The sequence below is a fragment of the Gemelliphila sp. 1F1 genome, from assembly GCF_056897515.1.
In genome coordinates, this window is sequence record NZ_JBXHBE010000007.1 from 1 (window position 1) to 115,343 (window position 115,343).

Below are 115,343 nucleotides of genomic sequence, written 5' to 3' on the forward strand. Positions count from 1 at the left end.
TATCCATACCGAACACAGAAGTTAAGCTCTTTAGCGTCGAAGGTAGTTGGGCTTACGCCCTGCGAGATTAGAACGTTGCCAGACTTTTAGCTCCCTTGGGGAGCTTTTTTTATTATAAAAAAAGGAGTATATCAATATGGATATTAAAGAAATAAAAGAAAAATCTCTTAAAATTAGAGAATTATACCATAATTTAGAAGAATTGCATCACGGATCTAAATGGACTGTTGAAGAGGATGTTCTTGCTTTTCTGACAGATGCAGCTCTTGTAGGACGACTTACTATGGATAATCAAGGAAGATGGCCTAGTAGTAACAATGACGAATTACCGTATAAAATTGGAGAATCTATTTGGTGGTTAGTTATACTTGCAGATAGAATGCATCTTGATATTGAAAAATGTATAGAACTATTTTTAGAAGATAAATTGAAAAAATTAAACAATTAATAAGAAAAATATGTTTTAATTTGTCCCAATTCATAATGTATGATATATTAAAATTACGATATTGTTTTAATAGTAGGTGATAATTATGAAGAAATTAATTTTAAGGAATATATTTTTATTTTTTATTCTTATAATATTATTAATAATACTATCTATTTATTTTATGAAATTTAAGCCAGAATATGAAAAAGTAGTTATGAAAATATTGTTGTTAACAAATCCTTTTATTTTTGCAATATTTAATTATTATTTATCAAAAAAACGAAAAAAAGATATTAATTCTATATTGTCATCAAATTTAACAGATGAAGAGAAAATAGAAAAATTAAAAAATTATGGATTTAGCATTTTAGATATAAGAAAAAAGAAATTAGAAAATCTAATTGTTAAATAAAATGATAAAAAACCTTGAAATCTAAAATTTCAAGGTTTTTTTATTATTCATACAATTGAATAAGTTCTTCTATTAGTATTTTAATTGTTTCTGTATTCATTAACTGATCTTCTGCGTGAATTAGTAATAAATCTAGATGTATATCTTCGCCTCTAGCCATATTAGTAATTAAATTTGTATGAGCTTTGTGTGCTTCTAAAAATGAAGAATTTCCATCTTTGATTAATTCATAAGATTTTTCGAAATTTCTTTTTTTAGCTTCTTGCAAAGCAGTTATATATTTAGATTTAGCAATTCCTGCATTAGATATTATATTAAAACTTATTTTTTGATTATTTTTCATCTAGTACGCTTAAGATATGATTTAATATTGCATATCCATCTCCGTTGGCATAATCATTAGTATTAATAACTTCTACATTATTTTTTTTTGTTATAGATTTTATTTCTTCTAATTTATGAGCCACTTGAGGAGCTAGTAATACTAAATCAATATTTTCTACTTTATCTTTGCAACTTAGTACAGGAGTAGAACTTACATCTAATTGTATATTTTTTTCTTTTGTAGCTTCTTGAATGTGTTTTACAAGAAGACTATTTGAAATTCCAGCGTTACATATTAAAATTACTTTTTTCATATTATTACCTCACATTTATATTATTATTTTGCAAGACCTAATGGAGAGAATAGTATATAAGTAGCAACAACTGTTATAACAACAATTGCACCTACAATATATCTATGTTTCCAAGGTGTTAGATTTAGACCACTATTGTATTGATTAAAGTCGAAATGCTCAGTTTTACCATATTTGCTAAATGTCATAAGTATTAGTAAGTCTAAGAAGAATAGCACACTAAGAACATATAAGAAATGAATGTCTGTTAAATACACTTTTGATAAACCGTACAGCAGAATGTGTATGAAGAATGTCCATTTAGCACCAGCAGCAGAAACTCTCTTGGCAAAGAATCCTGCTAAAACTAATACTAATAAAGGCATGTTATAAACACCATTAAATTCTTGAACTACTGCGTATAATCCTTGTGGGAATAATGCTATAAAAGGAGCTATTATAGTTGTTAGAACCCCGATTGCAATAGTTACTAATCTACCGATACGTGTAATTTGTTTAGTATCTTTGTTTTTACCAAATAAAGGTTTATATATATCTAATGTAAATAACGTAACAGTACTGCTAAGAGATCCTACAAATGAACTAAGTATTGCTCCAAATATTACGGCTCCAAATATACCGAATGCCCACTCTGGTAAGATATTTACTATTAATGTAGGATAAGCATCATCAGGATTTGTAACTTTATCTCCAACCATATTGAATGCTAATATACCTGGGAATACTAAGAACAATGCTCCAAATATTTTGAAAAATCCTACAGTAAGAGCACCTTTTTGAGCTTCTTTTAAATCTTTAGCAGCTAATGCTTTTTGGACAATCATTTGATTAGTACACCAGAAGAATAAGTTGTTAAATAGCATACCAAAGAATAAAGTAGGCCAAGGAACTATTTCTGAATCAATAGCACCAATAGAATTAAGTTTTTCAGGGCTATGTTCTACTATATAGTCAAGACCTGAGAAAAAATTACCGTTTCCGAGAGTTATTAACCCTATAACAGGAATTGCTAGTCCACCTAATATTAAACCTACACCATAGATAGTATCACTGTAAGCCCCTAAAGACATACCTCCTAGAATTAAGTATATTATTCCGATTGTTCCTATGAATAAAGATATTAATACCACAGCTGCAGAGCTAGATATCCCAAGTAATTGATCTACTCTAAAAATTTTATTAAATACAAGAGCTCCAGAATATAAAACTACTGGCAAGAATGAAGTTATGTATGTGAACATAAATAGAATAGAAACAAGGCGTTTAGTAAAAGTATCATATCTCACTTCTATAAAATCGGAAATAGTATTTATTCCATATTTAAAGTACCTAGGTAAAAATACTAATGCTAGAATAACCAGAGTTATCGCTGCTGTAACTTCCCACGCCATAACCTCCATACCGACTTTGAATGATTGACCATTTTGACCTACTATTTGTTCGGTAGAAAGATTGGTCATAATTATTGTAGAGGCAATAGCGAATCCTGTCAAGCTACGCCCACCAAGAAAATATCCTTCCTCGTTAGAGCTATCTACACTGCTAGTACTTTTTTTGTATGCATAAAAAGCTACAACCGTAATAATAAGTAAAAAAGAAATTACTGAAAAAATTCCCATAATTATACCCTCCTATAAAAATTAAAATGAAATTAAATTTATATAATGATGAAAAAATAATCAAAATATCATCAAAATATAATCTTTATTTATATTTATATAATAAATTAAAAAAACAACATTGTCAACGTTTGCAACTTAAAAAATATAATTTTTAAATATTTTAATAGTGTGATATAACAAAATTTAATGATGAAAACAACTTTTACAGCTGTTTATATAAAAATAAAAAAAATATACTGTTGACAACGTTTTAATTTGAATGTATAATTTTTATTAGATAATCAAAACTATATCAAAACATACCAAAATCATAATATGCAAAAAGGAGATACAACGATGGCTTACGAAGTGAACAATATTAAATATGGAATAGCGCCTATAGGGTGGAGAAATGATGATATTCCAGAAATAGGGAAAGAGAATACTTATAAACAAATATTAAGTGACGCAAAAATAGCAGGATTTCAAGGTACAGAAATAGGAGGGTGTTACCCAAATTGCCCAGATGAATTAAATAAAGAGTTGGCTTTAAGAAATATGAAAATAGCGGCACAATGGTTTAGTGGATATATTTTGAAAGATGGATTAGAAAGAGTTAAAGAAGATTTTATTAAACATTGTGATTTTTTGAATAAAGTAGGAGCTGACGTAGCTGTTTATTCCGAACAAAGTCAAAGTATACAAGGTTTAACAGATGTTTGTGTTTATACTAAAAAACCTATATACAGTGATGAAGAATTTAAAATATTGGCATCTGGACTAAATGAACTAGGAGAAATAGCTAATAGCTTTAATTTAAAACTTTGTTATCATCATCATATGGGAACAGGTGTGCAAACTTTAGAAGAAACTAGAAAATTAATGAATTTAACGGATAGTAGTAAGGTTTATTTATTATATGATACGGGTCATATTTTTGTTTCTGATAGAGAGTATATGCCTTTGTTAAAAGAATTTAGCGATAGAATAGGACATGTACATTTTAAAGATGTACGCTTGGAAAAATTAAACGAAGCTATAAAAGAAGATATGAGTTTTTTAAATTCATTTTTACATGGAATTTTTACTGTGCCTGGCGATGGTTGTATAAACTATAAGGAAGTTTATGATTTTCTATTAGGTATTAATTATAAGGGTTGGATAGTAGTAGAAGCAGAGCAAGATCCAAAAATAGCAAATCCTCTTGAATATGCTATAAAAGGATATAATTATATGCAGACGCTTAGAAAATATATTTAAAGGAGTATAGTCAATGATTAAAGTAGGAATAGTAGGTTTAGGAAAAATAGGAGAAGATCACCTAAATAGAATACAAAATAGAGTATCTGGTATGGAGGTTAGCGGAGTATATGACGTTATTGAAAATAGAGGACAGGATTTAATTACTAAATATAACTTAAATGCAACAAGTTTTTCTTCTTATCAAGAATTAGTAAATGATGAAAATATAGATTTAGTAGTAGTTACAGCAATAAATCAACTTCACGCAGAGGTGGCAATAGCAGCACTTAATGCAGGAAAATACGTATTCGTAGAAAAACCTTTGGCTATGACCGCTCAGGAATGTTTGGAAGTTATGACAGCAGAAGAAAAAACAGGAAAAAGAATGTTACAAGTAGGATTTATGAGAAGATATGATCCTGGATATATGAAATTAAAAGAATACATTGATTCTGGAGAAATTGGGCAACCATTAATGTTACACTGTCGCCATTACAACACATACTTGTCGCAACCGAAAAATTATGTAAGTTCACAAGCAATAGTAGAAACATTTATTCACGAAATAGAAATAGTACATTGGCTATTAGGCGAAGAGTATAAAACAGCAAAAGTTTATTTTCCGAAAAGAGCAGAAGTTACAGCGCAATATGATACACCATTGCAAGATCCACAATTAATAGTTCTTGAAACAGAATCAGGAGTAAATATCGTAACAGAAGTATTTGTAAATGCTTATGGGTATGATATAACTTGTGATGTAGTGGGAGAAAACGGGATGATACAATTACCAGCTGTACCTAGTGTAACTCTTAGTAAAGGAGCTAAAAGAAGTACAGATATTTTGACAGATTGGAAGGAACGATTTATAGCAGCTTACGACGTTGAGTTTCAAGATATAGCAGATAGATTAAATTCAAATATGGAATTATCTGGTCCTAGTTCATGGGATGGTTATATTTCGGCGGTAACTTCTGATGCTTGTATTAAATCCCAAGAAACAGGACAGACAGAAAGTATAGATTTAATAGAAAAACCAGAATTTTATAGAAAATTTAAATAGAGGTATATTAATATGAGAGCGGGCATAGTAGGATTAGGAAGAATGGGAAGAACACATGCTGAAAATATAGTAAACAATATACCCAGCATAAAATTAGTTGCAGCATGTAGTGTTTTCGAAGAAGAATTAACTTATGCAAAGGAAAAACTATTAGTAGAAGAAACATATACTAATTTTGAAAATATGATAGATGAAGCTAAGTTAGATTTAGTATTCGTAGTTGCGGGAGCTGATGTTAGACCTAGTATGGTCAAATATTCAATAGAAAAAGGTGTTCATACATTTGCAGAAAAACCTTTAGGACTTACTACAAATGAGATAGAAGAAGTTCTAGAAGTAATAAATAAAAATAAATCTAAAACAAAATTTCAATTAGGATTTATGAGAAGATTTGATGAAGATTATTTATACGCAAAGGAAATTATTGATAATGGAGATATAGGAGAAATTACTTATATAAGAGCGTATGGAATAGATCCATCTAGCGGACTAGACACATTTGTAAAATTCGCAAAAAATAGTAATAGTGGTGGTATCTATCATGATATGTCTATTCATGACATAGATGTAATAAGATGGTTAACAGGAAGAGAATTCAAACGAGTTTGGGCTACTGGAGCAAACTTTGCCAAACCAGAACTTGATAATGTAGGAGAACTAGAAACAGGTATAGCTCAAGCACAACTAGATAATGGAATAATGATACATTTAGTAGCAGGAAGAAATGCTCCACACGGATACCAAGTAGAAACAGAAATAATGGGAACAAAGGGATGGCTAAGAATAGCACCAATTCCAGAAAAAAATATGGTAACAATATTTGATAATAGTGGTGTAAAAAGACATTGTAGTTCTAGTTTTCCAGAAAGATTTAAACAGGCATTTATTAGTGAAATAGAGCATTTTGTCAGATGTATAAAAGAAGACAAAGAGCCTAAAGTTACTGCTTATGATGGTTTAATAGCTACTAAAGTAGCTTTAATGTGCAAAAAATCATTAGAAGAAAACAAAATAGTAGAAATATAATTTAATATTTTAAATTTAAGAGTGAGTTTTAGAATAGTTAATTATACTCACTCTTAACTTATTAAATCGTATATTTTATTCTGAAATTAATTGAAAGAATACTTATAAAATGATACAATGCTATAAAGTGTATACTATTTTTAGAACAAGTGAGGTGAGTGAGTTAATGAAATCAAAAAGAATAGATGAAATTGAAGAGTATATCCATATTAACAAAAAGGTTTCTTTAAGTGAATTAGAGGATAAATTTCAAGTTTCTATGAACACTATTAGAAGAGATATAAAAGTATTGCTAGAAAAAGATGTAATAACAAAGGTGTATGGGGGAGTTGAATCAAAGAAAAGTATCCATCTAAATAAAAATGATGTCTTAGTAGATATAGAAAAAAGAGATGCATTAAATAAAGCAGAAAAAATTAGTATAGCTAAAGAAGCAGCAAAATATATAAAAAATGGAGATACAATTTATATTGATTCTGGAACGACAACAAGTGCGATTTTGAATTATTTGGATAATGATATAAATCTTAAAATAGTAACAAATAGCATTCCTGTTCTGAACACAGCTATAACATTTCCTAATGTAGAGATAATAATTTCAGGTAATGCGTATAGAAAAAGAACTAACTCTTTTGTAAAGATAGGTACATATTCTATTTTAGATAGAGTGAATGTAAAAAAAGCGTTTATGGCAGCAACAAGTGTTTCTGTAGAAAATGGAGCTATGAACGCAACTTTAGAAGAATACGAACTAAAAAGTAAAATTATAACTAAAGCAAGTGAAAGGTTCTTATTAGTAGATAGTTCAAAATTTAATAAAACAGGATTTATAACTTTTGCAGCATTAACTGATTTTAAAATGATAATAACGGATAAGTTGGATGATGATGAATTTAAAATATTTTTATCTTCCAAAAATATTGAATTAAGTGAAACAAAAAACTGAATTATTAAGTATTATAAAATTAATGGTTTTAATTTTATAATACTTTTTTTGTTTATAAATTAAGAAATTTATTCATATAACTTAAAGATTATTATGAAAAGCTTGTCAATATAAAAAATATATGCTAGAATATTATTAAAAGATGAGTATATTTTTATAAAGTTTTGGTTAAATTAATAGGAGGTAATATTTTGAGTACAATTAAATTAACGACAGCGCAAGCACTTATAAGATTTTTAGATAATCAATATATAAGTGTAGATGGTGAAGAAATTAAATTTGTAGAGGGGATATTTAACGTATTTGGCCATGGTAATGTTTTGGGTATTGGACAAGCGTTACAAGATGAGGAGCACAGCTTGAAAGTTTATCAAGGCAAAAATGAACAAGGAATGGCTCTAGCTGCCATAGGATTTGCAAAACAAAAAAAGAGAAAACAAATTTTTGCTTGTACTAGTTCTGTAGGGCCGGGAGCTGCTAACTTTGTTACAGCAGCAGGAGTAGCAATAGCAAATAACATACCTGTACTGCTTCTCCCAGGAGAAACATTTGCAACAAGACAGCCTGATCCCGTATTGCAACAATTTGAAAGAGAAGATGACTTGACATTAACGACTAATGATACATTAAGAGCAGTGTCTAAATTTTGGGATAGGATAACTAGACCTGAGCAAATTATGAGTAGTTTACTCAGAGCTTTTGAGACTTTAACTAATCCTGCAACAACAGGGCCAGTAACTATTTGTTTGGCACAAGATGTTGAGGGAGAAAGTTATGATTATCCAGAAGAATTTTTTGTAAAAAGAGTACATTACGTAGATAGAAGAAAGCCAAGTATTAGAGAAGTATTGCAATCTATAGATGTTATTCAAAATTCTAAGAGACCAGTAATTCTAGTAGGAGGAGGAGCGAAATATTCTGAGGCTACAGATCAGTTGTTAGTTGTATCAACAAAATATAATATACCTTTAGTAGAAACCCACGCAGGAAAGTCTACAATATTGTCTGACTTCAAAAATTACTTGGGAGGTAATGGGATATTAGGTACTTCTGCAGCAAATGAAGTTGTTCAAAATGCTGATTTAATAATAGGATTAGGGACTAGGTATACAGATTTTACTACTTGCTCAAAATCACAATTCAAAAATGCACAAAAATTTATTAATGTTAATTTAAGTAGAATGCAAAGTTATAAATTTGATGGAGTTAGCATAGTTGCGGATATTAGAGAGTATTTGTTAGAACTACTTGATAATTTAGAAGACTATACAACAGATTATTCTAACAATTATTTGCAAGAACTAAAAGAAAAGTGGAATATAGAAAGAAATAGACTATCTAATATTTCTTTTGATAAAGAAAACTTTAAGGCAGAAATAGATGGTCATTTTAGTCAAGATATTTTTAACGAATATGTTGATAATCTTAAGACAGAATTACCACAAAGTAATGTTATAGTAGCAATTAATGATTCTATAGACAAAGATGCGATAATGGTCGCAGCAGCAGGATCAATTCCAGGAGATGTTCAAAAATTATGGAATAGTTATAGTTACAATTCTTATAACTTGGAATATGGTTATTCTTGTATGGGTTATGAAATTAATGGAGCTTTAGGTGTCAAAATGGCAGAACCTAGTAGAGAAGTTTATGCGTTGTTAGGTGACGGAAGTTTTAATATGCTTCATTCTGAATTATTAACTTCTATTCAGTATGGTTACAAAATAAATGTAATTCTTTTAGACAATTCTGGTTTTGGTTGTATAAATAATTTACAAATGGGTAATGGAAGTGATTCTTACTTCTGTGAATTTAGAGATAAGAATAATCAAATAATGAATGTGGATTATGCCAAAGTAGCAGAAGGTTACGGAGCGGACGTGCATAGAGTTAATAATATATCAGAATTAAAAATTGCATTAGAAAAAAGTAAAAAATCCGAAAAATCTACATTAATAGATATTAAAGTTTTGCCAAAAACTATGACGAGAGGTTATGATTCTTGGTGGAATATCGGAGTGTCTAGTACATCTAATAAACAAGAAGTGTTGGACGCGTACAATGCAAAAGAAAATAAATTAAAAGAAGCAAGAAAATATTAGGAGTAAAGTTATGAGTAATTATTTAGAATTAGAAAAAAATAGAGAATTAGATGTTATTTGTTTTGGTAGAGTTACAATAGACTTAAATCCTAACGAAATTAATAGAACTCTTGATAAAACAAAGTCTTTTAATATGTATTTAGGAGGATCACCAGCAAATTTAGCTATCGGATTATCAAGATTAGGTAATAATGTTGGTTTTATAGGCAAAGTTTCTAACGATCAATTTGGAACGTTTGTTATAGATAAGTTAAAATCTGAAAATGTTGATACGAGTAATATTGTACGCTCAAAAGGTGTAGAAAAACTAGGGTTAACATTTACAGAAATGAAATCAGAAACAGAATCAAGTATCTTAATGTATAGAAATGAAGCCGCAGATTTGAAGTTATCAGTAGAAGATGTAAATGAAGAATATATAAAAAAATCTAAAATATTGCTTATTTCAGGGACTTCGTTAGCGCAAAGTCCATCACGAGAAGCGGCACTAAAAGCAATGATGTTGGCTAGAAAGAATAAAGTAAAAATTGTTTTTGATGTGGATTATAGAGAGTATAATTGGAGAAATAAAGACGAAATCAGCATATACTATAGCACAGTAGCAAAAAACTCTGATATTATAATTGGATCAAGAGAAGAGCTAGAATTAACAGGATTACTGTTAGGTCATAATTTACTAGACGATGAACAAATAGCAAATTATTGGATTAAAGAAGGTGTTGCACAAATAGTAGTAATAAAACACGGTAAAAAAGGATCATCAGCATTTGATAGTGAGAATAATACATACAATGTACCATCTTATCCTGCCAAAGTGTTGAAATCATTTGGTGGTGGAGATGCACATGGTTCGGCGTTTATTACTTGCTTGTTAAAAGGATATTCATTAGAAAAATCACTTCATTTTGCTAGTGCTTCAGCTTCAATAAATATAGGAAGTCATTCTTGTTCAGAAAATTTACCGACGTTAGAAGAAATAGAGCAAGCTGTACAAAATGCCAATATATACAATAAATAAAAGGAGATTATAAATATGGTAAAAATTTTAAAAAATTATATTAACGGAGAATGGGTAGAAAGTACAAGTGGAGAATTTTTGGATGTTACTAATCCAGCTACAGAAGAAATTATAGCAAGAGTACCACTATCAAGTAAAGAAGAATTAGATAAAGCTGCAGAAGTAGCTCAAGAAGCATTCAAATCTTGGAGTAAAGTATCTATTTTGCGAAGAACAAAAATGTTATTCAAGTTACAAAACATTTTAGAAGAAAACAAAGAAGAATTAGCACGATTGATAACGTTAGAACACGGTAAAAACCTAAAAGAAGCTATTGGAGAAGTAGGAAGAGGGATAGAAAATGTAGAAAATGCAGCAGGAGTAGTGTCTTCTTATATGGGAGATTCTTTGGCAACAGTTGCTACAGATGTAGAAATAGCAAATTATAGATATCCAATTGGTGTAATAGGATGTATAACACCATTTAATTTTCCTATGATGGTTCCATTTTGGATGTTTCCTATGGCTTTAGCGTGTGGAAACACAGTAGTCCTAAAACCTTCAGAAAAAACACCGTTACTTATAGAAAAAATAGTGGAGTTTGTGGAACAAGCAGGATTCCCTAAAGGTGTACTTAATATAGTGTTTGGTTCTCACAATGTAGTTAATGGAATTATAGAGAATAAAGATATCAAAGCAATATCGTTCGTAGGGAGTGAACCAGTAGGTAAATACATATATCAAGAAGGTTCTAAAAATATGAAGAGAGTTCAGTCATTAACAGGAGCCAAAAACCATTTAATAGTTCTTGAAGATGCTGATTTGGATGATGCTATGCCAAAAATTATAGGAGGAGCGTTTGGTTCAGCTGGAGAACGTTGTATGGCAGCAGCAGTAATAGCAGTAGAAGATAAAATTGCAGATAAATTTATAGCTAGATTAAAAGAAGAAGCAGACAAATTATCAATAGGAAATGGACTAGAAGAAGATGTATTCTTAGGACCAGTAATAGATAAAGCAGCACAAACTAGAATATTTGGTTATATAGAAAAAGGTGTTGAAGAGGGAGCGACATTAGTTCGTGATGGAAGAGAAAATATTCCAGAAAAAGGATATTTTGTAGCACCTACTATTTTTGATAATGTCAATAACAATATGACAATATGGAAAGATGAAATATTTGCTCCAGTTGTGTCTATAGTAAGAGTTTCTGGAATAAGGGAAGCGGTAGATTTAGCTAATAAATCAAGATTTGCTAATGGATCTTGTCTGTTCACGAACAATGCTGCAGCAATAAGATATTTTAGAGAAAATATTGATGCTGGAATGTTAGGTGTGAATTTAGGAGTACCAGCACCTATAGCTTGGTTCCCATTCTCAGGGTGGAAAGATTCATTCTATGGGACATTACATTGTAACGGAAAAGATGCCGTAGATTTTTACACACACAAAAAAGTAGTAACAGCTCAGTATAGAACTAATAAATTTTAGTTACAAAGAGGTATATTTATGTTTGCAAATATAGATTTAAAAAAAGGTCGTAACATAATTTGTGATGAAAATAATCACAAAGATATGCTAATGGATGTTTATAGTTATATTTTATATAAAGAAGAAATAATAGAAATTTATAGTGATAATAAAGAAAGTGCAATATTATTAATAACAGGTAATGTTACTTTAGATTATAGCGGACAAACAAAAAATATGTCGAGAAAAGATGTATTTACAGATAATCCTTACTGTCTGCACGTACCTAAACAAACTAAAGTTGTAATTTCAGCTAACAGCAATTCAGAAATTTTAGTACAACAAAAAGAAAATGAAAAAATATTTGATACTAAATATTATGCACCTGAAGATGTTGAACAAATAGTAGCAGGAGTAGATGAATATAACTCTACATCAAAAAGAATAATAAGAACTATATTTGATTACAATACTGCACCATATTCTAATATGGTTTTAGGAGAAGTTCTTAGTTATACTGGTAGATGGAATAGCTATCCTCCACATCATCATCCACAACCAGAAGTTTATTACTTTAAATTTGATCATCCTAGTGGTTTTGGGGTTTCGGTAATAGGAGACAAAGCCGCAGTAGTAAAAAGTAATAGTGTGGCATATATTCCTGGAGGTTTAGTGCATCCACAAGCTACTGCACCAGGATATAGAATGTATTATGTTTGGATGATACCGCATTTAGAAAATAATCCGTGGACAGAGAGAATATTTGCTAAAGAACACGAATGGTTATTAAAAAATAAATAATATTAAAGAAGAGAAAGTAAAAATTTCTCTTCTTTTGTTATACTATTATAAATTTTAGAATAAAATACAATTATCGACTTATCTTTTCACATGAAACAGTAATCTTAGAATTTTTTGATGTTTTGCTTGTTTAATAGTAGTATGATATAATATGAAGTTAGTATTTGCTTGTAATAAGAGGTGATAATTTGAGTTTAACTAAAGGAATGTTAATCGAGGGAATAGTAACAAAAGTTGAGAATAATGGTTTAACTATGAAACTTTCTAATGGCGATACTGGTTTCTTGGCTAAAGAAAATATGCATATTTCAAAGAAAAAAAAACTAACCGATATATTTAGTATAGGATATGTAATAAAAGCGACAGTACTGTTTAAAAAAGAAAATTACTATACTTTGACTCAAAAAGAAATAAATACCAAGGATAACACTAAAGATAATAAAAAATCAAATAAAAAAGAAAAAAATAGAAAAAAAGAAGAACATAAAGAAAAAAAATTAGTAAATGATACTAATAAGCAGAAAAAGGTTAAAGAAAAGGTAGTAGAAACAAAAAATAATAAAAAAATCAAAGATGACGTTGATAATCCAATTACAAAAAGTAGAACAACGCTAACAGATTTGAAAAAATTGAAAAATATCGGTAACTTAAAAATATCGGTTAAAAAGAATAAAATTAAGATAAGTGAAAAACAACAATCAAGAGAAGAGAATAGTAAAATTATATTGGATGTTCCTGAGAATTTTGTAGAAAATATAGTTCAAGATTTAGAAATCAAAACAAAACAATTTAATAACTTAGTAGCTAGAGTAAAAGAGCGAGGTTTATTAGATGAAAATTAATGTTATGTGGAATCAAGATGAAAATATAGCTTTGGCATTGTCTGGGGGAGTGGACTCTATCGTATTATTTCATCTACTAATTAATGAATATAAAGATAGTTATAATAACCTAGTAGTTTTTCATATTAATCATGGTTTAAGAGAAGAGTCTAATGAGGAAGAAAAATTTGTTGAGAAGTTATGTTTGGCAAATAGTGTAAAAATATATAAAGAAAAACTTTATATGAATAAGCTAACTAAGAATAGTCATATTTCTGAAGAAATGTTAGCACGAGAATTACGTTATAACGCTTTTGCAAAATTTTCAAAAGAAGCTAATGTAAAAAGAGTATTGACTGCTCATCATAAAAATGATAATGTAGAGAATATTTTGCTAAGATTGTTATCAGGAAGAGCTATAGACTATAATTTAGATATAGTTGAACAAAATTTAATTAATGGTTTGATAATAACTAGACCTTTACTTGATGAAAAAAAAGAAAATATAGAAAATTATGCGAAAGAACATAATTTAACTTATTATGAAGATATTAGCAACCTTGATACAGATTATACAAGAAACTATGTTAGACATAAAATAGTTCCGCTCTTGGATGGTGTTAATAACAATAGTTTTGACAATATTATTAATTTTGCTGAGTATTATAGAAGTTTGAACAATATAGTAAAAAAAAATATAGAGAAATTAGTTAATCAAATTATAGTTATAGAAAAAAATAAAGCTAGCGTTCCTTATAAGTATTTTCAAAAACTAGAAGATATAGAAAAATATTTAGCAATAAACTATATATTAAACAATTATTTAAAAATTTTTGATGTAAGTAGAAAAGCAATTTTTGCTGCAATTAATAGTTTGGATAAAAGTTTTGGTACAAAAAGTTATGATTTGAAAGAAAATATTAAAATAATCAAAGAATATCAAAGTATAGCTATATGTAAAATCGAAAAAAAGTGGTATAATGATAAGATAGAAATTATAGAAGAAGATATAGAGGGGAGTAAAGTCTATAATTTTCTTGAAAATAAAATACAAGTATCCGAACAAAATGACGAAGCTGAGTTAGGGATTGATAGCACAGATTTTCCACTATTGATAACGACAAGGCAAATAGGTGATACTCTAAAAAGGGGCAAAGTAACGAAAAAATTATCACGCCTTTTTATTGACGAAAAAATACCAAGAGATTTGCGAGATAAACTACCAGTAGTAAGAAGTTCCAAAGGTCATATTATAGGTGTACTTGGATTAAATAAAGGTATAGGAAATAAAAAATACCAATATTATATAAAATTGATGAAAGGATAAAAAAGTGGAAAATTTATTAAAAGATATAGAAAAAGTGTTGTTTAGTCATGAAGAAATAGTTGTTGCTACAAAAAGAATAGCTGAACAAATAACAGAAGACTACAAAAATTCAGAAAAAGAGCCAGTATTACTTTGTACATTAAAAGGAGCGTTACCTTTTATGGCGGAACTAATGAAACAACTAGATATTCATGTCGTTACTGATTTTATAGATGTTGCTAGCTATCACGGAGGCACAGAATCAACAGGGAGTATCATCTTAAGAAAAGACGTTACTATGGATTTAGAGAATAGAGATGTCATAGTAATTGAGGATATAGTTGATACAGGACGTACATTACAACATTTAATTACATATTTAAAAGAGAGAAATGTAAAAAGTGTAGCTTGTGCAGCTTTGGTAGATAAGCCAGAAACTAGAATAGTAGATATTCAAGCAGATTATATCGGAGTTATTTCTCCAAATGAATTTTTGGTAGGTTATGGTTTAGACTACGAAGAAAAATATAGAAATCTTCCATATATAGGGGTTTTAAAAGAAGAAATATATAATATAAATAGATAGTGAAAAATAAGGAGGACAACTAATTATATGAATAATAGACGTCAAAGACCAACCTTAGCTATAATAGCTATGTTAATATTATCAGTTGGTATGTGGGCATTTTTCCAAAAAGATTTAACTTCTGTAACAGAGACGATAAAATATTCTGAATTAGTTCAGAAAATAGAAAACAATGAATTAAAAGATGTAACAATACAACCGTCACAAGATAAGGCTACTTACACAATAAGAGGTACTTACAAAGATAGTGGCAAAAATTTTGTGGCAACAACATTAACTACAGACTCTAGTTTAAACGATGCTCTTTATGAAAAGATTAAGAAAAATGAGATAAATAGTGTCGAAGCCAAAGAAGCAGAAAAAACTAATATGCTTCTTAGCCTTGCTGGAAGTATACTACCATTTTTAATAATGATAGGTGTGCTATTTATGTTTATGGGACAAATGCAAGGTGGCGGAAAGATGATGAATTTCCAAAAATCCAAAGCTAAAAAAGTTGAGGGCGGAGAAGCTAAAGTAACATTTAAAGATGTTGCTGGAGCTGACGAAGAAAAACAAGAATTAGCAGAAATGGTAGAATTCCTAAAAGATCATCGTAAATTTACGAAAATGGGAGCAAAAATTCCTAAAGGAGTATTATTAGAGGGACCTCCAGGAACAGGTAAAACATTATTAGCTAGAGCGGTAGCTGGAGAAGCTAAGGTCCCATTCTTCTCTATATCAGGTTCAGACTTCGTAGAGATGTTTGTTGGAGTTGGAGCTAGTCGTGTTAGAGATTTATTCAAAGAAGCAGTGAAGAGCGCTCCTTGTATTATCTTTATAGATGAGATAGATGCAGTAGGTAGAAAACGTGGTAGTGGTGTAGGAGGAGGAAACGATGAACGTGAACAAACTCTTAACCAATTACTAGTAGAAATGGACGGTTTTGAAGGAGATAAAGGTATTATTGTTATAGCTGCTACTAACCGTGCAGACGTTCTTGATAGTGCTTTAAGAAGACCTGGTCGTTTTGACAGACAAATCAAAGTATCGACACCAGATGTTAAAGGTCGTGAAGCTATATTAAAAGTACATGCAAAAAATAAACCTCTGGCAAAATCAGTAGAACTTCGTAGCATTGCAGAAAAAACTCCAGGATTTTCAGGAGCAGATTTGGCTAACTTATTAAACGAAGCGGCCTTACTAGCGGCTAGAGAAAATAAATCAGAAATTGATAAACAAGATTTAGATGAAGCGATGGATAGAGTGATAGGCGGACCTGCTAAACGTAGTAGAGTTTATACAGAAAAAGAAAAACGTTTAGTAGCGTACCATGAAGCAGGACATGCTATTGTTGGTATGGTCTTAGATAGTGCAGACAAAGTACAAAAAGTTACAATAATTCCACGTGGTGATGCGGGTGGTTACAACCTAATGATACCAGAAGAAGAGAAATACTTTATGACAAAAACAGATTTAACAGATAAAATCTGTGGATTGTTAGGAGGTAGAGCAGCAGAACAAATATTCTTTAATGAAATTTCAACTGGAGCTCACAATGACTTAGAGCGAGTAACTGCTATTGCTAGAGCAATGGTTACAGAATATGGAATGAGTAATAAGATAGGAACATTACAATTCCCTTATAACGATCCTTATACAGGACGTCAGTTATCAAGTATAGGAAATTATTCAGAAGAAATACTAAAAGAAATTGATAACGAAGTAAGAACAATAGTTTCGGAAAATTATAACAAAGTGTTAAATTTAATTGAACTTAACAAAGATAAATTAGCTTTAATAGCAGAAACTTTAATGAAAGTAGAAACTATTGATAGAAAAGAAATTGTATCACTATTTGAATTTGGTAAAATGCCTAATGAATTAGACGAAGAAACGGCAGAAAAACTAGATAAAATAGTAAATAAAAAATATTATGAAGAATTAGCCAAAGAAAAAGAAGCTAAGGAAGAAGAAAACAAAGAGCAACAAGATGAACAATCTACAGTAGAAGTTGCAATAGGCGACAATAAGTCAGAAGAAAATAAATAAAATAAAAGGTAGAATACACATTACTGTATTCTACCTTTTATTTTATTAGAAAACTGTAAAAAAACTAACTGTTAATTTTTAAAAAATTTAAAATATAGTATATAATTCTTATAATTTTTAATAAAATGTAATATAACAGAGGTATTAATCACAAAAGAAAATATTTTTATATTATTATTAATTTTAGTTTAATTTAAAAGACACCCTATATATATATATATATATATATATATATATATATATATAGGGTGTCTGATTTCAAAGTAATATAAAATAATAATTAATTATCTTTATTTATTTTATATTTAATATATTTATAATTTCTTGACACTTAGATATTTTCTTATTAAAATATACTTTGATGTATAACAATAGTGTAACATTAATATAATCTATATTTTATTAATTTAGTTATTTTATACATCAAACAAATAAATTTTTTTGGAGGGAATCATGAAATTGATTCAAAAATTGATTAATCAAATAGTTGTATTTTTATTGATTTTATCAACTATAATCCTTTCAGCAAATGTAGTGAAAGCTAATGAGGGGACGACAGCTAAAGAATTAAGTAATGTAATTTCTGGAATTAATATTTTAGATGTTTCCGAGGGGAAACCTTTAACACCAGATGAAAATGGAGAGTATAAACTTTATGAAAATAAGTCTTATAGATATGAAACATCTTTTGACTTGAAAAAATATGATGGAAAATTAAATGATGGTGACTATTTCACTTTTACTATCCCATCACCATTTAATGTTAATGATGGGGCGACTGTTCCGCTTATAGATAGTACTACTAATTTAGAAGTTGGGACGGCAGTAGTTACTCAGAGTTCACTAGGACAAGGTAAAGGTGGAACAGTAAAAGTAACATTAAAAAATTTATCTGAGTATTTAAAGAAAAAAGGTGGAGTACAAGTTCAAGATGTTAAAGGAACTTTCTATACAGATTTTAATAGCAGTGAAACTATAGAAAGAAAAGAGATTAATTACAAGGTATCAGAAACTATAAAACCTATTAATCATACTATTAAAATTCTGAAAAGAGAAAAATCAGATTATACAGAAGGAATAAAAAATGAAAATTTTATAAAATTTGGCGGTATATTAAATACAAAAGATCCTTATGATTCTAAAATTTTAGGTAAAAAAGGGGAATACGCTCATTCGTGGATTTTACGTGTAAATACTAATCAATCTTCTTATGATAAAATAGTATTAAAAGATCAAATATTAGATTCGTATGCTCCTATGCAACATATTCCAGAGAAATTTTCTGTAGTAGCTGGAGCATTTGACTCTACATTAAATTTACAAAATAGGATAGAATTAAAAAGAGATATAGATTACACAATAGAGTATAACAAATCTTATACAGAATACACTCTTACTATTCTGAATGCTAATAAAAGATTGGTGAATGGAAAACCAGCATCGTACAATGTATTTTATAAAACAACATCTCCTGCTGATGGATCTATAGTAGGTAATAAAATAGAAGTAACAGGAGATGGAAAACCTTTAACTATTGGAAAAGATACTACAAAGACTGAACATATAGTGACGAGAAGTTCTAAAATTGTTGAAGGAGGTAATATAACTATAGATACAGGTTATCGTATAATGTTGTATAAAACTGATGAGGAAACTGGAAAGTTACTTCCAGGAGCAAAATTCAAAATAACAACACCTAGCGGAAAAACATCTACAATAACTACCGATGAAAATGGTAGGGCATATTCTGAGGTTTATTCTTCAGATGAAGTTAATAAAGGTGAATTTACAATAGAAGAAGTAGAGGCACCTCTAGGGTATGAAAAGATAACAGAGCCAATTAAAGTAACTATAGGAAAAGAAGGAGTAATAAAAACTATAAAAAATAAACGTATCAAAACAGAAATTCCAGTAAGAAAAGAATGGGATGACAACAATAATAAAGGTGGCGTTCGTCCACAAAGTGTTCAAGTTCAGTTATATGCAGATAATATGCCGGTTGATGGTAAAGTGTTAATTTTATCAGCAGACAATAATTGGTCTGGTAAATTTACGGGATTAGATAAATACGATAAAGATACTGGTGAAGAAATTTTCTACGATATTAGAGAAGTAGACGTGGATGAACATTACGTACCAGCCATTATAATGGGTAATGCATCTGATGGCTATGTTTTAATTAATCAAATAAAAACAACATCTTTAGCAGTTAATAAAGAATGGGTAGATGGAGATGATACAAGACGTCCACAAAGCGTTCAAGTACAACTGTATGCCAACGGTGTTGCTTTTGGCAATCCGCAAACGTTAGATGAAAATAATTACTGGGAATATCTGTGGAATGATTTGCCAATTTTTGAAAATGGTCAAAAAATTGTCTATACTATTAAAGAAGTGACACAAGTTCCAGGCTATGTTGCGAGTGGTGGAGAAGTGAAACAAGGGCATTGTTTAATACCTGTTGATGCTTTTGGTGCTAATGATGGGAATTGTTTACAAGCAACGATTACCAATACACGAGTAATTGATATTGCAGGTGAGAAAACATGGGATGATGGGAATAACCAAGACGGAAAACGCCCAGAAAAAATCAAAGTAAACTTACTGGCAGATGGAGAAATAGTTCAAAGTAAAGAAGTAAGCGAAAAAGACAACTGGAAGTATACATTTGAAAACCTACCTAAATACAAAGAAGGAAAACTAATTAACTACACAATAACAGAAGACAAAGTATATTGGTACGAAACAGAAATAAAAGATTACAGCATAACAAACAAATATACACCAGAAACAATACAAGTATCGGGAACAAAAACTTGGGAAGATAACAACAACCAAGATGGGAAACGCCCAGAAAAAATCAAAGTAAACTTACTGGCAAATGGGGAAATAGTTCAAAGTAAAGAAGTAAGCGAAAAAGATAACTGGAAGTATACATTCGAAAACCTACCTAAATACAAAGAAGGAAAACTAATTAACTACACAATAACAGAAGACAAAGTATATGGGTACGAAACAGAAATAAAAGATTACAACATAACAAACAAATATACACCAGAAACAATACAAGTATCGGGAACAAAAACTTGGGAAGATAACAACAACCAAGATGGGAAACGCCCAGAAAAAATCAAAGTAAACTTACTGGCAAATGGGGAAATAGTTCAAAGTAAAGAAGTAAGCGAAAAAGACAACTGGAAGTATACATTTGAAAACCTACCTAAATACAAAGAAGGAAAACTAATTAACTACACAATAACAGAAGACAAAGTAGATGGGTACGAAACAGAAATAAAAGATTACAACATAACAAACAAATATACACCAGAAACAATACAAGTATCGGGAACAAAAACTTGGGAAGATAACAACAACCAAGACGGAAAACGCCCAGAAAAAATCAAAGTAAACTTACTGGCAAATGGGGAAATAGTTCAAAGTAAAGAAGTAAGCGAAAAAGACAACTGGAAGTATACATTTGAAAACCTACCTAAATACAAAGAAGGAAAACTAATTAACTACACAATAACAGAAGACAAAGTAGATGGGTACGAAACAGAAATAAAAGATTACAACATAACAAACAAATATACACCAGAATTAACACAAATAACTGGAGAAAAAACTTGGAAAGACAACAACAACCAAGATGGAAAACGTCCAGATAAAATCAAAGTAAACTTACTGGCAGATGGACAAATAGTTCAAAACAAAGAAGTAAGCGAAAAAGACAACTGGAAATATACATTTACAAACCTACCTAAATACAAAGAAGGAAAACTAATTAACTACACAATAACAGAAGACAAAGTAGACGGGTACGAAACAGAGATCAAAGGCTACAACATAACGAATAAATATATTCCTAAAATTCCGAATAAAAAATTATCAAAAACAGGAGAATATGATTCGGATTACGGCAATTTAGGAATAACATTAGTAGCATTAGCAATGCTTATAGGATTAAGAAAATCTTATAAATAACCCCCATACAAAAGAGCTATTATTAGGATAATATATATCCCAATAATAGCTTCTTCTTTAATTATATTATTCTATAATTAATAAGCAAATGCAGCAAAATATATCAATAATATAATTATAGCAATTAATATAATTATACTAGCTTTTCTTGTTTGTTTAATAATAAAAATATCTAGTACTTTTAGAACTATTAAAATTAGTAATGCAATAATAATTAAATATTTTCTTGTTTGTACATTTTTTAGAAAAAATGATCCTATTAATAGCCCTATACTAAAAATTGAAAATATAGAATTAAGAACAATAATTTTTAGTTCTTTATTAGTCATAACAATCTCCTAACTTTAAAAATTATAGTGACAAACCATTAAGTCTGTCACTATTTATTTAATTTCTTTTTATTTTAATATTAACTCTTACTGTTGCTGTATCAAGACTATATGGAGTAGAAGTATTAGCATAAACTTTTAAATTACTAAGTTCTGTAGATGATGTTAGATTAGACAATTCTACATCAACGAAAACTTCATTAATTGTAGCTAAACTTTCTTTTGTTTCAGCACGTATAGTAACATTTTCTGGAACAATGTCAATACTATCTAATGAGTATCCTATTGGAAGAGATCCTATTTGATTAACAGTAACTGGTAAAACTTTTTCGATGCTTTCTACAGTAATGTTTATAGTAGTAGATGTACGCTCCATATCAATATCTTCTATTTTGTTAAAGTTTCTATCATAAGCAACCAATTTAGCTTCTTCATTGACATTAGAGTTGATTTTTGTTTTAACATCACTTTCTGCACGTACTTCGTATATACTATTAATACTTTCTTCTGCACCAGAAATTTTAACTGTAGGATTAGATACAGTTTTTGCGGTTACTGAATATCCTAATAATAAACGTTCATTTTTTATAACAGGTACTATAGAAAATTCTTTTGTAACTCTATCTCTAACAGATGCAGTTATAAATTCCGGCTCGCTAACTGCTTCAAGAGAGCTATCTAAATCTGTTATCTCAACTTTGATTTTTTGGTCATCTCCAACATTTATTTTGCTAAAATCAAGCTTAGCTTTAAGTTTACGATCAAGAGTTTCTTTTTGAACTTTTGCGACAGGACCAGTTATTTTAACATCAACAGTATCAGGTACACCCAAAACATAAAATTTTTCTTTATCATAGTTTACTTCGACAGGAACATTTCTTATCCAAGTAGTAGTATGATTAGAACTAGCATTTCTAGAAAATATTTCGGATAAATTATCATTTACAGAAATAAATAACAAAATAGCAATTAGCAACGATATAATTTTCAAACTATTTTTATTTGATTTCATTATTTATTCCCCCTATATTTGTATTATTTACTAACCAATTTTTTTCTAAATAAGTTTTTAACTTCTCTTCATTAAAGTCTGTAATAAACTTGTTGTTATGAACAACAGATATAATTCCAGTTTCTTCAGAAACAACAATTATTATAGCGTCAGTTAGTTCAGAAAGACCTATGGCAGCTCTATGACGAGTTCCGTATTTGCTATCTATATTTCTATTATCTGTTAGAGGTAACATAGAACTTGCTGATCTAATTTTATCTTTATTGATAATTATTGCTCCGTCATGAAGAGGAGTATTTGGGATAAATAGGTTTATTATAAGCTCTGAGCTTATTTCTGAATTTAAAATAATTCCTCGTTCTACATATTCATCTAAACCTGTATTGTTTTCTAAAACTATTAAAGCCCCAATACGACGTCTTGCCATATGTCTAGTAGAGGAAGTTAACATATTAATAACCTTATCTTTCTGTTTTGAATCATCGTTATTTCTACCAAAGAAAATATTACTTATATCAAATCTACCAAGATGCTCCAAAGTTCTTCTTATTTCGGGTTGGAATATTATTATAATAGCTAGAACTCCCCAAGTTACTAATTGATCTACTATATAACTCATAGTTTTGAATCCTATAATATTTAGAATAACTTTTAAAATTATAACAATTAAGATACCCTTAACTAGTTGGATACCTCTTGTACCTATTAGAAGTTTAAGTGCAGTATAAACTAAAAGCCAAACTAATAGAATATCACCTATAGATATAAGTACTTGTAATAAGCTTATATCTGCAAAATAATTAGCTATCATAATAACTCCTTTCTTAAATATTTAATAAAAAGCTATAAATTAACTTTTCTATGCAATAAAAACATTTTCTTAACAATAATAATTATATCATAATTCAAGAATATTTTAGATAAAAAATTCAAGAAACTTTGGAAAATTTCAAAATTTTTACGATATATTTAATGTCAGAGGCCAAAGACAAAAAATAAAGTGAAAGAGGTAAAAAATAATGGCAATAAAACAAAAAAGATTAAAGTTAAATTATGAAGTAGACAATAATGGAAAACAAGTTTTCAAAAGCTATGGGTTTGATATAGCTAAAAATATAGAAAATTCGGTAGCAAAAGAAGTAGGCGAGGCAATAGCCACGTTACTAAAAGATGATATTGTAAGTTATTCGTTGACGATAATAGAAGTATTATAGGAGGTATAAATATGGAAAAGAATTTAGTATTAACATTTAATACAGAGGATAAGAAAACTTATAGAGTAACACTTAGAAATCCGAAAGATAATTTAAATTTGGATTCTATAAGTTTAGCAGCTAGTAAGCTAATTGCTACTAACATATTAAATAAATAGTAAAAGAACTTTAAAAGATTTGAAAAAAGCTTCTTATGTAACTAGAGAAGAAACTATTATAAATTAGTATAAAGCTTATAGCTAGTTAAAAATGACTTATATAGCCGATAAAAATATTGGCTATATAAGTTAATTTAATAATAAGTTGGTAGAGGTAATTATAATCATGGATATAGTAAATATAATAAATGAAATAGGATTTCCAATATTTGTAGCATTATTTTTATTATTAAAATTAGATGGTACATTGAAATCTATAGCCAGTAATTTATCAGAATTAACAAAAATTATAGAAAAATATCATAAATCAATAGGAGATAATAATGGTAACTAGAATAACAGCATGTAATTGGATAAAAGATAAAGTAGGAAAATCTATAGATTGGGATGGATATTACGGAGCACAATGTGTAGATTTAATAATGGCTTACGTTGGTGAATTGTGGGGAGTTACGATGAGAGGTAATGCATTGGATTATCGATACAGTAATTTGCCGGCAGGTTTTGTTAGATATAACAAAAATGAAGTAAGTATTTTGCCGGGAGATATAGTAGTATGGCATATGACGCTACCGTGGGGTCATATAGGTGTTGTTATAGGCGTAGAAGGTAATACATTAATATGCGTGGAGCAAAACGTTGACGGTAATTCAGATGCACTGACTAGAGGAGGACCTGCAAGAATAGTAAGGAGAAACCTTGAAAAATTAGCTTGTATAATTAGACCTCCATTTGAAGATGATGCTGAGGATTATCATAAATATAATTTTGTTTATGAGGACGGACACTTTACAGTAAAGGTAGATTTGTTAAATGTCAGATCTAAGCCTAGTTTATCAGGAGATATAGTAGCTAGGTATGGAGCAAGGAGCATTATTTTTTATGATAAATATTGCATATCCGAGGGATATGTTTGGATAAGTTATTTATCAAGAACAGGATTTAGAAGATATGTAGCTACTGGAAGATTTGTTAATGGTAGAAATCAAGCGGAGTTTGGAACATTTAAATAACTAAATTAAAATTTATTTTCTAAGTTTGTAAAAGTTAATACAGATTATTTATATTATTTTGGAAATTAGCGTTGATTTAAGGTTGGCTTGCCAATCTGTATTATTTATGATATAATATAAACATAACTGTATTACATCACAAATTAGGAGGATAATTATGAACGGTGATATACGGACGAAGAAGGCTATAAGTACAGAAACTTTTGTATTTTTAACAATATTAATTTTGATATTTGGTTTTATAGGTCGTAAGATGGGAGTTGCCAATATGTTCAAAACTATGATGGCAACAGCGCACGACTTATTACTAAATACAGTATTCTTTATTATGGCTATGGCAGTAGTAACAGGAGCTATAAGTATGTTGCTATCAGAATTTGGAGTAATAGCATTAATTAATAAAGTTTTTGCTCCTTTAATGAAACCTTTATGGGGAATGCCGGGAGCTAGTGTAACGGGAGCAGTAGCTACTTATTTATCAGATAATCCAGCGATTATTCCGTTTGCCAAAGATAAAAAATTCACAGTATATTTCAAAAAATATCAGATTCCTGCATTATGTAACCTAGGTACATCATTTGGAATGGGGCTTGTAGTTACAATGTTTATGGTAACGCAGGGAGAAGGATTTTGGAAAGCTGCATTAGTAGGAAATATAGCAGCTATTATAGGTAGTATTTTCAGTGTTCGTCTAATGTTAATGCAAACTAAGAAATATTATGGAGCAGAAGCGGAAGATGACTATACTGTCGGAGATAAAGAAAATCAAGATTTATTAAATACTAGAGAAATAAGAGATGGAAATATGTTCCAAAGAGTTCTTGATACGTTGCTTGAAGGAGGAAAAGTGGGGGTAGACTTAGGTATGGCTATTATACCTGGGGTACTAATAGTTTGTACTATGGTAATGATGCTTACATTTGGAATGCCAGAAGGCGGATATACAGGAGCAGCTTACGAAGGAGTCGCACTATTACCTTATTTAGGAGATAAGCTATCATTTATTTTGGAGCCTTTATTTGGATTTACTTCTCCAGAGGCAATTTCATTCCCTATAACCTCATTAGGAGCAGTAGGAGGGGCTATGTCATTAGTACCAACGTTCTTGCAAAAAGGACTTATAACTGGTAATGATATAGCAGTATTTACAGCTATGGGAATGTGTTGGAGTGGATATTTAAGTACTCATATAGGAATGATGGACGCTTTAGGAGTTCGTAAACTTTCTTCAAAAGCAATTATTTCTCATACGATAGGTGGACTTTTAGCAGGGGTAATAGCACACTATATTTATATCTTAATAGTATAAATAGTTGTTTTATATCCATATATAATTATAAAAATATAAATTTTAGGGATTGTTTTCTTATTTTGAGAACAATCCTTTTAATTTTATAAAGTATGGACACTCTTTTAGAATATGGATTGTTTGGCTATTCTAATTGTGTTTTAATTTTATAAATAAAATTTTCGGAGGTTATATTATGTACAGGTATCAGGATATTTTAAGTTTTTGGTTTGAAGAAATCGACAAAGAGTTATGGTTCAAAAATCAGATGAATTTGATTTAGAAATAAAGAATAGATTTTTTGATATTCATCAAAAAGCAGTATCAGGAGAATTATCTTATTGGCGAGAAAATATTTATGGTCGCCTAGCAGAAATTATCGTAATTGATCAATTTTCTCGCAATATGTTCCGCAATGATCCAAGATCATTTGCCTATGATAGTATAGCGTTAGTTCTTGCGCAGGAATCTTTAAAATCGGATGATTTTACTAAGTTAACAACAGTAGAAAAATCATTTTTATATTTACCATTTATGCATTCAGAGTCTAAAGAGATTCATAAAGAAGCGGTTAAACTTTATAGCGAGAAAGGATTAGAATATAATTATGATTTTGAGATTAGACACAAAGAAATTATAGATAAATTTGGTCGCTATCCGCATAGAAATGAAATATTAGGAAGAAAATCTACATCTGAAGAATTAGAATTCTTGAAAGAACATAAAGGTTTCTAAAAATGTATAGAGTCTAATATAGTATCTATATTTTTATTAACTAGCGTATAAATGAGTAAAATAGTTGAAATTTAAAAAATATATGTTAAAATAATATTACTAATTAGTAATAAATAAAAAGAAAGAAGGTTTTACTATGATAGAATTAGGAATAAGTACATTTGGAGAAACAACACCATTAGAAAGTACAGGAAAGCCAATTTCGCATGATGAACGTATTCGTAATATGCTTGAAGAAATTGAACTTGCTGATAGAGTAGGATTAGATATTTATGCGATAGGAGAACATCATAGAGAAGATTTCGCAGTATCAGCACCGGAAATAATTTTGGCAGCAGGAGCTGTTAATACAAAAAATATACGTTTGTCTAGTGCTGTAACGATAATATCATCTAATGATCCTGTGCGAGTTTATCAAAATTTTGCAACAGTAGATGCATTGTCTAATGGGCGTTCAGAAATAATGGTAGGACGTGGATCATTTACAGAGTCATTCCCACTATTTGGATATGATTTGAATGATTATGAAGAATTATTCGAAGAAAAACTAGATATGTTACTTAAAATTAAAGATAACGAAATAGTAAGTTGGGAAGGAAAACATTCACAAAATATTGATAATAAAGGTGTTTATCCTAGAGCTGTTCAAGAAGATTATCCAATTTGGGTAGCGACTGGAGGAAATATTGAATCTACATTAAAAATTGCCAAAAGAGGATTGCCTATTGTGTATGCAACTATAGGAGGAAATCCTTTGAGCTTCAAAAAATTAATTGATTTGTACAAAAAATTCGGTAAAAATGAAGGTCATTCTGAAGAAAAACTGAAAGTTGCTGCTCATTCTTGGGGATTCATAGCAGAAGATCATAATGAAGCTGTTGACAAATATTTCTATCCTACAAAATATCTAGTAGATAGTATCTCAAAAGATAGACCACATTGGCAACCATTAACTAAAGAGCAATATATGAATTCTGTAGGACCAGATGGAGCTATGTTTGTAGGATCTCCAGAATATGTAGCGAAAAAAATAATTTGGATAGTAGAAGAATTAGGTCTAGATAGATTTATGTTACATATACCTGTAGGATCAATGCCACACGAAGATACTATGAAATCAATAGAACTATTTGGAACAAAAGTTGCTCCGATAGTAAGAGAATACTTTGCTAACAAAGAAAAAGCAGAATAAAAAAAAAGGAGGTTTTCCTCCTTTTTTTATTTATTGTTAGAATCTTGGACAATATCGTTATTATTTTCTTCAACTTTTTCTAAAGTGCTAGATTCTTCTATAGATACTTCATTAACTTCTTCTTTAACAGTAATATTTTCAGAAACAATTTCTTCTTGAACTTTATTGTCTTCTCTAATATTAGAATTTTCAAAAGCAACAGCTTGTCTAAAGAAAAATTGTGAGAAGCTGTCAGTTTTGTCAGTTTCAAATGTGTTTGATGCTAATGAAGGTAATACAAAAGCAAAAGCTATACTATATATTACATATAATAAATAAATAGATGATGAATATAATAGTACATATAATCCTAATAAAATAACAATTCCCCAGTTAGAAAAACCTACATCTCTAAGTCTTCTAGTCATTATTGCAAGACTTGGTAAAGCTAATGCAAGCCCAAGAATAGATAAAAAAGCAATTGATAATAATGACGCTCCAAGAGAACGACTAAAAGCATGAGAACTGTAATATGTTTGTGCACTTAGGAATGTACTTATAAGACTTCCTAACATTATAGTAATTAAAAAGAAAAATGCTGCTATTATAGTTCCCATAGGCATCCAGTATCCTCTACGAGAAGTATAACCAGAAAAGTTAACATATCCAGTAAAGTAATCACTAAAAGCTTGTTTATAACTTACTTTTTTATTTCTTTGATCAATCATAAAGACCTCCTAAAAAATTTATTATAATACAAAATGATATAATATAAGTTATTAATTTGTCAAGCGCTAAGATAAAAACCAAGATTACATTTAAGTAACCTTGGTTTTATTTTAAAATTTAATTTACTTATGTTATTTTTATTAGTTGTTAATATATTTGATGGTAGTACAGGTAAAATAACAAATACAATTATATTGTATGTTTCGGAAATTATATAAAAAGATGAGTTGCTTGAACTTATGTAAATAGTGTAGAAAGATATTGAATTAAAAATTAAAGGTATTAATAGTAATAGTGTTATTATCTTGTTGGATAATCCTATATCTCTAAATCTTCTAGCTAATAAAGCCATGCTTGGAACTGCAAAAACAATCAAGAGAATTATAATAGTTATAACTCCTGTTGAAGTTATAATATTAGCATAAGATAAATGTGGTGATATAGAATAAACTATCGTAGCGATTATAGCGCCAATCGTTATACCTACAAAAGGAAATAGTAAAAATAGAGTAAGCATCACAAACCAAAATCCTTTACGAGAAGTATAGCCAAAAAAGTCCGCATATCCAGTAAAATAATCTTTTAAAGATTGTACATAACTTACATTTGTGTTTCTTTGATCAATCATAAGAATTCCTCCCTTTTTGTTCTCATTTTAACTATATCATATACTTGTAACCGCAGTCAAATAAAGTTAAATGTAATCTTGATAGTTATTTTTAGTAACTAATTTATCTTCTTTCGGTCTAAAGAAGATTTTTAATATTTTATTTGTGCTACTTGTTCTTAGAGCATTACTTGGTAATAGTGCAAGAATAAGAATCCCCAACCCTATTATTGAAATTAACACTTTAGCATATATATTACTATAGTTAATACTATTAGAAATAGAATTAAGAATAATAATGATAAGAATACTATATCTTGAGAAACCTACATCTCTAAGTCTTCTAACAAAAATAGCCAAAGATGGTAGAGCGAATATTAACGTAATGATAATAAGCGCAAGAAGATATGCACCTAAATTATGTAATGTAAAAAGTAGTATTATAAATATTGATATCCCGATAGTTAGTGTAGGAAACCAATACCCTTTGCATGATGTGTAGCCTTTGAAATCTACATATCCTTCAAAGAAATCAGATATAGTTTTCCCAAATGTCAAATGCTTGTTGCGTTGATCAATCATAAGAATCCCTCCCTTTTTGTTCTTACTTTGATTATATAATATGTTTGTAACCGTAGTCAATTAGAAACAAAGAATGCAAATTGCAAAACGATTAGAAAAAAATTAAAAAACGATCAAAAAATTACGTTTTATTGATTGATTTTGACAAAATAAAATAAAAATGATTGAAACAATCAAAAATATAATATATAATTTGTAATTGTTAAGGAGATATAAGTATGAATACTAGACAAAAAAATATTTTATCCATAGTAAATGACAAAAATGTCGTTACTTTACAAGAGTTAGTGTTAATATGCAATGTTTCGGAAGCAACTATAAGAAGAGATTTATCATATTTAGAAGATAAAAATTTGATTTACAGAACTCACGGTGGTGCTGCCAAGCGAAGTTCGGCTAGAGGAGTGGAGTCTTCTTTTGATAGCAAAAAGGGTGAATATGTAATAGACAAGCAAAACGTTGCTAAATATTTGAGTGATAACGTAATTGCTAACGGACAAACTATTTATTTAGATGCAGGAACGTCAACTTATGATATGATAGATTATTTAAAAGATAAACAAATAACCGTAGTTACAAACTCTGTTTATCATTTAAGGAAATTAAGTTCGTTAAAGATCTATACGATAATTTTGGGAGGAGTAGTTAAACACTCTACACAGGCTGTAGTAGGTGAAACGGCACTAGAACAATTATCTAAGTATAGTTTTGATGCTTGCTTTATAGGATGTAATGGAATTGATCATAATTTTGGTATTTCTACAGCTGATGAACAAGAAGCGTATTTGAAGAAACAAGCATTAAGTAATAGTAAGAAAAAATATATTTTAGCTGATATATCAAAATTCGGGCATAGAAAATTTCAAAAATTTGCCGAATTAGATGAAGCAACTATTATTTCTTATACAATACCGGACGAATTTAGAAATTATTACAATATTATAGAAGTGAAAAAGGAGGATAAATAATGTACTATACAGTAACTTTAAATCCAGCTATAGATATGCTAACTAAGGCTACTAATTTTTTGCTAGGAAAGTTAAATAGAACAGAAGAAGCAAAGTATATAGTAGGAGGAAAAGGTATAAATATTTCTATGTTACTTAAAAATATAGAAAAAGAAACTACAGCTTTAGGATTTATCGCAGGCTTTACAGGAAATTATATAAAAGCAGAATTAACCAAAATGGGTGTAGCGACAAATTTTGTAGAAACACAAGGTAATACGAGAATTAATATTAAATTAACTACTGATACAGAAACAGAAATTAATGGCCAAAGTAGTGCAGTAACTAAGAATGATATAATTAAATTTCATAATACTCTAGCAAATTTAACAGAGAACGATACTGTATTTTTATCTGGAAATATTATCTCTGGAATGATAGTAGCTGATTTTGTGGACATAGCTAAAGAAGTTGCTAGTAAAGGAGCTAAACTGGTAGTTGATAGTAACAAAGAGTTAGTGCTAGAAACTTTAAAGTACTATCCTTTTGTTGTTAAACCTAATGAATTTGAGCTTGGAGAAATGTTTGGAGTAGAGATAAAAAGTATAGATGATATCTTATTTTATGCAACAAAATTACAAAGTTTAGGAGCAAGAAATGTTTTAGTATCACGTGGAGGAGACGGAGCACTACTTATGACTGAAGAAGGAGAGGTCTTTACTGTTGGCGTAGCTAAAGGTGAGATAGTTTCTACTGTTGCAGCGGGTGATAGTATGTTAGCAATGTTTGTTGCTAAATATGATGAAACAAAAGATTATAAAGAAGCATTGAAGTACGCTTCAGCTGCTGGAGGAGCAACTTCATTTTCTGCAGGAGTTGGAAGCAAAGACTTAATAAATAACTTAGTAACACAATTAGAAATAGAAAAAATAAAATAAACTATAAGGAGACTATTATGAAATTAACTTCATTAATAAAATATGATTTATCACAATTTAATTTTGTAGCTAATGACAAAAAAGAAGCATTAGATAAGTTAACTACAATGTTAGTAGATAACAAAGTGATAGCTAATAAGGACAGCTTTTTGCAGGCATTATTAGCAAGAGAAGAACAATCAACAACTGGTGTAGGCGAAGGAATAGCGATACCTCACGCTAAAAGTGTAGACTTCAAAGAAGCTATGATAATTTATGCTAAAAGTAATTCTGGTATAAATTGGGAAAGCTTTGACGGGAAAGATGCAGAACATATATTTATGATTTGTGCTCCAGAAGGAGGTGCAGACGAACACCTAAAAGCATTATCATCACTATCAATGGCACTTATGGATAAAGAGGTTAAAGATGGATTAGATAAAGCAACTAGTTCTGACGATGTTCGTAAAGTTTTTGAAGACTTTGTTGCAAAAGCAGAGGCAGCAGAAGAGGTAGAAGAGCAAACAGCTGAAGCTAGCGATGAAAAACGTCCTTATGTAATAGCAGTAACAGCTTGTCCTACTGGAATAGCTCATACATATATGGCAGCAGAAAAATTAAAAGAAACTGCTAAAGAAATGGGTGTAGATATAAAAGTAGAAACTAATGGACAAATCGGTATCGAAAATAAACTTACACAAGAAGATATAGATAATGCAGTAGGTATTATAGTAGCGGCTGACAAAAAAGTAGAAGTTGCCAGATTTAATGGGCATCCTACAATAATAACAAAAGTAGCTGATGGTATTAATAAACCTAAGGAATTAATAGAGAAAGTTCTTGATGGACAAGCTCCAATTTATAATCATCAAGGAGAAGTAACTACTGAAGATAGTAGTTCGGGAGAAAGCTTAGGACGACGTGTTTATAAACATCTTATGGAAGGTGTTAGTAATATGTTACCTTTCGTTGTTGCAGGAGGTATGTTAATAGCTATTTCATTTTTCTGGGGAATAAATGCATTTAATCCAAAATCAGATCAATATAGCCAAGTAGCTGCTATGCTATTCTGGTTTGGGAAAATTGCATTTAGTATGATGCTTCCTATTCTTGCAGGATTTATTGGTAGAAGTATTGCGGATAGACCAGGATTTATTGTCGGTATTTTCGGAGGTATTTTGGCAAATCCTAGTATTCTAGCAGACGCAACAGGAAATGAATTGTTAAGTTATACACCATCAGGATTTTTAGGAGCGTTAGTAGCAGGATTCTTGGCAGGTGGAATTATTATAGGATTGCGTTACGCTCTTTCTTGGATGCCAAAATCATTAGATGGATTAAAACCTATATTCCTATTCCCTATTTTAGGAACAATAATAATGGGAATATTAATGATTTATGTTGTTAATGCCCCTATGGCAAGTATAATGACAGGTTTAACTAACTTTGTAGAAAGTCTAAATGGTAGTGGTAAATTTATAGTAGGTTTTGTTGTAGCTTCAATGATGGCAATTGATATGGGAGGTCCTATTAATAAAGCATCTTACGTAACGGGTACAGCGCTATTAACAGCTGCCGGAGATGCTGGTAGCGATGTAATGGCTGCAGTAATGATAGGAGGAATGGTTCCACCTTTAGCTATCGCATTATCAGCAACATTAAACAAAAACCTTTGGCCAGAAAATCAACGTAATGGAGCATATATCAACTATGTAATGGGATTAGCATTTATTACAGAAGGAGCTATTCCTTTTGCAGCAAGTAATCCTATCAGAGTAATACCACCATTATTTGTGGCTAGTGGTATTGCTGGTGCATTAAGTATGATGTTTGGTGTTGTATCTAAAGCACCTCATGGAGGTATCTTTGCAGTAATAGCAAAAGGTGTTACTAATCCAGTAATGTATCTAATCGCATTAGCAGTAGGAACAGTAGTAGGAGCATTATTGTTAATGCTATCGCTAAAAACAGCAAACAAAAAATAATTAAATTGTAAAAAGATAAGATTTAAAGAAGACAAACTATATCTAGAGAAATATAGAGTGAACTTTATTTCTTATCTTTTTATTTTCTGCAAATTGTATTTAATAATAAATATATTTACTTTATATAGTGATAATACTATAATAAGTTTAAGATAACTATATAAATAAAATATCAGATATTTAAAAATATTGGATGAACTATAAAAGAATAGTGCTATTCTAGTATGATATTAAATATCTTACTGTAAGTTGTGGAGGAATATACAATGTCGAAATTGACATATGATATACTGTGTGAAAAATTAAATTCAAGAAATGGAGTCATACAGCCGAATACTTCTAAGGATGAGAGAAATGTATTTTTTGATATACGGTGGAAGGGGGATCTTCATTTTATAGTTAGTGGATGGACACATCATGGATGGTATTATGTTCAAAGAGATAATCAGTCAATATCATTATTTTATAGCTTTGGAAGATTAGAAGATAAAGTATTTTCTTCTATGCAACATCTTATTGATGATATTGAAAATGGAAAATATAGTAATAAAAAAACAGGAAAAGAAAAGATTAGAAAAATTGTTGAAGAAAGAAACCTAACATCTTTTATGAATAATACAAAATGGAAAGAACTTACAGATTCGCTAATAAATGAATTAAACGACATTCCTATAAAATATAAAACACTTTTTGATGAAGAAGCACCTAGTATTTATTGGACGTTAGCTGCAGATGAACATTTTGCTCATATGAATATGAACGTTGTAGAGTGGTTTAAAATTAAAAGTGAATTGAGAAAAGTTGATAGTATAGGTCGTTTAATTGAGCCTAAAATATCTATTATTGATAAAAAAGAAGAAATAGAAACTATACTCCATAGGTTTAGTATTTTTTATGAATATGATTATGAAAATAAATGTTTTACTGTATTTGGATATCGATAATATATCAATAGTTATTTTAAATAATTTATTTAATAAAATAGTAAAGTTAAAAAATAATTAAATTGTAAAAAGATAAGATTTAAATAAGATAAACTATATCTAGAGAAATATAGAGTGAACTTTATTTCTTATCTTTTTATTTTTCTGTAAATTGTATTTAATAATAAATATATTTACTTTATATAGTGATAATACTATAATAAGTTTAAGATAACTATATAAATAAAAATAAAATATCAGATATTTAAAAATATTGGATGAACTATAAAAGAATAGTGCTATTCTAGTATGATATTAAATATCTTACTGTAAGTTGTGGAGGAATATACAATGAATGATAAAGTAATTAAACAATATAAAAAGAGTGATAATCTTGATATTCGAGTAGAATTACATAAGAAGTATTCGAAAAATAAATTTGGATTTAATAATTGGATATTTTCTAATTACCAAATTACTGATGGAATAAAGGCTCTAGAATTAGGTTGTGGTACAGGGGAGCTTTGGAAAAGTAATCTTGATTCCATAGACAAAATGAATAGGTTGATAGTTACTGATTATTCTAATGACATGGTAGAGACTACAAAGTTAGTGATTGAGAATAGAACTAATGTCAAATATGAAATAATGGATATCCAAAATATTTCTTTCGAGAATGAAACTTTTGATATTGTTATTGCTAATATGCTTCTACATCATGTAGATGATATTTATAAAGCTCTTTCTGAAGTGAATAGAGTGTTAAAAAAAGGAGGAATTTTTTATTGTGCTACATTTGGTGAAAATGGAGTTGTAGATTATTTGGCAAGTTTATTTGAAGATGAGGTAAATCACGAACTAGAAAATAAGACTTTTACTTTGCAAAATGGAATAACTTATTTGAATAGACATTTAATACTGTAGAAAAATTAATTTATGATGATGAGTTGCAGGTAACAAGTATAGATGATTTAGTTCAATACATTCAATCACTGAAAGGAATTTCAGAAATAGGTTCATTAGAAGAGGAAATCATTCGTAAAAAATTGGAAATGAAGTTTAATAACGGTATTTTAATAATTCCTAAAGAATATGGGATGTTTATTGCTCGAAAAGAAAGTTAGGGAAAAGAAGTAATGGAGAATTACGGAAAAAGTTTTATATATTTTAGAAAATTAATGGATATTCTTTTTGAATTTTAAGAAGATAAAAAAAGACGATTAATTATCGTCTTTTTTTAGAGGAATCTGCTTGATAAATAACTATAGATATGAATATAGCTAGCAGTATAAATCGTAAATTTGTATGTATATATATGTAGTAATAAATTCCATATATGTATATTATTACATTTAAAAATAATGATGCTATTAAGCTCTTTTTGGCTATTTGTCTTATGATTAATGCTATTGTAACAAAAAGTGCTTCATAAATATTCATTTTTATATTTTTTAACTCCTTTAAAATTAAAATATAATTCGATTATTGACGCATAGTACCGTAAATAAGTAGGTATGTGTTTTTTATAAAAAAATGGGACGGTAAAACTTTGACTAATATCAATACTAAATTAATATAATAATTATAGTCATAAAGTAGATAAAAGATACTCAAAAAATCATTGAGAAAACTAACGAAAAAGAAAAGTTAGAAATTACAATGAATGAAATTAAAAATTTACCTATTGAGTTTGACAATAATTATAAAAGACTATTAATTATCATCTTTTTTATTGATATTATTTATATATAAATTTAAACCTAAATAAATAAACAATGATTTTGTAAAATATATAGCTAATCCAAATGGTTGAACTTTTTCATTCATTGTTAACATTGGATATAATATTATAATTATTGTACAAATAATAGTATTAATTTTTTTAAAATTCATTTTCATATTTTTTAACTCCTTTAAAATTAAAATATAATTCAAGTATTAACACATAGGTTCGTCAATAATTAGCTGTATGTTTCTATAAAAATCGAGAAGTAAAATTTCAACTATTAACATAAATAAAAATTAGAAATATTAGTGAATGAAATTAAAGAGTGTTATTTTAGTTTTTTATTTATTAATGCAAATATAATAGCTGTAGCGTAAAGAGTAAGTATTTGTTGTATAAAATTATTTACGTCACTTTTGTTAAAGTAGAAGGGTAAATCTAAAAAATATATACGATATAAAATTTGTGCTATTATAATTATTACTGAGAAAAGTGTTGCAAATATAATATTTTCTTTCATTTTATATTACATGATATCTAATTCTATTTAGACTCATAACTCCTCGGTGAATTTGGTAGTATACATCTATACTGTTTCCTTTAAAAAGTTTAAAAGTAAGTTATTACACTTTAAGCATAATATGAAAACATGATGAAATCAATAGGAAAAACACATAAAATACATTTTCTAAAGAATAGTAAAAAAATATGATATAATGGTAATGTTAGGGAAAAATAAGATTATTCTTTCTCATTTTTTATGGGAATTGAAAAAGTGCTAAAAAATAGTGTTACGTAGAGTTCAATTTGCGTACAAAGTTTTTGTAAATATTTGTGAAAAAATTTGTATTAATTATGGAGAATAATAAAATGAATATTAAATCTGAATTAGTGGATGATAGACAATCTTATCAAGCAGTTGACTTTACAAAATTTATCTGTGCTATCTTAGTTATTATTATACACGTTGAGCCTTTCGGAAAGAATGTAAGCAACTTAAATTTCTTTTTTCAGAATTATTTTGCAAGAATTGCTGTCCCCTATTTTTTTATATGTTCGGGATTTTTCTTATACAGAAAAATAAATTTTTCTGAAGTTAATTTTAGATACTCATTAAAGTATGTAAAACGGATATTACGATTGTATTTACTATGGACAGTTATTTATCTACCTTTAGCTATCCGCGATATGTTTAAAGATGGAGATGGAATAAAGAGTGCTGTTTTTAAATTTTTTCGAAATACTATTTTTACTGGAAGCTACTCACAATTATGGTATTTACCTGCTTTAATCTTTGCAGTTTTACTAGTTTCATTGCTTTTACAAAGAAATGTAAAACCGATTTATATACTTTTCGTAGCTTTTTCATTCTATTTTATTGGATTATTTGCTCAATCTTGGTTTGGTTTCATTAAGCCGATAGAAGTTATATCTCCAGAAATTTGGAAATTTTTAAAATTTGTACAAAAAATAATTGTTACAACTAGAGATGGATTATTTGAGGCATTTTTCTTTGTATCTATTGGGATGTGCTTTGCCTTTTATCCTAGGTTACTAAAATGGGGAGATAAAAAGAAAGCACTATATGGATTTATATTATCGATGTTGCTTTTGTTAATTGAAATATATATTTTACAATATCTTGGATATATTAGAAGGTATGATTTGTATTTATCTCTAGCTCCTGTTGGTTATTTTTTATTCTTATATACTAGTCAAATTACTTTAGATGGTAATCCAATTTATAAATTCTATCGTCTTATGAGTTCGTTGATATTTTACACGCATATTTGGATTTTTGAGATTTGTAAATTATTACTAGAGTATATAAGTTATCCATTATCAAAGACATCTCTAGTTTTTATCCTAACTCTTATTTTTACTTTTTTATTATCTGTATTAATATTGAAATTATCAGAAATTAAAAGATTTAAATTTTTAAGAAAAATTTACACATAGTAGAATGTAGGGTATTTTTTATTAGAGTATAATATTGTGTTTTTATCCTCTAAACAATATTGGCTTTTCTTGATTAGATTACATAATGATCTAATTTGAAATGTTTCTAGTGTCTTTTTCCTATTTATATATTAAAAGAGGAATAAAAAATACCTTTGCCCTTGACTTTATTTAGGCTAATAAATTAAAATACGAGTACGTAAAGAAAATATAAATGCATAGTGAAAAAGACAGGAATTGCAGTTCCTGTCTTTTTTAATCTCAATAACCTTTCGTGGTGGTTGACATATATAATATACTTTCATAATGCAAAAAGAGATATTAATAATATATGAAAAATATTTTTATCTTCGTTAGTACGGTAGACTATTCTGTAAAATTAATAAACAGTTTTTAATGATAATTTGAACAATATATTGTATTGTGTTACAATTTTACTATGTTAATTTATATTGAGGAGATTATATGGATAAATTATTTAACTCAAAAATTTATTTGAAACATAGATTTTTATTAATAATGATGTTGGATTTATCTACTGTTTTCGTCGGAACGATGTTAGCAATTTTTCTGGATAGATCTATGTATCCGTTGGAAATGTTACGAGAGTATAGTGATAAAATATTTATTTTTGTTCTTATTTCGTTGTTTACATATACTGTAATTTTCCAATTAGTAGGTATCAATAAAGCTCTATGGTCTTACATAGGTATTAAAGAAATTATTAATATATGTATGTCAGTATTAGTAGCGAATTTTATATGTATAATAGCGTACAATTTAATTTTTCCTAGTACATTTTCTAATTTACGATTTTCTATATTTGCGCCATTATTAATTGCTACGGGTATGATGTCGGTAAGAGTTTTTTATCGAGCTCTTAGAGAAAGTGTCAAGCATAAATATAATAATTACAAAAATACATTAATTATCGGAGCTGGCGATGCAGGGTATGTTCTAATGAAAGAACTTGACAAAAATAATAAGTTTAAAGCAAATGTTGTAGGATTTATTGACGATAACAGAGCTAATTCAGTTATTAATGGTATGTCCGTATTAGGAACTACTTATGATATAAAAAATATAATTGATAAATATAATATAAAACTTGTATTTTTGGCTATACCTTCTATATCTAACATTGACAAAAATAGAATTTTGAATATTTTAAAAGAGTGTAGTAATATTCAAGTTAAAGTTATGAAGTCAGGTCTTTCTCTTGTTGAAGGAGAGAGTATTACTAATCACATAGATGACGTTTCTATTGAGGATTTGTTGGGTAGAGGAGTTGCAGAACTTGCTCAAGATGAGATAAAAGCTTATGTTTATCAAAAAAATATTTTGATTACAGGAGCAGGTGGCTCAATAGGGAGTCAATTAGCTAGGGAAGTTTTTAAATTTAAACCCAAAAATATTGTCTTGTTAGATGTGAATGAAAATGCCTTGTATATGTTAGAACGTGATTTTGATTTTAAAAGAAGTCATGATAAATCATTTGCAGGAGTAGAATATGTATCAGAAATAGCTAGTATTCGTGATAAAGAAGCATTAGAACAAATTTTTGCTAAATATAAACCAGATGTAGTGTTCCACGCAGCAGCACATAAACACGTACCACTTATGGAAAGAAGACCACAAGAAGCGATAAAGAATAATGTTTTTGGAACAAAAAATGTTATGGATATTTCTATATCTTATCAAGTAGAAAGATTTATTATGATTTCTACTGATAAAGCTGTCAATCCTACGAACGCTATGGGAGCGTCAAAACGTCTTACTGAAATAATATTACAAGCAAAAGCTAACAAATACAAAACTAAGTTCGCAGCAGTTAGATTTGGAAATGTCTTAGGGTCTAATGGTTCGGTTATACCTATTTTCAAAGAACAAATAAAAAAAGGGGGGCCTATAACTATTACGCATAGAAATATTATTCGCTACTTTATGACAATACCAGAAGCGGCTCAATTAGTATTGCAGGCTGGGTATTATGCTAGTGAGGGAGAAATATTTTTATTAGATATGGGTGAGCCTGTAAAAATTATAGATTTAGCACAAAACTTAATAAAACTCTCAGGTTTAGAGCCGTACAAAGATATAGATATACAAGAAATAGGGCTTAGACCGGGAGAAAAAATGTATGAAGAGTTATCTCTAGATTATGAAAATAGTGAAAAAACTAATAATGAGATGATATTTAAAAATACAACACTAAAAATAGATGAAGAAAAGTTAAATGAAAAACTTGCTAAATTAGAAACAATGATACATACAAGCAGCTCTGCAGAAATAAAATCTTATCTTTTTGAAATAATTGGAGAATATAACGGTTAGAGAGGGAATATATGGCTAAGAAAAAAGAAATAAAAACAAATGCTATGCGTTTTTTAGATGATAATAATATAAACTACAATCATTATAGTTTTGCAGCTGATAGTGAAGCTGCAAGAACAGGAGTTGGAGTAGCAGATATTATAGGAAAAAATCACAATCAAGTATTCAAAACTATATTAACTACTGACGGCAAGGGTAACAATTTTGTTGCAGTAGTAATGAGTGAAGACAATATTGATTTTAAAAAGTTAGCTAAGGCAGCAGGAGTAAAATCATTAAGTATGCTTCCGCTAAAAGATTTGACAGCTACAACTGGTTATGAAAAAGGTGGCTGTTCTCCTTTTGCTATGAAAAAACTTTTCCCAACTTTTGTAGATGCCAAATGTCAAGACGTAGAAACAATAATAGTTTCAGCTGGGAAAGTAGGGCATCAAATAGAAATAGAACCAAAAGTATTAACAGACTTAATAAACGCTCAAGTAGTAGATATTATAAAGTAGAATAGTTGTATCGTTTATATAAAGATATAGTGGGCGTTATTATTGGGAGGTAATAATATGGATACAATATTATTAATAGCAGCTATAGTGGGGTTTGTAGTAGGTCTTATTATGAAAATAAGTAAGAATAATTAATAAACATATTAAAAATTATTTTTAAATTTAAAACATAACGATTACTAATTTTTTATGTTAGTAATCGCTATGTTTTTTCTTGTTTTTTAAAGAATATTATTTTTATCTAACACTACTATTGTATCACATGTTTCTCAAAAATTTTAGAAAATATCGGTTTCATGCTTACATCTCATTTTCTTATTGTAATCTATATTCTTTTATGGTATTTTTAAAGTGTAGGCTAGGTATATATGCTTTATATTTTATATGTAGTTTCAAATACATAAAATTTATGTTTATTCATAAGGAGGTAATTTGATATGAATAAAAAAATGAAAATGGTCAGTATTTTATTGCTGAGTAGTTTAATAATAGCTCCAACCACTGAGGTATAGATAATATAAGCATTGTAAAAGAGCAGAAAGATATTATTTTTAAAATATTAGAACATAATGTTAAAATAGAAAATGGTATTATTTCTTTAGAAAATAAAGATGATATAAAGCTTCAAATTTATAATAATTGGGAAGAAATAGGAAATGGTGTTGAATTAGTTGTCGAAAATTGGAGTTCTTATTATGTTAAAATCAGATAAAAAATGGTATGATAAACCAACTAAACAAATTATAAGAGAAAACTATACTATAATGTTATATATTTTGATAATAATATTAATAAACGTTATTAATATTAGATTTGCGAATATAATATCTTTAATACTAACAATAATATGTATATATGTTAATTTCAAAAAAGAAATTAAATAAAAAGTTCCTCCTAAACATTTAGGAGGATTTTTTTAGTTTTTAATAGATAATAATTTATATAGTTTTATCGCAACGAAGCTAATATTTTTTGTGCTGTTGCTAGGTTTATATGTTTTTCTTGTGTTAGTTTGTCTGCGACAATATCAGCTTCATCTTCGTTAGCTCCAGCCAAAAGGGCTAGTGATTTGGCGTGAAGTTTCATATGTCCTTGTTGGATACCTACACTTACTAATGCTTTTAATGCTGCAAAGTTTTGAGCAAGTCCAACTGATACTATAAGTGATGCTAATGTTTTTGCATCGGGGTTATTCATGATTTCTCTAGAAATCTTAACGGTGTCGTTTAATCCGATAGATCCCCCTACACTAGCTACTGGCATAGGAAGTATTAACTCGCCGATTAATTCATCACGCTCTTTGAAAAATTCCCAAGTAGAAAGACCTCTATATTGCCCATCTTTTGTTGCGTAAGCGTGACAAGATGCTTCAACTGCACGCCAATCATTTCCACTAGCAATAACGATAGCATCAATTCCGTTGAAAATACCTTTGTTGTGCGTTGCAGCTCGATAAACATCAGCTTTTGCAAATTTACTTGCTAAAGATATTTTTTGAGCAATATTTCTAGCGTCGGTAATATCTTTGCTTAGAGTTGCCACATTAATTTTGCAAGTTGCTTTAACTAACGATTTAGTTGCATAATTTGATAATATCCCCATTAAAGCAGTAGCATTGGTTAAATTTTCTATTGCAGGCTTTATAGCTTCTAGCATAGTATTTAAAATATTAGCCCCCATAGCTTCTTTTACATCTACTGTTAAATAGACAACTAAAAATGCAGTATCTTCAAAATTTATTATTTCTTGGGAAATATCTACGGCTCCACCACCGCGTTTAACTATTGAAGGATGCGCATCGTTAGCAATTTTTAATATAGAAAGTTTTTCTTTTTGCAAATTATGAATAGCCATATCTATATTTTCTATGTCATATAAAGCGACTTGACCTATCATTTTTCTATCCAATATTTCAGCAGTGAAACCTCCAGATTTACCGATTATTTTTGCAGCATTATTACAAGCGGCAATTACTGATGGTTCTTCTGTTACCATAGGTATTGTATAATTTTTGTTATTTACAACAAAGTTATTAACTACTCCGAAAGGTAAGGCAAATGTTCCTAAATGATTTTCTGCCATTTTTCCTGCAACATCTACGTTCAATGTTTTGTTATTTAATAGTAATTCTGCACTTTCTTTCGATATTATGTTTTCTGATAATAAAATATTAATACGCTCTTCTCTATTTTTTTTGTAAAAATTTGTAAATGTCATAGTTTACTAGCTCCTAAATATAGTTCTCTAGGTATAATACTATCATATAAAAAAGATTATTTCTATTTTTAATAATAAATCAAAAATTTTATTTTTTTGAAAAAATATTTATTAAATGTTAAAATTTGAAATAAATATTCGTAAATAATCACTATAAGGAGAATATAATTAAATGAAAAAAATTGTAAAAAGATCTCTAATAGGTTTATCTATCTTAGCAGTAATAGGATATGTAGGAGTTTCTTACGGTCTTGCTAAATCAATTGTCAGACCTACTGTCCTAAGTCTAGAAGAAGAAAAAAATTGGATTCAAGATCATGGGTTATTAGGAAATTTTGATAACTATGAAAAAGAAGATTACATAATTAAAGGATATCAAGATTATACGATAAATGCACAATTTTTAAAAAATCCTGATTCTAATTCTAATAAATATGTTATTATTACGCATGGTTTTAGATCTAATCGCAATGGATCTATAAAGTATGTGGATGTTTATAGAAATATGGGATATAACGTTATTATTTATGATGTTAGAGGTCATGGATTGAACGAGAGAACTACCGTAACTTTAGGACAACTAGAATCAGAAGATCTTTATTTTATTATTCAAGATACTTACAAGAGATTTGGCGATAATATTAGTTTAGGTCTTCATGGAGAATCTATGGGGAGTGCAACTTCTTTATCTGTGTTGTCTAAAAGTCAGAAATTAGATTTTGTTGTTGCTGATTGTGGATTTTCTAATCTTTATGATTTGATACAATCTGGGTACAAGGATAATGGAGTTAGATTCCTTATAGGAGGTGTTAGTACAATTACTAATATATTTTATGATGTAGATATGAAGAAGACCAGCCCTATAGATTCACTAAAAGATAATAAAGTTCCTATCTTGTTTATTCATGGTAAGGAAGATAGTTTTATTAAACCAGAAAACAGTCAAGCTATGTTTGATTATAATATGTCTGTTGATGAAATTCATTTGATAGATAATGCCGCTCATGCTGAATCTCGTGAAAAAGCTGGCTTAGATGTATATAGTAAAATCATTAATAATTTTTTAACTAAAATTTAATATTTTTATTTAGTAAACTACAAAAAAAATTTGAAATTTTGTTATATATATGACAAGTTATTTTGGTTTAGATGTGTTAGAATATAATAAAGATAGTTTAAAATTATTATCATAATAAGGGAATGAAATATACTAATATTCTAGGGGGTATTTATGTACATTAAAAAATTAAAATTATTTTCTTTATTGCTTATAGCTTGTACTTTAATTAGTTGTTCAAACTCAACAACTAGTACTACTGAACAAATTAATGAACAGATAGGAAAGTCAGCATTTGATAGAACTCTTGATGCTTATGAAATAACTAGTAAAAAAGAATTAAATAGCATAGCCAAATATGATGCACTTAATTTATATAGGGAATATGATAGTAATGGAAGAGAAGCATTATTCTATCGCAAAAACGAAGAATATATTTACAAGCATTTAAATAATAAATTATATAATCAAACAATTCTTTATAACATAGGAGATTATCTAAAGATTAATATTAATAAAATTGGAACTAATAAAGACTTCAATAATTTTGATGATATATTATTAGCTTACAAAACTGTAAATATCTCTCCTAAATTAGAAGTTTTGTACAATGATGTAATGCTGAAAATAAATGATAATAAAAAATTTGATATCTACGGAAAAATTATTATAAAAAATAAAAATCTATCAAAAGAAGATCAAGAATTTTTTAAAGAATATGCAAAATCATTTAAAGATAGATTGATTTATAATGATGACGTAATTATTATAAAATTTAATATTTCGGATGATAATGACAGAATTTAACGTCTTGTAGTTGGTAGATATAGTGTTAACTATTAAAGGAGGTATTTTAGTATGTTTGAATATATATTAAAAATTTTATTACCTGTTTTGTTGTATATAATACTGCGTAGTGATAAGAATAACAAAGTTATTAAGCAAGTGTTAATAAATATGTTGCTAGTTGCAATAATAGTATTTTCGGTATTTTATGCAATAAAAAACTACACTCCTATCGAAGCTATGCAAAATTATGAAATTATATCTCCGATACTTTTATTCGGAATATTAAATGCTCTTTTTATAATTATTAGAAATTATAGTAGAGATAAGGTGAATAATTAGTCACAAACAATCCCCAAAAGTTAGTCTTTTGTCTAGCTTTTGGGGAATTATTGTATTCTTTAAAATTATTAGTTTTTAACGTAAATACGTTTATGATTTTCTACTTTTTCTAAGCTAAATGGTGTATTTTCGCTATCTTTTTCTAAAGTAGCATTACCTTCACTATCAACTTCTATCGTTTTGAAGAACATATTTTCATATTCTGCAACACTTAGACGTTTGCGTGTTTCAAAATCGCTAGTTAGACGATTTGGTTTCAAATTATATTTGAAATTATCAACTAAAGTTAGGCTAAATATTTCACAAACAGCTCCACTTCCGTAGCTATATAATGCTACATTGTCACCACTTTTTAGATCATCACTTTGCTCCATTAATGATAACAAACTTAAGAACAATGAGCCTGTATAAATGTTACCTACTCGTTGGCTATATATTATAGAATGATTGAAATTTTGTGTTAAAGTATCTTTGGTAATATCTTCTATATTAGTAGGGATTATGCTATTTAATCCTTTTAGTCCTAGTTTTGGGAATGGTAGGTGGAAACAAACAGCTTTGAAATCTTCTATTTTTCTATTGCTAGATTTTAGGTAATGCTCCCAAGTAGTAGTTAGACAGTCTAGATATAATTCAGTTGAAAATTTACCGTCAACGTACGGATAAGGAGAATAGTTAGGTCGCCAAAAATCCATTAAATCACGAGTTTGATATACATTGTCATTATTTAAAATAGCTATTTTTGGATCGCGTTTGATTAACATTGCGACACTACCAGCTCCTTGTGTAGATTCTCCACCAGATTTTGCTCCGTATTTCGCTATGTCACTTGCAATTACTAGCACACGAGAGTTAGGTTTGTTCATAATGTGATTACGAGCAATTTCTAATCCAGCAGTTGCGCCGTAGCACGCTTGTTTGATTTCAATAGAGCGAGCAAAAGGTTGTATATCTAGCAACGAGTGAATAAATACTGCGGCAGCTTTACTTTGATCAATACCTGTTTCACTTCCAACGATAATCATATCTATTAGTTGTCTGTCTTCGTTATCTAATATTTCCAATGCAGCTGCAGCTCCTAAGGTAACTATATCTTGTGTTCTCGGGGCAATGCTCATTTCTAGTTGCATTAGACCTTTTGTAAATTTGTCTGGTTCTATACCACGCTCTTTTGCTAAATCTCTAATGTCTAAATAGTAATTAGGCATAGCAAAGCCTATTTTATCAATTCCGATATTCATATTATTTGCCTTTCCGAATTTTTATTTTCTTGATATTAATAGAGAAATTCCTTGTCCTCCTCCAATACATAAAGAACAAAGACCATAATTTTTATTTTGTTTAATTAATTCGTGTACTAGAGTAACTAGTATTCTAGTACCACTTGCTCCAATAGGATGTCCTAGTGAAATGGCTCCTCCGTTAACATTAACTTTCTCTTTTGGTATTTTTAATTCTCTTATTACTGCTAATGATTGCGTAGCAAATGCTTCATTTAGTTCATAAAGATCAATATCTTCTGTTGTTATATTTTGTTTGTCTAGCAATTTTTTTGTTGCATTTATAGGACCTAATCCCATTAATTTATGATCTAAACCACAAGTTTCGAAATTTTCTATATATGCCATAGGTTTTATTCCTAGACTACGTGCTTTTGTTTCTGACATTAGTACTACAATGGCAACACCATCATTAATCCCAGAAGAATTACCAGCTGTAACTATTCCGTCTTTTTTGAATGCTGGTTTTAAATTTGCTAATTTTTCTAATGATGTTTCTCTAGGATATTCATCTTTGTTAAAAATTATTTCGCCCTTTTTTGTTTTTATTGTCAATGGTACTATTTCATCATTAAATTTATTGTTATTGATAGCTTTTTTTGTTTTTTGTTGACTTTCTAGTGCGAATTTATCAGCATCTTCACGAGTAATATTGTATTTATCTGCTATGTTTTCTGCAGTAATTCCCATATGATAATTCTCGAAAGCATCTGTCAAGCCATCGTTAATAATACTATCTATTAATTCTGTATTTCCTAATTGTTTACCAAAACGATTAGTTTTTGATATATACGGAGCTTGGCTCATAAACTCAACGCCACCACATACAACTACCTCGTTTTCTCCTAGCATAATACTGCTAGCTCCAAGTGTTACACTTTTTAATCCAGAGCCACATACTTTATTTACTACATAAGCAGATGTTTCTTTTGGGAGTTCTGCTTTTATAGCGGCTTGACGTGCTATATTTTGTCCTAATCCAGCGCCTAAGACATTTCCTAGAATAACTTCATCAACATTAGATGTATCTAACTTTATTTTGTCTAATGAATATTTTATAACTTCAGATGTAGCGTAGGCAGGGTTTATGTCTTTTAATGTTCCCCCAAAAGATCCTATCGCCGATCTGTAAGCAGATACTATAGCTACTCTTTCCATAGATATGCTCCTATAATATTATTTTATATTTAAAGTATATTTTACTATAAAAATTTTTCAAATACAACTTATGGAACTATTGTTAAATTATATTAGTTGTCTATAATTTTTTGAATTAATTTTTTAAATTATCCCATTTTTCTAATTTTATAAATTTTGTTATATATACAACAAAAAATTTTATTATTCAAATATAAAAATAAATAGAAAAATTTTTATACCTTAAGTAGAATTTGTAATTTTTGTTATATATACAACAAAAATTGAAGTTTCATATAAAAATTTTTGTTTTTCATAAAATTAATATTACTTAAATGTACTGAGAATCAATAATTTGTCGTTTATTTTGTAATCGTAAGAAAACATAAACAAAACAGAACTAGTACAGTTTAGAAAATATTACTAAAAAAACTATAACAGCTATGTTGTAATGAAAATAATTATCATATAAAAAAATTGTGTCGCTTATTAAAATATAATTGTTGCAACACGAATACAAACTTTATACTATGGCGTTTATAGGATTGTGGATTTTTCTTGAACTGTTATAAAGTTATATGAATTTTTTTCTAAAAACGCTTGTAATTTTCAAATCTCTGTATTATAATAACAGTTGAGTAGGAGGAAACGAACCACTACTTTTTAATGAAGTTTTTAGGAAAGGAGGAAACCTTATGTATAAATTTAATGTTGATAAAATTACAATACCTTTGAAACAACACGTAGGTGCACCGTGTAAACCTATGGTAGAAGTTGGACAAAAAGTTAAACGTGGAGAATTGATTGCTGTTCCGAATGGTTTGGGAGCTAATATTCATAGTAGTTTATCTGGAGTTATTGAAGATGTAACAGAATCAGAATTAGTATTGAAATTAGATGAAGTACAGAGTGATGACTATGTAAGATTAGAAAAAACAGACGATTATTTGCAAAAAATTAAAGATGCTGGAATAGTAGGTCTGGGAGGAGCAGGATTCCCAGTAGGAATTAAATTATCTACAAGAATAGAAGGTGGTTATATTCTAGCTAATGCAGCTGAATGTGAACCTATCCTTTCTCACAACATTAAATATATGGAAGAACATCCAGAGGTTATTATTCGTGGGTTAAAATATATGATGGAAATTACAGGAGCGACTCATGCTTATATAGCTATGAAAACTAAATATCGCAAAGCGTTGTTGACAATCGGTAAAGCGTGTAAAGATGAACCTAATATTTCTGTTAAAATTTTATCTGATATGTACCCAGCTGGAGATGAGCGTGTAATCGTTAGAGAAGTTTTAGGAAAAGTTTTAGAAATAGGACAATTACCTCTTGAAGCAAACGCGGTAGTTTCTAACATCGAAACAATTAGAAGAATTACAGAAGCTATTGAAGATGATAAGCCGCTTATTGACAAAGATGTAACTGTTGGAGGAAGAGTTAAATCAGGACAAGTATTCTTTGATGTACCGATTGGACTTCCTTTAGGAGAATTTATCGAAAAATCTGGAGGTTACATCAAGCCTCACGGAGAAATAGTTCGTGGAGGACCATTTACAGGTAAGAGTGCAAAACATGAATCACCTATCGACAAAACAACAGGTGGTATCTTAGTAGCTATGCCTTACCCTACTGGAAAAGAAAAAGTAGGTATTCTTATTTGTGAGTGTGGTGCAGGAGAAGATAGACTTAGAGAAATAGCTGAAGGAATGGGATCAGAAGTTGTATCTGTGCAAATGTGTAAGAGAATGAAGCCAGATAAAAACGGAAGATATCGTTGTGAACTTCCAGGTATTTGTCCAGGACAAGCAGAAAAAGTCTTGAAAATGAAAAAGGACGGAGCCAATGCAGTAATAGCAGGTACATGTGAGGATTGAACTAATACGGTGACAGGAGTAGCTCCTAGGTTAGGAGTAGCAGTATACCATAGTACCGATCATGTTCTTAGAGCTTCCGATCATAAATTATATCGAAGTATAATGAAAAAATAACTTTATTTTAGGAGGAAATATAAATGGCAATTACGTTAGAAACGGCAAAAGATCATTTAAACGACAAAGCGGTACTATGCTGTAGAGCAGAAGAAGGAGTAGTAATAGGACCAGAAAATCTAGAAGATCCAGCATTATTTGATGATCTAGTAGATTCAGGATTATTATCATTCCCAGAAGATGCTTTAACTATAGGTCAAGTATTAGGAGCTAAATTAGTAAAAACTTGTGATTCATTAGTACCATTAACACCAGCAGTTATCGACCAAGTGCAAGGTGGAGGAGAAGAAGTAGAGGTAGCAGAAGCAGTAGTAGAAGAGCCAGCTAAAGTGGCAGAAGTAGCTCCTGTGCAAGCTGTGGCACCAGTAGCACCGGTAGCAGCAGTAGGACAACAAGTTCTTAAACTTCATATTGATGAAGGGCGTGGAATTGATATAGAAATTCCTGTAGCAGCTTTCGCTAGCCAGCCAGCACCTGTTGCATCTCCTGTTGAATCAGCAGTAGCATCAGAAGCTAAAGAAGTAGCATCAGCAGTTGCTGCATCACCAGCTGAAGAAAAACAAGTAGAAGCAAAATTAATAAGAGAATTATTAACAAAACACTATAAAATAGAAAAAGTAGAGTTCGGAGAAAAAACAGAAATTAAAGGAACAACTTTAGTTCTAAGAAATCCAGAAGAATTGTGTAAAGAAGCTGTAGCGTTAGAAGAGTTAGTAGAAGATATGAAAATCGAAATTATAACTCCTGATAAATATGATACTTACAGTGAAACAATTATGGACGTACAACCTATCGCTTGTAAAGAAGAAGGAGAATTGGGACACGGTATTTCACGTGAACTTAAAGGAGTAGTAATGGTTCTTACAGGAACTGATGCTAACGGAGTTCAAATCGGGGAATTTGGTTCTTCTGAAGGAGAATTAGATCGTAACATTATGTGGGGTCGTCCAGGAGCACCTGATAAAGGAGAAATCTTTATTAAAGGTCAAGTTACAATCAAAGCAGGAGCTAATATGGAACGTCCAGGACCATTAGCAGCACACAAAGCTTTTGACTATGTAACTGAAGAAATTAGAAAAGCATTAAAAGCAGTAAAAGATGAAAGTTTAGTAGTTGGAGATGTAAACATTAAGCAATATCGTCGTCCAGGAAACAAAAAAGTTCTTGTTGTTAAAGAAATAATGGGACAAGGGGCAATGCACGATAACTTAATCTTACCAGTAGAGCCAGTAGGAACATTGGGAGCTAAACCAAACGTAGACTTAGGTAACTTACCAGTAATGTTAGCACCAACAGAATTATTAGATGGTGGAGTTCACGCTTTAACTTGTATAGGACCTGCATCAAAAGAATGTTCAAGACACTACTACCGTGAGCCTCTAGTATTAGAAGCTATGGCTGATGAAGAAATTGATTTAGTAGGGGTATTATTAGTAGGATCACCTCAAGCTAACTCTGAAAAATTCTATGTATCAAAACGTCTAGGTATGACAATTGAAGCTATGGACTTAGATGGAGTTATCGTTACAACAGAAGGATTCGGAAACAACCACATTGACTTTGCATCACACATAGAAGAAGTAGGTAAACGTGGTGTAGCTGTTGTAGGTATGACTTACTCAGCACAACAAGGAGCATTAGTTGTTGGTAACCAATACATGGATGCTATGGTAGATAATAACAAATCTAAACAAGGTATAGAAAACGAAATTCTTTCAAACAACACATTATGTAAAGAAGATGCTATCCGTGCATTAGCTATGCTAAAAACAAAAATGGGTGGCGGATCAATCAAAAAACCTGAAAGAAAATGGAATCCATCAGTTAAAGATAACAACATCGAAGTTATCGAAAAAACTACAGGTCAAAAAATAGAATTAGTAGATAACGAGCAAGTACTTCCTAAGAGTAAAAAGCGTCAAGAAATTTACGAAAAAGAAGAGTAATTAAAATATGTATGAAAAATTAAAATATGCTTCTACAGAAAGAGTATTTGAGGGAATCATAGTAGACTTTAACGATGCAAGTGTAACAATAGATATAAAGGGACGTTTAGGGCAATTCAAAATACCTATGCGAATGTTAATATCACAACACGAAGTAAAAATCGGTCAAGAAGTAGCGTTTTTACTTAGCTATCCAGAAGTTCTAGATCCAGAGCCTAACGAACATTATGTTAGCGCTATTCAAAACACTAAGAAATTACAAGAAGAAGTACAAAATAGAAGAAAAGAAGATTAAGAGAGGAGAAACTAGAATGTCATTAACGGTATTTGAAGGTTTACAATCAGAAATATATGTACCTATTACACCAAAACCAGTTTGGGCTCCAGTAACTAAAGAGCTAAAAGATATGAAAGTAGCATTAGCAACTGCAGCAGGGGTACATTTAAAAACAGATGCAAGATTTAATTTAGCAGGGGACACTAGCTATAGAGTAGTTCCAAATGAAGCAGGTAGTGCAGCACTTATGGTATCACACGGAGGATACGATAATGCGGACGCTAACAGAGATATTAACTGTATGTTCCCTATCGATAGATTAAACGAACTAGCAGAAGCAGGATTTATAGGAAGTGTAGCACCTAATCATTATGGATTTATGGGTGGAGGAGGAAACCAAGAGGTTTTCACTGACGAAACAGGACCAGAAATCGCTAAGAAATTGGTAGAAGAAGGCGTAGATGCAGTAGTTATGACAGCTGGTTGAGGTACTTGCCATAGAACTGCCGTGATCGTGCAGAGAGCAATTGAAGAAGCTGGAATACCAACAATCCTTATTGCAGCTTTACCACCAGTAGTGCGTCAAAATGGTACACCTAGATCGGTAGCACCATTAGTTCCTATGGGAGCTAACGCTGGAGAGCCTAACAATATAGAGCAACAAACAGCTATATTAAAAGACACATTACAACAATTAATAGAAATACCAAGTGCAGGTAAAATCGTACCACTTCCATATGAGTACATAGCACAAATCTAAGAAAGTAGGGAGGTATATCCTCCCTTTTTTTAGCAATGATTTCTTTTGATAGATAATTAGCTTCTTAACTATTTATCAAAATGTATGGGAGTTGATTAAATGCAAAGTGATAAATTACAAATCAAAGTTTTTCATATAAACGAAGTACAATTAGCCAGCAAAACAAAAATAGCTGACAAAAAGTTATTTTTGAGTACAGAAATAGAATATGATAAAAATATTTTTGAGAATGTAGCAATAAAAATTATAAAGCCTAAAGAACATAACATATATGTCAACACTATAATGGACGTTGTTCCTATTTCTACAAAAGTTTTGGGTAGAATAGGAGAAGGAATTACACATACATTAACAGGTGTGAGAGTATTACTAACTGGAGCTAATACCGAAGGTCATCAGATGCATGAATTTGGATCTTCTGAAGGTATTTTACAAGAAAAGTTAGTTTTGAATAAAGCAGGAACACCTAATGATAATGATTATTTAATCCATATAGATGTAGTAATAAAACCAGATATAAAATTTGATAGACAGTTAGCATTTTCTATTTTTGAATTGTCAGATGTATATATTCAAAATATAAGAGAAGTTATGAAAATGTTAAGTGGTCGAGAAGCTGATGAAGTACACGAGTATTACAATAAAAAAAATCTTGGGAAGCCCAAGGTAGCGCTTGTTAAAGAAATAGCAGGGCAAGGTATGATGTATGATAACTTAGTATTTCCCGCTGAACCTAGTGGTATGGATAAAGGTATTTCAATAATAGATATGCAAAATATGCCCGTCTTACTTACTCCAAACGAGTATCGTGACGGAGCAATAAGAGCTATGGTGTAGGAGGTATAAAATGGGAATAGGACCATCAACAAAAGAAACTAGTCTACATCATTTTAGAGATCCTTTATTAGATGTTTTGGCAACAGATCCAGAAATAGATTTTCAAGGAGTAGTGTTGGTTGGAACGCCACAAGATAATAGACTAAAAAATTTGGTAGGATTTAGAGCAGCGGTATGGTTATATGCTATGAGAACTGACGGAGCAATTATTTCAGCTGATGGTTGGGGAAATAGTGATGTTGACTATGCAAATACTATGTTTGAAATTGGTGAAAGAGGAATATCTATAGTAGGATTAAAATTTATGGGTAAACATAAATTTGTCGTTGAAAATGAATATACAAAATATGTTATTGACTTTAATAAGTCAGAAGAAGGTGTAGAAACAGAAATCGTAGGTCAAAACAATATTGATTATGTAGATGCACGCAAAGCTTTAGGATTATTAAAATTAAAAATGAGAAAAGACGGAAAATTTTAAAGGAGAGGTAAATCATGAAATTCAATAAACTTATATCAGTTATAGATACACATGCAGCAGGAGAACCTGCAAGATTAGTAACAGCTGGTATCCCAAAAATACCAGGGAAAAATATGGTGGAGAAAAAACAATATTTAATTGATAATATGGATCATATTAGAAAGTCTGTTATGTTTGAACCTCGTGGACATCAAGATATGTTCGGTGCTTTTGTAGTATCGCCAACTGTAGATGAAGCGGATTTCGGATTGATATTTATGGACACAGGAGGATATTTGAATATGTGTGGTCATAATACAATAGCCGGAGTAACAGCTTCTATCGAAACAGGAATGGTTGATGTAGAAGAGGGTGCTACAGAGAAAGAAGTAGTGGTAGAAACACCAGCAGGACTAATTAGAGCTACTGCAAAATTAGCTCAAGACAGACTTAAAGTAAGAGAAGTATCTTTCAAAAACGTTGAATCGTTCTTATACAAAGAAGATGTAGAATTGGATGTAGAAGGTGTAGGAAAAGTTAAATTAGACATTTCTTTTGGAGGAAGTTTCTTTGCTATACTTTCAGCAGATCAATTAGGAGTAACTGTTTCTCCAGAAAATGCATCAATATTAAAAGACTATGGACTAAAAATTAGAGATGCTGTTAATGCTCAAGTAGAAATACAACATCCAACTTTAGAACATATAAAAACAGTAGATTTAGTAGAAATATATGACAAACCTACACATCCAGAAGCTACTTACAAAAATGTAGTAGTATTTGGAGATGGTAATATTGACCGTTCACCTTGTGGAACAGGAACATCAGCAAAATTAGCTACTCTTTATCACAAAGGTGAGTTAAAAGTAGGAGAGCCATTTGTTTACGAAAGTATTTTAGGAACAATATTCAAAGGTAGAATATTAGAAGAAACAAAATTAGCGGGCTATAACGCTATTATTCCAGAAATTACGGGTTCAGGATATATTACTGGATTTAGTAATTATGTATATGATCCAGAAGATCCACTAACTTATGGATTCTTACTTGGATAGCGAAAGGAGATTATAAAAAATGAATAATTTACTAACTATTTTATTAGTATTATTGGGCGCAGGGGGAGCGTATTTCGTCGTTCTTTGGGCGATAGATATTGTTAAAAACAAGAACAATTTAGGGAAAGAAAACCCTATTTTAGGATTTATTATAGGTTTTGTTACAGATTTCTTCGACACTTTAGGAATAGGAAGTTTCGCACCTACAACTATGTTGATGCAAGTAACTAGATTCTTAAAAAATGATAAATTAATACCGGGAACATTGAATGTTGCACATACAATTCCAGTATTAACAGAAGCATTTATTTTCTTAACTGCAGTTAAAGTAGAAGGTGTAACACTATTCTCTATGGTAATTGCAGCTATAATTGGGGCAATCATCGGAGCAAGATTTGTTAACAAGTTACCAGAAAAACAAATCCAAATTATTATGGGAGTATGTTTACTTGTTACAGCAGGACTTATGACGGCAGGTCAGTTTGGATTAATAGCTGGATTAGGAACTGGTACGGCTATAGGATTAACAGGAGTTAAATTAGTAATAGGAGTTGTAATTAACTTCATTCTTGGAGCTTTAATGATGGCAGGTGTAGGACTTTATGCACCATGTATGGCTACAGTTTATATGCTAGGTCTTAACCCGTTAGTTGCATTCCCTATTATGATGGCTTCTTGTGCAGGGCTTATGGCTATTGGATCACCAGAATTTATCAAAGCAGGGAACTATACAAGAATAGGATCTATCTCTATTACTCTAGGAGGAATCTTAGGGGTTTATATAGCTGCTACTTTTGTTAAGAGTATGGATCTAAAAGTGTTAACATGGGTTATTATAGTAGTAGTAGTATTTACAGCTGTTTCTATGTTGCGCAAAGGTTTAAAAAACAAAGTAGAAGCATAATTATCTAAAAAATTATAGAAGGACGGGTGAATTAACCTGTCTTTCTTATTTTGTGGTAAAAACTTGTAAATATTGATAAAATAATTATTTAGTAAAACTAAAATAAGAAAGGATATATAAATGATTAAAAAATATTTTTATAAGGTTGTACCGTATTTATATATAGTATTATTATCAATAACAACGTCTTTATCTTTTAATAGTAATCCATTTTCTAATTTTATTCTTAGCCATGACTCTGCTATGTTTCAATACTTTGGTTATGCTATGGATAAAGGTTTGGTAATTTATAGAGATATATTTGATCATAAAGGTCCATTTATATTTATTTTTAATTATGTAGCTATAGTTTTAGGTAAGTATGGACTTTATATGTTAGAGTTATTCTTTTTAACGTTGTTTTTGCTTTTTGTTTATAAAACATCTAGGTTATATGTTACTACAACAATCTCATTAATTATAATATCAATATTTTCTATTTTTATACCTTATTTGTATGAAGGAGGAAATACAGTAGAAGGATATGCTGCTCCTTTTATGATGATTTCTCTTTATTTATTTTCTAAATATTTTTTAGAAAATAAAGTATCATGGCAAAATATAGTTTTATTAGGCCTCAGTTTTTCTATAGTAGCTCTAATTAGATTTAATATGGTTTCTATTTGGTATGTTTTTGTACTAGTAATATTAATAGATTTAATTTATAAAAAAGAATATATGCGATTGTTAAACTATATTATATATTTTACAATAGGAATATTGATAGTTTTATTACCTTTAGGAATTTATTTATATGTTAATGACGCTTTGTATGAAGCTTTTTATCAATCTTTTATATTTAATCTTTATTATATAGGAGATGGAGAAACTATTGTACATGTATTAAGAAGTTTCTTTTTACGACCGGTTATAATTACAATGGCTGGTGTTTTTGGTGTATCTCTAATTTTTGTTAATTTTAGAGATAGATATAATGTTGCTATAATAGGTAGTACAATTCTAACCGTTATATCGGTGTTGCTTTCTAAAAGGGATTATCCACATTATTTAATAGCTTTGTTACCTTTGATAGCTATTTGTCTTATTTTAATTTTTAAAAATAAAAAATTTAATTTTAAATACTTATTGGCTATTTTTGTGATATTCTCTCCAGCTTTGATAGATAATGCTATTAATATTTTGTCAAAAAATGTTTCATCTTATGGGAGAATTGGTTCGGCAATACAAGAGGTACAAAATATAGCTTATGATAATGAAATAAATATAGCGAGCGTCCAAAAAGTTAGTGAGTATATAAAAAATAATACAGATAGCAGTGATTTTATATATACTCATAGGTTATCAGGTAATATTTATTTAGAGAGTGATAGATTAGCTAATACTAAATACTTTGCATTGCCTGCAACAGACATAACTAATAATGAAGAAGTTGTAAAAGAATTTTTTGCTGATATGACTAATAAGCGACCTAAATTTTTGGTTGTTAATAGAGGTTTTATTGGAAATGAACAAGTAGGATTTGAACTAAATTTTCAAAAATATTTGTTAAGCAATTATGAGTTAGCTTATGAAACGAATGATTACCTAGTTTATAAATAATAAATTGTAATATGTCGTATAAAACTTTAAAAATCTAAATGTGTATGTTATAATTTAAGAGATAATCAAAATTTAGAGGTAGACAAATGAGCGTATTGAAAAAATTTAATGATATGTTCTCATCTGAAGAAGATGAGTTGTACGAAGATGAAAGAGAAATATCACAAGTTGAAGAAAAAAAAGTTACGAATAATGTAAAAAAAGATAATAGAGTGACAAATAAACAAGCTATAATGAATAAGGGCGAAGTAATTTTAAGAGAGCCGTTAGTTTTTGCGGATAGTAAAGATATAATAGATGATATCAAGGCTAATAAAGTAGTTATACTGAATTTAACTAAATTGGATTTACAAACAGCTGACAGACTATTAGATTTTATTTATGGTGGAATGTATGCCATAGATGCTAAGTTGAAAACAATAGGAGAAGAAATTTATCTGTGTGTACCTAAGGGAGTTGAGGTAGCTGGAGAATTTTCGGAAGGAGAATATTAATTTGCTAGATAGTAGTTTTTTAATATGGCTATATACATTTATTAAATATTTGTTTAGAATTTATGAGGGAGCATTGATTATTTATATTTTATCAAGTTGGTTCCCTATTGCACGAGATAATTTTATTCTTAAATTTTTGGAAGATATATGCGAACCGTACCTAAAAATATTTAGAAAAATTTTGCCTCCTATCGCTATGGTTGACTTTTCTCCGATTATTGCGATAATTGTCCTTGGATTTATAGAGAGGCTGATTTATTCACTTATTTTTGGAGTATCGTTATTTTAATCTATGAAAAATTTTAGTTTTTTTTCGAAAGAAGAGCAAGATATAGCAAATGAACTAACTAATAATATTGATTTAAATACATCTAAAAATGTTGTAACTAATTTTTTAACTTCTTTAGAGAGTGTCGTTTTACGAAAGTTAGTTGCACAATATAATAATATTAGTAGATTAGAATTTTTTGGTGGATTTGAAAATTCGGAAAGACTGCGAGCTAAAATAATAGTTAATGATTATTATGATATTGATTACAATATAGTGTGTCTGTGTGCAGAATTTAATGCTAAGTTTCATAATATTAAGCATAAAGACGTTTTGGGGGCTGTGTATAATTTAGGGCTTAATTACAACAGAATTGGCGATATAGTTATTGATGATGACAAAATTTTTATTTTTGCAGATGAACAAGTAGCAAATTATATAATATTAAACTTAACTCGTATAGGTAGAGCTGTAATTAATTTTGATGTAGTAGAAAATTTAGAAAAATTATCTATTACAAAAGAATATGAAAATATTGAAATTGTAGTATCATCATTTAGGTTAGATATTTTGGTAGCCAAAATAATTAATAAATCTCGCAGCAAAGTAAAAGAGTTTTTGCAAAAAGATTATATTAAACTTAATCATATTGTAAGTAATAATGGAGAAAAAATTTGTCGAGTAGATGACGTTATCTCTATAAGAAAGTACGGAAGATTTATTATAAAAGATTTTAATCAAAATAAAAAAACATTAAAATACAGAATAACTGTGGCTAAATTAGTTTAGCCACAGTTATTTTTGTTATATTTTATAAAACTTTAGGTTAATGTGTAACAAAAATTTAATATAACATGTTGACAAATTTGATATAATATATACTGTCAAAATATTATATTATATAAAAAGTATGTGGTTTTAGGAGGCTTTATGAAAAATAATAAATTTAAAAAATTGTTGTTAATGTTATCTGTTATGAGTTCTCCTATTGTAGTAGCAGAAGTAATAGATAACAATATAGCAGAAGCAAGTGAAAAAAGTGGAATTGTAATAGAGAATGGAAAGTCATATTTTTATAAAAATGGTGTTAAACAATCAGACGTACTAGAGATAGTCAATGGAAAACAGTATTATTTCGAAGATAATATTTTAGGTAGCAGTTTGGCGAAAAATAAATGGTCATATAGTTTGCGTAATAAAGTATGGTATTATAGTGATGCCAATGGAATGGTATTGAAAACAAGTGCTACTTCGCCTTACAGTACGGGAGTGGTATCATCAGATAGTTCAAACTCTAATATTGAGAATACGACTACAAAGTTAAATAAAGAAACAGCTAATTCTAGTAATACAAATAGTGTTGCACCAAGGTCTTATTCATTAAGAAATAATCAAAGCGACCAATCTAACCAAAGTAAAGTGGTGTTTATAGATCCAGGACATGGAGGATATGATTCAGGAGCTGCTTATTATGGTCTAAAAGAAAAAGATTTAGCTCTTCAAGTTTATAACAAACTTTATGCTAAATTACAAAGTCAGGGATATACTGTCCTATCTAGTAGAACTTCAGATAAATATGTAGATTTTGTAACTGAAAGATCAGCAATGGCAAATAGAAGTAATGCAGATATGTTTATAAGCTTACATTTTAATGCTAGTGGTAGAGAAGCAGGATCTTCAGCACAAGGAATAGAAACTTATTGGTATCAAAGTTATGCGGAATATCCATCAAGGATAAATAAAGATAAGCACGATGATCCAGAACGCCTAAGAAAAAGTAAACTTCTAGCAGAAGCTATCCATAAAAACTTAATAAGTAGTTCAGGAGCAACTGATAGAGGTATCCAAAGAAATACATTTGCGGTTTTAAGAGAAACTGCAATACCAGCTGTATTGTTGGAATTAGGATATATGGACAATTATTCAGAATCACAAAAAATTCGTCAATCTAGCTATCAAGACAAACTAGTAGATGGAATAGTAAAAGGAATAAATGTTTATACAGGCTTTTCTGGTAATGTAATTAATAAAAATGGAATAGTAACAGAAAATGGCAAAAAATACTTGTATAAAAACGGAATAAAACAATCAGATGTACTAGAAACAATAAGCGGAAAACAATATTACTTTGAGCCAACAGGGTGGGGAAGTAATATGGCAATAAACAAATGGTCAAGAAGTGAAAAAACAAACACTTGGTACTATAGTGATGCCAACGGAGAATTAACAAAAACACAATATAGTTCGCCGTATGAACCACAACAAAAAAATGGGATAGTAACAGAAAATGGCAAAAAATATTTGTACAAAAACGGAATAAAACAATCAGATGTACTAGAAACAATAAACGGAAAACAATATTACTTTGAGCCAACAGGTTGGGGAAGTAATATGGCAGTAAACAAATGGTCAAGAAGTGAAAAAACAAACACTTGGTACTATAGTGATGCCAACGGAGAAGTAACAAAAACACAATATAGTTCGCCGTATGAACCACAACAAAAAAATGGGATAGTAACAGAAAATGGCAAAAAATACTTGTATAAAAATGGAATAAAACAATCAGATGTACTAGAAACAATAAACGGAAAACAATATTACTTTGAGCCAACAGGTTGGGGAAGTAATATGGCAATAAGCAAATGGTCAAGAAGTGAAAAAACAAACACTTGGTACTATAGTGATGCTAACGGAGTAGTAACAAAAACACAATCAGATTCGCCATATGCACCACAACAAAAAAATGGAATAGTAACAGAAAATGGCAAAAAATACTTGTACAAAAACGGAGTAAAACAATCAGATGTACTAGAAACAATAAACGGAAAACAATATTACTTTGAGCCAACAGGTTGGGGAAGTAATATGGCAGTAAACAAATGGTCAAGAAGTGAAAAAACAAACACTTGGTACTATAGTGACGCCAACGGAGTAGTAACAAATATAAAAGTAGAGGCAACAACAAACTCTAACAACAAAGTTACTTACTATACACAAAATGATGCTTCTTGGGGAAGCAGAAGATATGGAAGATGGACTATGACAGCAAGTGGATGTGTTCCTACATCTTTATCAATGGCTATTTCTACCTTAAAAACACCAGTAAAACCTTACGAAATAGCTGATTATTTATACTACAATACAAATTATTATAATAAAAAAGGAATAGGAACTATATCAGAAGGAGTAACACATACCCTTAATAGATATGGATTAAACTATAATCTTATAACTAATGCTGAGCAATTAAAAGCAGAACTTGCTAATGGACGTGTGGTTTATGCTGCAGTAGGAGGAAGTTCTTTCGTTACACCTGGATACACACATGCAGTTGTTCTAAGAGGATTAGATTCAAAAGGAAATACAACAGTTTACAATCCTTATAGTCCGTACGGTATAAAGAATTACAATTATAATTTTGTATGGAATAGTAAAAGTTGGGATAGAGAAGATTATGTTAACGGAACAACTCCTATGATAGCTATATATTAATTTTCTTATTATATTTAATTATGAGTAAGTGACTTAATCACTGCTCATTTTTTATTTATAATTGATAATAATGAAGTTAATAAAATATAAAAATTAAAAAAATAGTGAAAAATCATAAGATTGTGTTAAAATATTACTAAGATAATAAGTTAAGGAGAAATATTTTGATAAAAATTTATAACACGTTAACACAACAAAAAGAAATATTTACACCTATTGAAGCAAATAAAGTTAAGATGTATGTTTGTGGGCCTACTGTTTATAACTATATACATATAGGAAATGCACGTCCTATAATTGTTTTCGATGTAGTACGCAGATATTTTAGATATGCAGGTTATAATATAAAATATGTATCTAATTTCACAGATGTTGATGATAAGATTATTAAAGCTAGTAACGAAGAAGGAATATCACCAAAAGAGCTAACTGATAAATATATAAAAGCATTTTATGAAGATTATGATGCGCTAGGTTGCGAAAGAGCGGATCAAAATCCTAGAGTTAGTGACTACATTAAAGAAATCATTGAATTTATCCAAAAGCTTGTAGCTGAAAGATTTGCCTATGAATCTAATGGAGATGTATATTTTAGAACTAGAGAAAAAGAAGATTATGGTAAACTTAGTAAACAGTCTATTGATGATTTAATTAGTGGTGCTAGAATAGAAATAGGAGAAGATAAAGAAGATCCTTTGGATTTTGCTTTGTGGAAAAAAGCAAAAGAAGGAGAAATTTATTGGGAGAGTCCATTTGGAAAAGGAAGACCGGGGTGGCATATTGAATGTTCTGTTATGGCTAATGAAACGTTGGGACAGACTATTGATATTCACGCTGGAGGACAAGATTTAACTTTCCCGCACCACGAAAATGAAATTGCTCAATCGGAGTGCCACAATCATGCTACTTTTAGTAATTATTGGATGCATAATGGATTTATTAATATCGATGGAACAAAAATGAGTAAATCACTAGGAAATTTCACATTGTTAAAAGATATTCGTACTACTGTCGATCCTATGGTAATAAGATTATTTATGCTAAGTGTTCATTACCGAACGCCAATAAACTTTTCTAGTGAGACTATTGAACTAGCTAAAACTAATTATGCTAAAATAAAAGTAGCTTATGAAAATTTAATTTTCAGATTAAATAACACAATGACAGAATCTCTGTTGAACAAGGATATTATAGAAAAAGTAGCTAATAATATAGAATATTTAGAATCACAGATGGATGATGATTTTAATACGGCTAACGCTTTAAGTGGGTGGTATGAATTAGTAAAAATAACAAATGTCTACACAGAACAAAGCTCTGTAAATAAAGAAACGTTAGAAGTGTTAAAAGCAGGATTTGATACGTACATCAATATTTTAGGGATAAATCTAATAACGAATGTTGATAGTAATGATGACACGGAAATAGACGCATTGATTGAACAAAGAGAGAATGCTAGAAGAAATAAAGATTTTGCTCTCGCGGATAAAATTAGAGATGATTTGAAAGATCGTGGAATAATTTTGGAAGATACGAAACAAGGTGTACGATGGAAGAGAATGTAGCTATTAAACTAAGAGAAACTAATATATCAAATTCGAAAGAATTGCAAGTGTTATCTCTCGCATACATAGGAGATAGCATTTATGATATTATGGCTAGAGAATATATTATGAAAAATCATATAGGGAAAATAAATGAATTACACAGAAGAGTATCTTCAGTAGTATCAGCCAAGGCACAATCTACATTTATGAATATTCTCTTAGAACAAAATGTTTTGACAGAAGAAGAGCTAAACATCTATGGTAGAGCAAAAAATCAAAAAATAAATACTAAAGCTAAAAATGCGACTATAATGGAATATAAATTAGCTACTGGGCTTGAAGCTGTGTTTGGATATTTATATCTTAATAGAAATTTTGATAGATTGGAGGAAATGTTTAGCTACATAATTACAGAATATGAAAAAACAATATAAAAGTAATAAAGATTTTAAAGTAGAAAGAATAAAACGTAACACACAACTTACGAATAATGTCGATAATATAGAAGATAAAGAAGTTATAGCTGGGCGTAATAGTATTATAGAAGCAATTAATTCTGGACGAGAAATTAATAAAATATTATTTCAAGAGGGAATAGAGAAAGGTCGCTTAAAATCTATTTTCAATATCGCTAATGATAAAAAAATAATTTGTCAAGAAGTACCCAAAAGAAAATTAGATAACTTAACTTCTGAACGTCATCAAGGTGTAATTGCGTTTGTTGCTCCTTACAATTATTATGAATTAGAAGAGTTAATAGAAAATATTGATATTGATGCGAATACAACAATTTTAATTTTGGATCATATAGAAGATCCTCATAATTTAGGTGCAATTATTCGTAGTGCAGAAGCTAGCGGAGTAAAAGGAGTTATTATACCGAAGAGACGCTCAGCAGTCGTTAGCCAAACGGTCGTTAAATCTTCTGCGGGAGCAGTTGAGTATATGCCGGTAGCTAGAGTTTCAAATATTTTGGATACAATAAATAAATTGAAAGATAAAGGGTTTTGGATAGCAGGAACGACACTTAATGACAAATCAGAAAACTATACAAAAATAGCCAAAGATGTTCCGTTAGCCATAATTATAGGTAATGAGGGAGAAGGTATGAGCAAAACAGTAACTAATGCTTGTGATTTTCTATATCATATGCCGATGTTAGGGAAAACCCAAAGTTTGAATGCATCAGTATCAGCCGGAATTATTATGTATGAAAGAATAAGGAAAGATTAATGGAAGTAAGAAAATTAACTGAACCAAAAGATATTGATTTGGCAAAAGAAATACGTATTAAAGTTTTTGTAAAAGAACAACAAGTACCTATTGAGCTAGAAATAGATGAATCAGATAGTGCAGAAACTACTATTCATATAGGATTATTTTACAACAATGAAATGGTAGGGGTAGGTAGAATTTTGGATATAGATAGCGAACATATTCACTTGGGAAGAATAGCTATTCTAAAAGAATATCGCGGATTAGGTTTAGGAGAGAAATTAGTTTTAGGTATGGAAAGGATAGCTAGCGAATTAACTAATAAAAATTTAGTTAGTCATTTAAGTGCGCAAAAATATGCAGAAAACTTCTATAAGAAATTAGGTTATGAAAACATAAGTGGAGAAATATATTTAGATGCTGGTATTGAGCATATAGATATGCAAAAGAAATTGAGATTATAGAAATAAAAATACCCTACATAAGTTATGATGTGTCCCTCAAAAGTTAGACAGAAAAAATCTAACTTTTGGGGTATTTTTTATTTTTAACTAAAGATTAATTTGATTTATTTTTTTAAAGTTTTTAAATATAGTATTCACTATTTATTATTATTCCAAAAAATTTTAGTAATATTAATTAAATAATTTTAATTATCTTTTGGATAATAAGCTTTGATTACTATATTTTTCTTGCTAGTTATGGTATTATATTATGATGACAAGATTATGCTTAGGAGGAACTATGGTCGCTATAGATTCAAAAGATAGTTTGTATGTAGAAAATTTACTTCCTGAAAATGATGACTTTTATAAACGTTTAGAAAATTTTGCAAAAGAGAATAGAGTTCCTATTTTGGATAAAATAGGTAGAGCATATTTGATTCAACTGCTGAATATCAAAAAAGCCAAAAGTGTGTTAGAAATAGGAACAGCTATTGCGTATAGCACAATAAGTTTCTGTGAAAATGTTGGTTGTAAAGTGGTAACTATCGAACGTGATGACAAAATGTACGAACAAGCAGTACAAAATATATTAGAAAGAAATTTACAAGATAAAATAACTACTATTTATGGAGATGCTTTGGAATTAGATGATAGAGTTATTGCTAATGCTCCTTACGATGTAGTATTTATTGACGGAGCAAAAAGTCAAAGTAGAAAATTTTTTGAACTTTATGAGCCGTATTTTGCAGAAGATGTATTAGTAATTACAGATAATGTTCTTTTTAAAGGTATGGTGGCAGATCCTAGCATTATAAAACATAGTAGAGATTTAAGACAGTTATCACGCAAAATTAATAACTATAATGAGTGGTTAATGTCGCACCCAAATTATAATAGTGTAATATTACCATTTGGAGATGGTATAGCTATTACGACGAGAAGAAATTAAGCAGTTAGAAAGGTAAAGAAATGACAGTAGAATTAGTAGTAACACCCAAAAGTATAGAGCATATCTATGAACTTATTAATGTAGGTGCTGATAGTTTTGTTATTGGCGAAGAAAAATATGGTCTAAGATTAGCAGGAGAATTTAAAAAAGAAGAGTTAAAGAGAGCTATCGAAATAATACATCAAGCAGGGAAAAAAGCTTATGTTAGTGTGAATGCTATATTTCATAACGATCATTTAGAAGATTTAGTAAAATATTTAAAATATGTAAATGAATTAAAACCAGATGCTGTAATTTTTGGAGAACCTACTATAATTACTATACTAAGAGAAGAAAAATTAGACTTAAAATTGCAGTGGGATCCTCATACATTAGCTACCAACTCATTTTCTTGTAACTATTGGGGAAATAGAGGAGCGTACAGAACTTGTTTATCAAAAGAACTTACTTTGGCAGAAATAGAAGAAATAGCTCAAAAATCTAATTTTGAAGTAGAAGTACAAGTTCAAGGAATGCTTTGTATGTTCCAATCAATAAGGAAGTTAGTTGACAACTATTTCTTATATAGCGACAAAGAAGATTATATAGAGAAATATAGTGATTCTAAAAAATTATTCTTATATAGTCAGGATAGAGATGAACGTTATCCAATTTTTGAAGATTCTAATGGAACACATATAATGAGTGCGAATGATATATGCGCTATTGAATATTTAGATAAACTTATTTTGGCAGGGGTAAAAGCTCTGAAAATAGACGGAATACTAAAATCAGAAGAATATATTACAGAAGTAACTACTATTTACCGAGATGCAATAGATTTATACTATGAAGATAGAGATGCTTATAATGATGAAAAACAAGATTTCTATAATGATATAGAGGCTATCCAACCAAAATATCGAGAAATAGATTTAGGATTTTTCCACAAAAAAACTATGTACTAAAATTGAGGAGGAGAACAAGTTATACTTGAATGTAACTTATACTTATGGCAATAAAAGAAATTTCACAAATAATAGATGGAAAAAGAGTAATAACAAAAAAACCAGAATTGCTGATGCCAGCTGGTAATTTAGAAAAACTAAAAATAGCAGTACATTATGGAGCTGATGCGATATTTTTAGGTGGTCAAGAGTTCGGGCTACGCAGTAACGCAGATAACTTTACTATTGAAGAAATAAAAGAGGGTTGTGATTTTGCTCGTAATTACGGAGCTGATATTTATGTTACAGCCAATATAATAGCTCACGACGAAAATTTTGATGGATTAGAAGAGTTTTTGATTGCATTGCAAGATGCGGGAGTTAGAGGAATTATAGTAGCAGACCCTTATATTATAGAAACTTGCAAAAGAGTTGCTCCTAAAGTAGAGGTACATATAAGTACCCAACAATCAATATCTAATTACAAAGAAGTACAGTATTGGGAAAGTGAAAATGTAGATAGAGTAGTATTAGCTAGAGAAACAGGATATGATGAAATAAGAGAAATTAGAGAAAAAACTGATGTAGAGATAGAAATGTTTGTGCACGGTGCAATGTGTATAGCTTATTCTGGACGATGTACGTTAAGTAATTATATGACTGCTAGAGATAGTAATAGGGGAGGATGTTGTCAGTCTTGTAGATGGAATTATGACCTTTACGAAGAAGATAGTGAAGATAAAAAATTATATGAAGACGTAGCAGATCCTTATGCTATGAGTCCAAAAGATTTAACACTTATAGAAAGTGTTCCAGAAATTATTGAATTAGGTATAGATTCTCTAAAAGTTGAAGGACGAATGAAATCTATTCATTATGTAGCAACAGTGGCTAGTGTATATCGCAAACTTATAGATGACTACTGTGCAGATCCTGATAATTTCGAGATGACGCCAGCATATAAACTAGAACTTTACAAATGTGCAAATAGAGATACAGCATCTTCGTTTTTCTATAATATTCCTAGCTATAAGGAACAAATGTTTGGAAATCAAGGAGGTAAGAAAACTAATTATGACTTTGTAGGGCAAGTTCTACACTATGATGAAAAAACCCAAATAGCGACTATTCAACAGAGAAATCATTTCAAGACAGGTGATAAAGTAGAGTTTTTTGGACCAGAAATAGATAGCTTTGAGCAAGTTATTGGTGAAATATATGATGAAGACGGAGATTTGATAGATGCAGCTCGTCATCCATTACAAATTATTAGAACAAAAGTAGACCAAAAAATTTATAAACAAAATATGATGAGAAAGGAAATCGGTAAGAAATAATGCGAAAAAAACCGAAAGTAATAGGTATAGTTGGTGGAAGCGGAAGCGGAAAAACTACCGTAACAAAGCGAATTATAGAAGAACTTGATAAAGAAAAAGTAGTTTTGATAGAGCAAGATTATTATTACAAAGACCAATCTCATATGACAATGGAAGAACGAATAAAGACCAACTATGATCATCCAGACGCATTTGATAATGATTTATTATGTACGCAATTAGAAAAACTTATTGCTGGTGAAAAAGTTGCTGTTCCAAGATATGATTATGTTAACCATACTCGTAGTGCGGAAACAGTAATTCAAGAACCGAAAGATATAATCATACTAGAAGGATTATTTGGTTTATATTCAAAAAGAATTCGCGATTTTATGGATATAAAAATTTTCGTAGATACACCGAGTGATATAAGAATACTTCGTCGTTTGCTTCGTGATATGAACGAGAGAGGACGTAGTGTGGAGTCTGTCATAAATCAATACTTAACATCAGTTAGGCCGATGCACGAACAATATATAAAACCGTCCAAACAATATGCAGACATTATTATACCTGACGGAGGGTATAACGACATAGCGGTAGATATTTTGATTACAAAAATTAAATCGGTACTAGAAAAATAAGATGAAAACATATATAATATAACTACTAAACTAAAAATAAAAGGAGTGCGTACGATGGCAATAGAAGAAAATTTAGAATATCAAATGACCCAAGAAGGTTATGATAAATTAGTAGAAGAATTAGAACATTACAAAAAAGTAAAAAGACCAGAAGTAATAGAAAAAATAAAAGTTGCTCGTAGCTTCGGAGACTTATCAGAAAACTCTGAGTATGACGCAGCAAAAGATGAACAAGGATTCATTGAACAAAAAATACTAGAAATGGAACAGATGATTCGATATGCCAAAATTATCGAAATAGATGATAAATCTAACACTATTCGTTTAGGTCATACTGTTACTTATATTGAACTTCCAGATGGTGCAGAAGAAAGTTATAAGATAGTAGGTAGTGCAGAAGCAAATCCATTCGAATACAAAATATCAAACGAATCTCCAGTAGCACAAGCATTACTAGGAAAAGAAGTAGGAGATATAGTAAAAGTATCGTTGCCTACTGGTCCAGAAGATTCAATGGATATAAAAATAGTAAAAGTTAAGTAGGTACAATATGATAGCACTAATAGGCGCTATGCCAGAAGAAATATCAATTATCAAATCAGGAATAAAAAATGCACGTACGAATAAAATTGCACATGTAGAGTTTTATGAGGGTGTTTATCAAGGTAAGGAAATCGTATTAATGTTATCAAAACCCGGTAAAGTAAATGCAGCAATAGCAACAACCTTGCTCCTAGATAACTATAATGTCGACTATGTGATTAATATTGGAAGTTGTGGTGCCTTGCAAAAAGGTATGGAAATAGGAGATATGATAGTGGCAACTAATACTGTATATTTTGATGTTGATGCTACACATTTCGGTTATGAATTAGGGCAAGTTCCACAAATGCCAGCAATGTATAAGAGTGATGATAAACTAGTTAATATTACAAAAGATATTACCCTACCAAATTATAAAATTCATTATGGCTTAGTCGGGACTTCGGACTCTTTTATTTCTGATAAAGATATAAAACAAGGTATACTAAATAACTTCCCTGATATGCAAGTTGTAGAAATGGAAGCAGCAGCAATAGCTCAAACTTGCTATAATTTTGGAACAAAATTTATAGTATGTAGAAGTATTAGCGACAAAGCTGAAGAGGGAACAAGAGTAGTTTTTGATGAATTTCTAAAAATTGCAGCCAAAAACTCTTCAATACTAACAGCAGAATTAATAAATAGATTATAATTTTCACTTGACTTTATTTGAGCGAATGAATTAACAACAAGATATTATGTACAAAAGTATATAACTAAAAAAAGACAGGAATTATCGCTCCTGTCTTTTTTTGTTTTTCTTATATTTTATAAAACTTCTTAGTATATTTATAAGAATAACTATTATGGCTATTATTATTGGATATGGTGGTTCTGCTAAAAACGAAATATTAATTATCTGCATATCATTGTAAAATGCTTTTGTGTCATTTAGATTAATAAAATAAAATATTCCTATTATACTTAGTGGTAATATTATTTTTTTAATTTTTTTCATAGTTATTACCTCCTATTAAAAGTTATATGTATTTGCAGATTAAAATATAAATTTGTCCAAGTTATTATATCTTAAACGTAACATGAAAACAGTATGAAATCAATAGGAAAAACATAGAAAGATATACAAAATACATTTTCTAAAGAAAAAGAGAAAAATGTGGTATAATAGTATTGTTGGAGAAAAATAGGGATATATTCTCTCTGTCTGTTTCGCAGAAAAATAAAAATCAAAAAAATAATATTATAGGAAAACAATGAAGATTTTTATAATCGCGAAGTGAAAAATAATTTTTACTTGACTTTATTTGAGTTAATAATATAAAATAGATATTAAGTAGATTTGTCGAGCATAAAAGAACTTCCACAATATTCTTTTATGCTTTTTATATTTTCCAAAATAAAAAAAGTATGGCTTCCACACCATACTTTACTATCAACACTAAACGAATATTAATCAACGTAAATCCTAAAATTTATTTATTATTATTTTCATTTAATTCACGAAGAATTAGTAAAAACAATAGTAATTCTAGTAGATTTGTCATTACGTTCACTCCTTTCGAAGCAAAATATTCAGTTGATAGCACTTTAATTATAACATATCTGGAATAAAAGAGGGTTAAACAATACTTTTCACTTGACTTTAGTTAGTAAATAAGTTAGAATACAAATATAAGCAAGTGATATCTATATTTGTATAGAGAAAAAAAGACGAGATTGCGGTCTCGTCTTTTTCTTTTTTAAGGCTAGTTACTTTTTAGAAATTCTATCTAACCATTTGCAAATGTAATAAGCAAGAACATTTGCCATAATAGAATTTATAAGTGATACTATATTTTGCATAGAGCCACCTCCTTTACTGTTACGTAAATTAGGTAAAGTAACACTTTAATTATAACATAGCTCCTTATAAAAAAACGAAAAATCAAAAAGTTTAACTTGACTTCTATTTAATAAACAGGTTAGAATACAAATATAAGCAAATGTGATTAAAAATATCATATAAAAAGACAGGAACGGCAATTCCTGTCTTTTTCTTTTTCGAGGCTAGTTACTTTTTAGAAATTTTCTTCTAAATCGAACCACCCTTTATTTTTTACTATTTCATTTACTAATTTTTTTGGTAATTTTAAATCGTTGGCATTGTTTAAATTTAATTTTGTTATTATATCTTGTTCTTTGTTATTTTCTATTTTTTTTAGCCAGTCTGGGTCGCTCACTAAAACTCTACCTAATGCTACGAAATCGCAATTATTTAACAGTAGTTCTGCTTCTTTTTTTGTTTTTATCGTTCCGGCGTACATTGTCGGGATACGTTTATTTATATGTTTCGATAAAAGTTCAAGATATGTATATTTTGAGTTGTTTACGGGCATATCTTCTAACGCATTCGGCAAAGAAATGTGTAAATAATCTATTCCTATATTCACTATTTCGTCTATAAGTCTATAAGTATGTTCTATACGTAAAGCATCTTTCATCGGCTCATCTGGAGAAAGTCTATAACCTATAATAAAGTTCTCTCGATCTTCTTCTTTAATAACACGTTTAATTTCTTTAATTATTTCTAGAGGAAATTTTATTCTATTTTCTAAAGAGCCTCCCCAATCATCTGTTCTTTTGTTGAAAAATGGTGATGTAAAATTTTGAATTAAAAAGCCGTGTGCTCCGTGAATTTCAATACCATCAAAACCAGCTTTAATTGCCCTTCTTGTAGTTTCACCGAAATCTTTAATTATTTGTAGTATTTCTGTTTCTTTGAGTGGTCTAGTCTTGCAACTTTCTGCAAATTCTGTATCTAATGTTTCGATATCGCTAGCACTAATAACGTCATCATCTTTTATTAAATGTTGTAAGGCTTTGTTTCCTGCGTGATTTATTTGTAAAATAGCTTTGGTATTCTGCGCTTTGATTGACTTTGCTAGTTCGCTAAGTCCAAGAACAAAGCTATCGTTATATGCAGAAAATTCACTTTCAAAACCTATACCGTTGTATGATACGTGGGTGCAACCTGTAATAACCATTCCTAAATTTTTTGCCCTTCTAGTATAGAAAGAAATTTCTTCGTTAGAAACTGTATTATCATCATTGCTTCCCCAAGTGGTCATTGGAGCCATAACAATTTTATTACTAATTTCTATCCCGTTAGGCAGAATAATGCTCTCAAAAATTTTACTTCTATTCATAATTTTCTCCTATTTTATCTTATCAAATATATTATAAGATAAATAACGCTTAGTTGCCAATAAAATATTGTGTTAATAATTTTTTATAGAGTAAAAACTTATTAATATTAGATTAAAAAATGTTAGATTGAAAATATAATATTAATTGACGCACGTATAAATACGTGTTAAAATGTAGATGTCAGGAGGTAAAGTCGACATGCCGATGACACAAGAAGAAATGGTCAAGCTTTTAACTAAGCACGGCTTTATAAAATTAAGGGTGGCAAAGGGTCACACGTTAAAATGAATAAAGCTGGGTTAAAAAGACCTATTATTATTCCCAAAGGAGAACTTAAAAAGGGAACCGAAAGAGGAATATTAAAAGAGACAGGACTTTTGTAGTCCTGTCTGTATAACAGGAGGTAGTATATGTTAGTAAGTTATCCGGCGTTATTTTATTATAATGAAAATGATGGATATTATGTATATTTTCCAGATATAGAAGGAAGTGGAACACAGGGAGAAGATATAACAGATGCGATGAATATGGCTTCTGATTATTTAGGAATAATGTGTGCGGATTTTATCGAAACAGGAGTAGAATTGCCTAAAATTAGTAATATAAAAGATATTTCTTTAGAGAATAATTTTCCTTTTAGCGATGATGAGGATTTTAGGGATTATTATGATCTTGATAAATCTTTTATTTCATTGGTGTTAGTAGATATCAATGAATATTTACAAAACCAAGAATTAGTAAAGAAAACATTATCTATACCTAAATGGGCTAATGACTTAGGGAACAGATTAGGCATAAATTTTTCTAGCTTGCTTACAGAATCAATTGCTAATTTATCAATAAATAGATAATATAATAAATCAATCGGAATTTATAAGTTTGTAAATGGTACTAGATAAAGAATACTCTTTCCCTTGACTTTTTTTAGTGAATGGTATAGAATATAGGTACGCAAAACGATAATATATAGTCTATGCAAAGAAAAAGCAGATGAGTGCATTCATCTGCTTTTATTTTGTATCTCACGCAAATAAGATACTCAGGTTATTGTTATTTGTCGTCCTTATCATAGAATTTTCTGATTAACCATTCAGAAATGACATTTGCCAACGCACTTATAAAAAGTGGTACTATGATAAACGAAACTATATAGTCTAGTTGCAAAGAACTCACCTCCTAACCGTCGTTAGAATGTGTGGACGACACTATAATTGTATCACAAAATAAAAGTTTTAAAAATACTTCTCCGTGGCTTTTTTCTTATATAAATTACAAAAAATTTTTCTTTTATAAAGCGTATTTGTGGAATAATCTTTAAAATTTTGTTATAATAACTCTGTTTTTCAAAACAAATTATAATTTATTATTATGAAAGGAATACGTTATTATGTTAAAAGAATTTAAAGAGTTTGCCTTAAAAGGTAACGTTCTTGATTTGGCTATCGGGGTAATTATCGGGGCTGCTTTTGGGAAAATTGTATCATCACTAGTATCTGATATCATTATGCCTATTATTTTGTTATTATTCCCAACTAAACCAGATTTTACTGCTTTAAAATGGAATGGTATTTCATATGGTAATTTTATCCAAACAGTAATTGACTTTTTAATCGTGGCAGTTTCTATCTTTATTTTTGTCAAAGCTATCAATACAGCTAAAGACAAAGTAGCTAAAGAGGAAGAAGTTGTTGAAGAAGCTCCGCAAGTCGATACAAAAGAAGAGTTACTTAAAGAAATCCGTGACTTATTAAAAAAATAAAAGAATTTTAGTGCGAAAGGAAATCTTATGTCTGAGAAAAACGAAAAGATATTAGGATGGATTGCAACAACATTATCAGTTTTAATGTACGTTGCCTACATTCCACAAATAGCTAACAATCTTAGCGGAAATAAAGGAGATTTTATTCAGCCATTAGTAGCTGCTGCAATAAACTGTACTTTATGGGTATCTTACGGATTATTAAAGAAAAATAGAGATATACCTTTAGCCGCTGCTAATGCGCCCGGAATTATATTCGGTATTGCGGCGGTATTAACAGCGATATTATAAAATTTATTTTAAGCATTTTACTTGTGTAAAATGCTTTTTAATTTATTAGTATTAAAATAAATTAATACAAAATTATCGAAATAATTATTATAACTAAAATATAATTAATAATTAAGTTGATAATAATTATCGTTATTTTTAAAATTTATTTTAATGAAAAAAGGTGTTTATTCTAAAATAAATAGCAATATATTCGTACAAAAGCTGATAATATCATCATGGAAAACGCAATCAAAATAAAAAAAAAAAAAATAACTATTTTTTCATACTAGTTGTTGACTTTTATTTTAATAAGTGATAATATGTGAGTATAAAGAATATTGACAAATTGAAAGGAGATACTTTATTATGAAAAAGAAAGTATTATTATCAGTATTAGCAGCTGGGCTAGTATTACCATCAGCTTCGGTATTAGCTGAAAGACCAAGTGATGAAGAATTAAATAAACAAACTGAATCAGTTTTAAATGCTAGTAAAGAAAAGCAAAGAAAAGACTCTTTAGCAGCAGCTGAAAAAATTGTTGTAGAATACCTAGCAGCTCATGAATCAGATATTTTAGCAGAAGCATCTAAATTCCCTGAGGTAGTAAAAGCGCAAGCAGCTCTTGATGAATTTATTTACTCAGGATATGCAGGTCATGACTACCTAGAGAAAAAAGAAGCTTTGGAAAAAGATTTAGCAACAGCTAAACAAGACGCGTATAATGTAGTTTATAAAAAACATTATGATAGTCTTTTAGCAACTCAATTAGGAGAAAATGTTAAAGTTGAAGAAGGTAAGGATCCAGAAGATGTAACTAAAGAAGCTGGAAAGGCTAAATCAGGAAAAGATGGAAGCAAAGTTTTACCAAAAACTTCAGCAGTTAAATAACTAACGTTTAGAAATTTTAGGATAATACGATTTATTATATCGTATTATCTTTTTTATTTTCTTATTAGTTAGTATGATAGCTTTTCATTTAATATCAATGTATGTTATAATTAAAAGATATTATAACGAGAGTGAAACTTTTATGAAAAAATTAAACGAATTAGATAGTAAATTTCAGAATGAAGAAGTAAAATACTATTATAATATTTTAGAAAAAAAGAAATTTTCTTTATTATCAAAAATTATTTTCGATAAAATAATGGCTTTTATACTGTTGGTTATTTTATCGCCAGTTTTAATATACATTGCTATTTGGATAAAATTGGATAGTCCGGGCGAAGTTTTCTATCGTCAAAAGAGAATTACAACTTACGGCAAAGAGTTCAAAATTTATAAATTTAGAACTATGGTCAAAAATGCAGATAAACTTGGAAGTTCAGTAACATTACAAGATGACCCTAGAATAAGTAAAGTTGGGAAAAAACTTAGAAATTTACGAATAGATGAACTCCCACAACTAATAAATATTTTGCTAGGAGATATGAGTTTTGTAGGGACTAGACCTGAAGTAGCTAAATATGTAGATAGATATAGTTCTAAAATGTATGCAACTCTTCTTATGCCAGCGGGAGTAACTTCAACAGCTAGTATAACATACAAAGATGAAAATGAAGAGTTAGACAAGTATTTATTAGACGGTATGAATGTAGATGACGCTTATGTTCAGAAGATTTTACCGCAGAAGATGAAATACAATCTTGAATATATAGAAAATTTCAGTTTTCTAAATGATATAAAAATAATTATTAACACTTTAGTAGGAGTTTTGAAATAATAGGAGAACAATATGTCAAAATTAAATATACCATTTTCGCCACCAGATATTACAGAAGAAGAAATTGCAGCAGTAACAGAAGTTTTAAAATCGGGGTGGATAACAACTGGTCCAAAAACAAAAGAATTAGAAAGTAAATTATCAGAATATATGCAGACACCTCGTACAGTATGTCTTAATTCAGCGACTGCGGCATTAGAGTTAACACTTAGAGTGTTAGGTATAGGAGACGGTGATGAAGTTATAGTTCCAGCTATGACTTATACAGCGTCTTGTAGTGTAATTTATCACGTAGGAGCAACACCGGTACTTGTAGATATCCAAAAAGATGGCTTTGAAATGGATTATAGTAAATTAGAAGGTGCTATAACTAACAAGACAAAGGCTATTATTCCTGTTGATTTGGCGGGTATACCTTGTGATTATAACAAATTATTTGAGATTGCCTTTAATAAAAAAGATTTATTTGTAGCTAACTCAAAATATCAAGAATTATTAGGAAGAGTAGCTATTGTAGCGGATTGTGCACACTCTTTAGGTAGTGAGTATTTTGGAAAGAAAGCTGGGAATATTGCAGATTTCAGTTCATTTTCTTTTCACGCAGTAAAAAACTTTACAACAGCAGAGGGAGGATGTGTAACTTGGAAAGATAACCCTAACATTGATAATGATGAGCTTTATAAGGAATTTCAAATATATTCTCTGCATGGACAGACTAAAGATGCTTTAAGTAAGATGCAAGCAGGATCTTGGGAGTATGATATTGTTATTCCGGGATACAAATGTAATATGACTGATATTGTGGCTAGTATTGGACTTGTTCAGTTTGTTCGTTATCCTAAACTATTGCAAAAAAGATACGATATAGTAGATATGTATGATAAAGGTTTTTCTGGAACTAACATTGTACCACTAAAGCACAAAGGAACAAATTATATATCATCACATCATCTTTATATAACGCACGTGTCAGGTATTAATATTGAACAACGAAACGAAATAATTAAGAGATTAGCAGAATTAGGAATTAGTGCGAACGTTCATTATAAGCCATTACCGTTACTTACAGCGTACAAAAATCATGGTTTTGATATAAAAGATTATCCTAATGCTTATAGTTATTATGAAAATGAAATAACTTTACCTTTACATACTAACTTATCAACTAATGATATTGAATATATAATAGAGAATTATAAGGGAATAGTGGCAGATGTTATTAATGGATAAAACTTTATCAAATAATGAAGAATTAATTAGTGTAATAATACCTGTATATAATGTAGCTGATTATTTAGAAAGATGTGTAGATTCATTAATTAATCAAAAATATGTTAATTTGGAAATTATATTAGTAAACGATGGATCTACTGATAGTAGTGGTACTATCTGTGATGAATTAGCGAGAAAAGATGACAGAATAATAGTTTATCACAAAGAAAATGGCGGATTGTCTGATGCAAGAAATTATGGAGTAGCTAGAGCGACAGGAGAATATATAGGATTTGTAGATAGCGATGATTATATAAACGAGAATATGTATAGTCATTTGTATAAAGTAGCCAAGGAAACTAATGCAGATATAGTAGAATGCAACGTAGAAAGAGTTTATGCTGATGGTCATACTAGACCAAATTATGTTGGGTCTGATTATCAAAACCTTATAGATTCAAAACAATACCTAAAAGAAATTCTGTCTATGGGAAGAGTTTATGGATCTGTTTGGTGTAAGTTAATAAAATCTCCTTTAGCAAAACAACTAAAATTTGCATTAGGAAAATATTATGAAGATTTATTTTATAATTACGAGTTATTTCAGATAAAAGATTTAAAAATTGCTATTACTAGCGGAAATTATTATTACTATTATATTAGAGAAAATAGTATAACTACTGAAGATTTTAATATTAAACATATGGATATGCTGGAAATTATGAATTTAATTTATAATTTTACGATAGAAAATTATTCTGAATACGAAGAAATAGCATTCACAAGACTAAGTTTTGCTTATCTATCAATTTTCAATAAATTAATAATGGTAAATAATTACAAAAAATTACCAGAATACAGAGAAATTATTAGTTTTTTTGAAAATAATAAATATAAAATTATAAAATGTAAAAAAGCACCTAAATCTCTAAAAATGGCAACTGTACTGTTGTTATTAAATAAAGATGTCTATAAGAAAGTGTTGCTAAGATATAAGAAAAAGGAAATATTAAATAAATAATTTAGAGGTAAATTTATGAGTAATAATAAACTTGTAAGTATAATAGTGCCGGTATATAATGTTGAACAATACGTAGAAAAATGTGTCAATTCAATAATAAATCAAACTTATAGTAATTTAGAAATTATATTAGTAAACGATGGCTCTACTGACAGTAGCGGAGCTTTATGTGATAATTTAGCCAAAAAAGATGATAGGATAACAGTTTATCACAAAGAAAATGGCGGTTTGTCCGATGCTAGAAATTACGGAGTATCAAGGGCAACAGGAGATTATATAGGATTTGTAGACAGTGATGACTATGTACATAAAGATATGTACAAACATTTATACGAAACAATAACAAAAAACAATGCAGATGTAGCGGAGTGTAGCTTTTTTGTCGTCTATAATGACATACCGACAAGTTATTATAATAGTGAAGATTACTGTATAACTTTGGACAAAGAGGGTTATTTAAAAGAATATCTTAGTATGGAAAAAATATATGGAGCTGTCTGTTGGAAACTTATAAAATCAGAAATTGCCAAACAAATAGAATTTCCAAAAAATAAATTTTATGAAGATGCTTTTTATACTTACGAATTAATTCAGATTGCTAATAAGTATGTCATAACTAATAAGGAACTTTATTATTATATTATGCGTGATGGGAGTATAACTAATATGAATTTTAATGAGAAACATTTAGATAATATAGAAATTGCAGAGAAATTTGTTGATTATGTTACTGATGACTATCCAAACTTAATAAGTTATGCGAAATCTAAAGAAATGTATTCATACTTTTCGGTGTTTAACAAAATACTAGAACTTGATAATTACAAAGAGGTTAAGAGCTATGAGAATATTAGAAGATATTTTGTAGAAAATAGATTATCTATATTGAAAAATAATGTAATTTCAAAAAGCAGGAAACTGTCTTCTTTTATTATAGGGATTAATACACCTATTTACAGAAAAATTTTAAAAATTTATAAAGGAAAAATTAGGCAATAAATTAAGGATAAATTTTATGAAAAAAAGAGTATTGATTGCTATTCCTTCTTTTTCAAGTGGAGGAGGAGCGGAAAAAATATTATCAAACATTCTAGTTAATGGAAATTTTGAAGATTATAGTATAGATGTTGTAGAGATATTTAGAGGGGATAAAGGATTTGAAGAATTGCCGAAAGGTATATCGGTTGTAAATTACTATAATTCGTACAAGTATAATAAATTATTTCAATTATTTTTAAATCAATTTGGGAAGCTTTTTCCTAATTTGTTAAGAAGATATTTAGTTAAACATGATGATTATGATGTTGAAGTATATTTTGAAATAATGTATCCAGATATGCCATTTTCAAAAAGAAATATAAAGAAAATATCTTGGATTCATGGAAGTATAGAGGATTTTAATTTAGATAAATATTTTTGGAGAAAACAAAGATATGAAAATTATCTGGAAAGTTCGAGTAGTATTGTAGCTATTTCCAAAAAAACAATGCAATCAATTATAGATGTTTATCCTAAAGTTGCTAATAAAGTTAATTTAGTTTATAATGGGTATAATTTTGCTAATATATATAGCTTGGCTGAAAAATCTAAAGATGAGTATATAGCCAAAAACTCTATATGTTCTATTGGAAGAATAGAGAAAGAAAAAGGATCTGATAAATTGATAGATGTCTTATTAAATATACATAATAAAGGATATAAATACCATTTATACTACATAGGAACAGGCTCGGAAGAAAAAAATATAAAACAAATGGTAGCTGATTACAATTTAGAAGAGTACGTACATTTTTTAGGTTATCAAAAAAATCCATACAAATACTTAGTTGATATGAAATGTTTATTATCAATGTCTGAGAAAGAGGGATTTCCTGGTGTAGTAGTTGAGGCTTTAACTTTGGGAGTTCCGTTTGTGTCCACTAATGTAGGAGGAATTGAAGAATTATCATCTAATGGAAAATACGGAAAAATTATTTCTAACGAAGAAGAAGCGGCAAATAGCGTCATAAAATATATAGAAAATATAGAAAATATTAATCAAGAAGAAACAAAAATGTTTATAAAGCAATTTGATTTACAAGAACAAATATCTAAATTCAAAGAAATAATAGAATATTAATGAGGAGGACATTATGGCTTTTACTACAAGTCATTTTATATTTGCGTTTTTACCTTTGTCGGTATTAATATATTATATTTTGAATTTTTTTAAGAATAAAAGTTTATTGAATATATACTTAGTGATAGTGAGTTTAGGTTTTTATGCCACATCAAGCATAAGGTCTGCATTATATTTAGTATTTTTTATAAGTATAGTTTATATAGTTGGATATTTTTTAGAAAAGTACAAGAATAAAAATCTTTTTTTATTAAGTTTAATATTTGTTATATTGGTGCTTAGTTATTATAAATATGCAAGTTATGTGATATTACTTTTTAATGAAATTAATTTATTTGATACCATGACAATTTTTGTTCCTTTAGGGATGTCGTTTATTATCTTTGAATCAATTTCGTATCTAGTAGATATTTATACCGGAAAACAAAAAAGAGGAAATATTACAGAAACTTTTTTATTTTTCACATTTTTTCCGAAGATTACTTCTGGTCCGATAGTTTTATGGAGAGATTTTTATTCGCAAATTAAAACTAGGTTCGTATCTGTTGATTTGTTCTTTAGTGGCTTAGAAAGAATAATGATAGGGGTTATAAAGAAGTGTCTTATTGCTGATAATTTAGGACAGGTAGTATTTAACATAACTTCTAGCAATTCATCTGGTATCGATTGGCAAAGTGCACTCTTGGGAGCATTATGTTATTTCTTACAGTTATATTATGATTTTTCTGGATATTCTGATATAGCAATAGGAATTAGTAGGTTATTTGGCTTTAATTTCAAAGAAAATTTTAATTATCCTTATACATCAACTTCAGTAGGAGAATTTTGGAGAAGATGGCACGTATCTTTAGGTACATGGTTTAGAACGTATATTTATATTCCTTTAGGAGGAAATAGAAAAAATGTTTATTTAAACTTGTTTATTGTATTTTTATTAACGGGTATGTGGCACGGATCAACGCTTAATTTTGTATTATGGGGAGTTCTTCACGGATTTGTCGTTATGCTAGAAAGAGCAGTTAGGGATAAGAGTTGGTATATAATTATACCTAGTGTTATAAAGTGGTTTGTAACAATGTTAGTAATTTACTTCACATGGATTATATTTATGTTGCCAACATTTGATGAAGTTTTAATTTATTTCAAATCAATGATAGGTATACCAAATGGTAATATTTATTTTACTTATGAATATTATTTTAACAATAAAATTGTTCTAATAATGGTAGTAGGACTAATAGGAGCCATCATTGGTAAGAGTGGATTTATAAAAATGTTTACTGCTAAGTTGAATAGCACAGTATCTTTTTTATTCCTAAAAGAAGCGGTATTAGTTGTATTCTTTATTCTAGCGATTTTATCTATGGTAAGTTCTAGCTTTACGCCATTTTTATATTTTCAATTTTAGGAGGAAAATAAAGTATGAGAAAATTTAAAATTATTTTTATTACAATATTTTCATCAATTTTATTTATTCCGATAGTCTTTCTAAATTGGGATAAAAATGTAGTTTCTATTATGGATAACAGAAAATTAACAGAATTTCCAGAATTAAGCACTTTTAATAACGAAACAATAGATCAAGCTCTTAATTTTATAGACGATAGAATTTATGGTAGAGAATATTTAATAAATAAAAATACAGAATTAAATGATAAATTGTTTAATTTGATGATTCATCCTATATATACTTATGGGCAAGACGGGTATGTATTTTTCGGAATGTCTGAGAAAAATTACACAGATTATCACACTGCGTTTGCAAATACAATTGTAACCCTTAGAGATTATGTAGAGAGCAGAGGGGCTAAGTTTTATGTTGTTATAAATCCAGAAAAAACATCCGTATATACTAGATATCTTCCTAAAGGAGTGAACTATAATCGGGATTATATGATAAAGATAGAAGATATATTGACTAATAACAATATTGATTTTGTAGATAATACTGATTTGCTTACCGAAAAAAGTTATAGCGAACAAGTGTATAATAAGCAGTATGATGCAGGACATTGGAATGACTTAGGAGCATTCTACGGAGTTAATAACGCAATTAGTTTGATGAAAAAAGATTTTCCAATAATGGATAATTTAACATTAGATAATTTCAATATTAGTTATGAAAAGGAAAACTATTTAGCTGTATCTAAGTTCAAAATTGATGATACAGTGCCTAAATTTACATTGAAAGAAACTAATTTTATAGATTTAACGGACAATTATATTTCTGATGTTGTAGTGGACAGTCAGAATAATATGTTTAGTTATATTAAAAATAATACAGCTAATGCAGAAAATTTAGAAAAAGGATTAGTTTTTCAAGGAAGTTATTTAAATGGAAGATTACAATATTTACAGAATGTATTTAGTGATTATATAGTCGTTCATAATTATCATAATATTTTAAATATGGATTACTACTTTAATATGTTCAAGCCTGATATTGTTGTTTTTGAAGTAGCAGAATATACATTAAATGAAACATACTTCCCTTATGAAAAAATGAAAAATTTACATTTTAATCCTAGCATTAATAATATAAACTATTTTGAAATTGGTAATAAAAAATTAAGTTATAAAGAAGAAAAAAGTAATTTAATTACTAATTTGGCAATATATAATCTAGGAGATGTAGAATACGCATATTTATTAAGTGATGGAGAAGTTTTTGATTTAATAAGGGATAACGATGTATATAAGTTATCAACAGAAAAAGAGTTATCTTCTAATATAGAAGTAATTTACAAAGAAAAGGATAGTAGGAGTTATTACAAAAATTTTTTGAAGTAACCCAATAATTAACTTTAGGAGGAAACATGAGAAAGTTTTTCAATATTGAAACTTTACTAAAATATCCAATAATATTTTATGCTATATATTTTCTATACTTAGTCAGACCTGATTTTAAACTAATAAATCCTAATATAGGAATTTATGAAAGTGTATTCCATTATTTGCTTATGAGTTATGGTCTGGTAATTATTATATACAACTTGATTTATAGAAAATATTTAATAAAAGATTTTAATATAATATGCACCATTATATTGTCTATTTCTATTGCAATAACAATACTTTTAAACTTAGGAACAATTACGCTAGAGTCAATAAAAACTTCTGTATTAACAATATTTTCGATGATTATAATGTTACCAGCTTACAGGATATTAGCAGAGAAGTATAGTAAAGATAAAATATTTAAAATAGTATTTTATCCAACTATATTTATGAAAGTGCTAATAAGTACAATATCTATATTTATGTATTTTTCTAATATTAGTATCTATGTTATAAACCAAGAAACTTTAGATTTTCTTGGAATAAGATATGTAGAAGTTCTAAATGGTAATTTTACCCCGCTTCTTTATGGAATTTATAAAGATCCTAACTATGGTGCTATGTACGGAGTAGCAACCTTTATAGTAATTCTTTATATTTTAATTAGTAACTACGCTTCTTTAAGTAAGATAGAGAAAAGTACGTTGATATTCTTTTTGGTTGTTGAATATATCTTTATAGCTTTTTCAAATTCAAGAGGTGCTTTTTATTCTATTTATTTAGTAGGAGTATTGTTAGTGATTGTCTATCTAGTTAATATAATTTCAAGAAAAGAGTTTAGAAAGAGTCTAAAGAGATTGTTGTTAATAGTTGGAGGAATAGCAATATTTTCTCTAGGTTTTAGTACTGTTCAAAAAGCAGGATTTTATATCTCACAAAGAAGTGAACTTAAGAGCTATATTTGGGTATATGAAAATAATAAGATGACATATAGTTCGTTATCTAATTATAAAAATCTGAGTAGTAGTAAAATAGCAGATGAAAGCCAGATAAAAAATAGAGTAGTTACGGATAAAGAAGATTCAACAGAAGAATTAGGAAATGGACGTTTAACTATTTGGAAAGATGCTTTGAACTTATATAAAAAAAATCCAATATTTGGTATAGGACCTAGTATGCAAAAGATTAATGCGGATAAATATTCAGAATTAAATATTCCATCAATGCAAGAAGGTAGAGCTATGCACAATAGTTACATAAATATCTTGTTGAGTTTTGGAATTGTAGGATTCTTAATTATTGTATGTTGGATAGTTTTAATTTATGGTAGGTTATTTATTAGACAATATTTGATTAGTAAGTTTAATTCTAATTATATTATATTTTATGGTATATTAGTATTGTTGGGAACTTATATGTTTTTAGATGCTGCATTTGTTAATATAACTTATCAACAAATATTTTTTATGTTTTTCACAGGGTATTTAAGTTGTGAATATTATAAATCTTTGACTAATAAGGATAATTAACAATGAGGACAAAAAAAGCTTTTTATAACATTTTAACTACATTAGTATTACAAATAATAACTATTGTATCTGGATTTGTTGTAAATAAATTATTTGTATTATATTATGGATCTAGTATAAATGGTATGGTAGGGGGAGTAAATCAGATTATATCAGCTTTAGTGCTTATTGAAGCGGGAGTAGGGGCTGCTGCTACACTAGCACTATATGATCCATTAAGAGAACGTAATAGTAACAAAATAAATAAGATTTTAGGAGCTACTAAAAGTTTTTATTATCGTTCAGGTGTAATATATATTGCGGTTGTTTTGTTGTTAATCTGGATTTATCCTAAGTTTATATCTAATCAAGTAGATACTTATAGTGTTAGGTTGATTATAATTATATTATCTTTGGGAAGTATTATAGATTACTTTTTCTTTGGAAAGTATAGAGTTCTACTTACCGCTGATCAAAAGTTATATGTTATAAATATTTATCAAGGTATTAGTTTAATACTAAGTATGATAGCTAGTATTTGGCTAATATACAATGGTTATAGTTACTTTATAGTGAAAATGGTGGCAGCTATTATGCTATTTTTTAGATTTATAGCTGTAAAAATTTATATAAATAAAAATTATAATATAGAATTTTCTAAAGATTTTTCTGGAGTTAATTTATCGCAACGTTGGGGAGCGTTTGTTCATCAAATAGCTACAGTTGTGGTGTTTAATACAGATGTAATTGTTATAACTTTGTTTGGTGGTGCCACTTCACTTATCTTAGCAGGGGTTTATGTAGTATATAATATGATTTATACAGCATTATCAAATCTTGTAGGTTCAATAACTAATGCTCTCGTGCCTAGTTTTGGTGATTTGTTATTAGAAAAAGATGATTCAAAACTATATAATATTTTTTCTAATTTTGAATTTTTAGTTTTCTTTATAATATACTTTATATATACTTGTTTTACCGTTTTGTTAGGACCTTTTGTTAAGGTATATATGCAAGGTGTTACAGATGCAAATTATAATGACAAAAATCTAGTTATTTTGTTTGCTATAATGGCGGTGTTACAATCTATTAGAATACCTAGCAATACTATGATAGGAGCTAGGGGGCATTACAAAGAAACACAATGGCGTGCTATTTTAGAAGCGACTATAAATATTGTCGTATCTATTATTTTAGTAAATTATATTGGAATATACGGAGTTCTAATAGGGACAATAGTATCATTTTTATATAGAAGTATAGATATGATAATTTATAATGATAAATATATTGTCAATAATACTTTGATGCGTACTATAAAAAGAATTTTATTAAATACAGTTAGTATGATTTTTATAATATATATATTTAGTAAATTTAATGTAGATATTTATAGTTACTTAGATTGGATATTATACGCATTAGTAGTGTCTGTTGTTGTATTTGGGTATTATTTAGTATTAAATTATATTTTTGAGAAAAAAGAAATAATAAAAGCGTACAATATAGCAACATCTATTATGCGAAAAAAAGGGGAATAAATTCTATGAAGCAAGCTTACTTAATTACCGCACATAATAAATTTGAACAATTAGAATATTTAATAAGATGTTTAGATAATATAAATCACGATATTTATATATTTATAGATAAGAAAAGTGATATCTCAACTGCTGTGGAGAATAATTTGATAAATTCTGCAAAATATTCTAAGGTATATTTTACTGAAAGAATCCCAGTATACTGGGGAAGTCCTTCGCTGATTTATGCAGAGTTAATTTTGTTTGAGGAAGCATTTAAGAAAAATAAATATAGTTATTATCATTTGCTATCTGGAGTAGATTTACCTTTACAAAGTAGTGAATATATATATAACTTCTTTGAAAATAATCCTAACAAAATATTTATTACTAACGTAGCTGATGATATATATTATAGAAATAAAATTTATCGAAGAATTAAGTATAAGCATTTGTTTCCAAATATTAGCGAAAGAAGTTTTAAAAGTTCAGTATTAAAAATATTAATAAGAAAATATAGAAGAATAGAAGAAGTTATACAAAAAATAATCGGTATTGATTATAGAAAAAAATATAAAATTGGAAATGGGTATGCATCTAATTGGCTTAGTTTAGATGATGATACTGTGGAAATATTAATAAAGGACATTCCGAATATAAAGAAAATATATAAAAATACTTTAATAACGGATGAGTTATTCATCCCTATATTTTTAAAGAAAAATAATTTAGAATATAAGATATATCATCAAAATAAATGGAGTGGTCTTAAAGGAGAATTCCAAGGGAATTTGAGGTATATTAATTGGTGGGATGGTTCTCCTCATACTTGGACAGATTCTAAAAAAGATATTGTTCAACTTGATTATGCTATAGAAACGGGACATTTATTTTCAAGAAAGTTTGATTTGGAAAGATACCCGAAATTAAAAGATTATATTGATAAAAGAACAAAATTAACGAAATCGTAGGAGATTTTTATGCTAGTTTCAGTAATAGTAGGTTTGCTAAATGAAGAAAAATATTTACCGAGATTAATAACTGATTTTTTAAATCAAACGTACCCTAAAGATAAAATAGAACTTATCTTTATAGATGGTATGTCTACGGATAAAAGTTGGCAAATATTAGAAAATTTTAAAAATAACAATTCAGATTTTTATAATATTTTGTTGTTGAAAAATCCTAAAAAAATATTATCAGCAGGAATGAACATTGGTATTAAAGAATCTTCTGGAGAGTGTCTGTTGAAGGTCGATTGCCACTCGCATATAGCTAATAACTTTATTGAAAGTAATGTTTCCGTTATTAAAAGCGGAGAATATGTATGCGGTGGTCCTAGACCCAACATAATAGAGAATAATGATAGTTTCTCAAAAACATTGTTGCTTGTTGAGGAAAATATGTTTGGTAGTGGGATAGCTAACTATCGTAAAGAGAGTAAAGTTAAGTATGTAAATTCTGTATTTCAAGGTATGTATAGAAGAGAAGTTTTTGAGAATGTAGGATTGTTAGACGAGCTAGTTGGGAGAGTGGAGGACAATGAACTTCACTATAGAATTAGAAAATATGGTTATAATATAAGATATAGCAACATAATTTACTCTGAACAATATACTCGGACAAAACTTCAAGGAATGCTTAAGCAAAAATATAGTAATGGGTATTGGATAGGTAAGGTCAGTCATGTTTATCCGAAATGTTTTTCGATATTTCATTATGTTCCATTTTTATTTGTTATATCAATAATAATTTCTTTAATATTGAGTATTTGGACTAATGTATTTTTATTGCTATTATTTGGTTTATATGGCATTGTACTATTTTTAGTAACTTTACTGACAATAGTTCAAAATCAATTTAATATTTATAGTTTTTTAATACCTTTCTTTATATTTTTCGTTCATATATCTTACGGTGTTGGAACAATGATTGGGCTTATAAAAGGTTTTAAATGGAAAAATTGGTACAAAGCTAATCATAATTTAGAATACTTATAATTTGATAAAAAATAGATTGTTGTAGAAATTACAACAATTTATTTTTTTATCTGAGGAAATTATGTAATTAGATTATTTATTTAGTAGAAGTTTTGTAAAGAAATTTTAATATAAATAAAAAATATCTGTTATTAATATATGTCAATCTGTATGCTATAATCATTTTGGATTTATAATTTATTTAGGAGATATATAATGAATATTAAAAAATTTAAGAAAATATTGCTAACTTTGTCTGTAATGAGTGCCCCTGCAATTGTGGCGGAAGTTATAGATAATAATATAGCGGAAGCAAATTATAGAAGCGGTATAATACAAGAAAACGGCAAAAAATACTTGTACAAAAATGGAATAAAACAATCAGATGTACTAGAAACAATAAACGGAAAACAATATTACTTTGAGCCAGCAGGCTGGGGAAGTAATATGGCAATAAGCAAATGGTCAAGAAGTGAGAAAACAAACACTTGGTACTATAGTGATGCTAACGGAGTAGTAACAAAAACACAATCAGATTCACCGTATGCCCCACAACAAAAAAATGGAATAGTAACAGAAAATGGCAAAAAATACTTGTACAAAAACGGAATAAAACAATCAGATGTACTAGAAACAATAAACGGAAAACAATATTACTTTGAGCCAACAGGGTGGGGAAGTAATATGGCAATAAACAAATGGTCAAGAAGTGAAAAAACAAACACTTGGTACTATAGTGATGCTAATGGAGTAGTAACAAAAACACAATCAAGTTCTCCATATTCTCCACAACAAAAAAATGGGATAGTAACAGAAAATGGCAAAAAATACTTGTATAAAAACGGAGTAAGACAATCAGATGTACTAGAAACAATAAACGGAAAACAATATTACTTTGAGCCAACAGGGTGGGGAAGTAATATGGCAATAAACAAATGGTCAAGAAGTGAAAAAACAAACACTTGGTATTATAGTGATGCCAATGGTGTGGTAACAAAAACACAATATAGTTCGCCGTATGAACCACAACAAAAAAATGGGATAGTAACAGAAAATGGCAAAAAATACTTGTATAAAAACGGAGTAAAACAATCAGATGTACTAGAAACAATAAACGGAAAACAATATTACTTTGAGCCAACAGGGTGGGGAAGTAATATGGCAATAAACAAATGGTCAAGAAGTGAAAAAACAAACACTTGGTACTATAGTGATGCCAACGGAGTAGTAACAAAAACACAATATAGCTCGCCTTACAATAATAATACTTCGTCAAGCACTACCCCTACTATAAAAACTTTCCAATATAAAAATCTAAAAACTACTACAAATTACACTGCTGAAGAACTTAATTCTATTATACGTCAAATGGGTGGTTCTAGTAGTAAGTTATTAAATAAAGGAGCAACTTTTAAAGAAGCAGAAAGAAGATATGGAGTTAATGCACTTTATCTATTATCACATGCAGCTTTAGAAAGTAATTGGGGAAGAAGTAGAATAGCTATTGATAAAAATAATTTCTTCGGGATAGCTGCGTATGATCATAGCCCTTATGAATCTGCTACTAAATTTGATGATGTAGATGCAGGTATTTTGGGTGCAGCTAAATGGATTAATAATAGATATTTGATAGGGACTGCATTTCCAGCAAGAGGAGCATATCTTGGAGATAAAAGTGGCGGTATGAATGTATATTATGCAACTGATCCAGAGTGGGGATACAAAATTGCTAGAATAATGTACAATATAAATGAAAAATTAGGACGTAGAGATAGATAAACGTTATAAAATAGTCAATATTTACTTGATAATTTTTAGAAAATATAATATAATTAAATAAATTTTAGTAAAGACACGACTTTTTAATGTTAATTATTTAGAGAGAAACTGGTTGGTGAAAAGTTTTAATTAAGTTTTATAAGTTATCACTTTACGAATAAAATAAATATGATTAATGAGTGCTCTTGAATTGAGTTAATAGAGGTGGTACCGTGAAGTATATTCGCCCTCTAACTTGATTCGAGAGTTTTTATTTTGAAAGGAGAAAAAATGGTAGAATTAAAAGATACTTTATTAATGCCGAAAACAGCTTTTCCGATGAGAGGAAATTTACCTAATAAAGAGCCTGAGTTCTTGAAACGTTGGGATGAAATGGATTTATATAGAAAAATCTTGAAAAAGAATGAAGGACGTCCTACTTATGTTTTACATGATGGTCCTCCATACGCTAATGGTAATATACATATGGGGCACGCTCTTAACAAGGTGTTGAAAGATTTTATAGTTAAGTATAAAAATATGAATGGCTATCTATCTAACTATGTTCCAGGTTGGGATACACACGGATTACCTATTGAGCAAGTTTTGGTTAATAACGGTGTTGATAGAAAATCGATGCCTGCTAGTAAATTTAGAAATAAATGTAAAGATTATGCATTAAAGCAAGTTGATAAACAACGTAAAGATTTCAAAAAATTGGGAGTTATAGGTGATTGGGAAAATCCTTATATAACACTAGATCCTAAGTTTGAAGCAGAACAAATTAGAGTTTTTGGAAAAATGGTGGAGAAAGGTTATATTTATCGTGGATTAAAACCTATTTATTGGTCGCCGTCATCAGAATCTGCCCTTGCTGAAGCAGAAATAGAATATCGTGATCATACATCTCCATCTATCTTTGTAGCTTTTGAATTGATTAGTGATACAGAATTATTAGAAAAAGGAACAAAACTTGTAATTTGGACTACTACACCTTGGACGTTACCAGCTAACGTAGCGATAGCTGTAAATAAAGAATTTGTTTATCAAGTAGTATCTTATAACGGAGAAAATTACGTTTTTGCTAAAGATTTGGTAGAGAAATTAGCTGAAGATTTCGGTTGGGAAAATATTTCTTTAGGAAAAGAAGTTACTGGTAAACAACTAGAGAATTTGGTATGTAAACATCCATTTATTGATAGAGAGTCTTTAGTTGTTTTAGGAGATCACGTAAGTCTTGATGCCGGTACGGGATTAGTTCACACTGCGCCTGGGCACGGAGTAGATGACTATGAAGTTGCACATCTACAATATAAATTGCCAGTAATTTCTCCTGTTGATCATCAAGGTATTTTGACAGAAGAAGCTGGGGAATTTGCAGGAAAATTTGTGTTTGATGCTAATAAAGATATTATAGCGCGCCTTAATGAATTGGGTGTATTACTAAAACAAGAAAATATTGTTCACTCATACCCACATGACTGGAGAACAAAAAAACCTATTATCTTTAGATCAACACCACAATGGTTCTGTTCAGTAGAATCATTCCGTACAGAATTGTTAGAAGCTGTGGATATTACTAAATTTTATAGTGAATGGGGAAAACCTAGACTTTATAATATGATTCGTGATCGTGGAGACTGGGTAATTAGTAGACAGCGTGTTTGGGGAGTTCCAATACCAGTATTTTATGCAGAAAATGGACAACCTATATTAGATGCAACATTAATAGAGCATGTAGCCAAAATTTTTGAAGTTGAAGGGTCAAATGCATGGTTCTACAAAGAAGCTAACGAATTATTACCAGAAGGATATACACATCCGGATAGTCCAAACGGAATATTTGTGAAAGAAATGGATATTATGGATGTTTGGTTTGATTCTGGAACATCTCATCAAGGATGTTTGGCTGTTAGAGAAGATTTAACTTATCCGGCAGATTTATATCTTGAAGGAAGTGATCAATATCGTGGTTGGTTTAACTCATCATTAATCAATTCGGTAGCAATTTCTGGACAGGCTCCATACAAAGAATTAGTTTCAGCAGGATTTGTTATGGACGGAAACGGGCATAAAATGAGTAAATCTCTAGGAAATATAATTTCTCCTAACGATATAGGTAAACAAATGGGTGCAGAAATTATACGTCTTTGGACAGCTAGTGTAGACTATACTCAAGATGTTCGTATATCTAACGATATATTAAAACAAGTTACAGAAACATATAGAAAATTAAGAAATACTTATAGATTTTTATTAGGGAATTTATATAACGGAAATTTTGATCATAGAAAAGACTTACTAGATTATGATGATTTAACAGAACTTGATAAATATATGTTAATTAAATTCGAACAAGTAGTAGCAAAAATGTTGAATTATTATGAGAACTATCAATTTAATAATGTGATGAATGAACTTACGAATTTCTTTAATGTAGAATTATCTTCATTCTATTTAGATTACGGAAAAGATATTCTTTATATTGAAGATGAAGCTTCATATATTCGTCGTAGTATGTTGACAGTTTTATACACTATTTTGGACAAAACTGTGAGATTAATTGCTCCGATATTATCATTTACAGCAGAAGAAATCTATGATAATATGCCTCACAAAGAAGCAGAGTCTATTCACTTAACAGATTTCCCTAAAGTCAATTTGATTGATGACAAACAGTTAGAAGATAAATGGGATAAATTATTAGAAGTTCGTGATGATGTACTAAAAGCATTAGAAGAAAGTCGTAATCAAAAAGTTATCGGTAAATCATTAGAGGCTAGTGTAGAAATATATAGCAAAGATGCTAATTTAGTTGAATTATTGAAATCAGTTGATAATTTACATCAATTATTTATTGTAAGTAAAGTAGATGTAAAAGAGAACGATGGAAAAGACTATGATTATGCTACAATTTTAGTAGATAAAGCTAACGGAGAACGTTGTGAAAGATGTTGGAATATTGTAGAATCACTAGATGAAAATGGTCTTTGTCCACGTTGTGAAAAAATTCTAAAAAAATAATTTAATATTAACTTCATTTAAATAACATAGTATAAAATAATATTATGTTAGTAGAGATGCTAACATAAGCTATAAAACTTAATAATTTTTTTCATAATAATAAAGCCTCCTAAAACAGTGATTAGGAGGCTCTCCTTTTGCAATAATTTAATAAATACAAAAAAAAGGAGAAAGGCGTATCTTTTGATACGCCTATTATTATGAAAAAAATTAAAATAAGTATGTTCGGTATAATAAGATTTTACATCTTGTTCCTTAAATATACTTTAAAATACGAATTAAAATACAGAAAGTTTTGAATGGTATTTTTGAAATAAATTGTACGAACATAATTTGAATTCTGAAAAGGAGAAAGGTGTATCATTAGATACACCTTATTATTTATGAAAAAAAATTAAAATAAGTATATTTGGTATAATGTAATTTTATAACTTTAACTTTAATTCTACTTAAAAATTCAAATTAAAATCAATTTCTTTTTTGTTTACTGATTTTAAATAGTTATTTGTTCTAGAAAAAGGTTTGCTACCAAAAAATCCTCTGTATGCAGATAGGGGGCTAGGGTGAGCAGATTCAATAATAAAATGTTTATTTTTATCTATTAGTCCTTTTTTACTTCTAGCAAAACTTCCCCAAAGTATAAATACAATATTATTACAATTATTAGAAATTTGTTTAATTATATAGTCAGTAAAATCTTCCCAACCAATATCTCTATGACTTGCAGGAGCATTTTTTTGGACAGTTAAGACCGCATTTAAAAGAAATACTCCTTGATTATGCCAAGATTGTAAATTTCCAGATGATGCAAAGGGGATTCCTAAATCATCTTCTAATTCTCTGTAAATGTTTATTAAACTTTTTGGTAATGGAACTCCGTCCTTAACAGAAAAACTAAGTCCACACGCTTGATTATCATTATGATATGGATCTTGACCTAAAATTACAACTTTTATATCATCTATTCCTAAATCGAATACTTTAAATACTTCATTTTTAGGAGGAAATATTGTAACATTTTTTCGTGCTTCGTTAATTTTATCTACTACGTTTGCTAGATTTTTTCTATTAGGGTAATTTTTAAAAATTTCTTTCCATGAACTGTGCATAATTTTTCTCCGTAACGATACAATATATAATTAGCATATCATATATTTTTTTTAATATCCAGTTAGAAAGTATAAAAAATATCTAATAATGTTTCTATAAGAAAACTTTATATTCTTTAGTGAAAAAAGTTGACATTTGAGAAAAAATATTGCATACTTATATTGAAGAGAAGATATAAAAATGCTAGCTACAATATCTATCTCTTTAAATATTAAATTAAGGGGTACAATATGAAGAAAAATACGATGTATATAGGGACAATACTATCAACATTACTTATATCTAATCAAGCTTATGCAATGGATAGTACTAATAATGATAGTACAAAAAAAGAAGATGTTTCTCTTCCTTCTATCAATGAAAAAAGCATAATTGATAACTCAGATAAAAAACTAGATACAAATAATCCTAGTATTGATAATTCTAAAGATAGTTTGTCTGAAAATAAGAAAGATAAAACAGAAGAATCTTCTGATGATAATTCAAATAAATTTGAATTACATGAGAAAAAAAGTTGGGAAGAAATTGATGAAAGTGAAAAACAGGATATACCTAAAGACGATAATTTAGAAGATGATTATACAACTCCTGTTAGAACGCCTAATTTAAGTCCTTATCGTTCGTCAGTTCAATTAAGATTAGATTATGGAGATTATAAAGGACAAAACAAATCTCTAAGAAAATCTTATGGAACAGGGACTGTGATAGGGGATAATTATGTTTTGACTGCTGGTCATGTTATAGCTGCTGATGGTAGAGATAGTATTGCAACTGGAGGAAAAGTTGTTTCGGGTATAAAGGATAAAAATGGTAATTATATAACATTCGAGATAGAAAAAGTTATACCATTTCCTAAATGGCTAACAGCTGATAAATTTAGTGAAAGATTTCATTATGATATAGGTCTTGTTAAAGTTAAACCAAATAGTGAAGGAAAAACTATAGGAGATGTTCTAGGTATAATTAATGTTAATAAATTGAACACTGATAATATTGGGGAAAAAGTTATTAGTGCAGGATATCCGGTTTACTATTTAAGAGAATACAAATTTACACAATGGTACACAAAAGGTAAAGTTGTTGATGTAGATGAGTACTACTATAATACAGACTTTTATACATCAGGTGGAAATTCAGGGGGTGGACTAATAAATAGTAAGAACGAACTGATAGGGGTTCTATCTAGAGGAACTATAGATAATTCTATATATATGAGAATGCGTCCGCTTTTCCTTAATTGGTTAGAAGAAAATGGAGTTAAACTTGCTGATACTCCGCAAGTAGAGCAAGAAAAAAATAAAAAACCAGATGCAAAGCAGGATCAAAGTAAAGATAATAATCCTAATACAAATAAAGATGAGAAATCTACAGAAAGTAATTCAACAGGTAAATGTTCTAATGTTACACAAATTAAAAATGACGGAAAATCTAATAATGTAGAAAATAATAAAACTAAGAAAAACTTATCTAATACAGGTCAAACTACTACTGTGGCATACGGTATTTTAGGAGTAGCGTTATGCTTAACTTCTGTAATGTTATTTAGACGTCTGAAAAAATAAATATAAAACAAAAAGTATTTAAAGTATTTTTTCTTTAAATACTTTTTTGTTACATTAACTCATTGCTAAGAGAAAAAGAAACTAAAAATTTTAAAAAAGTATAGCATTTATATTTGTGATATTTTATAATTAAGAAAATAATTAATATTGGAGGATTTATGAGCGAATTGAAATTAGTTGATCGAAAAGATGTTGAAGAAAAATATACGTGGGATATTAGTTTGATTTACAAGAGTAATGAAGAGTTTCGTAGTACTCTTGAAAGTCAAAAACAAAAAGTAAAGAAATTTAAGGAAGTTTATGAAAATATTCCATTTGATTTGGATGTTATGGATAAAGCTATTAATGAGTTTGAATTTATTATTGAAGAGTCTAATAAATTGGGGCATTATGCTTTTCTGCCGATGACTGTTGATAGATTTAATAAAGCAGCTATAGAAAATGAAAGTTTATATAATACTTATAAAACTATGGAAGCTTCTAACTTGAGTTTTTTTATGAGTAAATTATACAGTTTGAATGATAATATTTTAGATGAATTTGTAGAAATTAAGAGACCTGATTTGAAATATTATTTTGAAAAAATAAAAAATAATAAAAATCATACACTATCCAAAGATGCAGAATCGGTATTGGCGACATTAGATAGCTTACCTGATTTCTATAATTTATATGAAATAACTAAGTTTGAAGATATGAATTTTGATAGTTTTGAAGTTGATGGAAAACTTAGAGAAAATAGCTATGTTCTTTATGAAAATTTATATGAAATGGATAGAGATAAAGAAGTTCGTCGTAAGGCTGCAGAAAGTTTCTACAAAACTTTAAACAATTACAAAAACACTACTGCAAACGAGTATATTTCTCACGTAAAAAAAGAGAAAGCTATTGCTACTATGAGAGGGTTTGACAGTGTTATAGACTATCTTCTTGCTGAACAAGATGGTAATCGTGAACTTTATGATAGACAAATAAAAGTTTTGATGTCGGACTTAGCTCCGCACATAAGAAGATATATTAAATTATTATCTAAAGAACATAATATTTCAGATATGAGTTTTACAGATTGTAAAATAGATTTAGATCCTGATTATGAGGTAGATATGTCTATTGAAGAATCAAGAGATTATTTAAAGAAAGCATTAGCTGTTTTGGGTGATGACTATTTAAGTTTAATTGATGAGAGCTATGACAATCGTTGGACAGATTTTCCGCAGAATAAAGGCAAGTCTACTGGAGGATTTTGTTCAACAGTACCTAATATAGCTGGTTATATTTTATTGTCGTGGACTGGAAAAATGAATGAAGTATTTGTATTAGCTCATGAGCTAGGTCATGCTTATCATTTTATGAGTACTGGGAAGCATCAAAGTATGTTAAATTTTGATTGTCCTTTATATTTTGTAGAAGCTCCTTCTACTTGTAATGAAGTTATAGTTTCTAATTATTTGTTGAAGACTAGTGAAGATGCTGGGTTCAAACGCTGGGTAATAAGTAATATGATAAGTAAAACATATTTTCACAATATGGTAACTCATTATCTTGAGGCGGTATATCAAGATAGAGTTTATAAAAAAGTTGATAACGATGAATTTTTGAATGCAGACGTTTTATCACAAATAAAGAAAGATGTTTTAACAGAATTTTTTGGAGATAGTTTGGTAATAAATGATGGAGCAGAGTTCACTTGGATGCGTCAACCACATTATTATATGGGACTATATCCTTATACTTATTCTTCAGGGTTAACTATAGGTACTTCGGTAGCTAATAAAATAGAGAAAGATCAATCAGTTGTGGAAAAATGGTTAACTACTTTATCAAAAGGTAGTAGTATGTCAGCTCTAGAATTAGCGAAATTAGGAGGATGTGATGTCTCGACAAATGTTCCTCTAAATGATGCTATATCTTATGTAGGATACTTAGTTGATGAGCTTTATAAACTTACAGATGAAATAAAAAAGAATACAAAATAAGAATATGTTAGTATAGGTTATGGATAGATAAAATTGTTAGATAATAAGAAGTCATCGTTTTAAACTACTGCGATGACTTTTTGTTTTGATGGCATTTGCACCGATTTTTACTTTGTTATAAAATAGTTATATTGAATATTTATATTAAGGAGATTATGTGATGAAAGTTGCCGTAATAGGTGGAGGAATAGTAGGTGCAACGTGTGCTTACTATTTATCAAAGGAAAAAGTAGATTTTACAGTTTTTGATTATGGAGTAGGGCAAGCTACCAAAGCATCTGCCGGAATAATTAGTCCTTGGTTTTCAAAAAGGAGAAATAAACCTTGGTACAAGATGGCAAGATTAGGTGCAGATTTCTATTTGAAACTAGTTGGCGATTTGCAAAATGATGGCGTAGAAACAAATTTTTATAAACAGAGCGGAGTATATTTGCTCAAAAAAGATGATTCAAAATTAGAAGAATTGTTAGAGTTAGCTGAAACTAGAAAAGAGTTATCTCCGATGATAGGAGAGTTAAAAATTATTTCTTTAGATGATGCTAGATTAACTATTCCTAACTTTGATAATAATGGAAGGGTATTGTATGCGAGTGGAGGAGCAAGAATTGAGGGACAAAGATTTGTAAATTCACTTCTAAATGCGGCTCATGCAAATATTATACGAGAAAAAGTATTAATAGAAGTAGAAGATGGAAGATATAAAATTAATGGAGAATGCTTTGATAAAATTGTTATAGCTGCTGGAGCGTGGGTAAAAGATATTTTGGAACCTTTAGGATATGACGTAGATGTCAGACCACAAAAAGGTCAACTTAGAGATTATCAAATTACTGATAAAAATAGTGGGAGTTACCCTGTAGTAATGCCAGAGGGAGAGTTGGATATAATTCCTTTTGAAGACGGAATTATAAGTGTAGGGGCTACTCACGAAAATGATATGGGATTTGATTTAACTATTGATAAAAATAAACTCGATGAGTTTGAAGATGAGGCTAAGTTGTTCATGCCTATTTTGGAAGATGCTACTATAATAAATGAACGTGTTGGAATAAGAGCATATACTAGTGATTTTTCTCCTTTTTATGGAGAAATTCCTGAAAGTGAAGGCTTATATGTAGCTAGTGGTCTAGGATCTTCGGGTTTAACCACAGGAGCTTTGATAGGATATGAGTTAGTTAATATAATTATGAATAAAGATACGATATTGGATAGCAAAGATTATCTAGTAAGTAGGTATATAAAGAGAACTTAAAGATATTGAGAGTTTTAAACTCTCAATATTTTTTATTATAAAGTGTTGTAGTTATTAATCAACTATATTTTAAGTATATCGTGGTTTATTTGTGATATAATATATAGAAATAATTTTATGGAGGATTTTTTGTGAATTATTTAACTGCACAAGAAGTAGAAAATTCAAAAAAAAATGTTAGTATTATAAAACCCTACAAAACAACAAAAGAAATAATATTTTCTAATGTTTTCACGTTTTTTAACGGTATGATATTAGTGCTTGCTATTTTTGTTGCTTCAACATTTAGGTTTGAAAATTTATTGTTTGTTTTTGTTATTTTTATAAATACGATAATAGGTATTTATCAAGAAGTGAAATCAAAAAATGCTTTGGAAGAACTTAGTCTTCTTAGTAGAAGTAAATATAAAGTTAATCGAGATAATAAAATTGTTGAAGTTGATAGTGAAGAAATTGTTTTGGGAGAATTTTTGCATCTTAATTTAGGAGATCAAATTCCTTGTGACGGTACTATTATTTCTGGAGAAATAGAAGTAGATGAATCACTATTAACAGGAGAAAGTGATAATATTTATAAAAATATAGACGATAATGTGATGAGTGGGAGTAATGTTGTTAGTGGGAGTTGTATCATAAAAACAACAGCAGTAGGAGGGGATAGTTATATAAATAAACTAGCCCACAGTACAAAACAATTTAAGAAATATCCATCTAAACTTAGAGATTACTTAGATACGATTTTGAAAGTTATTTCTGTTTTATTAGTACCTATTGCGATAATGTTATATTATCGTGGAAAAGCCAATGGGGAAAGTTACGTAGAAGTTGTTCTAAAAAGTGCAGGAGCTTTAGTAGGGATGATTCCTGAAGGTTTGATCTTATTGGTTAGTGTTTCTCTAGCAGTATCTGCGTATAAATTGACTAAAAAGAAAGTTCTTGTTCAAGAATTGTACTGTGTAGAAACGTTGGCTAGAGTAGATGTTTTATGTTTTGACAAAACGGGAACCATAACTACTGGTAATATGAAAGTTGTTTTTGTTGATGATAAAGTAAAAAAAGTGTTATCTAATTATTTGAGCTACTTTAATGATGAGAATAATACCTCAAGAGCATTAAAAGAATATTTAACTTTAACTAAAGATTGGGATATTGTAAAAACAAAACCATTTTCAAGTAAGGATAAGTATTCTTATATCCAAGTAGCAGGAGAAGGAACTTATTTCTTTGGAGCGTATGAATTTTTAGGTTTAAAAGAAAATATGTCAGAAGAATATGAAAAATATAAAGAAGAAGGATATAGAATTTTAAGTTTAGTAAAAACTAATGATTTTGTAGAACAACCTATTAATACACAATTAGTAGGACATGTAATTTTGGAAGATGAAATTAAAGAAAACACCCGAGAAACTTTTGATTATTTTGCAAGTCAAGGCGTAGATATAAAAATAATTAGTGGTGATAATCATAAAGCTGTTCTTGGAGTAGCTAAGAAAGCTGGATTTAAAGAAGATGCACAAGCTATAGATATGACAACTGTTGCTGATAAAGATTTTGAACAAGTAGTGTTAGAAAATGATATATTTGGTCGTGTAATACCAGCACAAAAAGAACGAATGGTTGAAGTATTGCAAAAGAACAAAAAAACTGTTGCTATGAGTGGTGATGGTGTTAATGATGTATTAGCTCTAAAAAAAGCAGATATAAGTTTTGCTATGAATGGGGCAACAAGCGCAGCTAAGAGTGTTTCGAATATAGTGTTCTTAACTGATGATTTTGGAGTATTCTACAATATTTTGATGGAAGGGCGTAGGGTTATAAATAATATTCAAAAAGTTGCTTCCTTGTTTTTAACAAAAACATTCTTTTCTATCAATTTTGCGATATTAACAGTTCTTGTAGGATTAAGGTTTCCATTTATTCCTATCCAATTTACTATAATATCAGCTATAACTATAGGTATTCCATCGTTCTTCTTAACTTTTGAAGAAAATAAAGATAAAGTTAGAAATAACTTTATGAAAGATGTGCTAACGAACGCTGCTATCGGGGGAAGTATCTTAGTTAGTGCGATTGTTGCTGTGAATGTAGCTAGATTAGATATGCCACAAGCAGGTTTAATTTGTTTTATTTTGGCATTGATAAATGGCTTATTAATGGTTTATAAAGTTAGTTTACCGTTAAATAAACATAAATTATTATTACTAATACTACTTATAATTGGTGCGATTATAGGAGTAATAATTAATATTATGTTTTTGGGTAACAGATTTATAGCGTTATCTAATTATTCTATAATATTTTTATCTATTACTAGTTTTATTGTTTGTGTAGTTCATTTAATATCTATTAGATTAAAAAGTAAAAATTTAAAAAATTTATAATTTTAATTATATTAAATTTAAAATGATATATTTATATTTTTCTATTATAAATATTTGAATACCCGCAATATATATTGCGGGTATTTTTTATTGACTAATTATAATTATATTGTTAAAATTATTAATAAATTAAATATTTCAAAAATTTTAAGGAGTTTTATTTTATGACAAAAAAACAAAAGTTTTCATTAAGGAAATATTCTGTAGGTCTTTGTTCGGTCACATTAGGATTTACAGCAGTTGGTACTGCAATTCAAAGTAATAACGTAATTAATAGCGTAGTTTATGCAGAGGATGGAGTAAACGACAGTATAATAACTGTTATTGAAAAAGAGAATCCTGTTACTAAAGCGATTATTGCTGGAGAGATAAGAATTTGGAATAATACAAATGCACGTAAATTTCACACAGGATTATTAACGCGTGGAGAAGGATCTATTCCTAATGGTGTTAGTGAGTTAACTGGATATACGGGAGTTACTGTTCGCTTATTAGATGAAAATGGCAATGTAATTAAAGAGATGAGTTCTGGAGCTAATGGAACGCTAGGGAATTTTAGTTTTGATGAAGTTGGAGATGGGACATACTATGTTGAAATAGATAGTACGAATGTTTCGGGAGTTCCTCACACTGTCTTAAATTTACCAGCTATGCAGAAATTTAGGGTACCATTTCAGTCTTCTGCTCGTTCTAATGCAATTATTGTTAAAGATGGCAAGGTAACTGTTCAAGGACAAAGTAAATTTGATGAAAATGGCAATATAGAATTGGATGATGCAGGGAATCCTATTCCTGTATCTGACGTATTATTTGCAGTAGTTCGTGAAGCTTATGCTCTTGATTTATCAACAAGAATAGGTAGCTTTTATTTGGGAACGGAAAATGGGCTAACGGATTTTGGGAAAGATCTTAATTTATTTAAAGGATCTCAAGAAGGTGATCAAGGTGGATTAAGTTATTTTGAACAAAATGGTAATCGTTTTGCTATACTTAAAGGTATACTTTTTGGTGATTCACCTAACAATGTAATCAACGCATTACCACAACCAACGTTATCAGATGAAGAAGCAGCTTACGGTTATGAATTTGTAGGTTGGGGAGTGGACGAGAGTATGAATGCTCTATACCCAGAGTTAGCAGGACGTTTATTCACTGAATCTGAAGCATTAAATTTGTATGTCAAAGGTGATGTTAAACTTCGTGCAGTATTTAAATATCCAAGACATACTGTGACATTTGCGACAAATTTAGATAAAGGAACTATTAACGGTGGAGCTAGTGTATCAGGTGTAATAAATGGTAATGTTGTCCTATCAAGTGTATTAGATACTCTACCTGTGCCAGAAGCTAAAGAAGGATATGAATTTATCGGTTGGTATGTAGATCCAACAGAAAATGTTGTTTCAAATGATAGTATTTTGGGAACAACTGTAACAAAAGATTTAGTTTATTATGCAAAATATAGACCAGTAGAAAAAGTTGCCTCAACAGAGCCTATAATAAATCCTATATTTGATGAAAGTACTGTTGTTACTGGAATAGGAATTGCGGGAGCAACAATAAATGTTACATTACCGAACGGGGATAAAGTTACTACAACTGTTCAACCTGATGGAACATGGTCAGTAGCTTCTACAACACCACTAACTACAGGACAAGTAATCTCTGCTAAACAAGTAGAAGAAAATAAAACTTCTAGTACGTCAGTAGATGCTACAGTAATGCCGAAAAAAGAAGTAGTGTCAGAAAATCCAATTATTAATGCATTAATAGAAGGAGAAACTACTGTTTCAGGAAAAGGAATACCTAACTCTAATATAGTTGTAACTTTCAAAGATGGCTCAAAAGTTTCTACAACTGTTAATGCTGATGGAGAATGGTCAGTAGATGTACCAGTAACAGCTCTACTAGCAAAAGGAGATAATGTTTCTGTAACACAAACTGAACAAGGCAAAAAAGTTAGTGCAGCAGTTGATGGAACAGTAGTTCCTGTAATTACAAAAGGCGACAAAGGTGACCAAGGAGACAAAGGCGACAAGGGAGACAAAGGTGACCAAGGAGAAAAAGGCGACAAGGGTGACCAAGGAGAAAAAGGCGACAAGGGTGACCAAGGAGAGCAAGGAGAAAAAGGCGACAAGGGCGACAAAGGTGACCAAGGAGAGCAAGGAGAAAAAGGTGACCAAGGAGAGCAAGGAGAAAAAGGCGACAAAGGCGACAAAGGTGACCAAGGAGAAAAAGGCGACAAGGGCGACAAAGGTGACCAAGGAGAGCAAGGAGAAAAAGGCGACAAGGGCGACAAGGGTGACCAAGGGGAGCAAGGAGAAAAAGGCGATAAAGGTGACCAAGGAGAGCAAGGAGAAAAAGGCGACAAAGGCGACAAAGGTGACCAAGGAGAAAAAGGCGACAAGGGCGACCAAGGAGAACCAGGAAAAGACGGTCAAGATGGTAAAAACGGAGTAGATGGAAAAACACCAACTATAACTACAGAGTCAGGGACTGATGAGAATGGTAACACAGGAACATGGATAATCATAACAGATGGAGATGGTAATGAAACACGAGTATTTATTCGTGATGGAAAAGATGGAAAAGATGGCGTAGACGGTCAAGATGGTAAAAACGGAGAAGATGGAAAAACACCAACTATAACGACAGAGCCAGGAGTTGACGAGAACGGAAATAAAGGAACGTGGATAATAATAACTGACGGAGCTGGTAACGAAACACGAGTATTTGTTCGTGACGGTAAAGATGGAGAATGTGGATGTGATAAACCGACAGACCCAACGGATCCAACAAACCCAGTAGAACCGACAGACCCAACGAATCCAACACAACCAGTAGACCCAACAAACCCAACGGATCCAACAAACCCAGTAGAACCGACAGACCCAACAGATCCAACACAACCGGTAGAACCGACAGACCCAACAGATCCAACACAACCGGTAGAACCGACAGACCCAACAGACCCAACACAACCGGTAGAACCGACAGACCCAACGGATCCAACACAACCGGTAGAACCGACAACACCAACAAATCCAGAAAAACCAGGAACACCAGGAGAACAAACTCCTCCGTCAAGTTCAAATGGAACAACAGAAATAACAACAACATCAGGTGGAGCAACAGTTTCAAAATATGAAACAGTTAAAATGAAGAAAAAATTAGCTAATACAGGAGAAGCGACAACTTCAACAACTGTATTAGGTTTAGGATTATTATTAGTTGGACTGTACATAAGAAAAACGAGAAAAAAATCTTAATAATTAAATAATAGAGAAATAGTGATAAGTAATATCAAACTTATCACTATTTTTGTTTAGTAGAGTAGTTTATAAATAATATTTACAAAATTATGAGAAAGCGTATTTATAATTTACAATATGTGTTATAATATATTTAGGAGATTGTAATTTAAAAAGGAGGTTATTGTGAAAAAAAGAATTTTATTTTTATTACCATTTGTAGTTTTGACGGGGTGTGCAAGTAGTAATGTAGAAACTAAAAATAAAGAAAATACACTACAACAAGAAAGTAAAACTATAGATCCAGATAATAAAGAAAGACCATCGACACTGTCTTGTTGTGAGGGAGATGAGAAAGTAGAACCTAAAATATATGCTATGACAGGACAAGAATTAGTGGATATAGAAAATGATAAAAGTGAGAAAGAAAGGTATTTAGTAGTAGATACTAGATCAGAAGAAGAGTATGCTAAAGGGCATCTAAAATACGCTATAAATATGCCTCATAACAATTTCAAAAATTTAATAGGAAGAATACGTGATGTAGAAAAAGTTATTGTTTATGGGCATAATACGTCAGAAACTATATCCTTGGCAGAAGAATTGTTAGCTGATGGTTTTGTCTTTGTTTATAATGCTCAAGGTGTTGATGAATTTGCTTATAATTATGTTACTTACAACAACTTAATAGGTTCAGAATTTCAGAAAATAATAAATAAAAAAGACGGAATTTTTATAGATGGTCGAGATGAAAAAGATTTTAAAAAAGCACATGTAGAAAATGCAATTCACGCAGACTACAATAACCTTGATAATATTGAAAGTAAGTTACCAAGTGATAAAGCTAAAGCAATCTATTTGTATGACTATACTGGGGATCGTTCGGTAATAATTGCAGAACATTTGCAAAAATTAGGTTATAATAATCTAACTATATCACTAGACGGAACTAAAGAAACACAATTTAAATATTAAGAAGATTATTGAAAACGATTAATTGTTATGATACAATTACTTTGGAGGTTGCAGTAATTATATAGGAGTGCCTTATGAAATTAAGAAAAATATTAACATTACTAACCATATCTATTTTATTGGTAAATTTATCAGCTTGTTCAAAAGATAATCAGAAAAATCACGAAGAACATAGTAGTTCAGAAACAACTAATTATAATTCAGAATTTAAAGAAATAACAGGAGATGAATTACAAAAAATCCAAGATACAAATTCTGATTCAGAAAGTTATTTGCTAGTAGATACTAGGTATAGTGACGATTATAGAAAAGGACATTTAAAGTATGCGTTAAATATCCCTTTTAAAGAATTTAAAAATAATATATCAAAATTAGACTATTATAAGGATAAAAAAATTATTTTTTATTGTCATAAAAGAACTATGAGTATAGATGCAGCTAAAATGTTGTTGGAGGTAGGGTTCAACAAAGAAAATTTAGTTATAGCACCAGGGGTAAAAGAGTATAGTGATTATAAATTTGTGAACTATATTAATTATTTGGGTGAAGATTTTCAACAATTTATAGTGGAAAACAGCGGTCTAATTTTGGATGTTAGGAAAGAAGATGATTACAATAAAGGGCATATAAATAATGCAAAAAATATAGATGTTAACAATTTAGATAGCATAAGTGATGTTTTACCAAGTGATAAAAATACTTATATTTATGTTTATTCTAACAACAAAAATAATGCAGTATTAGTATCGCAAAAATTAATAGATTTAGGTTATGTTAGTGTAGTTAATTCATTATCAGGAACAGACTATTATAATTTTGAATTTTAAAAAATAAGAATATTAAAGGGAGAACTTTTACAATGAAACTAAAAAAAATATTTACGGGTGCATTTACAGCTTTACTTACAATAACTCTTGTAGGTTGCTCTACTTCTTCTAATACATCATCAAATAGTAGCGAGAGTGCAGCTACTATAAAAGAAATGAGCGGAGAAGATTTAGCAAAAATACAAGGTGATAAAGACCAAAAAGAAAAATATCTTGTTATAGATGTTCGTTTAGCAGAAGAGTATCAAGCTGGACATTTACAACATGCTATTAATATAGCTGTCGGCGATGTTAAAGCTAACGTAGATAAACTTAAAGATTGGAAAGAAAAGCCAGTTATTCTTTATTGTAATACTGGTAAGAAAAGTAAAGAAGCTGCTGATATACTAATAGCAGAAGGGTTTAAAGATGTTACTAATGCTAAAGGTGTCAAGGAATATACAGATTACAAATTAGTTAAATATGGCAATGTTCTTGGAGAAGATTTCCAAAAGGCAATAACTGATGGTAAAGGGTTGTTCTTAGATGCACGTAAATCTTCTGATTATGATAAAGGGCATGTAAAAGATGCTAAAAATGTTGATTCAGAAAACTTAGCAGATATTGAAAAAATATTACCAGAAGATAAGAATGCGCCTATTTATACTTATTGTTATAGTGGGAATAGATCAGGAGTAGTTACTCAAAAATTAGTAGATTTAGGTTATACAAATGTAACTAATGCATTAGATGGAACGAAAGAGTTCGAATATAAATTTTAAAAATATAACAAGGAGGTAGGGGACGTAAAGTCCCTTATTTTTTAATATGACAGGAGTAGTTATTTTATTTACTAGAGTACCTAAAGAAGGAAGTACAAAAACTAGACTTTATGATTTTGTAACTCCTAGAGATGCGGTAGAAATTCAAAAAATATTGTTAAAGGATATATTTTATAACTTAAAAAAATGGGGTTTTGAAGTTGTAGTGTGTCATAATGGAACGAAAGCAGACAATAAAGATATGGTAAAGTTATTAGACGCACAAGAAAGTTTATTTTTTTATCAACGAGGTGATACGTTAGGATTAAAGATGTATAATGCTTTTAAAGATGTATCAAAAATTTATCCTAATGAAAAATTAATATTAATAGGATCTGATATAGTAAATATTTCCAAAGAAATATTAGAAAAATCTTTTGCTGAATTAGAAAATAATCAAGTGGTAATAAATCCAACTTTTGATGGAGGATACTATTTGATAGGTTTAAATAATTTGAATAAAGAAATTTTTACACTGTCAGATTATGGAACAGAGACAGTATTTGAAAGAACTGTTAGTATTTTTGAAAAAAATAACATTACATATTATGTAGGAGAAAAATGTTTGGATATTGATACTAAAGAAGACTTACTAGCTTATGAGACAGGTTTTAGAAATATATCGTTATTAGGTGCAGGAGAATACAATGTAAATTTTCTTTATGATTATAGTAGTGAAGAAAAAAGAATTTTACGCCTTAATATGCGTAGTCAAATGAGTTTAGCTAACCAAATGGCTTATGAATATCATACATTAAAGTTATTAGAAGATAGTGGAGTAACCCCTAAGGTATATAGTTTAGAAGAAAGTCCTAAATTAATTCCTTATAAATATTTGACTATGGAATATTTAAAAGGTCGTCCATTAGATTATGAAAAAGATATGGATATTGCGGCTTATTTATTAAGCAAAGTGCATAATCATAGTTATCCACGTAATAATGAATTAATATTAGCAGAAAATCCATTTCAACTAATGTATGAGGAGTGTAGTAATATGGCATCATATTATCTATCTTGGAAAGATGGGGATTCGGTAGTAAAAGATTATTTAAACAAGTTTTTAGCTATTTGTAAAGATAAATTAACAAATGATTATAAATTAACTAATACTTGTATTATAAATACAGAGCTTAATTCGGGAAATTTTATAATAGGTAGTGGCAAGAGTGATAGTTACGTTATTGATTGGGAAAAAGCTCTTATCGGAGAATGTGAGCAAGATCTTGCACATTTCTTGGCGCCTACAACAACGTTTTGGAAGACAGATAAAATTTTGAGCAAAGAAGAAATTGATAAATTTTTAGAAGAGTATCAGAAATATCGCAATTTTTCGAGAGATAAATTTGAAGAATATTTTATTTTTACTTGTTTACGAGGTGTTACTTGGTGTAGTATGGCGTATAAAGAGTATATATTAAGAGAAAAGTTATTGACAGATGACTATACTTTTAATAAAATATCTTCTTATTTAGATTATGAATTTTTGAAAATGTTGGAGAAGTATTTTAGTGAATAATATAAAAAGGTTTAGTTACACTATGTTATTTTTGGTGTTAGCTTTCGTTTCTTATAAGGTTATCCCTAACATAGAGGAAGTTATACAATATCAAATAAAGTTACTAACAGAAGGAAGTATTGAAGATATAGTTAATTATCAAAATAGTTTTGGTTCTATGAAACCAATAGTTAGTATATATTTTATGATTTTACAGACGGTAGTATCAAGCATAAAAGCTAGTAACGTCATTTTGGCGAATAATGAACTGTACGGTTGGTATTTTGGAGGTTTTATATCTTGGATAGGTGCTATGATAGGAGCAACTATTAGCTTCTTTATAGCTAGAAATATCTTGCATTCACTTGTTAGACATATTCTTAATAAGAGATATTTAACAATTATGGACAATTATTTTGAAAAATATGGAGCATTAACTATTTTAATGATTAAACTATCTAAATTTCTGTATTTTGATTTAATAACTTATTTAGTAGGATTATCATCAATGAGGTATTGGAAGTTTTTAAAAGCGGTGGCTTTGGGTCAGCTAATACATACATTGTTATTGTCTTATACCGGAGTTGTTAAAAAAGATGTAACCTTATTAGATTATTTCGTAAGTTGGGTGAGTCCTATTATGATTTTAGGATATATAATTTTTAAAATTTCAAAAGATGTTCAAGAAAAGAGGGATTAATATGCAAGAATTTATTGCTAGTTTTGGTGTATTTTCACCAATAATTTACTTGTTAGCATTTGCTATTTTGCCAATATTTTTCTTTCCTGTTCCTATTTTGGCAGTTGTAGGAGGAGTATTATTTGGTTTTGTAAAAGGGAGTATTTTAACTTTTATAGGAGCTAGTATAAATTGCTATTTAATGTTTATAATATCTAGGAAATTTGGGAGAGATTATGCCAAAAATTTGTTAAAGAAAAGATTATCTCCGAAACAACATGACAAAATTTTTAACGTTAGTGATGAAAAATTAATGGTTAGTTTAGTTGTATTAAGGCTTATTCCGTTAGTTCCTTATAATTTAATAAATTACGGATATGGGCTTACTAATATTAGTTTGACTAAATATATGATTGCAAGTGTCTTAGGAATTATTCCTGGAACTATTGTTTTCTTAAATTTTGGAGCAACATCTACTAATATTTGGAGTATAGAATTTTTGATATCGTCAATATTAGTTTTATTGCTTACATTTGGATCTATTTATATTTCTAAAATAATAGAGAAAAGAGATAATAAGAAAAAATAATAGAGGTGTACAATTGTACACCTCTATTTATAAAGACATTGGCGGGAATGTGTGGGAATCGAACCCACCCAAGAGGCTCCTAACCCCTCATACTAGTTTTGAAGACTAGAGAGCACACCAGAACTCATCCACTCCCAAAGTTATATATAATAATTATACAAGAAAAATTGTATGAAATCAATATAAAGTTTGTATATAAATAAAAATCGGTAGAAGACATAACTAGTATAATCTTCTACCTAGAAAAGGAAAGTTTATGAAGTTTTCTAAATAAAATTAATTATTTAGACAATTCGTATTATATAACTCAAAACTTAAATGAACTTAAAATTTTTATTTAAGGTTATTTATATTTTCTATTAGAGTTTCTTTATTCAAAGAGCCGACAGTTTTTGCGTTAATTGTACCATCGCTATTTATAAATATATGTGTCGGAAAAGATCTAATACTGTAATTAACGTTAAACCTATCATTTGTATCAAATAAGACAGGATAAGTAATTTTATGAGTATCAATTTTATTAACTATTTCTTTTTTTGAATCGTTGCTACCTACCGCATTGTTAAATCCTTCATCGTTAGGGAATGTCATAGACAAGAATACAATATCATCTCTATCTTTTAGTTCTTGATATGTTTTTTCCAATTCTGGCAATTCTCGAATGCACGGGCCACACCAACTTGCCCATGCATTAATATAAACTTTTTTCCCTTCAAAATCACTCAACTTCACATCATTACCGTCAATATCTTTTGCGGTAAAGTTGTAGGCTTTATTCTTTGTAGTTTCTTCTGATTGAGCTTTATTTTCAGAATTGTTATTGTTATTTTCTGTTGTATTGTTTGAACAAGCAGTTAAAATTAAACTACTAGCTAGTAATGTAATTAAAAGTTTTTTATTCATAATGATCTCCTTATTATATAGTTAGAAAAAATATTTTAGTATAAAGTTTTGGAATGATCCGGTTAAAATAGAAATACCTATAATTATTAGGATTATTCCTGATATTACAATAGTATATTCCAAAATTTTGTTGTGCTTTCTTAATAATTTTAATATAGATGATGCAAATATTGCTACTATAATAAATGGAAGTATAAATCCTAAACAATAAACAAGTATTAGGAGATAACTTAATATACCTGTATGGGTGCTTGCATATAAGAAAACACTAGCTAATATTGGTCCTATGCAAGGTGTCCACGAGAAGCTAAATGTAAAGCCCATAATAAATGATATAGCAGGGTTTGCTCCTTGAAGTTTATTAGAAACTTTAATTTTTTTCTTTAAAGAAAATTCCCTTTTAAAAAACTTGAGCTTCAATATGCCAAGTTGTAATAATCCCATAAAGATTATAATTATACCACTAATATACTTTACAATATTAATATGCTGTTGCAAAATTGTACTAATAAAACTAGTTGCAAATGCTAGAATAAAAAATGTTGTAGAAATACCTATAATAAAAAATATTGAATTTATAGCTGTTGTTTTGCTGTCTAGAATAACATTACCATCTTTAGTTTTTTCTCTTTTCCCTGCCAAAATACTTAAATATATCGGTATAATTGGAATTACGCAAGGAGAAAAGAATGATAATACACCTTCTATAAATACAGCTATAAGTTTGATGTTTTGAAAATCCACTTTTATATCTCCGTTAAATTAATTTGTTTTCCAATTTAATAATATAATAAATAAAACAAAAAATAAAGCGTTATACATTTTATAAAAATGTTATGAAATTAGGAGGTATTACTATATTGTTTCTAAAAATTACATAAAAGTAACAGGAGATATTTCTTATTTCAGAATAATATCACTATTGTTACAATGTTGTTACAACTATTGAAAAAGAAAGAAAAGTATACTAGAATGTAATTTGTAGTTGAGCTATATGTATAGTTGTCAACTTTTGTATTAGACAATATGAGAAATTTAAATTGACATTTAAGGAGAAAATATATAAATGAGTAAATTAAACAAATTAGTAGCAGGAACGGCAGTTGTGTCGACAATAGCATTAGGATATACAGCACTTGCTGATGCAGATATCTATACGGTAAAATCTGGAGATACTCTTTGGGATATCGCTATGAATAATGGGACAACAGTAGATCAACTTATGAGAGATAATAACTTAAGTAGTAGTTTGATTTTCCCAGGTGATCAACTTTCTTTTGAGTCAGCAGCTACACAAGTTGCTCAAGCAGAAGTTAATGGAGGAGAATATAAAGTTGTTTTAGGAGATACTTTATTCAAAATTGCTAATAAGTTTGGAACAACAGTAGATACATTGGTAGCTAATAACAGCATTGAAAATCCAAACGTTATAATGGTTGGTCAAGTTTTAAACGTAAGTAAAGAAGTAGTAGCAAAAGCAGAAGCAGTTGCTGAAGTAGCACAAGAAGCAAAACAAGAAGAGCAACCAGTACAAGCAGAAGTTAAAGCTGAAGCTCCAAAACAAGAAGCAGTACAACAAGCGGCTCCTGTAGCTGCAGCTCCAGCGCAACAAGTAGCGGTGCAACAAGCTGCGCCAGCAGTATCAAGTAACAAGGCAGCATCTATTTATGCAGCAGCTAGAGCACAATTAGGAGTGTACCAAGATTGTACTATGTTGGTAACTAATGCGTTACGTTCAGTAGGAATTAATTATCACAACTGGCCAGCAGGATATATGAGTTTAGGTACTGTAGTATCAGCTGATCAAGCACAACCAGGAGATTTAATTTACTATGCAAACGGAGGAATGGGTCTAGCTCATATCGCTGTTTATGCAGGTAATGGACAAGCTATCCACGGAGGATGGAACGGAAACCAAACAGTAATGGCAAGTGCTTATGTAGGGAGCGGACCAGTATTTATCCGTGTACACTAATTAAGTTAATAACAAAAAAGATACTTCAAAAGCGAAGTATCTTTTTTTATTTTCAATTTTAGTTTTAAAAATGTCGGAATAATTTTTTGTTTATGTTGTTTTATATTTTATAAACTATCTTGCCGTTTGTTATTGTCATTATTACTTCGTATTGATCTGATATAATTGTAATATCTGCATCATACCCTGTTTTTAAGATTCCTTTTTTGTTTTGGAAGCCGAGTAATGTTGCAGGATTTTTTGTGCAAGAATTAATAGCGCAATTAATTGGTATATTAGCATCTTCTATTAAAAGTTTTAAACTATTTATCATAGTTGCTGTTGAACCTGCTAATGTACCATCTTCTCTAGTAACTAATCCTGTCTCGTCGATATATATTTGTTCGTTTCCGAATGTAGTCTTACTTTGTTTTAAACCTTTTGCGCTAATAGAATCTGTAATTACTATGCCATAGTCTTTTCCTTTTGATTTAAAAAATATTTGAAGTGCTTCTATTGTAGAGTGAATACCATCACATATTATTTCTCCAAAAATTTCATCATTGTTCAGAGCAAATCCTACCTGACCATTATTTCTATGATGAAATTCAGTCATACCATTAAAGACGTGAGTTTGAGATTTAGCTCCGTTAGCAAAAGCTAGTAAACTCTCTTTATAATTAGCATTAGAATGTCCTAGGCTTACTATTATATTGTTATTTGTTAAATATTTTGTAAGTTTGTAATCTTCATCTAGCTCACAAGCTAATGTTACTAATTTAATATTTTGATTGCTAGTTGAATTTAGTTTTTTAAATAGTTCAATATTAGGAAGTGTTATATGTTCTATAGGTTGAGCGCCTCTATTATTGTTATTTAAAAAAGGTCCTTCCAAATGAATTCCCAAAATTTCCGCTCCTTCGTATTCTGTATTCATTGCATTAGCTACATTTTTTAGAGCTTTTGTGAGAATTTTTTCTGATTGGGTAATTGTTGTCGGTAGAAATGATGTAACTCCTTCTTTTGCGATAGTTTTTGCCCACATAATAATGTCATTTGTATCGGAATCTGTAGTATCGTAACCATAGCCGCCGTGTGTATGTATATCAATAAATCCGGGCAATATTCTATTATTTCCAAAATCGAAATCAATATCAATATCGGTATTATAGTCTAAAATTTTATTCATTTTGCCGTTTTTAATTTCTACAATAAGTGGTATAAATTTTCCTGTACACCAAACTCTTTTACTTTTTAATAACATAATTATCCCTCTTGATTAAAGTTTTAGATAATAACAATTTTATATTCCAAAATAATTTAAGTCAATAGTTTTCCTTTGTAGACGTATAGTCAATTTATTAGAAATGTTGTATAATAGTTTTATATTATTTTTATAAAAGGAGAATTATATGTATTTAGGAGTAGATGTAGGAGGAACTACGATAAAATTTGCGGTAATTAATGATGAATACAAGATTGTTCTTCATGAAGTATGTAATACGCCAGATAATAAAACTTTGAGAATAGTTGATGAAATCTACCGTATAGCCAAAGCTATAAAAGAAGATTTTGATTTCCAATATATAGGAATTTCTACTTCGGGAGTAGTAGATGTAAATAAATCAGAAATAATTAGTTCAGGAC

The 115,343-nt window shown here is 29.3% G+C and carries 109 protein-coding genes, 1 tRNA gene and 1 rRNA gene (1 of these 111 running past the window's edge); 91 read left to right on the forward strand and 20 right to left on the reverse strand.

Annotated features, from left to right (window positions below):
- The 3 genes from rrf to AC1XWJ_RS06855 form a co-directional block, all read left to right on the forward strand.
- A 5S ribosomal RNA gene (gene rrf, locus AC1XWJ_RS06845) occupies window positions 1-84 on the forward strand; the annotation flags it as partial.
- 52 nt (window positions 85-136) lie between these two features.
- Window positions 137-448, forward strand: a complete 312-nt coding sequence (locus AC1XWJ_RS06850; RefSeq protein WP_483335143.1) for a nucleoside triphosphate pyrophosphohydrolase family protein — start codon at window positions 137-139, stop codon at window positions 446-448.
- Window positions 449-533: 85 nt separating this feature from the next.
- On the forward strand, window positions 534-842 hold the full coding sequence (locus tag AC1XWJ_RS06855; protein ID WP_483335144.1) for a hypothetical protein: 309 nt from the start codon (window positions 534-536) through the stop codon (window positions 840-842).
- Window positions 843-885: 43 nt separating this feature from the next.
- Here the strand turns inward: AC1XWJ_RS06855 and AC1XWJ_RS06860 are convergent, their stop codons facing one another.
- Genes AC1XWJ_RS06860 through AC1XWJ_RS06870 form a run of 3 tightly spaced genes read right to left on the reverse strand, consistent with a single transcriptional unit; the run spans window position 886 to window position 3,099 of the window.
- Window positions 886-1,185, reverse strand: coding sequence for a PTS sugar transporter subunit IIA (locus AC1XWJ_RS06860; RefSeq protein WP_483335145.1), 300 nt, complete (start codon window positions 1,183-1,185; stop codon window positions 886-888).
- A complete protein-coding gene (locus AC1XWJ_RS06865; RefSeq protein WP_483335146.1) occupies window positions 1,175-1,480 on the reverse strand; it encodes a hypothetical protein in 306 nt (101 codons plus the stop codon). The genes AC1XWJ_RS06860 and AC1XWJ_RS06865 overlap by 11 nt, the downstream gene beginning before the upstream one ends.
- A 23-nt stretch (window positions 1,481-1,503) precedes the next feature.
- Entirely contained in the window at window positions 1,504-3,099 is a 1,596-nt protein-coding gene (locus tag AC1XWJ_RS06870; RefSeq protein WP_483335147.1) for a solute:sodium symporter family transporter, read from the reverse strand.
- 339 nt (window positions 3,100-3,438) lie between these two features.
- Between AC1XWJ_RS06870 and iolE the strand changes: the two genes are divergently transcribed.
- From iolE to AC1XWJ_RS06935, 13 genes are all read left to right on the forward strand, one after another.
- Window positions 3,439-4,341, forward strand: a complete 903-nt coding sequence (iolE, locus tag AC1XWJ_RS06875; protein ID WP_483335148.1) for a myo-inosose-2 dehydratase — start codon at window positions 3,439-3,441, stop codon at window positions 4,339-4,341.
- 13 nt (window positions 4,342-4,354) lie between these two features.
- A complete protein-coding gene (locus AC1XWJ_RS06880) occupies window positions 4,355-5,386 on the forward strand; it encodes a Gfo/Idh/MocA family protein (RefSeq protein ID WP_483335149.1) in 1,032 nt (343 codons plus the stop codon).
- A 12-nt stretch (window positions 5,387-5,398) separates the two neighbouring features.
- Window positions 5,399-6,412, forward strand: coding sequence for a Gfo/Idh/MocA family protein (locus AC1XWJ_RS06885; protein ID WP_483335150.1), 1,014 nt, complete (start codon window positions 5,399-5,401; stop codon window positions 6,410-6,412).
- Between the two features lie 166 nt (window positions 6,413-6,578).
- Window positions 6,579-7,358, forward strand: a complete 780-nt coding sequence (locus tag AC1XWJ_RS06890; protein WP_483335151.1) for a DeoR/GlpR family DNA-binding transcription regulator — start codon at window positions 6,579-6,581, stop codon at window positions 7,356-7,358.
- 188 nt (window positions 7,359-7,546) lie between these two features.
- Complete coding sequence (iolD, locus tag AC1XWJ_RS06895) at window positions 7,547-9,460, forward strand: 3D-(3,5/4)-trihydroxycyclohexane-1,2-dione acylhydrolase (decyclizing) (protein WP_483335253.1); 1,914 nt, start codon at window positions 7,547-7,549, stop codon at window positions 9,458-9,460.
- Between the two features lie 10 nt (window positions 9,461-9,470).
- Window positions 9,471-10,478 (forward strand): 5-dehydro-2-deoxygluconokinase, encoded by a 1,008-nt coding sequence (gene iolC / locus AC1XWJ_RS06900; protein WP_483335152.1) that lies wholly within the window; start codon window positions 9,471-9,473, stop codon window positions 10,476-10,478.
- Window positions 10,479-10,487: 9 nt separating this feature from the next.
- The gene (locus tag AC1XWJ_RS06905) at window positions 10,488-11,948 is read left to right on the forward strand and encodes a CoA-acylating methylmalonate-semialdehyde dehydrogenase (RefSeq protein ID WP_483335254.1); all 1,461 of its coding nucleotides are present in this window, start codon (window positions 10,488-10,490) and stop codon (window positions 11,946-11,948) included.
- An 18-nt stretch (window positions 11,949-11,966) separates the two neighbouring features.
- On the forward strand, window positions 11,967-12,728 hold the full coding sequence (locus tag AC1XWJ_RS06910; protein WP_483335153.1) for a 5-deoxy-glucuronate isomerase: 762 nt from the start codon (window positions 11,967-11,969) through the stop codon (window positions 12,726-12,728).
- Window positions 12,729-12,916: 188 nt separating this feature from the next.
- Window positions 12,917-13,570, forward strand: a complete 654-nt coding sequence (locus AC1XWJ_RS06915; protein WP_483335154.1) for a S1 RNA-binding domain-containing protein — start codon at window positions 12,917-12,919, stop codon at window positions 13,568-13,570.
- A complete protein-coding gene (gene tilS / locus AC1XWJ_RS06920) occupies window positions 13,560-14,876 on the forward strand; it encodes a tRNA lysidine(34) synthetase TilS (protein ID WP_483335155.1) in 1,317 nt (438 codons plus the stop codon). Before AC1XWJ_RS06915 ends, tilS begins: the two co-directional genes overlap by 11 nt.
- A 4-nt stretch (window positions 14,877-14,880) precedes the next feature.
- A complete protein-coding gene (hpt, locus tag AC1XWJ_RS06925; RefSeq protein WP_483335156.1) occupies window positions 14,881-15,441 on the forward strand; it encodes a hypoxanthine phosphoribosyltransferase in 561 nt (186 codons plus the stop codon).
- Between the two features lie 27 nt (window positions 15,442-15,468).
- The gene (ftsH, locus tag AC1XWJ_RS06930; protein ID WP_483335157.1) at window positions 15,469-17,472 is read left to right on the forward strand and encodes an ATP-dependent zinc metalloprotease FtsH; all 2,004 of its coding nucleotides are present in this window, start codon (window positions 15,469-15,471) and stop codon (window positions 17,470-17,472) included.
- Window positions 17,473-17,925: 453 nt separating this feature from the next.
- Window positions 17,926-21,456, forward strand: coding sequence for a Cna B-type domain-containing protein (locus tag AC1XWJ_RS06935; protein ID WP_483335158.1), 3,531 nt, complete (start codon window positions 17,926-17,928; stop codon window positions 21,454-21,456).
- Window positions 21,457-21,533: 77 nt separating this feature from the next.
- Here the strand turns inward: AC1XWJ_RS06935 and AC1XWJ_RS06940 are convergent, their stop codons facing one another.
- From AC1XWJ_RS06940 to cdaA, 3 genes are read right to left on the reverse strand one after another with little or no spacing between them, the layout of a single operon-like run.
- Window positions 21,534-21,785, reverse strand: a complete 252-nt coding sequence (locus AC1XWJ_RS06940; RefSeq protein WP_483335159.1) for a hypothetical protein — start codon at window positions 21,783-21,785, stop codon at window positions 21,534-21,536.
- Window positions 21,786-21,843: 58 nt separating this feature from the next.
- Window positions 21,844-22,797 (reverse strand): CdaR family protein, encoded by a 954-nt coding sequence (locus tag AC1XWJ_RS06945; protein ID WP_483335160.1) that lies wholly within the window; start codon window positions 22,795-22,797, stop codon window positions 21,844-21,846.
- Complete coding sequence (gene cdaA / locus AC1XWJ_RS06950; RefSeq protein WP_483335161.1) at window positions 22,784-23,608, reverse strand: diadenylate cyclase CdaA; 825 nt, start codon at window positions 23,606-23,608, stop codon at window positions 22,784-22,786. The genes AC1XWJ_RS06945 and cdaA overlap by 14 nt, the downstream gene beginning before the upstream one ends.
- Before the next feature lie 208 nt (window positions 23,609-23,816).
- Between cdaA and AC1XWJ_RS06955 the strand changes: the two genes are divergently transcribed.
- The 7 genes from AC1XWJ_RS06955 to AC1XWJ_RS06985 all read left to right on the forward strand — a co-directional run bounded on the left by AC1XWJ_RS06955 (window position 23,817) and on the right by AC1XWJ_RS06985 (window position 28,397).
- Entirely contained in the window at window positions 23,817-24,011 is a 195-nt protein-coding gene (locus tag AC1XWJ_RS06955) for a DUF1659 domain-containing protein (protein ID WP_483335162.1), read from the forward strand.
- An 11-nt stretch (window positions 24,012-24,022) separates the two neighbouring features.
- Complete coding sequence (locus tag AC1XWJ_RS06960; RefSeq protein WP_483335163.1) at window positions 24,023-24,169, forward strand: DUF2922 domain-containing protein; 147 nt, start codon at window positions 24,023-24,025, stop codon at window positions 24,167-24,169.
- Between the two features lie 166 nt (window positions 24,170-24,335).
- Window positions 24,336-24,503, forward strand: a complete 168-nt coding sequence (locus AC1XWJ_RS06965) for a YvrJ family protein (protein ID WP_483335164.1) — start codon at window positions 24,336-24,338, stop codon at window positions 24,501-24,503.
- Complete coding sequence (locus AC1XWJ_RS06970; RefSeq protein WP_483335165.1) at window positions 24,493-25,182, forward strand: CHAP domain-containing protein; 690 nt, start codon at window positions 24,493-24,495, stop codon at window positions 25,180-25,182. Before AC1XWJ_RS06965 ends, AC1XWJ_RS06970 begins: the two co-directional genes overlap by 11 nt.
- A gap of 157 nt (window positions 25,183-25,339) precedes the next feature.
- Window positions 25,340-26,491 (forward strand): CD0519/CD1768 family membrane protein, encoded by a 1,152-nt coding sequence (locus AC1XWJ_RS06975; protein WP_483335166.1) that lies wholly within the window; start codon window positions 25,340-25,342, stop codon window positions 26,489-26,491.
- 231 nt (window positions 26,492-26,722) lie between these two features.
- Entirely contained in the window at window positions 26,723-27,205 is a 483-nt protein-coding gene (locus tag AC1XWJ_RS06980) for a DUF924 family protein (RefSeq protein WP_483335167.1), read from the forward strand.
- Window positions 27,206-27,341: 136 nt separating this feature from the next.
- Window positions 27,342-28,397, forward strand: coding sequence for an LLM class flavin-dependent oxidoreductase (locus tag AC1XWJ_RS06985; protein ID WP_483335168.1), 1,056 nt, complete (start codon window positions 27,342-27,344; stop codon window positions 28,395-28,397).
- A 26-nt stretch (window positions 28,398-28,423) separates the two neighbouring features.
- Here the strand turns inward: AC1XWJ_RS06985 and AC1XWJ_RS06990 are convergent, their stop codons facing one another.
- The 3 genes from AC1XWJ_RS06990 to AC1XWJ_RS07000 all read right to left on the reverse strand — a co-directional run bounded on the left by AC1XWJ_RS06990 (window position 28,424) and on the right by AC1XWJ_RS07000 (window position 30,294).
- Window positions 28,424-29,104, reverse strand: coding sequence for a DUF805 domain-containing protein (locus tag AC1XWJ_RS06990; protein ID WP_483335169.1), 681 nt, complete (start codon window positions 29,102-29,104; stop codon window positions 28,424-28,426).
- 59 nt (window positions 29,105-29,163) lie between these two features.
- On the reverse strand, window positions 29,164-29,733 hold the full coding sequence (locus AC1XWJ_RS06995) for a DUF805 domain-containing protein (RefSeq protein WP_483335170.1): 570 nt from the start codon (window positions 29,731-29,733) through the stop codon (window positions 29,164-29,166).
- Window positions 29,734-29,799: 66 nt separating this feature from the next.
- Entirely contained in the window at window positions 29,800-30,294 is a 495-nt protein-coding gene (locus AC1XWJ_RS07000) for a DUF805 domain-containing protein (protein WP_483335171.1), read from the reverse strand.
- Window positions 30,295-30,512: 218 nt separating this feature from the next.
- Here AC1XWJ_RS07000 and AC1XWJ_RS07005 point away from each other — a divergent pair, with 218 nt between their 5' ends.
- The 6 genes from AC1XWJ_RS07005 to AC1XWJ_RS07030 all read left to right on the forward strand — a co-directional run bounded on the left by AC1XWJ_RS07005 (window position 30,513) and on the right by AC1XWJ_RS07030 (window position 36,190).
- Entirely contained in the window at window positions 30,513-31,262 is a 750-nt protein-coding gene (locus AC1XWJ_RS07005; RefSeq protein ID WP_483335172.1) for a DeoR/GlpR family DNA-binding transcription regulator, read from the forward strand.
- Complete coding sequence (locus tag AC1XWJ_RS07010) at window positions 31,262-32,179, forward strand: 1-phosphofructokinase family hexose kinase (protein WP_483335173.1); 918 nt, start codon at window positions 31,262-31,264, stop codon at window positions 32,177-32,179. The genes AC1XWJ_RS07005 and AC1XWJ_RS07010 overlap by 1 nt, the downstream gene beginning before the upstream one ends.
- Before the next feature lie 17 nt (window positions 32,180-32,196).
- On the forward strand, window positions 32,197-34,143 hold the full coding sequence (locus AC1XWJ_RS07015) for a PTS fructose transporter subunit IIABC (RefSeq protein ID WP_483335174.1): 1,947 nt from the start codon (window positions 32,197-32,199) through the stop codon (window positions 34,141-34,143).
- A gap of 266 nt (window positions 34,144-34,409) precedes the next feature.
- The gene (locus AC1XWJ_RS07020; protein ID WP_483335175.1) at window positions 34,410-35,087 is read left to right on the forward strand and encodes a DUF6678 family protein; all 678 of its coding nucleotides are present in this window, start codon (window positions 34,410-34,412) and stop codon (window positions 35,085-35,087) included.
- 330 nt (window positions 35,088-35,417) lie between these two features.
- Complete coding sequence (locus tag AC1XWJ_RS07025) at window positions 35,418-35,990, forward strand: class I SAM-dependent methyltransferase (RefSeq protein ID WP_483335176.1); 573 nt, start codon at window positions 35,418-35,420, stop codon at window positions 35,988-35,990.
- A gap of 23 nt (window positions 35,991-36,013) precedes the next feature.
- Window positions 36,014-36,190: a hypothetical protein gene (locus AC1XWJ_RS07030; RefSeq protein WP_483335177.1), complete on the forward strand. Its 177-nt coding sequence runs from the start codon at window positions 36,014-36,016 to the stop codon at window positions 36,188-36,190.
- Window positions 36,191-36,779: 589 nt separating this feature from the next.
- Here the strand turns inward: AC1XWJ_RS07030 and AC1XWJ_RS07035 are convergent.
- A complete protein-coding gene (locus tag AC1XWJ_RS07035) occupies window positions 36,780-36,965 on the reverse strand; it encodes a hypothetical protein (protein WP_483335178.1) in 186 nt (61 codons plus the stop codon).
- Window positions 36,966-37,662: 697 nt separating this feature from the next.
- Here AC1XWJ_RS07035 and AC1XWJ_RS07040 point away from each other — a divergent pair.
- The 4 genes from AC1XWJ_RS07040 (at window position 37,663) to AC1XWJ_RS07055 (ending at window position 42,469) form a co-directional block, all read left to right on the forward strand.
- Complete coding sequence (locus tag AC1XWJ_RS07040; RefSeq protein ID WP_483335179.1) at window positions 37,663-38,751, forward strand: acyltransferase family protein; 1,089 nt, start codon at window positions 37,663-37,665, stop codon at window positions 38,749-38,751.
- Between the two features lie 465 nt (window positions 38,752-39,216).
- Window positions 39,217-41,085 (forward strand): polysaccharide biosynthesis protein, encoded by a 1,869-nt coding sequence (locus AC1XWJ_RS07045; RefSeq protein ID WP_483335180.1) that lies wholly within the window; start codon window positions 39,217-39,219, stop codon window positions 41,083-41,085.
- An 11-nt stretch (window positions 41,086-41,096) separates the two neighbouring features.
- Window positions 41,097-41,585, forward strand: a complete 489-nt coding sequence (ybaK, locus tag AC1XWJ_RS07050) for a Cys-tRNA(Pro) deacylase (protein ID WP_483335181.1) — start codon at window positions 41,097-41,099, stop codon at window positions 41,583-41,585.
- A gap of 695 nt (window positions 41,586-42,280) precedes the next feature.
- The gene (locus AC1XWJ_RS07055) at window positions 42,281-42,469 is read left to right on the forward strand and encodes a hypothetical protein (RefSeq protein ID WP_483335182.1); all 189 of its coding nucleotides are present in this window, start codon (window positions 42,281-42,283) and stop codon (window positions 42,467-42,469) included.
- Window positions 42,470-42,533: 64 nt separating this feature from the next.
- Here AC1XWJ_RS07055 and AC1XWJ_RS07060 read toward each other — a convergent pair whose 3' ends face one another.
- Window positions 42,534-43,802: a hydroxymethylglutaryl-CoA reductase, degradative gene (locus AC1XWJ_RS07060; RefSeq protein WP_483335183.1), complete on the reverse strand. Its 1,269-nt coding sequence runs from the start codon at window positions 43,800-43,802 to the stop codon at window positions 42,534-42,536.
- A gap of 172 nt (window positions 43,803-43,974) precedes the next feature.
- Here AC1XWJ_RS07060 and AC1XWJ_RS07065 point away from each other — a divergent pair, with 172 nt between their 5' ends.
- The 3 genes from AC1XWJ_RS07065 (at window position 43,975) to AC1XWJ_RS07075 (ending at window position 45,987) form a co-directional block, all read left to right on the forward strand.
- Window positions 43,975-44,880, forward strand: a complete 906-nt coding sequence (locus tag AC1XWJ_RS07065; RefSeq protein ID WP_483335184.1) for an alpha/beta hydrolase — start codon at window positions 43,975-43,977, stop codon at window positions 44,878-44,880.
- 153 nt (window positions 44,881-45,033) lie between these two features.
- The gene (locus AC1XWJ_RS07070; RefSeq protein WP_483335185.1) at window positions 45,034-45,666 is read left to right on the forward strand and encodes a hypothetical protein; all 633 of its coding nucleotides are present in this window, start codon (window positions 45,034-45,036) and stop codon (window positions 45,664-45,666) included.
- Window positions 45,667-45,717: 51 nt separating this feature from the next.
- Window positions 45,718-45,987 carry a hypothetical protein gene (locus AC1XWJ_RS07075; protein WP_483335186.1) on the forward strand — a complete coding sequence of 90 codons (270 nt, stop codon included), beginning with the start codon at window positions 45,718-45,720 and terminating at the stop codon, window positions 45,985-45,987.
- A gap of 68 nt (window positions 45,988-46,055) precedes the next feature.
- Here the strand turns inward: AC1XWJ_RS07075 and AC1XWJ_RS07080 are convergent, their stop codons facing one another.
- Together AC1XWJ_RS07080 and AC1XWJ_RS07085 are read right to left on the reverse strand one after the other, a co-directional pair.
- Window positions 46,056-47,228 carry a hydroxymethylglutaryl-CoA synthase gene (locus AC1XWJ_RS07080; RefSeq protein WP_483335187.1) on the reverse strand — a complete coding sequence of 391 codons (1,173 nt, stop codon included), beginning with the start codon at window positions 47,226-47,228 and terminating at the stop codon, window positions 46,056-46,058.
- Between the two features lie 21 nt (window positions 47,229-47,249).
- On the reverse strand, window positions 47,250-48,425 hold the full coding sequence (locus AC1XWJ_RS07085; RefSeq protein ID WP_483335188.1) for an acetyl-CoA C-acetyltransferase: 1,176 nt from the start codon (window positions 48,423-48,425) through the stop codon (window positions 47,250-47,252).
- Window positions 48,426-49,099: 674 nt separating this feature from the next.
- Here AC1XWJ_RS07085 and prdC point away from each other — a divergent pair.
- From prdC to AC1XWJ_RS07205, 24 genes are all read left to right on the forward strand, one after another.
- Entirely contained in the window at window positions 49,100-50,287 is a 1,188-nt protein-coding gene (prdC, locus tag AC1XWJ_RS07090; protein WP_483335189.1) for a proline reductase-associated electron transfer protein PrdC, read from the forward strand.
- A 137-nt stretch (window positions 50,288-50,424) separates the two neighbouring features.
- Window positions 50,425-52,347 carry a D-proline reductase (dithiol) proprotein PrdA gene (prdA, locus tag AC1XWJ_RS07095; RefSeq protein WP_483335190.1) on the forward strand — a complete coding sequence of 641 codons (1,923 nt, stop codon included), beginning with the start codon at window positions 50,425-50,427 and terminating at the stop codon, window positions 52,345-52,347.
- Window positions 52,348-52,354: 7 nt separating this feature from the next.
- Complete coding sequence (locus tag AC1XWJ_RS07100) at window positions 52,355-52,642, forward strand: CBO2463/CBO2479 domain-containing protein (RefSeq protein WP_483335191.1); 288 nt, start codon at window positions 52,355-52,357, stop codon at window positions 52,640-52,642.
- A gap of 16 nt (window positions 52,643-52,658) precedes the next feature.
- Window positions 52,659-53,111, forward strand: a complete 453-nt coding sequence (locus tag AC1XWJ_RS07105) for a glycine/sarcosine/betaine reductase selenoprotein B family protein (protein WP_483335192.1) — start codon at window positions 52,659-52,661, stop codon at window positions 53,109-53,111.
- A gap of 27 nt (window positions 53,112-53,138) precedes the next feature.
- Window positions 53,139-53,384, forward strand: coding sequence for a hypothetical protein (locus AC1XWJ_RS07110; RefSeq protein ID WP_483335193.1), 246 nt, complete (start codon window positions 53,139-53,141; stop codon window positions 53,382-53,384).
- 99 nt (window positions 53,385-53,483) lie between these two features.
- Window positions 53,484-54,221 (forward strand): proline reductase cluster protein PrdD, encoded by a 738-nt coding sequence (gene prdD / locus AC1XWJ_RS07115; protein WP_483335194.1) that lies wholly within the window; start codon window positions 53,484-53,486, stop codon window positions 54,219-54,221.
- Between the two features lie 10 nt (window positions 54,222-54,231).
- Entirely contained in the window at window positions 54,232-54,702 is a 471-nt protein-coding gene (locus tag AC1XWJ_RS07120; RefSeq protein ID WP_483335195.1) for a glycine/sarcosine/betaine reductase component B subunit, read from the forward strand.
- Between the two features lie 14 nt (window positions 54,703-54,716).
- On the forward strand, window positions 54,717-55,736 hold the full coding sequence (locus AC1XWJ_RS07125) for a proline racemase family protein (RefSeq protein ID WP_483335196.1): 1,020 nt from the start codon (window positions 54,717-54,719) through the stop codon (window positions 55,734-55,736).
- 19 nt (window positions 55,737-55,755) lie between these two features.
- Window positions 55,756-56,640, forward strand: coding sequence for a TSUP family transporter (locus AC1XWJ_RS07130; protein WP_483335197.1), 885 nt, complete (start codon window positions 55,756-55,758; stop codon window positions 56,638-56,640).
- A gap of 120 nt (window positions 56,641-56,760) precedes the next feature.
- Window positions 56,761-58,239 (forward strand): hypothetical protein, encoded by a 1,479-nt coding sequence (locus AC1XWJ_RS07135; RefSeq protein WP_483335198.1) that lies wholly within the window; start codon window positions 56,761-56,763, stop codon window positions 58,237-58,239.
- Between the two features lie 86 nt (window positions 58,240-58,325).
- Window positions 58,326-58,733 carry a cell division protein SepF gene (locus AC1XWJ_RS07140; RefSeq protein WP_483335199.1) on the forward strand — a complete coding sequence of 136 codons (408 nt, stop codon included), beginning with the start codon at window positions 58,326-58,328 and terminating at the stop codon, window positions 58,731-58,733.
- A gap of 1 nt (window position 58,734) precedes the next feature.
- Window positions 58,735-59,022, forward strand: a complete 288-nt coding sequence (locus AC1XWJ_RS07145; RefSeq protein ID WP_483335200.1) for a YggT family protein — start codon at window positions 58,735-58,737, stop codon at window positions 59,020-59,022.
- A 3-nt stretch (window positions 59,023-59,025) separates the two neighbouring features.
- Window positions 59,026-59,790, forward strand: a complete 765-nt coding sequence (locus tag AC1XWJ_RS07150) for a YlmH/Sll1252 family protein (RefSeq protein WP_483335201.1) — start codon at window positions 59,026-59,028, stop codon at window positions 59,788-59,790.
- Between the two features lie 141 nt (window positions 59,791-59,931).
- Window positions 59,932-62,493, forward strand: coding sequence for an N-acetylmuramoyl-L-alanine amidase (locus AC1XWJ_RS07155; RefSeq protein WP_483335202.1), 2,562 nt, complete (start codon window positions 59,932-59,934; stop codon window positions 62,491-62,493).
- Between the two features lie 164 nt (window positions 62,494-62,657).
- The gene (gene cysS / locus AC1XWJ_RS07160) at window positions 62,658-64,058 is read left to right on the forward strand and encodes a cysteine--tRNA ligase (RefSeq protein ID WP_483335203.1); all 1,401 of its coding nucleotides are present in this window, start codon (window positions 62,658-62,660) and stop codon (window positions 64,056-64,058) included.
- Entirely contained in the window at window positions 64,043-64,474 is a 432-nt protein-coding gene (locus tag AC1XWJ_RS07165) for a Mini-ribonuclease 3 (protein WP_483335204.1), read from the forward strand. The genes cysS and AC1XWJ_RS07165 overlap by 16 nt, the downstream gene beginning before the upstream one ends.
- A complete protein-coding gene (gene rlmB / locus AC1XWJ_RS07170; RefSeq protein ID WP_483335205.1) occupies window positions 64,458-65,273 on the forward strand; it encodes a 23S rRNA (guanosine(2251)-2'-O)-methyltransferase RlmB in 816 nt (271 codons plus the stop codon). The genes AC1XWJ_RS07165 and rlmB overlap by 17 nt, the downstream gene beginning before the upstream one ends.
- On the forward strand, window positions 65,273-65,719 hold the full coding sequence (locus AC1XWJ_RS07175) for a GNAT family N-acetyltransferase (protein ID WP_483335206.1): 447 nt from the start codon (window positions 65,273-65,275) through the stop codon (window positions 65,717-65,719). Before rlmB ends, AC1XWJ_RS07175 begins: the two co-directional genes overlap by 1 nt.
- Window positions 65,720-65,999: 280 nt before the next feature.
- Complete coding sequence (locus AC1XWJ_RS07180) at window positions 66,000-66,650, forward strand: O-methyltransferase (RefSeq protein ID WP_483335207.1); 651 nt, start codon at window positions 66,000-66,002, stop codon at window positions 66,648-66,650.
- Between the two features lie 20 nt (window positions 66,651-66,670).
- Entirely contained in the window at window positions 66,671-67,597 is a 927-nt protein-coding gene (locus AC1XWJ_RS07185) for a peptidase U32 family protein (RefSeq protein WP_483335208.1), read from the forward strand.
- A gap of 44 nt (window positions 67,598-67,641) precedes the next feature.
- Window positions 67,642-68,913: a peptidase U32 family protein gene (locus tag AC1XWJ_RS07190; protein ID WP_483335209.1), complete on the forward strand. Its 1,272-nt coding sequence runs from the start codon at window positions 67,642-67,644 to the stop codon at window positions 68,911-68,913.
- Window positions 68,913-69,536 carry a uridine kinase gene (udk, locus tag AC1XWJ_RS07195; RefSeq protein ID WP_483335210.1) on the forward strand — a complete coding sequence of 208 codons (624 nt, stop codon included), beginning with the start codon at window positions 68,913-68,915 and terminating at the stop codon, window positions 69,534-69,536. The genes AC1XWJ_RS07190 and udk overlap by 1 nt, the downstream gene beginning before the upstream one ends.
- Before the next feature lie 60 nt (window positions 69,537-69,596).
- Window positions 69,597-70,079, forward strand: coding sequence for a transcription elongation factor GreA (gene greA / locus AC1XWJ_RS07200; protein ID WP_483335255.1), 483 nt, complete (start codon window positions 69,597-69,599; stop codon window positions 70,077-70,079).
- 7 nt (window positions 70,080-70,086) lie between these two features.
- Entirely contained in the window at window positions 70,087-70,770 is a 684-nt protein-coding gene (locus AC1XWJ_RS07205) for a 5'-methylthioadenosine/adenosylhomocysteine nucleosidase (RefSeq protein WP_483335211.1), read from the forward strand.
- An 81-nt stretch (window positions 70,771-70,851) separates the two neighbouring features.
- On the opposite strand, the gene AC1XWJ_RS07210 is transcribed toward AC1XWJ_RS07205, so the two are convergent.
- Window positions 70,852-71,076, reverse strand: coding sequence for a hypothetical protein (locus AC1XWJ_RS07210; protein WP_483335212.1), 225 nt, complete (start codon window positions 71,074-71,076; stop codon window positions 70,852-70,854).
- A 1,060-nt stretch (window positions 71,077-72,136) separates the two neighbouring features.
- Window positions 72,137-73,264, reverse strand: a complete 1,128-nt coding sequence (locus AC1XWJ_RS07215) for an NADH-dependent flavin oxidoreductase (protein WP_483335213.1) — start codon at window positions 73,262-73,264, stop codon at window positions 72,137-72,139.
- Window positions 73,265-73,519: 255 nt separating this feature from the next.
- Here AC1XWJ_RS07215 and AC1XWJ_RS07220 point away from each other — a divergent pair, with 255 nt between their 5' ends.
- The 18 genes from AC1XWJ_RS07220 to ileS all read left to right on the forward strand — a co-directional run bounded on the left by AC1XWJ_RS07220 (window position 73,520) and on the right by ileS (window position 93,939).
- The gene (locus AC1XWJ_RS07220) at window positions 73,520-73,648 is read left to right on the forward strand and encodes a type II toxin-antitoxin system HicA family toxin (protein ID WP_483335256.1); all 129 of its coding nucleotides are present in this window, start codon (window positions 73,520-73,522) and stop codon (window positions 73,646-73,648) included.
- Between the two features lie 27 nt (window positions 73,649-73,675).
- Window positions 73,676-74,116, forward strand: a complete 441-nt coding sequence (locus AC1XWJ_RS07225; protein WP_483335214.1) for a type II toxin-antitoxin system HicB family antitoxin — start codon at window positions 73,676-73,678, stop codon at window positions 74,114-74,116.
- 536 nt (window positions 74,117-74,652) lie between these two features.
- Entirely contained in the window at window positions 74,653-75,024 is a 372-nt protein-coding gene (gene mscL / locus AC1XWJ_RS07230) for a large conductance mechanosensitive channel protein MscL (protein WP_483335215.1), read from the forward strand.
- Between the two features lie 27 nt (window positions 75,025-75,051).
- Window positions 75,052-75,315 carry a SemiSWEET family transporter gene (locus tag AC1XWJ_RS07235; protein WP_483335216.1) on the forward strand — a complete coding sequence of 88 codons (264 nt, stop codon included), beginning with the start codon at window positions 75,052-75,054 and terminating at the stop codon, window positions 75,313-75,315.
- 348 nt (window positions 75,316-75,663) lie between these two features.
- Window positions 75,664-76,185, forward strand: coding sequence for a hypothetical protein (locus AC1XWJ_RS07240; protein ID WP_483335217.1), 522 nt, complete (start codon window positions 75,664-75,666; stop codon window positions 76,183-76,185).
- A gap of 142 nt (window positions 76,186-76,327) precedes the next feature.
- The gene (locus AC1XWJ_RS07245; RefSeq protein ID WP_483335218.1) at window positions 76,328-77,020 is read left to right on the forward strand and encodes a sugar transferase; all 693 of its coding nucleotides are present in this window, start codon (window positions 76,328-76,330) and stop codon (window positions 77,018-77,020) included.
- A 12-nt stretch (window positions 77,021-77,032) separates the two neighbouring features.
- A complete protein-coding gene (locus AC1XWJ_RS07250) occupies window positions 77,033-78,250 on the forward strand; it encodes a DegT/DnrJ/EryC1/StrS family aminotransferase (protein WP_483335219.1) in 1,218 nt (405 codons plus the stop codon).
- A complete protein-coding gene (locus AC1XWJ_RS07255) occupies window positions 78,243-79,253 on the forward strand; it encodes a glycosyltransferase (RefSeq protein WP_483335220.1) in 1,011 nt (336 codons plus the stop codon). Before AC1XWJ_RS07250 ends, AC1XWJ_RS07255 begins: the two co-directional genes overlap by 8 nt.
- Window positions 79,254-79,268: 15 nt before the next feature.
- On the forward strand, window positions 79,269-80,252 hold the full coding sequence (locus AC1XWJ_RS07260; RefSeq protein ID WP_483335221.1) for a glycosyltransferase: 984 nt from the start codon (window positions 79,269-79,271) through the stop codon (window positions 80,250-80,252).
- 16 nt (window positions 80,253-80,268) lie between these two features.
- On the forward strand, window positions 80,269-81,372 hold the full coding sequence (locus AC1XWJ_RS07265; protein ID WP_483335222.1) for a glycosyltransferase: 1,104 nt from the start codon (window positions 80,269-80,271) through the stop codon (window positions 81,370-81,372).
- Between the two features lie 13 nt (window positions 81,373-81,385).
- Entirely contained in the window at window positions 81,386-82,780 is a 1,395-nt protein-coding gene (locus AC1XWJ_RS07270) for an MBOAT family O-acyltransferase (RefSeq protein ID WP_483335223.1), read from the forward strand.
- 14 nt (window positions 82,781-82,794) lie between these two features.
- Window positions 82,795-84,162, forward strand: a complete 1,368-nt coding sequence (locus AC1XWJ_RS07275; RefSeq protein WP_483335224.1) for an alginate O-acetyltransferase AlgX-related protein — start codon at window positions 82,795-82,797, stop codon at window positions 84,160-84,162.
- 26 nt (window positions 84,163-84,188) lie between these two features.
- The gene (locus AC1XWJ_RS07280; protein ID WP_483335225.1) at window positions 84,189-85,679 is read left to right on the forward strand and encodes an O-antigen ligase family protein; all 1,491 of its coding nucleotides are present in this window, start codon (window positions 84,189-84,191) and stop codon (window positions 85,677-85,679) included.
- A 2-nt stretch (window positions 85,680-85,681) separates the two neighbouring features.
- Complete coding sequence (locus AC1XWJ_RS07285; protein WP_483335226.1) at window positions 85,682-87,199, forward strand: lipopolysaccharide biosynthesis protein; 1,518 nt, start codon at window positions 85,682-85,684, stop codon at window positions 87,197-87,199.
- Window positions 87,200-87,204: 5 nt separating this feature from the next.
- Window positions 87,205-88,149, forward strand: coding sequence for a beta-1,6-N-acetylglucosaminyltransferase (locus tag AC1XWJ_RS07290; RefSeq protein ID WP_483335227.1), 945 nt, complete (start codon window positions 87,205-87,207; stop codon window positions 88,147-88,149).
- A gap of 9 nt (window positions 88,150-88,158) precedes the next feature.
- A complete protein-coding gene (locus tag AC1XWJ_RS07295) occupies window positions 88,159-89,178 on the forward strand; it encodes a glycosyltransferase family 2 protein (protein ID WP_483335228.1) in 1,020 nt (339 codons plus the stop codon).
- A gap of 195 nt (window positions 89,179-89,373) precedes the next feature.
- Window positions 89,374-90,936 (forward strand): N-acetylglucosaminidase, encoded by a 1,563-nt coding sequence (locus tag AC1XWJ_RS07300; RefSeq protein WP_483335229.1) that lies wholly within the window; start codon window positions 89,374-89,376, stop codon window positions 90,934-90,936.
- 270 nt (window positions 90,937-91,206) lie between these two features.
- Window positions 91,207-93,939 (forward strand): isoleucine--tRNA ligase, encoded by a 2,733-nt coding sequence (gene ileS, locus AC1XWJ_RS07305; protein ID WP_483335230.1) that lies wholly within the window; start codon window positions 91,207-91,209, stop codon window positions 93,937-93,939.
- 449 nt (window positions 93,940-94,388) lie between these two features.
- Here ileS and ung read toward each other — a convergent pair whose 3' ends face one another.
- Window positions 94,389-95,048: a uracil-DNA glycosylase gene (gene ung, locus AC1XWJ_RS07310; RefSeq protein ID WP_483335231.1), complete on the reverse strand. Its 660-nt coding sequence runs from the start codon at window positions 95,046-95,048 to the stop codon at window positions 94,389-94,391.
- A gap of 231 nt (window positions 95,049-95,279) precedes the next feature.
- Between ung and AC1XWJ_RS07315 the strand changes: the two genes are divergently transcribed.
- The 11 genes from AC1XWJ_RS07315 to AC1XWJ_RS07365 all read left to right on the forward strand — a co-directional run bounded on the left by AC1XWJ_RS07315 (window position 95,280) and on the right by AC1XWJ_RS07365 (window position 110,839).
- Window positions 95,280-96,611, forward strand: a complete 1,332-nt coding sequence (locus AC1XWJ_RS07315) for a trypsin-like serine peptidase (protein ID WP_483335232.1) — start codon at window positions 95,280-95,282, stop codon at window positions 96,609-96,611.
- Window positions 96,612-96,769: 158 nt separating this feature from the next.
- The gene (gene pepF / locus AC1XWJ_RS07320) at window positions 96,770-98,587 is read left to right on the forward strand and encodes an oligoendopeptidase F (RefSeq protein ID WP_483335233.1); all 1,818 of its coding nucleotides are present in this window, start codon (window positions 96,770-96,772) and stop codon (window positions 98,585-98,587) included.
- Between the two features lie 160 nt (window positions 98,588-98,747).
- Window positions 98,748-99,839, forward strand: a complete 1,092-nt coding sequence (locus AC1XWJ_RS07325) for an NAD(P)/FAD-dependent oxidoreductase (RefSeq protein ID WP_483335234.1) — start codon at window positions 98,748-98,750, stop codon at window positions 99,837-99,839.
- A 131-nt stretch (window positions 99,840-99,970) separates the two neighbouring features.
- Window positions 99,971-102,220 carry an HAD-IC family P-type ATPase gene (locus AC1XWJ_RS07330; protein WP_483335235.1) on the forward strand — a complete coding sequence of 750 codons (2,250 nt, stop codon included), beginning with the start codon at window positions 99,971-99,973 and terminating at the stop codon, window positions 102,218-102,220.
- A gap of 164 nt (window positions 102,221-102,384) precedes the next feature.
- Entirely contained in the window at window positions 102,385-105,489 is a 3,105-nt protein-coding gene (locus AC1XWJ_RS07335; RefSeq protein ID WP_483335236.1) for an Ig-like domain-containing protein, read from the forward strand.
- A gap of 168 nt (window positions 105,490-105,657) precedes the next feature.
- On the forward strand, window positions 105,658-106,446 hold the full coding sequence (locus tag AC1XWJ_RS07340) for a rhodanese-like domain-containing protein (protein ID WP_483335237.1): 789 nt from the start codon (window positions 105,658-105,660) through the stop codon (window positions 106,444-106,446).
- Window positions 106,447-106,520: 74 nt separating this feature from the next.
- A complete protein-coding gene (locus AC1XWJ_RS07345; protein WP_483335238.1) occupies window positions 106,521-107,273 on the forward strand; it encodes a rhodanese-like domain-containing protein in 753 nt (250 codons plus the stop codon).
- Window positions 107,274-107,305: 32 nt separating this feature from the next.
- The gene (locus AC1XWJ_RS07350) at window positions 107,306-108,034 is read left to right on the forward strand and encodes a rhodanese-like domain-containing protein (protein WP_483335239.1); all 729 of its coding nucleotides are present in this window, start codon (window positions 107,306-107,308) and stop codon (window positions 108,032-108,034) included.
- Window positions 108,035-108,080: 46 nt separating this feature from the next.
- Window positions 108,081-109,592 (forward strand): TIGR04282 family arsenosugar biosynthesis glycosyltransferase, encoded by a 1,512-nt coding sequence (locus tag AC1XWJ_RS07355; RefSeq protein WP_483335240.1) that lies wholly within the window; start codon window positions 108,081-108,083, stop codon window positions 109,590-109,592.
- A complete protein-coding gene (locus AC1XWJ_RS07360; protein WP_483335241.1) occupies window positions 109,585-110,271 on the forward strand; it encodes a TVP38/TMEM64 family protein in 687 nt (228 codons plus the stop codon). The genes AC1XWJ_RS07355 and AC1XWJ_RS07360 overlap by 8 nt, the downstream gene beginning before the upstream one ends.
- Window position 110,272: 1 nt before the next feature.
- A complete protein-coding gene (locus AC1XWJ_RS07365; protein WP_483335242.1) occupies window positions 110,273-110,839 on the forward strand; it encodes a TVP38/TMEM64 family protein in 567 nt (188 codons plus the stop codon).
- A 39-nt stretch (window positions 110,840-110,878) separates the two neighbouring features.
- On the opposite strand, the gene AC1XWJ_RS07370 is transcribed toward AC1XWJ_RS07365, so the two are convergent.
- From AC1XWJ_RS07370 to AC1XWJ_RS07380, 3 genes are all read right to left on the reverse strand, one after another.
- Window positions 110,879-110,975, reverse strand: a tRNA-Sec gene (locus AC1XWJ_RS07370).
- Between the two features lie 197 nt (window positions 110,976-111,172).
- On the reverse strand, window positions 111,173-111,742 hold the full coding sequence (locus AC1XWJ_RS07375) for a TlpA family protein disulfide reductase (RefSeq protein ID WP_483335243.1): 570 nt from the start codon (window positions 111,740-111,742) through the stop codon (window positions 111,173-111,175).
- Between the two features lie 21 nt (window positions 111,743-111,763).
- Window positions 111,764-112,486 (reverse strand): cytochrome c biogenesis CcdA family protein, encoded by a 723-nt coding sequence (locus AC1XWJ_RS07380; protein WP_483335244.1) that lies wholly within the window; start codon window positions 112,484-112,486, stop codon window positions 111,764-111,766.
- A 322-nt stretch (window positions 112,487-112,808) separates the two neighbouring features.
- Between AC1XWJ_RS07380 and AC1XWJ_RS07385 the strand changes: the two genes are divergently transcribed.
- Window positions 112,809-113,717, forward strand: a complete 909-nt coding sequence (locus AC1XWJ_RS07385) for a LysM peptidoglycan-binding domain-containing protein (RefSeq protein ID WP_483335245.1) — start codon at window positions 112,809-112,811, stop codon at window positions 113,715-113,717.
- 100 nt (window positions 113,718-113,817) lie between these two features.
- On the opposite strand, the gene nagA is transcribed toward AC1XWJ_RS07385, so the two are convergent.
- Window positions 113,818-114,960 carry an N-acetylglucosamine-6-phosphate deacetylase gene (gene nagA / locus AC1XWJ_RS07390; RefSeq protein ID WP_483335246.1) on the reverse strand — a complete coding sequence of 381 codons (1,143 nt, stop codon included), beginning with the start codon at window positions 114,958-114,960 and terminating at the stop codon, window positions 113,818-113,820.
- Window positions 114,961-115,108: 148 nt separating this feature from the next.
- Here nagA and AC1XWJ_RS07395 point away from each other — a divergent pair, with 148 nt between their 5' ends.
- Window positions 115,109-115,343, forward strand: partial view of an ROK family protein gene (locus tag AC1XWJ_RS07395; RefSeq protein ID WP_483335247.1) — the start only. Its footprint extends 632 nt past the window's final position; the window shows 235 of its 867 coding nt (coding positions 1-235); it begins with the start codon at window positions 115,109-115,111; the stop codon falls past the right edge of the window.

Bases quoted from the DNA above. Each gene is read 5' to 3' on its own strand.
- AC1XWJ_RS06870 (WP_483335147.1), bottom strand. From the start codon at position 3,099: ATGGGAATTTTTTCAGTAATTTCTTTTTTACTTATTATTACGGTTGTA.
- AC1XWJ_RS07265 (WP_483335222.1), top strand. From the start codon at position 80,269: ATGAAAAAAAGAGTATTGATTGCTATTCCTTCTTTTTCAAGTGGAGGA.
- AC1XWJ_RS07100 (WP_483335191.1), top strand. From the start codon at position 52,355: ATGTATGAAAAATTAAAATATGCTTCTACAGAAAGAGTATTTGAGGGA.
- AC1XWJ_RS07015 (WP_483335174.1), top strand. From the start codon at position 32,197: ATGAAATTAACTTCATTAATAAAATATGATTTATCACAATTTAATTTT.
- AC1XWJ_RS06880 (WP_483335149.1), top strand. From the start codon at position 4,355: ATGATTAAAGTAGGAATAGTAGGTTTAGGAAAAATAGGAGAAGATCAC.
- prdA (WP_483335190.1), top strand. From the start codon at position 50,425: ATGGCAATTACGTTAGAAACGGCAAAAGATCATTTAAACGACAAAGCG.
- AC1XWJ_RS06955 (WP_483335162.1), top strand. From the start codon at position 23,817: ATGGCAATAAAACAAAAAAGATTAAAGTTAAATTATGAAGTAGACAAT.
- AC1XWJ_RS07260 (WP_483335221.1), top strand. From the start codon at position 79,269: ATGAGTAATAATAAACTTGTAAGTATAATAGTGCCGGTATATAATGTT.
- iolE (WP_483335148.1), top strand. From the start codon at position 3,439: ATGGCTTACGAAGTGAACAATATTAAATATGGAATAGCGCCTATAGGG.
- AC1XWJ_RS07335 (WP_483335236.1), top strand. From the start codon at position 102,385: ATGACAAAAAAACAAAAGTTTTCATTAAGGAAATATTCTGTAGGTCTT.
- AC1XWJ_RS06995 (WP_483335170.1), bottom strand. From the start codon at position 29,733: ATGATTGATCAAAGAAACACAAATGTAAGTTATGTACAATCTTTAAAA.
- AC1XWJ_RS06990 (WP_483335169.1), bottom strand. From the start codon at position 29,104: ATGATTGATCAAAGAAATAAAAAAGTAAGTTATAAACAAGCTTTTAGT.
- ybaK (WP_483335181.1), top strand. From the start codon at position 41,097: ATGGCTAAGAAAAAAGAAATAAAAACAAATGCTATGCGTTTTTTAGAT.
- AC1XWJ_RS07155 (WP_483335202.1), top strand. From the start codon at position 59,932: ATGAAAAATAATAAATTTAAAAAATTGTTGTTAATGTTATCTGTTATG.
- AC1XWJ_RS07385 (WP_483335245.1), top strand. From the start codon at position 112,809: ATGAGTAAATTAAACAAATTAGTAGCAGGAACGGCAGTTGTGTCGACA.
- prdD (WP_483335194.1), top strand. From the start codon at position 53,484: ATGCAAAGTGATAAATTACAAATCAAAGTTTTTCATATAAACGAAGTA.
- AC1XWJ_RS06985 (WP_483335168.1), top strand. From the start codon at position 27,342: ATGATAGAATTAGGAATAAGTACATTTGGAGAAACAACACCATTAGAA.
- AC1XWJ_RS06910 (WP_483335153.1), top strand. From the start codon at position 11,967: ATGTTTGCAAATATAGATTTAAAAAAAGGTCGTAACATAATTTGTGAT.
- AC1XWJ_RS07355 (WP_483335240.1), top strand. From the start codon at position 108,081: ATGACAGGAGTAGTTATTTTATTTACTAGAGTACCTAAAGAAGGAAGT.
- iolC (WP_483335152.1), top strand. From the start codon at position 9,471: ATGAGTAATTATTTAGAATTAGAAAAAAATAGAGAATTAGATGTTATT.
- AC1XWJ_RS06865 (WP_483335146.1), bottom strand. From the start codon at position 1,480: ATGAAAAAAGTAATTTTAATATGTAACGCTGGAATTTCAAATAGTCTT.
- AC1XWJ_RS07365 (WP_483335242.1), top strand. From the start codon at position 110,273: ATGCAAGAATTTATTGCTAGTTTTGGTGTATTTTCACCAATAATTTAC.
- AC1XWJ_RS06850 (WP_483335143.1), top strand. From the start codon at position 137: ATGGATATTAAAGAAATAAAAGAAAAATCTCTTAAAATTAGAGAATTA.
- AC1XWJ_RS06965 (WP_483335164.1), top strand. From the start codon at position 24,336: ATGGATATAGTAAATATAATAAATGAAATAGGATTTCCAATATTTGTA.
- AC1XWJ_RS06855 (WP_483335144.1), top strand. From the start codon at position 534: ATGAAGAAATTAATTTTAAGGAATATATTTTTATTTTTTATTCTTATA.
- udk (WP_483335210.1), top strand. From the start codon at position 68,913: ATGCGAAAAAAACCGAAAGTAATAGGTATAGTTGGTGGAAGCGGAAGC.
- AC1XWJ_RS06935 (WP_483335158.1), top strand. From the start codon at position 17,926: ATGAAATTGATTCAAAAATTGATTAATCAAATAGTTGTATTTTTATTG.
- AC1XWJ_RS07225 (WP_483335214.1), top strand. From the start codon at position 73,676: ATGTTAGTAAGTTATCCGGCGTTATTTTATTATAATGAAAATGATGGA.
- AC1XWJ_RS07255 (WP_483335220.1), top strand. From the start codon at position 78,243: ATGGATAAAACTTTATCAAATAATGAAGAATTAATTAGTGTAATAATA.
- AC1XWJ_RS07055 (WP_483335182.1), top strand. From the start codon at position 42,281: ATGTTAAAATCAGATAAAAAATGGTATGATAAACCAACTAAACAAATT.
- cdaA (WP_483335161.1), bottom strand. From the start codon at position 23,608: ATGATAGCTAATTATTTTGCAGATATAAGCTTATTACAAGTACTTATA.
- AC1XWJ_RS07290 (WP_483335227.1), top strand. From the start codon at position 87,205: ATGAAGCAAGCTTACTTAATTACCGCACATAATAAATTTGAACAATTA.
- AC1XWJ_RS07140 (WP_483335199.1), top strand. From the start codon at position 58,326: ATGAGCGTATTGAAAAAATTTAATGATATGTTCTCATCTGAAGAAGAT.
- AC1XWJ_RS07105 (WP_483335192.1), top strand. From the start codon at position 52,659: ATGTCATTAACGGTATTTGAAGGTTTACAATCAGAAATATATGTACCT.
- ung (WP_483335231.1), bottom strand. From the start codon at position 95,048: ATGCACAGTTCATGGAAAGAAATTTTTAAAAATTACCCTAATAGAAAA.
- AC1XWJ_RS07280 (WP_483335225.1), top strand. From the start codon at position 84,189: ATGAGAAAGTTTTTCAATATTGAAACTTTACTAAAATATCCAATAATA.
- AC1XWJ_RS07210 (WP_483335212.1), bottom strand. From the start codon at position 71,076: ATGAAAAAAATTAAAAAAATAATATTACCACTAAGTATAATAGGAATA.
- AC1XWJ_RS07325 (WP_483335234.1), top strand. From the start codon at position 98,748: ATGAAAGTTGCCGTAATAGGTGGAGGAATAGTAGGTGCAACGTGTGCT.
- AC1XWJ_RS07185 (WP_483335208.1), top strand. From the start codon at position 66,671: ATGACAGTAGAATTAGTAGTAACACCCAAAAGTATAGAGCATATCTAT.
- ileS (WP_483335230.1), top strand. From the start codon at position 91,207: ATGGTAGAATTAAAAGATACTTTATTAATGCCGAAAACAGCTTTTCCG.
- AC1XWJ_RS07285 (WP_483335226.1), top strand. From the start codon at position 85,682: ATGAGGACAAAAAAAGCTTTTTATAACATTTTAACTACATTAGTATTA.
- AC1XWJ_RS07270 (WP_483335223.1), top strand. From the start codon at position 81,386: ATGGCTTTTACTACAAGTCATTTTATATTTGCGTTTTTACCTTTGTCG.
- tilS (WP_483335155.1), top strand. From the start codon at position 13,560: ATGAAAATTAATGTTATGTGGAATCAAGATGAAAATATAGCTTTGGCA.
- AC1XWJ_RS06980 (WP_483335167.1), top strand. From the start codon at position 26,723: ATGGTTCAAAAATCAGATGAATTTGATTTAGAAATAAAGAATAGATTT.
- AC1XWJ_RS07190 (WP_483335209.1), top strand. From the start codon at position 67,642: ATGGCAATAAAAGAAATTTCACAAATAATAGATGGAAAAAGAGTAATA.
- AC1XWJ_RS07130 (WP_483335197.1), top strand. From the start codon at position 55,756: ATGAATAATTTACTAACTATTTTATTAGTATTATTGGGCGCAGGGGGA.
- AC1XWJ_RS07240 (WP_483335217.1), top strand. From the start codon at position 75,664: ATGAAAAAGAAAGTATTATTATCAGTATTAGCAGCTGGGCTAGTATTA.
- AC1XWJ_RS07275 (WP_483335224.1), top strand. From the start codon at position 82,795: ATGAGAAAATTTAAAATTATTTTTATTACAATATTTTCATCAATTTTA.
- AC1XWJ_RS07135 (WP_483335198.1), top strand. From the start codon at position 56,761: ATGATTAAAAAATATTTTTATAAGGTTGTACCGTATTTATATATAGTA.
- AC1XWJ_RS07250 (WP_483335219.1), top strand. From the start codon at position 77,033: ATGTCAAAATTAAATATACCATTTTCGCCACCAGATATTACAGAAGAA.
- AC1XWJ_RS07245 (WP_483335218.1), top strand. From the start codon at position 76,328: ATGAAAAAATTAAACGAATTAGATAGTAAATTTCAGAATGAAGAAGTA.
- AC1XWJ_RS06960 (WP_483335163.1), top strand. From the start codon at position 24,023: ATGGAAAAGAATTTAGTATTAACATTTAATACAGAGGATAAGAAAACT.
- mscL (WP_483335215.1), top strand. From the start codon at position 74,653: ATGTTAAAAGAATTTAAAGAGTTTGCCTTAAAAGGTAACGTTCTTGAT.
- AC1XWJ_RS07150 (WP_483335201.1), top strand. From the start codon at position 59,026: ATGAAAAATTTTAGTTTTTTTTCGAAAGAAGAGCAAGATATAGCAAAT.
- AC1XWJ_RS07205 (WP_483335211.1), top strand. From the start codon at position 70,087: ATGATAGCACTAATAGGCGCTATGCCAGAAGAAATATCAATTATCAAA.
- AC1XWJ_RS07315 (WP_483335232.1), top strand. From the start codon at position 95,280: ATGAAGAAAAATACGATGTATATAGGGACAATACTATCAACATTACTT.
- AC1XWJ_RS07180 (WP_483335207.1), top strand. From the start codon at position 66,000: ATGGTCGCTATAGATTCAAAAGATAGTTTGTATGTAGAAAATTTACTT.
- AC1XWJ_RS07165 (WP_483335204.1), top strand. From the start codon at position 64,043: ATGGAAGAGAATGTAGCTATTAAACTAAGAGAAACTAATATATCAAAT.
- AC1XWJ_RS07070 (WP_483335185.1), top strand. From the start codon at position 45,034: ATGTACATTAAAAAATTAAAATTATTTTCTTTATTGCTTATAGCTTGT.
- AC1XWJ_RS07350 (WP_483335239.1), top strand. From the start codon at position 107,306: ATGAAACTAAAAAAAATATTTACGGGTGCATTTACAGCTTTACTTACA.
- AC1XWJ_RS07025 (WP_483335176.1), top strand. From the start codon at position 35,418: ATGAATGATAAAGTAATTAAACAATATAAAAAGAGTGATAATCTTGAT.
- AC1XWJ_RS07375 (WP_483335243.1), bottom strand. From the start codon at position 111,742: ATGAATAAAAAACTTTTAATTACATTACTAGCTAGTAGTTTAATTTTA.
- rlmB (WP_483335205.1), top strand. From the start codon at position 64,458: ATGAAAAAACAATATAAAAGTAATAAAGATTTTAAAGTAGAAAGAATA.
- AC1XWJ_RS07040 (WP_483335179.1), top strand. From the start codon at position 37,663: ATGAATATTAAATCTGAATTAGTGGATGATAGACAATCTTATCAAGCA.
- AC1XWJ_RS07035 (WP_483335178.1), bottom strand. From the start codon at position 36,965: ATGAAAATGAATTTTAAAAAAATTAATACTATTATTTGTACAATAATT.
- AC1XWJ_RS07345 (WP_483335238.1), top strand. From the start codon at position 106,521: ATGAAATTAAGAAAAATATTAACATTACTAACCATATCTATTTTATTG.
- AC1XWJ_RS07060 (WP_483335183.1), bottom strand. From the start codon at position 43,802: ATGACATTTACAAATTTTTACAAAAAAAATAGAGAAGAGCGTATTAAT.
- AC1XWJ_RS06975 (WP_483335166.1), top strand. From the start codon at position 25,340: ATGAACGGTGATATACGGACGAAGAAGGCTATAAGTACAGAAACTTTT.
- AC1XWJ_RS07300 (WP_483335229.1), top strand. From the start codon at position 89,374: ATGAATATTAAAAAATTTAAGAAAATATTGCTAACTTTGTCTGTAATG.
- AC1XWJ_RS07000 (WP_483335171.1), bottom strand. From the start codon at position 30,294: ATGATTGATCAACGCAACAAGCATTTGACATTTGGGAAAACTATATCT.
- pepF (WP_483335233.1), top strand. From the start codon at position 96,770: ATGAGCGAATTGAAATTAGTTGATCGAAAAGATGTTGAAGAAAAATAT.
- ftsH (WP_483335157.1), top strand. From the start codon at position 15,469: ATGAATAATAGACGTCAAAGACCAACCTTAGCTATAATAGCTATGTTA.
- AC1XWJ_RS06945 (WP_483335160.1), bottom strand. From the start codon at position 22,797: ATGAAATCAAATAAAAATAGTTTGAAAATTATATCGTTGCTAATTGCT.
- AC1XWJ_RS07020 (WP_483335175.1), top strand. From the start codon at position 34,410: ATGTCGAAATTGACATATGATATACTGTGTGAAAAATTAAATTCAAGA.
- nagA (WP_483335246.1), bottom strand. From the start codon at position 114,960: ATGTTATTAAAAAGTAAAAGAGTTTGGTGTACAGGAAAATTTATACCA.
- AC1XWJ_RS07085 (WP_483335188.1), bottom strand. From the start codon at position 48,425: ATGGAAAGAGTAGCTATAGTATCTGCTTACAGATCGGCGATAGGATCT.
- AC1XWJ_RS07125 (WP_483335196.1), top strand. From the start codon at position 54,717: ATGAAATTCAATAAACTTATATCAGTTATAGATACACATGCAGCAGGA.
- AC1XWJ_RS06940 (WP_483335159.1), bottom strand. From the start codon at position 21,785: ATGACTAATAAAGAACTAAAAATTATTGTTCTTAATTCTATATTTTCA.
- AC1XWJ_RS07215 (WP_483335213.1), bottom strand. From the start codon at position 73,264: ATGAATAGAAGTAAAATTTTTGAGAGCATTATTCTGCCTAACGGGATA.
- AC1XWJ_RS07010 (WP_483335173.1), top strand. From the start codon at position 31,262: ATGTACTATACAGTAACTTTAAATCCAGCTATAGATATGCTAACTAAG.
- AC1XWJ_RS06970 (WP_483335165.1), top strand. From the start codon at position 24,493: ATGGTAACTAGAATAACAGCATGTAATTGGATAAAAGATAAAGTAGGA.
- AC1XWJ_RS07080 (WP_483335187.1), bottom strand. From the start codon at position 47,228: ATGAATATCGGAATTGATAAAATAGGCTTTGCTATGCCTAATTACTAT.
- AC1XWJ_RS07075 (WP_483335186.1), top strand. From the start codon at position 45,718: ATGTTTGAATATATATTAAAAATTTTATTACCTGTTTTGTTGTATATA.
- AC1XWJ_RS07235 (WP_483335216.1), top strand. From the start codon at position 75,052: ATGTCTGAGAAAAACGAAAAGATATTAGGATGGATTGCAACAACATTA.
- AC1XWJ_RS07045 (WP_483335180.1), top strand. From the start codon at position 39,217: ATGGATAAATTATTTAACTCAAAAATTTATTTGAAACATAGATTTTTA.
- AC1XWJ_RS07295 (WP_483335228.1), top strand. From the start codon at position 88,159: ATGCTAGTTTCAGTAATAGTAGGTTTGCTAAATGAAGAAAAATATTTA.
- prdC (WP_483335189.1), top strand. From the start codon at position 49,100: ATGTATAAATTTAATGTTGATAAAATTACAATACCTTTGAAACAACAC.
- AC1XWJ_RS06885 (WP_483335150.1), top strand. From the start codon at position 5,399: ATGAGAGCGGGCATAGTAGGATTAGGAAGAATGGGAAGAACACATGCT.
- AC1XWJ_RS07120 (WP_483335195.1), top strand. From the start codon at position 54,232: ATGGGAATAGGACCATCAACAAAAGAAACTAGTCTACATCATTTTAGA.
- AC1XWJ_RS07175 (WP_483335206.1), top strand. From the start codon at position 65,273: ATGGAAGTAAGAAAATTAACTGAACCAAAAGATATTGATTTGGCAAAA.
- AC1XWJ_RS06890 (WP_483335151.1), top strand. From the start codon at position 6,579: ATGAAATCAAAAAGAATAGATGAAATTGAAGAGTATATCCATATTAAC.
- AC1XWJ_RS06860 (WP_483335145.1), bottom strand. From the start codon at position 1,185: ATGAAAAATAATCAAAAAATAAGTTTTAATATAATATCTAATGCAGGA.
- AC1XWJ_RS07005 (WP_483335172.1), top strand. From the start codon at position 30,513: ATGAATACTAGACAAAAAAATATTTTATCCATAGTAAATGACAAAAAT.
- AC1XWJ_RS07065 (WP_483335184.1), top strand. From the start codon at position 43,975: ATGAAAAAAATTGTAAAAAGATCTCTAATAGGTTTATCTATCTTAGCA.